This window comes from Paracidovorax konjaci (assembly GCF_900112675.1).
Taxonomy (GTDB): domain Bacteria; phylum Pseudomonadota; class Gammaproteobacteria; order Burkholderiales; family Burkholderiaceae_C; genus Paracidovorax; species Paracidovorax konjaci.
On record NZ_FOMQ01000007.1, the window covers coordinates 170,806 to 284,605 of the forward strand.

A 113,800-nucleotide genomic window follows, 5' to 3' on the forward strand; every position below is an offset into this window, starting at 1 on the left:
CAGCGCGTCGGTCTCCTGCGCGGTCACCAGGTCGGTCTTGGACAGGAAGATCTGGTCCGCGAAGCCCACCTGGCGGCGCGCTTCCTGGCGGTCGTTCAGCTGCTGCGCCGCGTGCTTGGCGTCCACGAGCGTGATGATGGAGTCGATGAGGTAGGTCTCGGCGATCTCCTCGTCCATGAAGAAGGTCTGCGCGACCGGGCCCGGATCGGCCAGGCCCGTGGTCTCGATGACGATGCGGTCGAACTCCAGCAGGCCCTTGCGGCGCTTGGCGGCCAGCAGCTGCAGGGTCTCGCGCAGGTCTTCGCGGATGGTGCAGCAGATGCAGCCGTTGCTCATCTGGACGATCTGCTCCTTGGAATCGGTCACCAGGATGTCGTTGTCGATATTCTCTTCGCCGAATTCGTTCTCGATGACGGCGATCTTCTGGCCGTGCGCCTCGGTGAGCACGCGCTTGAGCAGCGTGGTCTTGCCCGAGCCCAGGAAGCCCGTGAGGATGGTGGTGGGAATGAGGGACATGGGGGTCTTTCAGGAAGGAAACATCGCCGCGGCGCGGGACCGGAGAGCGGCGCGGGCCGGGCTCCGGGGAGGTCTCTTCAAAGTTTAGCGATCGTGTCAAGCCCCGCGCCGGGTGCGGAATTCGGGCGCCCGGCGGGTTTTGGTTTGCTATTAAATATATAGCAAACTATTGAATGGATACGGCGGCATGGAGCATATTTCATGCAGCACATCACTTCCAGCCCCGGCGTGGCCCGCCGGGGCGCCTCACAGCTTGCGCATCACGGCCAGGCCCTTGAGGTACTCCCCTTCGGGGAATTCCAGCGTCATCGGGTGGTCGGGCGCGCCGCCCAGGCGTTCGAGGATGTAGCCGTCCACGTTCGCGTCCGCGCCGGCCGAGGCCACGATCTTGTGGAACAGGTCGGCACCGATGCCGCCCGAGCACGAGAAGGTGTAGAGCAGCCCGCCGGGCGCCAGCAGTTGCAGCCCCAGGCGGTTGATGTCCTTGTAGGCGCGTGCGGCGCGCTCGGCATGGGCGGCCGTGGGCGCGAACTTCGGCGGATCGAGCACGATGGCATCGAAGGTGCGGCCCTCCTGCAGGAAGCGCCGCAGGGAGGCGTTCACATCGGCGTCGAGGAATTCCGTGCGGCCGGCATCGAAGCCGTTGAGCGCCACATGGGAGCGGGCGCGCTCCAGCGCGGGGCCCGAGGAATCGATCGAGGTGACGTGCTCCGCCCCGCCCGCGAGCGCGGCCACGGTGAAGCCGCCCGTGTAGCAGTAGCAATTGAGCACGCGCTGCGCGCCCAGGCGGCGCACGGCCTCGGAGAAGCGGTGGCGGCTGTCGCGCTGGTCGAGGTAGAAGCCGGTCTTGTGGCCCTCCGCGATGCTGAGCGTCAGGCGCCAGCCGTGCTCGCGGATCGAGAGTTCCGTCGCGCCCTCGCCGCGCAGCCAGCCGGTGGCGGGCTCCAGGCCCTCCAGCTGGCGCACGTTGGCGTCGGAGCGCTCGTAGAGCTTGTCGAGGCCAGTGGACTGCAGCAGCGCATCGGCGATGGCGGATTTCCAGCGCTCGGTGCCGGCGCTGGTGAACTGCGCCACCAGGGTGTCGCCGTAGCGGTCCACGATGAGGCCGGGCAGGCCGTCGGATTCGCCGTGCACGAGGCGCACGCCGTCGCTGTCGATGGCAAAGCGCTCCCGGGCGCGCAGGGCCCGGGCGACGGCGGCCGCGAAGAAGGCCGCGTCGATGCGCTGGGCCTCGTCGAAGCTCCAGGCGCGCGCGCGGATGCGCGAGGCCGGGCTGAACGCCGCCCAGGCGAGGAACCGTCCCTCGGCGGACTCCACGCGCACGGTCTCGCCGCTGTCGCCGCCGCCCTTGGCGATGGCCGATTCGAAGATCCAGGGGTGGCGGCGCAGGAGGGAGCGCTCCTTGCCGGGGCGCAGGCGGATGGTTTTCATGGGCGCGTATTGTCCCGGAGCCCGCGGCCGGCCGCCCCCGGCCGATGCGCACGGATTTGAGGATTGTTGAGAAAGTTCCGGCCCGGTTTCCCTAGGATTCGCCCCAGCCGGTCCGGAAGGTCCGCGCCCAGACCAACAACTCTCAGAGGGGAATCCACATGCATTACATCCATCGGCTCAAGGTGTCCACGCGGCTCGGCTGGCTCCTGGCGGCCCTGTGCCTGCTGGCGGCGGGCGTCGGCGGCGCGGGTCTGCTCGGCATGGGCAACTCGAACGCCGGCCTGGTCACCGTCTACCGCGACCGCGTCGTGCCGCTGCAACAGATCAAGGTGGTGGCCGATGCCTACGCGGTGAACGTCGTGGACACGGCGCACAAGGTGCGCGACGGCGCCATGACGCCGCAGCAGGGCCTCGACTCGGTCGCCGCGGCGCGCAAGGACATCCGCACCCAGTGGGACGCCTACCTGGCGACCGACCTGCACGCCGAGGAGCACCGCCTGCTGGCGGAGTTCCGGCCGCTGCAGGCGCGCGCCGATGCCGCCGTCCAGACCCTCGAAGCGCTGCTGCGCGCCCAGGACATCCCCGGCCTCACCGCCTTCGCCGCGCGCGAGATGTACCCGGCGCTCGATCCGCTGCAGGCGGTGCTGGCCAGCCTCACGCAGGTGCAGCTCGACACGGCGCGCAGCACGTATGAAGCCGCCGAGGCGGATTACCACGCCACCCGCCAGGGCGTGATCGCCGCGGTGCTGGCCGGCATGCTGGCCGCCATCGGCTTCGGCGCGCTGGTGGTGCGCGGCATCCTGCGCGAACTGGGCGCCGAGCCGTCCATGGCGGCGGCGGTGGCGCGCAGCGTGGCGCAGGGCGACCTGACCGTCGCCATTCCGACGCGCGACGGCGACGCGGCCAGCCTGATGGCGCAGCTGCGGCGCATGCGCGACCAGCTCGCGGCGATGGTGGCGGCGATCCACGAGAGCGCCGAGAGCGTGTCTTCGGCGGCGCTGCAGATCGCGCAGGGCAACAGCGACCTGTCGGCCCGCACCGAGGGCCAGGCCGGCGCCCTGCAGCAGACGGCGGCCTCGATGGAGCAACTGAACGGCACGGTGCGCCAGAACGCGGGCAACGCCCAGGAGGCCGACCGCGTGGCACAGGCCGCCTCGCGCGTGGCGGCCCAGGGCGGCGCGGCGGTGGCCGAGGTGGTGCGCACCATGCAGGACATCAACGACAGCAGCCGGCGCATCGCGGACATCACCGGCATCATCGACACCATCGCCTTCCAGACGAACATCCTGGCGCTGAATGCCGCGGTCGAAGCGGCGCGCGCCGGCGAGCAGGGCCGCGGCTTCGCGGTGGTGGCGGGCGAGGTGCGGCAGCTCGCCCAGCGCGCGGGCCAGGCGGCCGGCGAGATCAAGGGCCTGGTCACCGCCAGCATGGAACGCGTGAACGCAGGCACCGACCAGGTCGCCCGCGCCGGCCAGACCATGGAGAGCGTGGTGCGCTCCATCCACGGCCTCTCGCAACTGGTGGAGCAGATCACGGCCGCCAGCCAGGAACAGAGCCAGGGCGTGGACCAGATCAACGACGCGGTGACCGACATGGACCGCTCGACCCAGCACAACGCCGCGCTGGTGGAAGAGATGGCCGCCGCGGCCGCCGCCCTGAGCCAGCGCGCCCGGGAGCTGGTGGGTGCCGTATCGACCTTCCGGCTGCCCGGCGAGGCGCTGCTGGCCGCGCCGGCGGCGGGCCCGCTGCCGCGGCTGCGGCACGGCTGAAAACAGGGTGGATGCGGCCGCCGCCCGAAAGGGCGGCGTCTGGCCAGGGGCTCAGCCCGGCTTGCGCCGGGCGCGCGGATGGGCCGCGTCGTACACCTTGGCCAGGTGCTGGAAATCCAGCCGCGTGTAGACCTGGGTGGTGGTGATGTTGGCGTGGCCTAGCAGCTCCTGCACGGCGCGCAGGTCGCCGCTGGACTGCAGCAGGTGGCTGGCGAAGGAATGGCGCAGCATGTGCGGGTGCACGGGCGTGGACAGGCCCGCGAGCTGGCTGCGCTGGCGCAGCCGCGACCAGATCGACTGGCCCGTGAGCCGCGCACCGCGCCGGCCCAGGAAGAGCGCCGCATCGGCGCCGGCCGCCCGGCTGCCGAAGGGCTGCAGGCGTACCGCGAGCCAGGCGCGCAGCGCTGCGAGCGCGGCCGACCCCACGGGCACGCTGCGCCGCTTGGAGCCCTTGCCGAACACATGCGCTTCGCCGGCGTCCAGATCGACCCAGCCCCGGCCGTCGCGCTGCGTGTCCGGCCCCGGCACGGCATCGAGCCCCGCGAGTTCGCCCACGCGCAGGCCGCAGCCGTAGAGCAGCTCGACCATCGCCGCGTCGCGCGCCTCCAGCCAGGGGTCGGTGCCGGACGATCCCTCGAACTCCGCCAGCCGCACCGCATCGTCCACGCCGAGCGCCTTGGGCAGCGGCTTGGGCGCGCGCGGCGCACGCACGCCCTGCACGGGGTTGTGGGGCACGAGGCCCTGGCGCGCGGCCCAGGTGAAGAACCCGCGCCAGCCCGAGAGGATCAGCGCGATGCCGCGCCCGCTGCGGCCGCCGCCATGCATCTGCGCCACGAAGCGGCGGATGTGCGCGGTCTGCAGCCGCAGCAGCGGCACGCCGGCCTCGCGCGCATGGGCGGCGAGCCGCTGCAGGTCGAGCGTGTAGAGCGTGACGGTGCGCGCCGCGAGGCGCTTCTCGACCCGCACGTGCTCCAGGTAGCGCAGCACCTCGGGGTCGGGCGGCGGCGCGGCCGCCGCGGCGTCCTCGCCGGGCGGGAGGCCTTGCGCAGGCGCGCTCTTCGCCATGGGGTCTGTCTGCTTCGGCCTCAGCGCAGGCGCGAGAGGGCCGCGCTGGCCAGCTCGGACATGCGCACGAGGAAATCGGTGCCCATGGTCGCGTCGAAACGCTTTTCGTCGGGCGAGCCCAGTACCAGCAGTCCGAAGGCCGGCGCATCGCCGTCGAGCGCGCCTTCGCGCAGCGGCAGCAGTGCCACCGACTGCACCTGGCCGGCGTCCGGCAGCCAGCCCGCGGGCTCGAAGCCGAGGTTGGGGCCGCAGAACGGCTGGGTGAGCGACGTGGCGAAGGAGCGCGCATCGGCGCTCGCGCCCTGGGCGAACGGCGCCCCGGCGTACTGCGGCGACAGGTCCCAGAGGCGCAGCGCGGCCTGCGGCACGTCGAAGAGGCGGCGGATGCCCTGCTCCACGCGGTGGGGCAGCATGGCCGGATCGGTGGCCTGGGCGAGTTCGCGCGTCCAGTGGTGGATCTTCTGCGCGATGGCGGTGTTCTCGTGGCTGTGGCGCACCATTTCCATGATGCGCTGCTCCAGCCCCTTGATCTTCTCGCGCAGCATCTCGGCCTGGCGCTCCTGCAGGCTCACGGCGCGCTGGCCGTGCGGGCTGGTCAGGGTCACGCCGGTCAGCAGCTCGGCATGGCGCTCGAAGAAGCCCGGGGTGTTGGCGAGGAATTCGGCGATGTCGTCCTCGGTGATGGGCGGCACGGCGTGGGCGGGGGAATGCGGTGTGGTCATGGTGCGTCGGGAATGTCGATCTGGCCTTCGAAGACGGTGGTGGCCGGCCCGGTCATGAAGACCGGATCGGCGGGGTCCCCGCTCCAGGCGATGGTGAGCAGGCCGCCGCGCGTCTGCACGTCCACGCGCGCATCGAGCAGCCCCAGGCGGATGCCGGCGGCCACGGCCGCGCAGGCGCCCGTGCCGCAGGCGAGCGTCTCGCCCGCGCCGCGCTCGTACACGCGCAGCCGCACGTGGCCGCGGTCCACGACCTGCAGGTAGCCGGCGTTCACGCGCTGCGGAAACCGCGGGTGGCCCTCGATGGCGGGGCCGGTGCGCGCGACGGGCGCGGTGTCCACGTCGTCCACGAGCTGCACGGCGTGCGGATTGCCCATGGAGACGATTGCTATGAATATAGGAGCAAACTCTTCAATGGAACCGGCGGCAAGCGGCCATTTTTGCCCTGAACCCTGGGCCACCGGCTCCAGGCCCGAGGCATCGAAGGGCAGGTCCTCGGGCGCGAAGCGCGGGCGCCCCATGTCCACGGTGACGCGGCCGTCCTCCGTGAGGCGGGGGGCGATCACGCCGGCCAGCGTCTGCACGCGGATGGTGTCCTTGGCGGTGAGGCCCTTGTCGCGCACGTAGCGCGCGAAGCACCGCGCGCCGTTGCCGCACTGCTCCACCTCGCCGCCGTCGGCGTTGTGGATCACGTATTCGAAATCGATGCCTTCGGTGGGCGATGGCCGCACGGTCAGGATCTGGTCGGCGCCGACGCCGAAGTGGCGGTCGGCCAGGAAGCGGTACTGCGCGGGCGTGAGGCCCAGGCGGTGCTGCGTTTCGTCGAGCACGACGAAATCGTTGCCCGCGCCCTGCATCTTGGTGAAGCGGATCTGCATCCGCGGGATTATCGTTGCGCCGGCCGGGGCATGGCCCCGCGCGGGCAAGGGCCGGGCCGCCGCGCGATGATGGCGGCCCGCCCTCCGGCGCGCTCCGTCCCTGGAGCGCGACCAGGAGCCGCGCCCCGTTCCACGCTTTCAGGAGCCCCGATGACCGACGACGCCCTCGCCGCCTTTCCGATCACGCGCAAATGGCCCGCCCGGCAGCCCGACCGGCTGCAGCTCTATTCGCTGCCGACGCCCAACGGCGTGAAGGTGTCGATCCTGCTGGAGGAGACCGGCCTGCCCTACGAGCCGCACCTCGTGCGCTTCGACCAGGACGACCAGACCTCGCCCGAGTTCCTCTCGCTCAATCCCAACAACAAGATCCCCGCCATCCTGGACCCCCACGGGCCCGGCGGCCAGCCGCTCGCGCTGTTCGAGTCGGGCGCCATCCTGGTCTACCTGGCCGACAAGACCGGCCGCTTCCTCGCGCCGGCCGGCGCGCAGCGCTATGCGGCGCTGCAGTGGCTGATGTGGCAGATGGGCGGGGTCGGGCCGATGTTCGGCCAGCTCGGCTTCTTCCACAAGTTCGCCGGCAAGGACTACGAGGACAAGCGCCCGCGCGACCGCTACGTGGCCGAGACGAAGCGCCTGCTCGGCGTGCTGGACCGCCACCTGGCCGACGGCCGCGCCTGGATCGTGGGCAGCGACTACACCATCGCCGACATCGCGGTCTTCCCGTGGGTGCGCAACCTCGTGGGCTTCTACGAAGCGGGCGATCTGGTGGAGTTCGACCGCTTCACGAACGTGCGCCGGGTGCTGGACGCCTTCGTGGCGCGGCCCGCCGTGGCGCGCGGGCTGGAGATTCCGGCCCGGGCCTGACGGAAGCGCCGGGCCGCGCACCGCTCAGAGCCGAAAGGCGAAGCCCGCGGCCCCGGCGGCCAGGATCACCGGGATGACCCCTGCCCGGTAGCGCATCAGCGCGACCGCCGCCGCCAGGCCGATCAGCACCGAGGGCCCATCGATGCCGCCGGACAGCCCGCCCGGCCAGAAGACGTGCCAGGCGAAGAACACGGCCAGGTTCACGATCACGCCGACCACCGCCGCGGTGATGCCCGTCAGGGGCGCCGTGAACCGAAGGTTGCCGTGCGTGGATTCGATGAACGGGCCGCCCAGCAGGATGAAGACGAACGACGGCAGGAAGGTGAAGAAGGTCACCACCACCGCCGCGGCCGCCCCGGCGAGCATCGGCGCGTCGGGGCCGAAGAGCGCCCGCGTCCAGCCGCCGACGAAGGCGACGAACGACACCACCATGATGAGCGGCCCCGGCGTGGTCTCGCCCAGCGCCAGGCCATCGATCATCTGGGCCGGCGTGATCCAGTGGAAATGCTCGACGGCGCCCTGGTAGACATACGGCAGCACCGCATAGGCGCCCCCGAAGGTCATCAACGCCGCCTTGGTGAAGAACCATCCCATCTGCACGAGGACCGAGTTCCAGCCGAAAGCCGCGCACAGGCCTCCCATGGCGAGGAGCCAGACCCCCAGCCCGGCCACGAGCACATTGCGCAGCCGCCGCCACGAGAACTGCGCATGGGGCGGCGCGGGCGTGTCGTCGTCGATCAGCGCGCTCCCGCCCGTCGCGGCCCGCCCCGCATGCCCTGCCGGCGCCGGGCCGGCCCGCGCTCCGAAGGCCTCGGGGCGCCACCGCCCCCCCGCATGGCCCAGCACGGCCGCGGCCACCACGATCGCCGGGAACGGCACGTCGAAAGCGAAGAGCGCCACGAAGGCGGCGACGGCGATCGCCGCCAGCCAGCCGTTGCGCAGCGACCGCGAGCCCACCCGCACGGCGGCTTGCGCCACCAGCGCCGTCACCGCCGGCTTGATGCCGTAGAAGATGCCCGCCACCGCGGGCGTGCTGCCATGGGCCATGTACAGCCATCCCAGCGCCAGCATGATGAACAGCGACGGCAGCACGAAGAGCGCGCCCGCCAGGATCCCGCCCCAGGTGCGGTGCAGCAGCCAGCCGAGGTAGGTGGCGAGCTGCTGCGCCTCCGGCCCGGGCAGCAGCATGCAGTAGTTGAGGGCATGCAGGAACCGCCGCTCCGAAATCCAGCGGCGGCGCTCCACCAGTTCGTCGTGCATGAGCGCGATCTGGCCGGCCGGGCCGCCGAAGCCGATGAACCCGAGCTTCAGCCAGAAGCGCAGGGCTTCGGGCAGGGAGACGGAATGGGGGAGGGCGCGCGCCGGATCGGCGGCGGAGGGCGGCAAGGTGTCCATGGAAACTCCGATGAGTCGCTCCAGCGCTTGGACGGGACACCGTCTACCCTCGCGGGACGGGAGGCTGTTTTCCCGGATAGGCGGATTCTAGTGCGCCCCGGCACGGCCTCACCAGCCCTCATCCCCCTTCCGGATGCCGCTGCCCTACTCTTCCGACGAGAAGCCCGAGGCGGCCACGACCGGCGCCCAGCGGTCGCGCTCCTGGGCCAGCTGGCGCGCGAACTCCTCGGGCGTGCCCGAGGCGGGCTCGAAGCCCAGCTTGGCGAGCGCCTCCACCACCGCCGGATCGCGCACCGCCTGCCGGGCGGCGTCGGCCCAGCGCTCCACCACCGCGGCGGGCGCCCGCGCGGGCAGGTAGAGGCCGTAGCTCTCCACGCCCTGGATGCCGGCGAAGCCCTGCTCGGCGAACGTGGGCACATCGGGCAGGAAGCGCGAGCGGCGCGTGTCGCTCACGGCCAGCACGCGCACGCGGCCCGTGGGAATGTGCGGCAGGCAGTCGCCGACGCTGAAGCAGCCAGAGGCCACCTGCCCGCCCATCAGGTCCTGCAGCCCCGGCGCGGCGCCGCGGTAGGGCACGTGCGTGAGCGCGATGCCGGCGGCATGCGCGAACTGGTTGCCGATGAAATGCGGCATGGCCCCGGCGGCCGGCGATGCGTAGCCCTCGGGCTCGGCGCGGCCCTTGGTCCATTCGGCGAACTGGCGCAGGGTCTTCACCGACTCGGGCACCTTGGGGCCCACCATGAAGCCGCAGGTGGACAGCGCCACCGGCGCCACGGCGGCGAAATCGGTGGCCGGCCGGTACTGCAGGCGCTTGTAGACGTGCGGGTAGATCGTGAGCATGGACGACGGGCTCAGCACCATCGTGAGCCCGTCGGGCGGCGCGTCCTTGAGCGCAGTGAGCGCGATGCGCCCCCCCGCGCCGACGCGGGATTCGACCACGGTGGTCGCGCCGGTGCGCGCGCGCCAGCTCTCGGCCAGCCGGCGCGCCACCACATCGATGGAGCCCCCCGCAGGGAAGCCGACCAGGATGCGCTGAACGCCCTGCTGCGCCGCGGCAGGCCCGCCCGCGCCCAGGCACAGCGCGGCCATCGCGAGGCCGGCCTCGCGGCGGCGGATGCCCGGGGGCGGCACGTTGCGGGCCCGCGCCCGCGAGGAATTCATAGCCATGTTGTTGTCTCCTTTGGGGGTCGAATCATGCCGGACGGGCGCGCTGCCCGCCGGCCCTTTGCAGCCCGGGGCGGGCACCTTCAGCCCGGGTTCTCCGTGCGGGCCAGCCGGTCCAGCAGGGGCCGCAGCGCCGCGCCCTCCGGCCCGAGCGCGGCGAGCATGGCGGCATCGTGCGCCTGCACGCGGGCAGAAATCGCGGCCAGCGCCGCCTCGCCTCCCGGAGTGGGGTGCAGCGTCCAGGAGCGGCGGTCCTGCGGGTCGGCCGCGCGCTGCACCCAGCCCTGTCGGACCAGCCAGTCCACGAGGCGCATGCCGCCGCTGCGGTGCAGCCCCATGGCTTCGGCCAGCAGGCCCTGGCGCAGGCCCGGATTGCCCACCACCAGCACCAGCGCGGCGAACCGCTGCGGGCTCACGTCGTCCCCCACGGCCCGCTGGAAATCCAGGTAGAGCGCGTTCTGCGCGCGGCGCAGTGCATACCCCATCAGCGCATCCAGAACGCCGTAGCGCAGGCCGGGCACGGGCCGCAGCGGCCCTTCGGTCGCATCGCCGGGCTGTGCCGGCGGATGCGCCTGCGCCGCTCGGGGACACGGAGGCACCGTGCCGAGCCGTGCGGCGTCACCACGGGTTTTTGCGGAGCGTGGATTTTGTTGCATGGCGCAACAATAGGAGCACACATTGACCGGCGTCAAGCGGCAAGACCCTGAGACGCCCCCCCCTGCGGACCTCTGCCATGACCTCCTCCCCCACCACGCCCTCCGCCGCCGCGCAGACACCGCGCCCCCTGGACATCGTGATCGCCGGCGGCGGCATCGGCGGCCTGGCCGCCGCGCTGGCGCTGCACGAACAGGGGCACCGGGTCACTGTCTGCGAAGCCGCCGCGCGGCCCCAGCCGCTGGGCGTGGGCATCAACCTGCTGCCGCATGCCGTGGAGGTGCTGGACAGCGTGGGCCTGCTGCCCGCGCTGGACGGCATGGCCGTGCGCACGCGGGCGCTGGTGTTCGCCAACCGCCACGGCCAGCCGATCTACGAAGACCTGCGTGGCGCGGAAGCGGGCTACAGCCACCCGCAGTTCAGCGTGCACCGCGGCGACCTGCAGATGCTGCTGTGGAACACCTGCCTGCAGCGGCTGGGCGCGCACCAGGTGCGTGCCGGCATCCGCGTCACGGGCTGCGTGCAGGAGGCAGATGGGCGCGTGCTGGCGCAGGCCGATCTGGCGGACGGCGGCACGGCCGCGCTGCGCTGCGATCTGCTGATCGGCGCGGACGGCATCCACTCGGCCCTGCGGCGGCAGTTCCATCCCCGCGAGGGCGCTCCGCGATGGAACGGCATGATGATGTGGCGCGGCACCACCTGGGCCCGGCCCTTCCTGGACGGGCGCACCATGGTGCAGGCGGGCCACCGCCGCGCGAAGTTCGTGGTCTACCCCATCGCCCCGCCGCGCGCGGACGGCCTGCAGCTCATCAACTGGGTGGCCGACCGCCGGTTGCGCGAGGACGGCTTCGGCGGCGGCCTGGAGGCGCCCGGCCGCGAGGACTGGAGCCGCCCGGGCTCGGTGGACGACCTGCTGCCCACCTTCGGCAACTGGCGCTTCGGCTTCGTGGACGTGCCCGGGCTCATCGCTGGCGCCACCCAGATCCTCGAATGGCCCATGGTGGACCGCGATCCGCTGCCGCGATGGCGCCAGGGCCGGGGCGTGACGCTGCTGGGCGATGCCGCGCACCCGATGTACCCGATCGGCTCCAACGGCGCCACCCAGGCGCTGCTGGATGCGCGCGCGATAGCCGATGCGCTGGCCCGGCACCCGCACGACCTGCCCGCGGCCCTCGACGCCTACGAAGCCGGCCGCCGCCCGATGACGGCGCGCATCGTGGAACTCAACCGTGCCGAAGGGCTGGACGCCATCCTCGACATGGTGGAAGAGCGTGCGCCCGAGGGCTTCGAGCGCATCGGGGACGTGCTCGACCCGGCCGTGCTCGCCGGCTGGGTGCGCGACTACAAGACGGCGGCCGGGCACCGGCAGGCCGCACCCCGCGCGGCAGCGGGCTGATCCGGCCGCCGGGCCGGGAAGGCCCCTCTCCCGCAGCGGGAGGGCCGCTGCCGATAATCGCCCGATGCCCCGCCCCTCCCAACAACTCCATCCCCACCGCGAACCCGCCGCCACCCGCGCGGCGGCGACCGTGCTGCTGCTGCGCGATGCGCCCGGCGGCACGGGCCTCGAAGTGCTCATGACGCGGCGCTCGCCGCAGGCCAGCTTCGCGCCGGGCGCCTACGTTTTCCCCGGCGGCGCCATCGATGCACTGGACGGCGAGCCCGCCACGCAGGCCCTGGCCGACCGACGCCCCGCGCAGACGCACGAACGCACCACCCAGGCGATCGCGGCCATCCGCGAAAGCTTCGAAGAACTGGGCGTGCTGCTCGCGCGCCGCGCGGACGGCCGCTTTGCCGGGGCCGACGACATCGCCGCGCTCGACCGCGGCGCGCCCTTCGCCGCGCAGTGCGCCGCGCGCGGCCTGCGCCTCGCGGCCGATGCCGTGTTCCTGCTCGCGCACTGGACCGCCGACCGCGACCTGCCCAAGCGCTTCGACGTGCCGTTCCTGGTCGCGCGCATGCCCGAGGGGCAGGAGCCCGTGGCCGACGAGACCGAGCAGTTCGAACCCGTGTGGCTGCGCCCGCAGGACGCACTGGACCGCCATGCGGCCGGGCAGTTCTTCATGATCTTCCCCACCATCCGCACGCTGGAGCGGCTGGCGGCGTTCGCCAGCGCCGATGCGGTGCTGGCCGCCGTGGCGCACGAGCAGCCGCTGTGGACGAGCTGCCCGCGCGCGGGCCTGCTCGGTGGGCGCGAGGCGCGCTACATGGAGCACGAGCCGCCCTACGGCGAACTCGCCCTGGTCTGCCCGGATGGGCAGATCGTGCACCCGCTCGACTGGCAGCCAGAGCGCCCGGTGGCGCTGCTGAAGAACCTGCAGCGCCTGACTGCGCCCAACCCCGGGGCGATGACCGGCCCGGGTACGAACAGCTACCTGGTGGGCGACCCGTCCACCGGCTACATCGCCATCGACCCCGGCCCGGCCGACGAGGCCCACCTCGAACGCCTCTGGCATGCCGCGGGCGGCGACATCCGCGCCATCGTCTGCACCCATTCCCATGCCGACCACGCCCCCGGCGCCGCGCCGCTCGCGGAGCGCGTGGCGGCCACGGGCCGTTCCCGGCCCTCCGTGCTGGGCCTGGCGTCGGCGCCCACCGCGCGTGCGGCCAGCCGCTTCGTGCCCGACCGGCCGCTGGCGGACGGAGAGCGCCTCACGCTCACCGGACACCGGCTGGAAGGCGATGTCACGCACACCCTCGAAGTGGTGCACACGCCCGGCCACGCGGCCAACCACCTCTGCCTGCTGCTGCGGGAGGACGGCCTGCTCTTCAGCGGCGACCACATCCTGAACGGCAGCACCACCGTGATCGACCCACCCGACGGCAACATGGACGACTACCTCGCATCGCTCGACCGGCTGGACGCGCTCTGCGCGCAGCATGGCGCCGAATTCATCCTGCCGGCGCACGGATACGCGCTGGCCGACGCGCGCGGCGCCATCGCCCGGCTGAAGGCCCACCGCATGGCGCGCGAGTCGAAGGTGCTGGCGGCCATGCAGGCGCTGCCGGAAGGCAGCATGGACGACTGGGTCCGGCAGGCCTATGCCGATGTGCCCGAGCGCCTGTGGCCCGTGGCGCAGCGTTCGCTGCTGGCGCATGTGGAGCGCATCCGCGCGATGGAGGCAGGCCATGCGTGAACACCAGGATGGAACCGGGGGCGCCGACGGGGACAGCATGCGCCTGGCCAAGCGCGTGGCGGAGCTGCAGGGCTGCTCGCGCCGCGAAGCCGAATGGCTGGTCGAGGGCGGCTCTGTGCAGGTCGATGGGCAGGTGAGCGAACTGCCGGGCGCGCGCGTTCGGCCGGACCAGGCCATCGTGGTCGCCGCCGGCGCCCGGGCGCAGGAGATTCCGCCCGTCACGCTGCTGCTGCACAAGCCGGCGGGCTGGGAAGCCGGCCTCGGCCAGGGCCCCGCCGGCGATCCGCGGCATGCCCGCGGCAGCGGGGCGCCCGATGCCGTCGCGCTGCTGGAGCCCGCCGCGCGGTATGCCGGCGACAGCCCGCCGGTGCGCGTGCTGCAGCGGCACTTCCGCCAACTGGAATGCTTCACGCCGCTCGCCTCCGCGGCCAGCGGGCTCGTGGTCTTCACGCAGGACCGCCGCATGGCCCGGCGTCTGGAGGAAGACATCGAGACGCTGGAGCAGGAATGCGTCGTGACGGTGGAAGGCCGCATCGCCGAAGGCGGCCTCGCACGGCTGTGCCAGGGGCTGGAATTCAACGGCCGCCCCCTTCCGCCGGCCAAGGTGAGCTGGCAGAGCGAGACCCGGCTGCGCTTTGCGGCGAAGGGCATCCGCCCCGGGCAGATTCCCGCCATGTGCGAGGCCGTGGGGCTGCGCGTCACCGCCCTCAAACGCCTGCGCATCGGGCGCGTTGCGCTCGCCAAGCTGCCCGAGGGGCAATGGCGCTATCTGCTGCCCTGGGAACGGTTCTGAGCCGCGGTGCCGGCATTCGCTATCAAAACGATAGCTGCCTGCGCCCGCAGGATGGCGGCTGTGCGGCCGCGCAACGCCATCCTGCGCGGCCGTGCTGCGCTACACTGCCCGGCTCTTCGAGGGGGGTCAATTCCATGGATCAACGCGTCGAGCCCCATCCGGGCCGCATGTCGTCATCGTTCGCATCGCACGGCATCGAGCCGCATCCGCTCCGGTTCACGGGCAGCGGTGGCGAATATTTCCGCGTCTGGATCGTCAACGTGCTGCTGGGCATCGTCACGCTGGGGCTCTACACGCCCTGGGCACGACGGCGCACCGCGCAGTATTTCTACGGCCACACCCTGGTGGCCGGCAGCCCGCTCGAATTCACGGGCCAGCAGCGGCGCATGGTGTTCGGCTTCCTGGTGCTGGTGGGCATCACGGCGGCCTACCAGATCGCCGCGCGCTCGGGGCAGGACACGGCCGTGGGCCTGTTCATCATCGCCGGCGCCCTGCTCTCGCCGCTCATCTGGGGCAGCGCGATGCGCTTCCGGCTCGGCAACACGCGCTGGCGCGGCCTGCGCCTGCAGTTCACCGCGAATTGGCGCCAGGTCTATGCCGCCAGCTGGCCGGTGTTCGCCATCGCGGCCGTGTGGCTGGTGGCCGTTTTCGGCCTGCGCGCCATTGCGCCGGAGGCGCAGATCGGCCCCTCGGGCCGCAAGCTTCCGCAGGTCACCGGCGCCATGTGGGGCCTGATCGCCGTGGCGCTGGCGATCACGGTGCTGTGCTTCATCCGGCTCGAATACAACTACCGCAGCATGCTGGTGCTGCATTCCCGCCTGGGCAGCGAGCCGGGGCGCTGGAAGCCGGTGTACATGGATTTCGTGAAGGTATGGCTCGCCACGGTGGCGGTGTTCATCCTCTCCGTGCTGCTGATCGGCGCCGTGCTCGGCGTGGCCTTCGGCGGCTCGTGGATGCTGATCGCCGGCAAGGTGCAGCGCCTCGGGATGTGGCTGTTCGTGTTCATCGTCGCCGGCATCTTCCTCTTCGGCTTCCTGATGCTGCTGGCCTCCGCGCCGGCCCGCGCCTACCGCGAGGCCCGCATGTTCCAGCTCACCTGGGACCAGATCGGCGTGAGCCGCATGGCCCGCTTCAAATGCAACCTGCGCGCGGGCCGTTTCGTGGGGCTGAGGATCAAGAACCTCTTCCTCACGCTGCTCACGCTCGGCTTCTACCGGCCCTTCGCCCGCGTGAGCGAATACCGCATGAAGCTCGAATCCGTCACGCTGCACGTCAAGGGCGGCGTGGACCAGGTCACGGGCCAGCTCGTGCGGCAGCAACAGAGCGGCGTGGGCGACGCCCTGGCGGACGCTGCGGGGCTGGACCTCATCGGCTGAACGGCCACGCCCGCTCCCATGGCGCACCCGTCCCCGCCCGCTTCCCACGCCCGCACCGATGACGCCGGGGGGCCGGCGCTTCCGGTGCCCGCGCGCTGGTTCGACGGGCGCGGCAGCCAGGGCCAGGCCGTGCTGGCAGCCATCGCTCCCGGCCCCCGCGGCCCCACGCTCGCACTGCACCCGGTGGGCCAGCCCGCAGCGGCGACGGAGCGTTTCGCACACGGCGCGGTGGACTGGCCGGAGCCCTGGAACCCCCGCCGCCCGCCCCCGCGGCTGGTGGTGGACCTGGGCGACCGCGGCAGCCTCGAAGTCGCGGGCGATGCCGTCGCCCGCTGGCACGAAGCCCTGCAGGCGGCGGGCCACCGCGCCGGCATCGCGCAGCGCATGCAGACCCGCTGGCCGGCGTTCGTCGCGGTGCTGCTCGCCTCCGTGCTGGCGCTCGTGCTCTTCTACCGGTACGGCACGCCGTGGCTCGCAACGCAGCTCACGCGGCACGTTCCCCTGGCCTGGGAAACCACGCTCTCGCAGGAGACGCTGGAACGCATGGACCACGGCACCCTGAAGCCCTCGCGCCTGGCGCGGGAGCGCCAGGACCAGTTGCGCGCACGCTTTGATGCGCTCGTGCGGGGGATGCCGGCCTCGCTGCAGCGCTATCCGGGCTATGCGCCCGCGCTGCGGCTCGAATTCCGCCGCGGGCTCGGCGCCAATGCCCTGGCCCTGCCGGGAGGCACCGTGGTGATGACCGACGGCCTCGCCGAAACCGCTCAGCGCATCGGGCTTGGAGACGACGCGCTGATGGGCGTGCTCGCGCACGAGGTGGGCCATGTCGTGCACCGCCACACCACGCGCACGGTGGTCGAGCAGGGCGTGCTCAACGTGGGGCTGGGGTTGGCGCTGGGCGATGTGTCGAGCCTGGTGTCGATGGGCGGTGCCATGCTCACCGGCTTCGCGTACAGCCGCGCGCACGAACGCGAGGCCGACTGCCATGCCATCGCGCTCATGGCCCATGCCGGCCTGCCGACGGCGCCCATGGCGGATCTGCTGCTCGCCGTATCGCACGACGCGCAAGAGGCCGCCGGAACCGGCACCGATGCCAAGGACGGCGCGAAGCAACCCCCACGGGAGCGCGCCAGCGGCGCATCGGCGGCGCGCGCCGCGCCCACGGACGACACCGGCCTGCTCGCCTTGCTGGCCACGCACCCCGGCACGCAGGAGCGCGCCGAACAGTTGCGGGCGGGCCGCGCCCCACACTGCGCGCGGCCATGAAAAACGGCCCGTGCCCGCGCGGCAGCGGGACAGGCCGTGATGGAACCCCAAAGTGTGAAGCGCGCCGATAAGCCGGATTCTGTGCATGCGGTCGCCCGCATGTGACCGCCATTACTCTGGGCCGGGGGTCGCCCACCCGGCTCGATGCTACCTACCCGCCAGCTCCGCGGAACCACGTCAACGCTGGCCTACTTGGTATTGCTGCGCGTAGAGATTGCCCGTTTCACCCCGGCTGGTCTACCTTGCGGTACTCCCGCCGGACTCGTCTCTGTTGCTCTGATCCTCACCTCGCGGTGGACAGCCGTTAGCTGCTACGCCGTCCTGTGCAGTCCGGACGTTCCTCCAGTGCCTGGTTTCCCAGATCGCACCAGCGGCGGTCTGGCGCGCTTCACGGGCGGGATTATCCCCCAGCCCGGGGGGCGCCCGCAGGATTCAGCCGGCCCCGGGCTTGCGGCCCCGCGTTGCCGGCCTGGCCAGAACGCTCGCGCCGTATTCGGTCCACCAGCGCGTGAGCGCTTCCATCGTGGGGCCGAGCCCGCGGGCCTTGGCGGTGATCGCGTACTCCACGCGCGGAGGCACTTCGGCGAAAACGGTGCGCGACACCAGGCCATCGGCCTCCAGCTCCCGCAATTGCGCCGTCAGCATGTGCTGGGTGATGCCCGGGATGGCCTTGCGCAGCTCGCCGAAGCGGTAGACCCGCTGGTTGAGCAGCCACATGATTTCGAGCTTCCATTTGCCGGAAAGCAGCGCGAATGCCCTGCGCATCTGCTCGTGCATGTTGCCCGCGAGCATCCGCTCGGCGCCAGGGATCAGCGCCGGCTGAGCCGCACGAGGCATCGCCCACCGAGCAGGGCGGGCGGCAGCGGTGGATTCCTCAGAAGGTTTCCCATTCGCCGTTGTCCTTGCTCGCCTGGCTGCTGGCCGCCGCCTTCGGTGCATTCGCAGAGGCGAGCGCGGGCCGCGGTGCTGCGGCAGGCCGCGGCAGCGGGGCCGGCGCGGGGCGCTTGCCCGCCTGCGCCGGGAGTGCCCGGGCCTGCGGCCGGGCAGCGCCGGGCACTGCCGCGGCAGGCGGCCGTGGCGCGGCGGGTGCCGCGTCGTCGATCTTGAACACGTCCACGGCCGCGACCAGTTGCTTGACCTGCAGGTTGAGGCTGTCGGCGGCGGCGGCAGACTCTTCCACCAGCGCGGCATTCTGCTGCGTGACCTGGTCGATCTGCATCACCGCTTCATTGATCTGGCTGAGCCCGGAGGTCTGCTCCTGCGTGGCCGACGTGATCTCCTGGATCAGGTTGCTGACCCTGCGGACCTGCCCGACGATGTCTTCCATGGAAGTGCCCGCCGCATTCACGAGCTGGCCTCCGTTGGCCACCTTCTCCACGCTGTCGTGGATCAGCGTCTTGATTTCCTTGGCGGCTTCGGCGCTCTTCTGGGCCAGGCTGCGCACCTCGCTCGCCACCACCGCGAAGCCGCGGCCCTGCTCACCGGCGCGCGCGGCTTCGACCGCGGCGTTGAGCGCCAGGATGTTGGTCTGGAACGCGATGCCATCGATCACGCCGATGATGTCGGCGATCTTCTGGGAGGATGTGTTGATCTCCCCCATCATCGACACGACCTGCCCGACCACCTCGCCGCCCCTCTGGGCGGCCTGGCTCGCAGACTGGGCCAGCTCCGCCGCCTGCCTTGCCGTGTCGGCACTGCTCATCACCGTGCTGGTCAGCTCTTCCATCGATGCCGCGGTTTCCTCCAGGTTGCTGGCCTGCTCTTCGGTCCGCTGGGACAGGTCGGCATTGCCCGTGGCGATCTGGGTGGCGCCCACGGCGATGTTGCCGCTGCTGCTGCGGACCGTCCCCACCACTTCGCGCAACGAGGCCTGCATCCTCTGCATCGCGGAAACCACGCTGCCGGGCTTCGCGCGCGACACGTCGATCGGGTAGGTGAGGTCTCCGCGCGCGATGGCGCCGGCCACCAGCGCCACGTCCGCCGGCTCGCCGCCCAACTGGCCGGTGAGACCGCGCGTCAGCAGGGCCCCGATGGCCACGCCCAGGATCACGCCGCCGACCGTGAGGCTGATCAGGATCAGGCGCACCCGCTGGTAGATCACGCTCGTCTGGTCGTTCAGTTCCTTGGCGTTGAGCTTCTTGCGGTCGACCAATTGCCCCAGCAGCTCATCGGCCTTGTCCGCGATCTGCCGGACCTCGTTGATTTTCAGCATGGAAGCGCGCGTGTTCGACAGATCCTCGGTCTGCAGCAGCGCCAGGACCGACTGCAGGCCGGCGTCGTAGGCCTGCACGGCCTGCTGGGTCTCCAGGACGCGGGCCCTGCCTTCGTCGGTGACGAAGAAGTTCCCGGTCTTGGCCAACTCCTCGTGCATGGCCTTCAGGCGCATCTGCACCGAGGCGATGTGCGCGCGCCGCTCGTCCTGCGTGACGGCCAGCACCGCGCTGCGGATCGCCCGGCTGGCACCGATCAACTGGATGTTGGCCTCGGAGGCGTGCGACAGGCCCGCGATCTCGCGGTCATACATGAGGTCGGCAAGGTCGTTGATCTCGCTGGAACGCAGGATCCCGGCGGTTCCGATCAGGGCACCGATCGCCGCCACGGCCAGAAACCCGGCGATGAGCTTGGTGCCTACCTTCAGTCGTTTGAACCATTCCATTTTCTGGTTGCCTTGTTTGAAAGAGGTTGCTGTTGCAAGGGCACGCGGGCCTGCGTGCATGGGCAGTTGCCTGCCCGCTGGCGCCGCCCGGAGCGTCGAGTTCAGAGGTACGACAAGAAGAAGCGCGTCCCATCAGGGTGCGTTGACCGTGGCCCCTCCCACCACCGGCTCTTCCATGATGTAACCAAGGATTTCAAATGCTAGCACCGAATGAAACTTATTCGTTTCATTAAAAACTGTCATGCGGAATTTGCGCAGAGAAAACAACACGCCATACCGCCCTGTCGCGAAATGCCTGCGGACGGGCTCGGAAAAGAGCCCTGCCGCGCCGGCAAGAGACGGCGACGGCGAGGCAGGGACGCGGCGTCATATGTGCCTTTCGGCAAGGGGCGGTCACGGCCGGCAAGCCGCGCAGGAGGGCAGGCGCAGCGACCCGTCCGCCGGCCGCGGAGGCAGGCTCAGGCCTTGGAGCAGCCGGCGAGGAACAGGACCGCGGCTTTCCGGATGAAGTCCGCCTGCTCCTCCCGGGACCCGGGCGGCAGGGAGAACGTGACGAGGTTGTGGGCCGGCGCCGAGATCAAGGTGGCGAAGATCTTCACCGCGGCGGGGAAGTCATCCACGCGCAGTGATTCGCTGGCCAGTGCCGGCGCCAGCATCCGGGCCAGCAGCTCCAGATACTGTTCGATCAACGCATGGACGAACGGGGCCAGTTCGGGGCGTTGCGCAATGCCGCCGATGGCGAATCGGAGCCAACGCTGCATATCGGGATGCAGCAAGGTGTCGTTCATCTCCATCCCGATCCGCTCCAGCTTTTCCTGGGCTCCGAGACCGGGAAGGAACTCGGGCTCGAGCCGCAATGCCGGCAGCGCCGCGGTCGTCAGCACTTCGCGCAGCAGGTTTTCCTTGGACGCGAAGCGCGAGTAGATCGTCCGTTTGGTGACGCCGGCTGCCGCTGCGATGGCATCGATGCTGGTGCCTTCGTAGCCGCTCTGGAGCATGAGCGCGGACGCCACTTCGATGATGGTCTGCCGCAGTTCCTGCGCCCGCTGCGCGGTGGGGCGGCCCCGGGGAGAGGGGCGCGTGGACTTCTCACGACCTTCGGTTTTCGGCATGGCTTCTGGTCATGGGAACTCGGTGATGTACGAATGCTACGCCTGCGTCAAAGACACCGGAGGGGGTAAACCCTTCATGGCGGCATGCCGCCGACAGGCATGCGGCTCGGCCATTGCTCGGCCATTACCCGACCGTTGCTCGACCTTGAAAGGCCGCCCCCATGCGTTCGGCGCAAGCCCGCGCGCCGCTCACCGCGGTCGCGAGACGCCGTCGCAAGCCCTCACGACAACCGGTCCCACGCCAGCCCGAAACGGCCCAGGTATTTGCGCAGGCGGTCCGCATCGTTGACGGCCGTGCGCTGCGCACGCGAGGCCTGGAACAGTTGCCGCCCCGCATCCGACAGGCTGCGCGACTGCCGGCACACCCGCACCACGGCCGCGAGCTGCAGGCGATCGAACAGGTCCAGCGCGTCCATCTGCGCGGGCCCCAGCAGGGCTTCGAGTTCAGGCAGCCCGTCCGTGCCCGCGGAATGCGCCCCCTGCGGCGGCTGCGCCGGCTGCCACAGCCAACGCAGCCGGGCGATCTCGGCCTCCACCAGCGCGAGCCCGATGCGCCCGCCTTCGGCCAGGGTCGCCAGGCGCACCACACTCGCAGACAGGTCGCGGAAGTTGCCGGACCAGAGCGCTTCCGGCGACTGCGCATAGCGCAGGTAGCCCTGCCGGGCCTCGGCCGAAAAGCGCACGCTGCGGCCCAGTTCCTCGCCGGCCCGGGCCAGCAGGTGGTCCACGTTGGGTTCGATGTCTTCCGGCCGCTGCGCCAGCCCCGGCAACTGGTAGCTCCAGAGGTTGATGCGCGCGAACAGGTCTTCGCGGAAGCGGCCTTGCGCCACTTCCGCGCGCAGGTCGCGGTTGGTGCCGGCGATGAGCTGGAAATCGCTCTCCACCTCGCGGTCGCTGCCCATCGGATAGAAGCGCTTTTCCTCCACGGCCTTGAGCAGCATGGCCTGCTCGTCCAGGCCCAGTTCACCGATCTCGTCGAGGAACAGCACACCGCCGTGGGCCGAGCGCAGCAGGCCCGCCCGGTCGGCTGCTGCGCCGGTGAAGGCACCCTTGCGGTGGCCGAACAGCGTGGATGCGGCGCCATCGCCGCGCAGCGTGGCGCAGTTGACCTCGACGAACCCGCCCTCCACCTGGTGCCGGGATTTCTTCAGTTCGTACATGCGCCGCGCGAGGTGCGACTTGCCCGCACCCGTGGGACCGGTGAAGAGGATGGGCGCGCGCGATCGCACCGCCACGCGTTCCACCTCCTCGATGAGCGCGTTGAACGCCGGGTTGCGCGTGGCGATGCCGCTTTTGAGAAAGTCCAGCGCATCGCGCTGCTCCGCCTGGAAGCGCTGGGCCAGCGCGTCGTAGCGGGACAGATCCAGGTCGATGAGCGCGTAGCTGCCCGGGTCGCCCTCGCGCTGGCGCCGGGGCGGCGCCGTCTGCGCGAGCACACCCGGGATGCGGCGCGATTCCACCAGCAGGAAAAGGCAGATCTGCGCCACGTGCGTGCCGGTGGTGATGTGCACCCAGTACTCCTCGCGCTCCATGCGGAAGCGATAGGCCTGCACCCAGTCGTACAGCGCGCCGTACACCTCGCCGAAATCCCACGGATCGCCGATGTCCAGCGACACCAGGCGCACGTCGGTTTCCGGCGACACCGCAGCCAGGTCGGCCTTCACCTGCGCGGCCAGGGGCGCGTGCGCCGGTGTATGGAGCAGCTCCATCCGGCGCACGACCACGTCCTCGTGCTGGGCGAGCGACACCGTGGGCCGCCATTTCTCCCACCGACCGGCGCCCTTGCCTGCATCCAGTTGGGTGCCGATGAAGCCGATGACCACTTTGCTTTTTGCCATATCCCATTTTCTATTTATTTATCTTTTTATATCAACTAAGAACCAACCAGTAAAGTCCGAAATCCGAGGCGCTGAGAAATATCCTTTGCAGATCAATCACTTGCAGGCAGTTCGCCCCAGATCCAGGAGCTGGCACGCATCTCGCAATGACAAGGAGGCCAGAGACCCGTGGCGACGCTCACAGGTTGAGGGTTGTGGCGAAACGCCAGCCCTTCCGGTGCGGTGCATCCGCCGCGGGCCATCCCGCCCGGACGTCGATGCACCGCATGCCGCCCGCCACCGGGTCGCTGGCACGGCCTGCAGGTTGCAGCCCTCCGGGGTGCTCCGGTTCGATTCCGGGAAGGCCACTTCTGTAGCTCAGAGGTAGAGCAGCCTTGTGTCCCAAGGCCTGGCGCAGGTTCGACTCCTGCCGGAAAAACCGACCCGGTTTCACCGCCGGGACCTTAGACGGTCGCAAGACCACCCCGCCGGACGCGGGTGCAGCGCCACGGAGCGGCCCCGCCGCCACGGTGCTGCACCCGTCAGAGGCGGCGGTTCGTGCCAGACCCGGGCACGGCCCGCGCAAGCAGCCAGCCACTCCGCAGCCCCCAGGGCCCGCGGACACGGCGCACTGCGATGCCCGTGCCGCGCCCCCTGGCTCCACCGCCACCGCTGTAACGGCACCTATTTTTGGGAACGGGCTCGTCGCCGCCAGCGGCAGCTCTCCCCTGCAGGCCGCAACGCAAGAAAGACAAAGAGGAAACCACCATGCTGAAGATCCAACGCATCAAGAAGAACGAACGCGCGCTGCTGCTGCGCAACGGCGACTTCGAGCGCGTGCTGCACAGCGGCGCGCACTGGCTCTTCGCCGGCACCGACCAGCTGCGCGTGGAGACCTTCGCGCTGGAGCAGCCCGCCTTCACCCACGGCCTGGCCGATTACCTGATGGCCCGTGAACCCGAGGTGGTGGCCCGCGAGTTCGTGCGTGCCGAACTGACCGAAACCCAGGCGGGCCTGCGCACCGAGAACGGCGTGCTGGTCGAGATCCTGCCGCCGGGCACCCGGCGCCTCTACTGGAAGGGGCTGGTGGACGTGGCCGTGGAGGTGGTGGACCTGTCGCAGGGCGTGGACGTGCCCGCCGCGCTGGCCGCGCGGCTGGTGCAGACGCAGCTGCGCCACAAGCCCGTGGCCGGCCTGAACGGCGTGCTGCAGGTGCAGGTGCCCGAGGCGATGTGCGCCATCCTCACCATCGACGGCAAGGTCGAGCGGCTGCTGGGCGCCGGAATGCACGCGTTCTGGAAGTTCGGCCGCCACATCGGCGCGGAGCTGGTGGACCTGCGCCTGCAGACGCTGGACGTGTCGGGCCAGGACATCATGACGCGCGACAAGGTCGGCCTGCGGATCAACCTGTGCGCCACCTGGCGCTACGCGGACGTTCTGCTGGCGCACCGGCGCCTGCCCAAGCCTGCCGATCACCTCTACCGCGAGCTGCAGTTCGCGCTGCGCTCCGCCGTGGGCACCCGCACGCTCGACGAGCTGCTGGAGGACAAGACGGCGATCGACGACGTGGTGCGCGCGCACCTGGTCGGCAAGCTGCCGGCCTACGGCATGGAACTCGACGGCGTGGGCGTGAAGGACATCGTGCTGCCCGGCGACATGAAGGCCATCCTGACCCAGGTGGTGCAGGCGGAAAAGCAGGCCCAGGCCAACGTGATCCGCCGCCGCGAGGAAACCGCCGCGACGCGCTCGCTGCTCAACACCGCCAAGGTGATGGAAGACAACCCCGTGGCCCTGCGCATGAAAGAGCTGGAAACGCTCGAGCGCGTGGCCGAACGCATCGACAAGATCTCCGTGTTCGGCGGGCTGGACCAGGTGCTGAACGGCCTGGTGAAGATGCGCTGACCGACCGCCGTCGCCGCCCTGCGGCGCCGGCACCCCAGAAAGAAGACGACCATGAACAAGAAGAAAGCCATGGCACCCGGCGCCGGGCCCCAGCCGCCGCGGGAGGGCCTGCAGGCCGCGCTGGACGCGTCCATCGAAGCGGCCTACCGCGTGTTCGGCGCGTACCGCGCGCCCGCCGGGCTGCTGGATGTGTGCACGGCCTGCTGCATGAACGCGGCCCTGGAACGCGAGATGCGCAGCCGCCCCCTGCGCTCGCTCACCGAGCGGCATTTCTACGAATACAACGACAGCGCGAAAAGCGCCACCCAGCCCGCGGACGAGATCAAGTACCTGCTGCCCCGGCTGCTGGAACTGCTTGTCCAGGGCGCGCGGCTGCACCATTCGACCGAGCTGTACATCGACCGCGTGGGCCGTTGCGAACCGGGCGCCTTCTCCGCACGCGAGCAGCAGGCGCTGCAGGACGTCGCACTGGCGCACTTCGCGCTGGGCCTGGAGCAGTGGGCCGAGCCGGACCAGGGCGTCTTCCAGAAGGACGATGCCTTCACGGTGCTGCTCATGTGGGACCATGCCGGCGTGGATCTCGCGCCGCTGCTGGACCACTGGCTCGCCTGCGACAGCGACTCGTCCGCGCTGCATTACGTGGATGCCTCGTACTGGGGCTTCGTGCTGAACGGCCGGCAGATCGGCGGCGCCTTCTCGAAGGACCGCCCGCGCTACCGCGAAGCCGTGGAGCACTGGCTGACGGCCCCGGAGCACCAGGACCGGTTCACGGCCAAGCTGCTGCAGATGATGGACCGCCGCCCCGCGGATGGCTGGCTGCCGCCGGGCACGCCCGAATGCGGCTGCCACTCCACGCTGAACGACCGCATCGACGCCGTGTTCGACACCATCGCGCGATGACCCGTCCACGGACCGGCGCCGCGCTCTCCCCCCGATCCCCTCGAAATTTCCGAAGAACCATGAACGAACCACAGAACCATCCCTCCGCCCCCTCCCACCAGGTCCACCGCGTCGAAGGCGGCGTGCCCGTGAAGATGTGGACGCAGGGCGTGCCCGTCGAGGACGAGGCGCGCCAGCAGCTCGAGAACGCCGCGCGCCTGCCCATCGTGTTCAAGCACATCGCGGCCATGCCCGACGTGCACTACGGCATCGGCGCCACCGTGGGCTCGGTGATCCCGACCTTCAAGGCCATCATCCCGGCCGCCGTGGGCGTGGACATCGGCTGCGGCATGATGGCCTGCAAGACCACGCTGCACGCGAACGACCTGCCCGACAACCTGGGCCCGCTGCGCTCGGCCATCGAGCGGGCGGTACCGCACGGCAGCAACCCGAAGCGCCAGGGCCGCGACAAGGGTGCGTGGGACACCCCGCCGGACGAGACCGACCGCGCCTGGGCCGGCCTGAAGGACGAGTTCGACCGCCTCTGCGAGGACTATCCGCGCCTGGCGAACACCAACAACCACAAGCACCTGGGCACGCTCGGCACCGGCAACCACTTCATCGAGGTGTGCCTGGACGAGCACGGCGCCGTGTGGTTCATGCTGCACTCGGGCTCGCGCGGGGTGGGCAACGCCATCGGCACGCACTTCATCGAACTGGCGAAGAAGGATGCCGAACTGCACCAGCGCAACCTGCCGGACCGCGACCTCGCGTACTTCGAGGAAGGCGCCCGCTACTTCGGCGACTACGTGCGCGCCGTCGGCTGGGCGCAGAAGTTCGCGCGCGCCAACCGCGAGGTGATGATGCACCGCCTGATCGGCGCCGTGCGCTCGGTGATCGCCAAGCCGTTCGAGACCCACCTCGAAGCGGTGAACTGCCACCACAACTACGTGAGCCGCGAGACGCATTTCGGCGAAGACGTGCTCGTCACCCGCAAGGGCGCCGTGAGCGCCAAGGCCGGCGAGCTGGGGATCATCCCCGGAAGCATGGGCGCCAAGAGCTACATCGTGCGCGGCAAGGGCAACCCCGAGAGCTTCATGAGCTGCAGCCACGGCGCAGGCCGCAAGATGAGCCGCACCAAGGCGAAGAAGCTCTACAGCGTGGCCGACCAGATCGCCGCGACCGAGGGCGTCGAGTGCCGCAAGGATGCCGACGTGATCGACGAGATCCCGATGGCCTACAAGGACATCGACGCCGTGATGGCGGCCCAGAAGGACCTGGTGGACGTGGTGTACACGCTCAAGCAGGTGGTGTGCGTGAAGGGATAGACGGAACGCCTTCCCAGACGTTCGCTACATATTTAATAGCAAACTATTGAATGAATCCGGCGGCATGAGGCCATTTTTATGCAACAACAAGAAGAATTCCCGCGATCGGCGCATCCGATCGCCCCGGACATGCGCGTGGAATCTCCGCAAGGCGTTACCGTCCACCGCGGCGGACCGGGGGGTGCCGTGGCGCTTTCTCCGCAACCCCTGGTCCTCGACGGCTCGCACGGCGAGGGCGGCGGGCAGATCCTGCGCACGGGCCTGGCGCTCTCGATGGTGACGGGGCGCCCGCTGCGGATCGACCGCATCCGCGCCGGGCGGCCCAAGCCCGGGCTCATGCGCCAACACCTCGCGTGCGTGCAGGCCGCCGCCGAGGTCTGCGGCGCGCAGGCCGAGGGCGCCGAGCCGGGATCGACCGCCCTGCATTTCAGGCCCGGTGCCGTGCGCGCGGGCGACTACCGGTTCGCGATCTCGGGCGCCGGCAGTTGCCTGCTGGTGCTGCAGACCGTGCTGCCCGCGCTGCTGCTGGCGCAGGCGCCGAGCCGCGTGCAGCTCACGGGCGGCACGCACAACCCGATGGCGCCGCCGTTCGACTTCCTGGAGCTGGCCTTCGCGCCGCTGGTGCGGCGGCTGGGCGCGGGGCTGGACCTCACGCTGCGCCGCCGGGGTTTCTACCCCGCGGGCGGCGGCGAGGTGCAGGCCACCGTCACACCCGCCGCCACGGGGCTGGAGCCTTTCGACCTGCTCGATCGCGGCCCCTGCCGCGGTGCCTGGGCGCAGGCGGTGGCGCCGGGGCTGGCGCGCGGGATCGCGCGGCGCGAACTGGAAGCGCTGCGCCGCCACCTCGGCTGGCCGGGCGACCTGGCGGCCGGGCAACTGCGGGTGGCTCCCGCCCGGCAGAACGAAGGGCCCGGCAACGCGCTGCTCGCCGTGCTGGAGCACGGCGGGGTGACCGAGGTGTTCTGCGCGCTGGGCGAGCGCGGCGTCTCCGCCGAGGCCGTGGCGCACACGCTGGCCGCCGAGGTCATCGGCTACCGGCAAGGCGGCGGCGCGGTGGGCCCGCACCTGGCCGACCAGTGGATGCTGCCGCTCGCGCTGGCCGTCTGGCGCAGCGGGCGCAGCGCCGCCTACACCGCCACGCAGGCCACCCTGCACACGCGCACGCATGCCGAACTGATTCCCCGGGGGCTGCCCGTGCGGATCACGCTGACGGAGCAGGCCGGGGGAACGCGCATCGACATCGCCCCGGCGGAGGGCCCGGCGCCGGCATAACCATATGCGGACGGGTTCGAAGGAGTGGTCCAAAATGCCCCGTTCCCTTTTGTCCCTCCCCTGGCCCGGCCCTGCCGGAACCCCCTTCCCACCCTGGAGACGCCATGAAAATCGACAGCATCCTGCAATCCATCGGCAACACGCCGCACGTGCGCATCAACCGCCTCTTCGGCGCGGGAGCGAACGTCTGGGTCAAGTCCGAGCGCAGCAACCCGGGCGGCTCCATCAAGGACCGCATCGCGCTCTCCATGGTCGAGGACGCGGAGCGCTCCGGCGCGCTGCAGCCCGGCGGCACGATCATCGAGCCCACCTCGGGCAACACCGGCATCGGCCTCGCGCTGGTCGCCGCGGTGAAGGGCTACCGGCTCATCCTCGTGATGCCCGACAGCATGAGCATCGAGCGCCGCCGCCTGATGCTGGCCTACGGAGCGCAGTTCGACCTGACCCCGCGCGAGAAGGGCATGAAAGGCGCCATCGCGCGTGCGCAGGAACTGGCCGCGCAGACGCCCGGCGCCTGGGTGCCGCAGCAGTTCGAGAACCCCGCCAACATCGACGTGCACGTGCGCACCACGGCGCAGGAGATCCTGGCCGACTTCCCCGAGGGCTTCGACGCGCTCATCACCGGCGTGGGCACGGGCGGCCACATCACGGGCGTGGCGCGCGTGCTGAAGGCGCAGTTCCCCCAGCTCAAGGTGTTCGCCGTGGAGCCCGTCGCCTCGCCGGTGATCTCCGGCGGCCAGCCCGCACCGCACCCGATCCAGGGCATCGGCGCGGGCTTCGTGCCGAAGAACCTCGACACCAGCCTGCTCGACGGCGTGGTGCAGGTCGATGCCGAACCCGCGCGCGAATACGCCCGCCGTGCCGCGCGCGAGGAAGGCCTGCTCGTGGGCATCTCGTCGGGCGCCACGCTGGCGGCCATCGCCCAGAAGCTGCCCGAACTGCCGCAGGGCGCGCGCGTGCTGGGCTTCAACTACGACACGGGCGAGCGCTACCTGTCGGTCGAAGGCTTCCTGCCGGGGTGACAGGGGAGCATCCCCCTGAGGCGCTTCGCGCCTTCCCCCTTCTCTCGCCGCGCTGCGCGCTGCGGGAAGGGGAACGACGCCAGTGGCCGGGCGGAGCCCGTTCCACGGCGTCTGCTGGCTTGGCCTGCTCCGCGGCCTTCTGAAGGGGTGGCGCCGGGCCGGGCCGGTGCGTGCGCCGCGTGCGATGCGCAGGCAAACGCCCGCTCTCGGGCCGTCGCGCGCTCCACAAGCGGTCGGCCCACCGTCCTACAGCACGGCCGTGTCGCCATCGGAACAATCGATTCGAACCCTGCGCCGCGGCCGCCGGCCTCCCGCCCTGGCCTGCGGTGCCTCTACTTCGATGGCATCCATGGCTTCTCACGCAGAAACACCCTCCTCCGTCGCGTTCAAGGTGCTCACCGTGAACGTGCACAAGGGCTTCACTTCCTTCAACCGCCGTTTCATGCTCCACGAGCTGCGCGAAGCCGTGCGCGGCGTGGGGGCGGACCTCGTCTTCCTCCAGGAAGTGCTGGGCACGCACCAGCGCCACGCCAACCGCGTCGCCAACTTCCCGCAGGAGCCCCACTACGAATTCCTGGCCGACACGATCTGGGGCCAGTACGCCTACGGCCGCAACGCCGTGTACGACAGCGGCCACCACGGCAATGCGCTGCTCTCCAAGTTCCCCATCGTCCATTACGAGAACCACGACATCTCCGTGAGCGGCCCCGAGCGGCGGGGCATGCTGCACTGCGTGCTGCAGCCGCCCGGCCATGCGCGCCAGGTGCATGCGATCTGCGTGCATCTGGGCCTGCAGGAGGCGCACCGCCAGCGCCAGCTGCGGCGCGTGTGCGATCTGGTGGGCACCTTTCCGCCCGAAGACCCGGTGATCGTGGCGGGCGATTTCAACGACTGGCGCGGCCGTGCGCACGAGGTGCTGCGCAAGGGCGCGGGCCTGAACGAGGTGTTCGTGCATGCGGGCGGCCGGGCCGTGCGCACGTTCCCCGCCTCGATGCCGCTGCTGGCGCTCGACCGCATCTACGTGCGCAACGCGGCCGTGCATGCGCCGGTGGTGCTGCCGCGCAAGCCCTGGCACAAGCTGTCGGACCATGCGCCGCTGGCCGCGGAGATCGCGCTGTGAGGCCGGTGCGCCGCTCCTCCCGGTGGGTGCCGGGCAACCGCTTCGATCTGCTGGAAAACGGCGAGGCGTTCTTCCCCCGCGTGTTCGAGGCGATCGCTGGCGCGCGGCGCGAGGTGCTGCTGGAGACCTTCATCCTGTTCGACGACAAGATTGGCCAGGGGCTGCACGCCGCGCTGCTGAAGGCCGCGCACAATGGTGCCGAGGTGCACGTGCTCGTGGACGGCTTCGGTTCGCCCGACCTCTCCGAATCCTTCATCGGCCCGCTGGTGGCGGCGGGCGTGCGCTTTCGCATCTTCGATCCGGGCGGCCTGCGCCTGTTCGGCCAGCGCCTGAACGTGCTGCGCCGCATGCACCGCAAGATCGTGGTGGTGGACGGCGAAGTCGGCTTCATCGGCGGCATCAACTACTCGGCCGACCACGTCGCGGATTTCGGGCCCGAGGCCAAGCAGGACTATTCCGTCGAAGTGCGCGGTCCCATAGTGGCGCAGATGCGCGCCTTCGCCCGCAGCGTGGTCGAGAAGGGCGACAAGGGCCGCCGCACGAACCCGCAGGCGACGACCACCGCCGAACCCGCGCCCGATGCGGCCGGGGCGCCGGCCCCTGATGCCGCGCAGGCCGGGGCGCCGCGGGCGGCGCGCCGCAAGTGGCCGTTCGGCGCGCGCGCCGCCGATGCGCAGCACCCTGCGGCCGGCCCGGCCGACGCCATCTTCGTCACGCGCGACAACCATGCGCACACCAACGACATCGAGCGCCACTACCGCGTGGCGCTGCGCGCGGCGCGCGAGCGCGTGGTGATCGCCAATGCGTATTTCTTCCCGGGCTACCGCTTCATCCGCGAGATGCGCCGCGCCGCGCGCCGCGGCGTCGAGGTGCGGCTGATCCTGCAGGGCCAGCCCGACATGCCGATCGTGCGCACGGCGGCCAGCATGCTCTACGACCACCTCATCCGCGGCGGCGTGCGCATCTACGAATACTGCGACCGCCCACTGCACGGCAAGGTGGCGCTGGTCGACAGCGAATGGTCCACGGTGGGGTCGAGCAACCTCGACCCGCTCAGCCTGTCGCTGAACCTGGAGGCCAACGTGGTCATCCGCGACCGCGCGTTCAACGCCACGCTGCACGAGCGCCTGTCGCACCTCATGGACAACAGCTGCCGGCAGGTCGAGCCCACCCCGCCCGGCCGCTGGGACGGGCTGCGCCTGCTGCGCAGCTACTGCCTCTTCCACCTGATGCGCTGGTTCCCCGCCTGGGCGGGGTGGCTGCCGCGCCACGAGCCGGAAATCTCCCTGGTGCAGCCCGAGGCCGCCGCCACCGCCGCGGCTGCCGGTGCGGCCCCCGTGCCCGGCAGCGACGGCGGCCGCTGGCCTTCTGCCACCTGAGCCCCGCCACCGCACCGCCGCACCCCATGTCCTCCGCCTCGCACGCCCCCGCCCTGCCCGACGAATCTGCCGGCCCGCAGGGCGACGGCACGCCCCCCAGCCGCTGGCAGCGGCTGCGCTCGCAGCGCTGGTGGCCCTGGGCCATGACGCTGGTCACCGGCGCCTTCGTGGTCTTCGTCGTCGGCCTGCTGGTGCGGCAGGCGCGCACCGTGGACTGGGGCGCCGTGTGGGAGGCCTTCCTCGCGCTGCCCCCGGCCACGCTGGCCGTGGGCGGTGCGCTGGCGCTCGCGAGCCACGGGCTCTACAGCACCTTCGACCTCTTCGGCCGGCATTTCACGCGGCACGGCCTGTCCGTGGGGCGCACGGTGGGCATCACGCTCATCGCCTATCCGTTCACGCTGAACCTCGGTTCGATCATCGGCGGAGTGAGCGTGCGCTACCGCCTCTATTCACGCCAGGGCGTGTCCGTCGGCGCGATCGGGCAGGTGATCGGGCAAAGCATCGTCACCAACTGGCTGGGCTACTTCGTGCTCGCGGGCGCGGTGTTCTGGGTCTGGTCGCCACGGCTGCCGGAGGGCTGGCACGTGGGCCCCGGCGAGCTGCGCTGGATCGGCACCGCGCTGGCGGCCATCACGGTGGCGTACGTCGCCGCCTGCGCGGTCCGGCGCGGCAGGCCCCTGGCCTGGCGGGGGCACGACTTTCCGCTGCCGGGCTGGCGCGTGGCGCTGCTGCAGGTGGCCGTGTCGTCCGTGAACTGGATGGTGATGGGGGCTGCCGTGTGGGCCCTCACGGGCTACCAGCCGCCCTATGCCGCCGCGCTGGCCACCGTGCTGCTGGGCGCCGTGGCCGGGCTGATCTCCCGCATCCCGGCGGGCCTGGGCGTGCTGGAGGCCGTGGGCACCGCCGTGCTGTCGGCCTACATGCCCGCCTCCCAGGCGCTGGCGGCGGTGCTGGCCTACCGCGCCCTCTACTTCTTCGCGCCGCTGGTGCTGGCGGCGCTGGCCTTCGGCGCGGTCGAATGGGCCGGCCGCGGCGCGCCGGCCCCGGAAACGGACGCCCACAAGGAATCCGATGAAAATCAGCCCCATGCCGCCGGATCCATTCAATAGTTTGCTATAAATAATAGCAAACCGAGCCCTGCGGCCACCCGCATGCGCGGTGACAGCGCGGGGGGCTGCGGCGTATCATCGCGGCCGTTTTCCTGCACCGCCCGATCGACACGGGCCGCACACCCCATGATCCGCCTCTCCGAAATCAAGCTGCCGCTGGCCGCCCTGCCGGCCGACGGCACGCAGCACCCCGAACCCGCCCTGCGCGCCGCCGCCGCGCGCATCCTGGACATCGCCCCCGGCGACATCGCCCGGCTCCAGGTGTTCAAGCGCAGCTTCGACGCGCGCAAGGCCGAACTGCTGGCCGTCTACATCGTCGATCTCGACCTGCCCGACGCCGCGCAGGCGGCCGCGCTGCTGGCCCGGCACGCCGGCCACCCGCACATCCTGCCCACGCCCGACATGGCCTGGAAGCCGGTCGGCCAGGCGCCTGCCGGCCTCTCCGAGCGCCCGGTGGTCGTGGGTTTCGGCCCCTGCGGCATCTTCGCCGCACTGGTGCTCGCGCAGATGGGGCTGCGCCCCATCGTGCTGGAGCGCGGCCGGGCGGTGCGCGAGCGCACCCAGGACACCTGGGGCCTGTGGCGCCGCCGCGAACTGCAGGCGGAATCGAACGTGCAGTTCGGCGAAGGCGGGGCCGGAACGTTCAGCGACGGCAAGCTCTACAGCCAGATCAAGGACCCGCGCCACCTGGGCCGCAAGGTGATGCAAGAGTTCGTGCAGGCCGGCGCGCCGCCGGAGATCCTCTACGCCGCGCACCCCCACATCGGCACCTTCAAGCTCGTGAAGGTGGTGGAGACGCTGCGCGAGCAGATCATCGCCCTGGGCGGCGAGGTGCGCTTCGGCCAGCGCGTGGTCGATGTGGCGGTGGAGGAAGACGCCGCCGGCCGCCGGCACCTGCGGGGCCTGCGCGTGCTCGACCAGGCGGCGGGGCAGGAATACGACCTTGCCGCCTCGCAGGCCGTGATCGCGCTGGGCCACAGTGCGCGCGACACCTTCGCGATGCTGTATGCGCGCGGCGTCCACATGGAATCCAAGCCGTTCTCGGTGGGCTTTCGCATCGAGCACCCGCAGGGGCTGATCGACCGCGCCCGCTGGGGCCGGCACGCCGGCCATCCGCTGCTGGGCGCGGCCGACTACAAGCTGGTGCACCACGCGAGCAACGGGCGCGCGGTGTACAGCTTCTGCATGTGCCCGGGCGGCACCGTGGTGGCCGCCACCAGCGAGCCCGGCCGCGTGGTGACGAACGGCATGAGCCAGTATTCGCGCAACGAGCGCAACGCCAACGCGGGCATGGTGGTGGGCATCGACCCGCGCGATTACCCCTCCGACCCTGCCGCCTTCGAAGCCGCGCTAGGCGCCACCCACGGGGTCGAATCGCTGCCGGCCGGCGCGGCCCATCCGCTGGCCGGCATCGTGCTGCAGCGGCAGCTCGAATCCGGCGCCTATGCGCTGGGCGGCGGCGACTACAACGCGCCCGGCCAACTGGTGGGCGACTTCATCGCGGGGCGCGCATCGCAAGGCTTCGGCGAGGTCGAGCCCTCGTACCGGCCCGGTGTCACGCCCACCGACCTGGCGGCCGCCCTGCCCGGCTACGCCATCGCGGCGCTGCGCGAAGCCTTGCCAGCCTTCGGCCGCAAGATCCAGGGCTTCGACCGCCACGACGCGGTGCTGACGGGCGTGGAGACGCGCACCTCGTCACCGCTCAAGATCGGCCGGGGCGAGGATTTCCAGAGCCTCAACACCGCCGGCCTCTACCCCGCGGGCGAAGGCGCCAGCTACGCGGGCGGCATCCTGTCGGCCGGTGTGGACGGCATTAAGGTGGGCGAAGCCGTCGCCCGTGCGCTGCTGCAGTGAGGCGCGAGGGCGCCCGCCGTTCGCCCTGAAGGGGACGGTGGCCGCCGGCCCGGAACGGCCCGTCCACCGGCGATCCCGCGGCGGGCAGGCAGCGCGGTGTCAGCGTGGCGCCCAATGGCCGGGCCGCATGTGCCATCCGCCCGGACCCGGCTCCCAGCGGTGCGGCACCCAGGCCCAGCCTGCGCGCGGCGGCGCAGCCCAGTGGCCAGGGCGCCAGGCGTAGCGGCCGCCCCCCCATTCCCAGAAGCCGCCCACCCACACATGCACGGGCGAGGGAGCGACGGTCACGGTTTCCACATACGGCACCGGGGGCGCCATGGGCGCGACCACCACGGGGCCCTGCTGCTCCACCACCACCTGCCGCGCGGGGGGGGCGACCACGCAGCCCGAGAGGGCCGCCGCGGCGGCGAGGCCCAGGCCCCAACGCAGTGCAGTGGTACGGGCAGGGGCCCGGGGCGAGGGGTTGCGATCGCGGGAGAGGAAAAGCATCGGGAAGCTCCAGAGTCGAGGGTGCTTGCTGAACGCGCGCGCCCCCGCGCACTGTTGACTTCCGGCGTGTAAAGAAAAGGCCGCGTTGTGTGAACGGCGCAGGAAACCGGTGCGGTCCGGTGGACCGCGAAACCGTCTCAGCGCAGCCGCGCCACGCCCGGAGCGCCTGGCAGGGCGCCGCCGCCAGCGGCCCCTTCCGGCAGGCGGAAGGCCGCCACCAGGTCGGCCAGCTGCTGCGCCTGCATGCGCAAGCCCTGCGCCGCGGCGGACGACTCCTCCACCAGCGCGGCATTCTGCTGCGTCATCTGGTCGAGCTGGCTCACCGCCTCGCCGACCTGGCCCAGCCCCGTGCTCTGCTCGCGCGCGGCGGTGCTGATCTCTCCGATGATGGTCGCCACCTGTTCCACCGACCCGACGATCTCGCCCATCGTGCCGCCGGCGGCATGCACCTGCTGCGTGCCTTCGTCCACCTTGCGCACGCTGTCGCCGATCAGCGCGCCGATTTCCTTGGCGGCCGTGGCCGAGCGCTGCGCGAGGCTGCGCACCTCGGCCGCCACCACCGCGAAGCCCCGGCCCTGCTCGCCCGCGCGCGCGGCCTCCACGGCGGCATTGAGCGCCAGGATGTTGGTCTGGAAGGCGATGCCGTCGATCACGCTCGTGATGTCGGCGATCCTGCGGGACGATTGCGCGATGCCGTCCATCGTGCCCACCACCCGCTCCACCGCATCGCGGCCCCGGCGGGCCACGTCGCTCGCGGTGCCGGCCAGGCTGCTGGCCTGCTGCGCCGCATCGGCGCTGTGGCGCACGGTAGCGATCAGCTCCTCCATGCTGGCGGCGATCTCCTCCAGGTTGGAGGCCGTCTGCTCGGTGCGCGCCGAGAGGTCGGAATTGCCCGCGGCGATCTCGGCGCTGGCGCCCGCCACCGAGGCGCTGGCCTGGCGCATGCCCACCACGAGGCTTGCGAGCCGATGCTGCATTCCGCCCAGGCGCGCCAGCAGCGCGCTCACCTCGTCGCGGTTGCCCTCGCTCGCCGGGGGAACCACGGAGGTGAGGTCGCCCTCGGCGATGCGGTCCGACACGGACGAGGCACCGGACAGCGGCTTCAGGATGGAGCGCGAGAGCAGCAGCGCACAGCCCAGGCTGAGCAGCAGCCCCAGCAGGGAGCCCCCCACGAGCAGCGCGATGCCCTGGCGCTCGCTGGCCTCGGCCTCCGCGCGCGCCTGGATGACGCGCTTGCGCTGGTACTCCGCCAGCTCGTCCACCGCGGCGGCGTAGCGGTCGGCCGCGGGCCGCAGCAGCTTGCCCACGGCTTCGGGCGGAAGCACCTCACCGGCCTTGCGGCGCTTGACCAGGTCGTCGCGCGCCGCACGGAAGGCATTGCCCGTGGTGTCGATGGTCTCGAAGATGCGCTTCGATTCGGCGTCCTCGGCCAGGGCTTCGAGCCGCTTGCGCACCTCGGAGGAGCGCGCCGAGGTGAGCTTGCGGTCGGCCTCGATGCGCGCCGCGTAGGCGGGGTTGTCGATTTCCAGCAGCGTCTCGGCGCGCACGGAGCTGAGCACCACGATGGAATGCAGCTCGCGCGCGAGCAGCGCACGCTCGGACGACGCGCCGCCCAGGTCATCGGTGATGTCCTGCAGTTCCGAGAGCCGCCAGACCCCCACGGCCGCGGACAGGGACATCACGACACAGATCGCGCCGAAGGCGATCGCGAGGCGGAAGGACAGGCGGGCGTTGTGCAGTTTCATGGCGTGCGGTACGTGGCGGTCGGTGGGGCAGAAAGAATACCGGCTCCCGGTGACGCGGCTGGACCGCAGGCGGGGTTTTGGCTTTATCGGCGCCCCCACATCGAACTTGAACGCCCCGTGCCCCTATTCCGCCACCACTCCGGCCGACTGGATCACCCGGGCCCACTTGGCGGTCTCCGCCGCGATGAAGGCATTGCATTCCTGCGGGGTGGAGCCTTCGGGAAAGGTTCCCATGGTCTGCTCCAGCCGACGCGAGACCTCCGGGCTGCGGACGATGCGCGCCACCTCTTCGGACATGCGCTGCACGATCTCGGGCGGCGTGCCTGCGGGGGCCAGCATGGCCGCCCAGGTGCTGCCGACCAGCGCCGGATAACCCAGCTCGCCGAACGTGGGCACCTCCGGCAGCGCAGGCACGCGCTTGTCGCTGGCCACGCCGATCAGCCGGATCTTGCCCGCCTTGGCCGGCTGGATCAGGTTGGGCGGCGGATCGAGGAAGAGCGGCACCTGCCCGCCCATGAGGTCGGCCAGGGCGGGCGACGCGCCCTTGTACGGCACATGCACCATCTCGACGCCGGTGACCATGCGCATCAGCTCCGAAGTGAGGTGCGCAGCCGAGCCGCTGCCCGACGAGGCATAGCTGATCTTGCCGGGGTGGGCGCGGCCGTAGGCCACCAGTTCGGCCAGGGTCTTGAAGGGCGCGTTCATCGACACCGCCGCCACCAGCGGCGACACACCCATGAGCGATACACCCGTCAGGTCCTTCTTCGGGTCGTAGGGCAGCTTGGGATAGAGCGTGGTGTTGGCGGCATAGGCGGCGATGAACACGCCGAAGGTGGTGCCATCCGGCGCGGCCTTCGCCACCGCGTCCACTCCGATGATGCTGTTGGCGCCGGGCTTGTTGTCCACGATGACGGGCTGGCCCAGGCGCTGCTGCAGGCCCACCTGCAGCAGGCGCGCCATCTGGTCGGTGAAGCCGCCGGCCGTATAAGGCACGACGATGCGGATGGGTTTGGCGGGCCAGGGGCTCTGCGCTCGGGCCGGCAGCGCGGCGCCCGCCGCCAGGGCCGAGCCCGCGTGCAGGAAGGCGCGGCGGGAGGGGTTCGATTGCATGGTGCTGTCGTCTCCTGCGTTTTTTGGGATGCAACGGGTGCCGGGATCAGTTCCTGTAGCTGGGGTCGATGCGGTCGAGCCGGCGCAGCAGCCCCGGCCACGCGAGGCCCGCGCCCTTGCCCTTGGTCACCTGGCGCGATTGCTCCAGCGAGGTGGCGACGATGTCGGCCGGGATGCGCGTGAGCGCGCCCCCGCCGGCCTGTGCCAGGATCTGGATGCGGCAGGCCGATTCGAGCGTGTACATGGCCAGCAGGGCCTCGGGCACACTGCGGCCGCAGGTCAGCAGGCCGTGGTTGCGCAGGACCAGGTAGTTGCCGGTTCCCAGGTCGGCCACCAGGCGCGGCCGCTCGTCGTCGCGCAGGGCCACGCCTTCGTAGTCGTGATAGGCCAGTTGCGCGAGCGGAAAGATGGATTGCTGCGAGATCGGCAGCAGCCCGCCTTCCTGCGCGGACACCGCCACGCCGTACTGCGTGTGCGTGTGCAGCACGCACTGCACTTCGGGGCGGCCGTCATGGATGGCGCTGTGGATCAGGAAGCCGGCCGGGTTCACGTCGTAGTCGGTGGCCATCACGGGCTCGCCGTGGTGGTCCACCTTGACCAGGCTGGAGGCCGTGATCTCGTCGAACAGCATGCCGTAGGGGTTGATGAGGAATCGATCGGGCTCACCCGGCACGCGGGCCGAGATGTGCGTGAAGATCAGATCGTCCCAGCCGAAGTGGGCCACCAGCCGGTAGGCGGCGGCCAGTTCGATGCGGGTCTGCCATTCCTGGGGCGAGACCTGGCCGCGCACATCGGGGGCGGTGGCGTGGGCGGTGGTTGCATTCATGGAAATCACTCCTGAAAAAGAGACAAGGGAGCCGCCCCTGGCGGCTCCGGCCCTGGCACTGCGGCGGGCGCCGTCAGTCCAGCCTGGCGCCAGCAGCGTCGACCAGCGCCTTCCAGACCGGCATGTCGCGGCGGTAGTTCTCGCGGAAAGCCTCGGGCGTGTTCATCAGCGGCATGAAGCCTGCGCCGGCGATGCGCTCCAGCACCTTCGGATCCTTCGCGATTTCGCGCAGGTGCTGCTGGAGTGCCTCCATCACGTCGCGCGGCAGGTTCGCCGGGCCGCCCATGGCCACCCAGCCGAAGATGGCGTAGGCATCGTCGGTCACGCCCTGCTCGTGGATCGTGGGCACCTGGGGCAGGATGTCCATGCGCCGAAGTCCGGTGACGCCGATGGCCTTCAGGCGGCCCGAATCGATGAAGGGCTTGGTGTTCTGCGCGCTGGAAAAGCAAAGCTGCAGCTGGCCGCCGATCAGGTCCTGGATCATCGGCGCCTCGCCTTTGTAGGCGACGTGGGCCATGTCGGCATCCTGCGTCTTGCCCATGTAGGCCCCGGCCAGATGCGCATAGGAGCCCACGCCCCAGGAACCGTACGAGAGCTTGCCCCGGTTCGCCTTCGCATAGGCCAGCAGCTCCTTCATGTTGCCGGCGGGCACGGAGGGGTGCACCACCAGCGTGACGGGCGCTGCGGCGATCTGGGTGATCAGCGTCAGGTCCTTCTGCGGGTTGTAGGGCAGGCTGGTGTAGAGGAACTGGTTGATCAGCATCGACGTGCTGAGCGAGAGCAGCAGCGTGTAGCCGTCCGGCGCCGCCTTGGCCACCGCGTCGGTGCCCAGGATGCCGGCCGCGCCGCCCCGGTTGTCCACCACCACCGGCTGGCCCACGCGCTGCGACAGGGCGTCGCCCACGGTGCGGGCGATGATGTCGGTGGCGCCGCCTGCATTGAACGGCACGATCAGCCGGATGGGTTTGGACGGCCACGCCGCCTTGGCCGTCTGGGCCGAGGCGGAGCCCAGCCAGCTGCCGCCTCCGAGGGCGGCCAGGCCGCACAGCACGGTGCGGCGGTGGAATCGGGAACCTGTCATGGCTTTGTCTCCTGGGGTTCTCTCACGAAAGAAGCCGGCCCCGTTGCGCCGTCTGCGCGGCATGCATGGCACGGGGCCGGCAGCGGAAATCAGGCGTGCGGCGGTGCCTCCGGCAGGGTGAGCACGCCGCGCTGTTGCAACTGCTGCAGTTCCTCGTCGCTCATCTGCAGGAGCCGCTGCAGCACATCGCGCGTGCCTTCCCCCAGCGTGGGCGGCGCATGGCGGATCGGCAGGCGCTGGCCGTCGATGCGGTAGGGCGGGGCGAACACCGGCGTGGTGCCCACGACGGGGTGCGGCATGTCCTGCAGCAGGCCGCCGCGGCGCGTGCGCTCGCTGGTCAGCGCCTCGTGCAGGCCGGCCACCTTCCCGCAGGGAATGCCGCAGGCGGTCATGCGCTCCAGCAGCAGGTCGCGCGGGAAGGCGCGGATCAGCGCGGTCAGCATCGGGCCGATCACCTGCCGGTTCTTCGCGCGCTCCACGTTGGTGGCGAAGCGCGGGTCTTCCACGATGTCGGGCCGTTCGATCACCTGGCGGCAGAACTTGTCGAACTGCGCGTTGTTGCCCACGGCGATGATGAGCGGGCCATCGGCCGCATCGAACATGCCGTAGGGCACGATGGAGGGGTGCGCATTGCCGTAGCGCGCCGGGTCTTGGCCCAGCTGCATGGCGTCGAGACCGTAGTAGCCGGTGACCATCAGGCCGCAATCGTAGAGCGCCATCTCGATCAGCCGTCCGCGGCCCGTGCGCCCGCGCTGGAAAAGCGCCGCCAGCACGGCCTGCGCGGCGTACATGCCGGTCATCAGGTCCACCACCGCCACGCCGAACTTCAGCGGCGGCTGCGCGGCTTCGCCGTTCAGCGCCATCAGGCCGGCCTCACCCTGGATCACCAGGTCGTAGCCGGGCCGCTTCGCCTCGGGGCCGGTCACGTCGTAGCCGGCCACCGCGCAGTAGATGAGGTCGGGCTTGATCGCCCTGAGCTGCTCGTAGCCCAGCCCCAGCTTCTCGGCGCCGCCGGTCTTGAAGTTGTGGATCACCACGTCGAACTGCGGCAGCAGATCGTGCACGATGCGCACGCCCTCGGGGCTTTGCAGGTCCAGCGTGACCGACCGCTTGTTGCGGTTCATGCTGTTGTAGTAGGTGGTCTCGGTCCGGCCGATGCGCATGCCCCAGTCGCGCGTGTCATCGCCGCGGCCGGGGTGTTCCACCTTTACCACCTCGGCACCGAAGTCGGCCAGCACCTGGCCGCACAGCGGACCGGCGAAGACGCGCGACAGGTCGAGGACGCGCACGCCTTCGAGGGGGAAGTCGATGCCGCCGGCGGTGGCGTCGGCAGGGGAAGCGGCGTTCATGTTCTTGTCTCCAATGCTCATGTGTCAGGGGACCAGGCCCCGGCGCTGCGCGGGCGCATGTCGCCGCGCGCGCCTTCGTCTCACTGCTGCCGGCCGAGCGCGATGTAGCGCGCCAGGTGGTGGTCTTCATCGCCCAGTTGGTGGTCGATCATGACCAGCCGCTTGGCATAGTGCGCCAGCGGCAGTTCCCAGGTCATGCCGATGCCCCCGTGCATCTGGATGCTTTCCTCGGCCACCCGCGTGCCGATGCGGCCGATGCTGTACTTGGCGGCCGACAGCGCCTTTTCGCGCGCGATGCGGTCCACCGCATCGATGGCGGCGGCCGCATTGATGACCGCCGAGCGGGCTTGCTCCACTTCCAGCAGCAGATCGGCCATGCGGTGCTGCAGCGCCTGGAAGCTGCCGATGGGCACGCCGAACTGCTTGCGCATGCGCAGGTATTCCAGCGTGTGCTGCTTGGCCACCTCCATCGCGCCCACGGCCTCGGCGCAGAGCGCCAGCACGCCCCAACCCACGGCCCGCTCCAGCAGCGCGGCGCCCTGGCCTTCCGCGCCCAGCAGCGCATCGGCCCCCACGGCCACATTCCTGAACACCAGCTCGGCCGTGCGGCCGCCGTCGATGCGGCCATGGCCCTGGCGTGCCAGACCCGCGGCATCGCCGGGCACCAGGAACAGGGAGATGCCTCCTTCGTCGAATGTGCCGCCGCTCGTGCGGGCCGACACCAGCAGCCAGTCGGCCCCGTCGCCGAACAGCACCACGCCCTTGGCGCCATCGATGGCCCAGCCGCCGCCCGAGCGGCGCGCGGTGGCCGCCACGCGTGTCGGCTCGTAGTGCCCACCCGGCTCGCCATGCGCCAGCGCGGCCACGGCCGCTCCCGCCATCAGCGGCGCCAGCACGGCATCCTTCTGCGCAGCGGTGCCGGCGGCCGCGACGGCGCGGCCCACCATCAGCGCATCCAGCAAGGGCTCGGCCACCAGGCCCCGGCCCAGGCTCTCGAACACCACGCTCACGTCGAAGCCGGCGCCGCCGAAGCCGCCGTCGGCGTCGGCGAAGAGCGCGCCGATGGTGCCCAGATCGGCGAACCGGCGGTACAGATCGGGGCTGTGGCCCGCGGCGCCGTATGCGGCGCGGTTGCGATGTTCGATGCCGGACTGCCCGGCAATGAAGCGGTCCAGCGTGTCCGCCAGCATGCGGCGGTCTTCCGTGTGCTCGAAGTTCATGGCGTCATAGCCCCAGGATCATCTTGGAGATGATGTTTTTCTGGATTTCGTTGGAGCCGCCGAAGATCGACAGCTTGCGGTAATTGAAGTAGTTCGCCGCGGCCGCGGAGGCGCCCTCGGGGCCCACGGCCAGCGCTTCATGGCCTGCGTGCAGCGCATCTTCCTCGAAGGGCAGCGCATACGGTCCCATGGCGCGACGCGTGAGCGACAGGATCTCCTGCCGGATCTCGGTGCCGCGGATCTTCAGCATGGAGCTTTCCGCCCCCGGCACGCCGCCGCCCTCCACGGCGGCGATCACGCGCAGGTTGGTGGTCTTCATGTTCTCCAGGTCGATCTCCACCCTTGCGAGGCGCGCGGCAAAGAGCGGATCGTGCGCCAACGGCTGGCCATTGCACTGCACCGTGGCGGCCACGCGCCTGAGCTTCGCCAGCGCCGCCACCGAGAAGCCCACGCCAGCGATGTTGGTGCGCTCGTAGGTGAGCAGGTACTTGGCGTAGGTCCAGCCCTTGTTCTCCTCGCCCACCAGGTTGGCGGCGGGCACCTTCACATCGGTGAAGAACACCTCGTTCACCTCGTGCTCGCCGTCCAGCGTGATGATGGGGCGCACCTCCACGCCGGGGGAATGCATGTCCACCAGCAGGAAGCTGATGCCCGCCTGCGCCTTGGCCTCGCGGTGGGTTCGCACCAGGCAGAAGATCATGTTGGCGTGCTGGCCCAGCGTGGTCCAGGTCTTCTGGCCGTTGACGACGTAATGGTCGCCCTGCAGGACGGCCGTGGTCTTGACCGAAGCCAGGTCCGAGCCCGCGCCAGGCTCCGAGTAGCCCTGGCACCACCAGTCGTCGCCGTTCAGGATGCGCGGCAGCCAGTACTGTTTCTGGGCCTCGCTGCCGTACTGGATGAGCACCGGCCCCAGCATGTTGACGCCGAAGGGAACGATGCGCGGGGCACCGGCCAGCGCACACTCGTTCTCGAAGATGAACTTCTGCACGGCGCTCCAGCCCGGGCCCCCGTATTGCTCGGGCCAGTGGTTGGCCAGCCAGCCGCGGGCGTTGAGGATGGCGTGCCAACGCTCCAGGTCGGCCTTGTCCAGCCGCAGGCCGGCTTGCACCTTGTGCGACAGGTCGGCGGGCAGATGCGCTGCCAGGAAGGCCTGCACTTCGTCGCGAAAGGCCTGTTCTCGGGGGGTGAATTGCAGATCCATGTCGTCCTTCGCAGGGTGGTCAACGCGCTTCGACGGCCGCGCGGTTCAGGCTGTCGAAGTAGCGGCCGTCGGCCACCAGCCGTTCCAGCAGCGGCGCGGGTTGCCAGAAAAGCGGGTCCTGCCGTGCGAATTCCCGGATGTCGGCCAGGATCCTCGGCAGGCCCACCGTGTCGGCGTAGTGCATCGGCCCGCCCCGGAAGCGCGGAAAGCCGTAGCCCGACAGAAAAGTCACGTCCACGTCCAGCGGCCGCAGGGCGATGCCCTCGGCCACCACCTTCGCGCCTTCGTTGACCATGGCCGCCAAGTAGCGGCGCAGGATTTCGTCCGGCGTGAAGCTGCGCGGCGCGATGCCTTTCCTGACGCGCTCGGCATCGACGATGGCCAGCACTTCCGGATCGGGCTGCCCGGTGCGGGCACCTTCGGGATAGAGGTAGAAGCCGCGCCCCGTCTTCTGGCCGAACCAGCCGCGCTCGCAAATGCGGTCGGCGATCTCCACATAGCGCGCCCTCGGGTCGCGCGTGGCGGCGCGCCGCTTGCGCGTGGCCCATCCGATGTCGCCTCCCGCCAGGTCGGTCACCTGGAAAGGTCCCATCGGGTAGCCGAAGCCGCGCAGGGCCGCGTCAATCTCGTAAGGAGACGCTCCGTCTTCCATCAGGTAATCGGCCGCCTGCTTGTAAACGGCCAGGATGCGGTTGCCGATGAAGCCGTCGCACACGCCGGCGCGCACGGGTACTTTCTTCAATTGCTTCGCCAGCTCGAAGGCGGTGGCGACCACGTCGGCACTCACCTGGGCCGGCACCACGATCTCCAGCAGCTTCATGATGTTGGCGGGGCTGAAGAAGTGCAGGCCGATCACGTCCTGCGGGCGTTGGGTGACCTCCGCGATCGCGTCGATGTCGAGGTACGAGGTGTTCGTGGCGAGCACGGCGCCGGGTTTGCAGACGCGGTCCAGTTCGCGGAAGACGGCCTTCTTGACCTCCAGGTCTTCGAACACGGCCTCGATCACCAGATCGGCCCCGGCAATGTCTTCGTAGCGCGTGCTGCCGGTGTAGCGCGCCATGACGGCGGCTTTGTCCTCGGCCGCCATGCGCCCCTTGGCGACCAGCGCGTCGTAGACCTTTTCGACATGCGCGCGGCCCCGGGCCAGCGACGCGTCATCGCGCTCGATCATGGTCACGGGCAGGCCGGAATCCAGCGCCGATACGGTGATGCCCGCGCCCATGGTGCCGCCGCCGATGACGGCGATGGAGGCCACGGTGCGCGGCGCGGCGGCCTGGGCCTCCGGCACCTTGGCGACTTCCCGTTCGGCGAAGAAGGCATGGATCAGGCCGGCGCGCTGGGGGCTGGCCAGGCACTCCGCGAATGCGGCGCGCTCGCGCTGCATGCCTTCGTCGAAAGGCAGCTCGACGGCGTTGCGCACGCACTCGACGATTTTCTGCGGCGAGATCAGGCCACGCGACTTCTTGGCCGTCTCGGCCGCCAGTGCGTCCAGTTCGGCCAGCGCAGCGGCGGGCTCGGCGATGGCCCGGTCGCGCGTGCGGCGCACCGGCGCTCGCGCAGCCAGCAGTTGCCGCACATAGTCCAGTCCCGCGGCGGTGGGGTCCGAGCCTTCTCCGCATTGGTCGATGAGCCCGGCCACCAGCGCCGCCCTGGCACCCAGAGGCTTGCCGCTGAGCATCAGCTCGGCGGCCGCCCTGGCACCCATCAGGCGCGGAGCCCGCTGCGTGCCGCCGGCACCCGGCAAGAGGCCCAGGTTCACCTCCGGCAGGCCCAGTTGGGCGGCAGGCAAAGCCAGGCGGTAGTGCGCCGACAGCGCCACTTCCAGCCCGCCGCCCAGCGCAGCGCCGTGGATGGCGGCCACCACCGGCTTGCTGCACGACTCGATGCGCTCGCAGACCTCGGGCAGCGACGGCAGCACGGCGGGCTTGCCGAATTCGCGGATATCGGCACCGGCGATGAAGGCCTTGCCCGCGCCGACGATCAGCACCGCCTGCACGCCTGCCTGCGCCTGCGCCCTTTCCATGGCGGCGACCAGTCCCTGCCGCACGGTGGCGCCCAGCGCATTCACCGGCGGGTTGTCGATGCGTACGACCAGGACGTTGCCCTGCTCATGGAATTGCACGGGCGATGCCGTTGCCGCTTCAAAGGCCATTGCCTTGTCTCCTTCTGGGTGCGCCGGCGCGCTGCACTGCGAAGGGCATTCTTGCGGCGACAATCTTTTCTGACAATCCCATCAATCATTGACAGACTGTCAAATGATTTAGACCAATCAAAACCCTGCACCATGGACCTGCCATCCCTGACGCTGCTGGTCGAGATCATCGACAGCGGCAACCTGAGCCAGGCCGCGCGCAAGCTGAAGATGACGCGTGCCAACGTGAGCTACCACCTCACCAAGCTGGAGAAGGCCGTGGGCGTGCAGTTGGTGCAGCGCACCACGCGCCGGGTCGAACCCACCGAGATCGGGCTGCGCCTGTACGAACACGGCCGCACCATCCGCAACGAAATGCGGGCTGCGCAGGAGGCCGTCACCACGCTGGGCCAGGGCCTGCAGGGTCGCGTGGGCCTCAGCGTGCCCAGCGGCTATGGGCAGATCGTGATGGGCGACTGGCTGATCGAATTCAAGCGCACCTATCCCGGCATCGTGCTGGACGTGCTGTTCGAGAACCGCGCCGACAACCTGCGCGACGAAGTGGACATCGCCATCCGCGTGGTGCAGGAGCCTCCGCTGTCGCTGGTGGCCCGCAGCATGGGCACCGTGCGCTACCTGGCCTGCGCATCGGCCGACTACGCAGGCCGGCACGGCCTGCCGCGCACGTTGCATGCGCTGCGCGCCAGCCCGGTCATCACGGCCGGCGTGACCGGGCGGCAACTGCGCCTGTCGGCCTACCGGGGCAGCGAGCGGCACGAAGTGATGCTGGAGCCCACCCTGATCTCGGAACACTTTCCGTTCCTGCGCCAGGGCATCCTGGCCGGGCTGGGCGTGGGACTGGTGCCCGACTACGTGGTGCAGGACAAGCTGGCGACCGGCGAGGTGCTGACCACGCTGGACGAATACCGCCTCAGCATCTTCGGCACGCACATGTACCTGCTGTATCTGCCGAACCGCCACCAGACGCGGGCGGTCCGCACCTGCATCGACTTCCTGCTGGACAAGGCGCAAGGCGGCGAGCACGGCGGTATGCCGCAGGGCGCTGCGGCAGTTGGTTGAGCTGCCTCGCACCGCCGCAACGCGGTCGCTGGCGCGCAAATGAAAAAGCCCCGGCCGTGGAGGGCCGGGGCTCGGGACAGGTGGGCACCGCGTTCCGCGCTGGCGGCAGGGCCGCAGCGCCGGCGCATTACCGGCCCTGGGCGTTTTGCAGGGCAGCGATCCGCTCCTCGATGGGAGGATGGGTGCTGAACAGCTTGCCGATGCCGCCAGCAATGCCCATGGCCTGCATGCCCTTCGGCAATTCGGCGGGGTGCATGCCGCCCAGGCGGGCCAGGGCGTTGATCATCGGTTGCTGGCGGCCCATCAGCTTGGCAGCGCCCGCATCGGCACGGAACTCGCGCTGGCGGCTGAACCAGGCAACGATCATCGAAGCCAGGAAGCCCAGCACGATATCGAGCACCAGCGTCGTGACCATGTAGCCGATGCCGGGGCCGGAGCTGTTCTCGTCGTTCTTGCGCAGGAAGCTGTCCACCGCATAGCCGATGACGCGCGAGAGGAAGACCACGAAGGTGTTCATCACGCCCTGGATGAGGGTCATGGTGACCATGTCGCCGTTGGCGATGTGGGCCACCTCATGGCCGATCACGGCCTCGACTTCTTCTCGGGTCATGCCCTGCAGCAGGCCGGTGGAAACGGCCACGAGGGCGTTGTTCTTGAAGGCGCCGGTGGCGAAAGCGTTGGGATCGCCCTCGAAGATGCCGACCTCGGGCATGCCGATGCCGGCCTGGTCGGCGAACTTGCGGACGGTCTGGACGATCCAGGCCTCATCGGCCGAGCCCGTGCCGTCGATCACCCGCACACCGGAACTCCACTTGGCGACGGGCTTGCTGATGAGCAGCGAGATGATGGCGCCGCCAAAGCCCATGATGAAGGCGAAGCCGAGCAGCGCCCCCAGGTTGAGCCCGTTGGATGTCAGGTACCGGTTGACGCCCAACAGGCTGGCGACGACGCCCAGCACCGCCACGACGGCAAGGTTGGTCAGCAGAAATAGCGCGATTCGTTTCATCGAAGGTTTCTCCACGAAGGGGAAGTGTGTTTGGGTGCGGGGTCATCGGCGATGCCGCGCCGCTACACGACCGGAAGGTGGGGATGGCGGGCGGGCGTTCAAGCCGCCGTTGCAGCGCGGAGGGACCCCTGTTGTGTACTTTGTGCGGGGCGGGCGCTGCGGAATACGGAAGAGTCATCATAGAAGCAAAAGTTCTCGTTATCCGCGCACCAGCCCGGCACCCCCAGCACCGGCAGGGGCGCAAACGGCTTTTCCCGCAGCAGCGCCGGGTCGAGCGCACCGGCCAGCCAGGCGTCCAGGTCCGCGGTATCTACCGGTGTGCACGCCCCCATGAGCACATGGGCCGTGAGGGATTTGCGCGGCGCGGCGAGTTGCTCCAGGAGCGCGTGGCCGAAGATCGCCAGACGCGCCTCCTTCCACAGCGGACGCAGATCCACGAACAGCCGGCGCCAGGCCCGCGCTGCGAGCGCCTCCTGCAACGCGGCCGGCGCCAGCAGGACCGCTCCGTTCTCGTCGAACACCGTGATCGCATCCCGCAGCGGCCCGCGGACGGCGCCGATGCCCTGCGCCGCGATGGCTTCGGCCTGCCAGCGGTTCAATAGCCGCTTGGTCTGCGGATAGTGCAGCCAGATGACCCCGTTGAAAAAGTCGTGCAGATTGTCGCGGGTCGGTACGGTGCCGGTCGCATGGACGAATTGCTCATAGGGCACGCCCTTTCCCAATGCGGCCTGGGGTGCGAAGCGAACGCTGCAGAGGCCGGCGCCCCGGGCCGCAGCGACAGGCCCAGCCAGACGGTTCAACGCACCAGACACCGGCAGGCCGGCGCGCCACTGTGCCTCCACCTGCGCTCCCACGGCAGCCAATGGCTCCAGCCACGGGGATGCGGGACCGAAGAGGGGTTGCATCCGGACGCCTATGCGCCCACCACGCGCCACGGCAAAGCCTCGCCCGAGCGCAGCGGCTTCAACTGCGCTTCGCCGAACGGGAAGCTCTCGGGCGGCACCCAGGATTCGCGGCGCAGGGTCAGCGTTCCCTGGTTGCGCGGCAGGCCGTAGAAGGCCGGGCCGTGGACGCTTGCGAAGCCCTCCAGCTGGTGCAGGGCGCCCGCGTTGTCGAAAGCCTCGGCATACAGCTCCATGGCCGCATGCGCGCTGTAACAGCCGGCACAGCCGGTGGCATGCTCCTTGAGGTGCGCGGCATGGGGTGCGCTGTCGGTGCCCAGGAAGAACTTGGCGCTGCCGCTGGTCGCTGCCTCCACCAGCGCGAGCCGGTGGGTTTCACGCTTGAGCACGGGCAGGCAGTAGTAATGGGGACGGATACCGCCGGTGAAGATCGCATTGCGGTTGAACAGCAGATGCTGGGGCGTGATCGTGGCGGCCGTGAAACCATCGCTGGAAGCCACGTACTGAGCGGCGTCGCGCGTGGTGATGTGCTCGAAGACAATCTTCAGTTCCGGGAAATCGCGGCGCAGAGGGATGAACTGCCGCTCGATGAAAACGGCCTCACGGTCGAAAAGATCGACCTCGCTGCCCGTGACCTCGCCATGCACCAGCAACAGCAAACCGGCTTTCTGCATGGCTTCCAGCACCGGGTAGATCTTGCGCAGCTCGGTCACGCCGGCATCGCTGTTGGTCGTCGCTCCAGCGGGATAGAGCTTGCAGGCCACGATGCCGGCCTCTTTCGCGCGGGCGATTTCCTCGGGCGGAAGGTTGTCGGTGAGGTAGAGCGTCATAAGCGGCTCGAAGGACACGCCGGCCGGCACGGCCGCGAGAATGCGCTCCTTGTAGGCCAGGGCCTGCGCTGCGGTGGTGACCGGAGGCCGCAGGTTGGGCATGATCACGGCGCGCCCGAACTGCGCGGCGGTATGGGGAACCACGGTCAACAGGGGCTCGCCATCGCGCACGTGCAGATGCCAGTCGTCTGGACGGGTGATCGTGAGGGTATCCACCGGCGCGGAGCCAGCGGGGACGGATGGAGTGGGGGATGGTGCGGCAGCGGTCATGGGGCGGGATTCTCCCACCAGACCCGCCGCAAGCCCTTCACCTTCCGGACGCGGCCTCCTCCAATAAAAAACCCTGTCCGCCGGTGGGCGAACAGGGTGAAACCCCAGAGGTTGGGGTGAGGGGGGATCGGTCGGCGAATCAGCAGCCGGAGGGGCGGTTGGTTCGCATGGGCACAACGCCCGAAACAGTGAGGCGGTCGCCCGAGCCATCGGTGGCCGTGAGTGTCTTGCTCACGATACGGACTTGGTTGGCATCGCGGACCACCGAGGTGTCGCTCCAGTCCGACGCGCTGAACTCGCGCCCGGCAAAGGTCAGGAATGCAACGTACAGCCGGGTGGCATTCGGCTCGTAGCGGACATCGCCAAACGCCTGTCCACTCGCGCCCACCTTGTTGGCGCCATCGAAACGGAAAGCGCAGACTTCCGGCGCGGAGCCGATGGGGTTGCGCTTCTCTACATCGGTGAGGTTGATATTGCCGTCACCGTAGACACCGTTCAGTCCGGACGCTGTAGACCCGGTGACGGTGAAGACACCTGCCTGGTCGCTGGGCGTTGGATCGTCGTCGTTGCCACCTCCGCAGGCACTCAGCAGCGCGGCGGTGGCCAGGACGGCACAGGTCTTCATCAGGGCAGAGGGCATTGTTCGTTCTTGGATAGGGATGAATCTGTGTGGGCGACGTATCGCTCACGGCAGCTGCCATCGTAGAAACCGCCCCCGTTCGCCCCTGTGGTCCGTGGGCGGCACGCCCTGTAGGACTCGGTGCCGCCCACCGGCACGCACTCATCCGGAACCGGGTGCCCAGCGCCAGGCTCGCCAGGCCCGTCAGGCGGCCAGAGGGAAAACGGCAGTGAACCGCGCGCCACCCTCTGCGCGGTTTTCCACGTGCACACGGCCGCTCTGCCGCTGCACCAGGGCCTGCACGATCGAGAGCCCGAGCCCGGATCCCTCGCCGCGCCGCCCGGGTTCGTGGGGAAATCGCTCGAAAGGACGTTTCAGCAGCCGCGGCGGCAGGCCCGGCCCCGCGTCACTGACGACCAGCACCACCCACGACTCCTCCACGGCCACATCCACCCCCAACCAGCCACCGGCTGCCGCGTGGCGCAGCACGTTCTCCACTAGGTTGAAGAGGATCTGGCGCATGCGGTCCGGATCGAGCACCACACGCGCCGCTCCGTCCACCTCCGGCAGGCGCAGGTCGAGCCGCACGCCGTGGTCGGCGATGCGCTGCGCGTGGCCGGCCAGCGCATCGCGGACCAGCTCGGCCAGATCCACGGTGAAGGTCTCCAGAGACAGCTGGCCGGCTTCCGCCATCGACAGGGTGTGCAGGTCGCCCACGAGCCGCCCCAGGTATTCGACCTGGTCCAGCAACGCCCGGGATTCGGCTGCATCGGCCTCGATGACCCCATCGCAGATCGCGTGCAGGCGCGCGCGCAGCACGGTGAGCGGAGTGCGCAGCTCGTGCGATATGGATGCGGCATTGGCACGGCGCTCCTTCGCCGAGCGTTCGAGTGCATCGATCATCTGGTTGAAATGCCGCACCATCACGGCCATTTCGTCGTGGTAGCGCCCGGGCTGCGCCCGCCGCGAAAAATCCCCGACGGCCACATGCGTGGCCACCTCCGCCATCGAAGCCAGCGGCTGGGTCACGAGCCGGGATACCCAGAAACCCACCACCAGGCCGACGGGAAGGCACACGACCAGCCCGACCACGAGCGACCACTTCTCCCCGAAAAGCAGGTCGCCATGCCAGTAATGGCCGTAGATCTCCATTGCGCGCGGGCTGTCTTCCATGTCACGCTCGCGCAAGTCGTCCAGTTCGCGCTGGATGTCGGTGGGCAGGCTGCGGTAGAAGTCGCGGTATTGGACTTCGGAAAACAGCATCACGCTCGCCGTGAGCAGCGCCATCGTGGCCAGCACCGTGGCCGCGATCCACAGCCCGAAGCGCACCCAGACCCGGTTGAACAATGACCCTTGCATTGCGCGGACGCCTCAGGCCGGCGGGCCCTCGCCGGGCCAGAGCCGGTAGCCGATGCCGCGTACGGTCTCGATCAGGTCGCCTTGACCGGCCTGCTGCAGCTTGCGGCGCAGCTTGGAGAGATGGGAGTCGATCACGCGGTCCAGGGCATCGCTTTCGGGAAGGCAGTGGTCGATGAGGTGGCTCCGGGAAAAACATCGCCGGGGCTGCGCCGCCAGGCAGGCGAGCAAGCGGTATTCGGTCAGCGTGAGCGGCAGGCCCAGCGCCCTGCCATCGTCGCCATGGACGAACGCCGCGTGCGCTTCCTGGTCGATCTCGATGCGTCCCACCCGGATGGGCGGGGCCGAACGCACGGGTGCCGTGGGCTGCCCCTGAGCGCGCCGCAGCACGGCGCGCACGCGTGCCACCACTTCCGGCGGGCTGAACGGCTTGACCACGTAATCGTCCGCACCCAGCCGCAGGCCCACGAGCTTGTCCACATCGTCTGCGAGCGCCGTCACCATGATGACGGGTGTCTGGCCGTCCTCCCGGATGGCGCGCAGCAGGTCCAGGCCGTCCATGCCGGGCAGATGGATGTCGAGCAGGACCATGTCGGGCTTGATCTGCCGGAAGAGGCGCAGAGCCTCCAGGCCGTCGGAGACGTGGCGCGCGCGCAGTCCGTCGCGCTGGAGATAGGCCGTGAGGATGGTGGCAATGCCCGGTTCGTCCTCGACCACGAGGACGAGGGGGCCTGAGGCCTGCGGTGCGGCGGCGGGAAGGTTCATGGCGTCGGGACGGTGCTGGCCGGAATTATCCACAGGCTCGCCGGCTGCCGGGCAATTCCCCTGCGTCTCCACGAAGCCTCCATATCCCATGCAACGCTGCGCAAGCTTCGGGCGATCCAATGCGCCACAGCCCCTTCCGCCATGGACGGCTTTTCGTCTTTTCACCTGTGACGCCGCGCGTGCCCTTCCTGCCCCCATCTCCGCATCGCCTGCGCTTCGGCCTGCTCGCCGCGGTGCTGGTGGTTCTGGCCGGCTGTACCACGCCGGCCCCCCGCCCGTCCGCAGCCCCGGCACTTCCCGGCGCCTGGACCTCGCCGCAGCCCCAGGGCACCGCCACGCCGGAGTTGCGTGCCTGGTGGACATATTTCCATGATCCGGCCCTCGACGCGCTGGTCGGCGAAGCCCTCGAACGCAATCTCGACCTGGCGATCGCCAACCGCCGGCTGCGCGAGGCCCGGCTGCAGGCCGGTCGCGCGGCGGTGCAATTCCGTCCCTCGTTCAGTGCGGGCGCGCGGACACTGCAGGACATTGCCGCCACGGACACCTACTTCCACGCCAGCATCGACATGGTGTGGGAGCTGGGGCTGTTCGGCGCCGCGGACGGCGTGCGCGAAGCAGCCGAAGCCGATGTGGAGGCCTCCGCCGCAGACCGCCAGGGCACTCGCGTTGCCGTCGTGGCCGACGTGGTACGCAACTATCTGGACCTGCAGGCGGCGCGCCGGCAGCTCCGCCTGATCGACCGGTTGGTGCAGATCGACGACCGCGCCCTGCAACTGGCGGAAGTGCGGCGGCGCACGTCGACCGGCACTGCCGAAGAGACCGCCCAGGCGCGCGTGCGCCGCGCGCAGGCGCTGGCGGCACGCGCCGTTCCCGAAGAGGCCCGCGCCCGTGCCGCCCAGGCCCTGTCGGTGTTGCTGGGCCGCATGGCCCCGGACCCGGCGTGGGGCACCACCGGACCGGGCGAGCCGCCCGCCCTCGCGCCCTTTGCCTTTGCGTCGCTGCCCGCCGACCTGCTGCGCACGCGGCCCGACGTGCAGGCGGCCGAGGCCGACGTGCGCAAGGCCGCCGCCGAACTGGGCCTGGCCCGCTCCGAGCTGTTTCCGCGGATCTCGATCATGGGATCGCTGCTGTATTCGTACAACCTCACGCGCAACCGCCGCACGACCAGCGACAACGCCCCGGCCATCGGCCCCGCGATCGACATCCCGCTGTTCGACTGGGGCCGCCGCCGCATGCAGGTCGATGCACGGCAGGAAGCGCTGGAAGGCGCGTCGCTGGCCTATGAGCGTGCCGTGCGCGGTGCGGTCGCCGAGGCCGAAGGCGCACTGGCCGCCCTGGCGGCGCAGCAAGGCCGTGCGGACGCCCTGGCGCAGGCGCAGCCGGCCCTGGCGGAGCGTGTCCGGGTGGGCCGCATACAGGCCCGCCTCGGCCTGTCCAGCGAATACGACACCCTGACCGCACAGCGTGCGGCATTGCAGGGCGAGGCGGAATGGTCCACCGCGCAGGATGCCCGGTCTCTGGCATTCGTCGCGCTCTACAAGGCGCTGGGGGGAGCGCCGCTGCCCCCGGCGGAAACCGCGGCAGCACCGCCTTCCGAAACGCCTCGGGAGACGCCGTGATCGCGCTGGCCCGCAAGACACTGGTCCATGAGTGGCGCCGCTTCGTGCCCGCGGTGTTCGCGGTGGGGTTCTCGTGCGTGCTGCTCGTCGTACAGGCTGCGCTCGTGCTGGGCATCTTCGGCAGCGCGGCGCTGTATGTGCGGGCGTCGGGTGCGGACCTGTGGGCCGGCTATCCGGGCACGCAGAGCGTGAACTTCGGCCGGGCGATCGGCCGCGACGTGGACCTGCGCCTCGCCATGGACCCCGCTGTCAGCGCCACCGAACCCTACCTCTGGGTGGATGGAGACTGGCGCAGCAGCCGGGCCGGCGGCGGTGGCGTGTCGATCTACCTCTCCGGAATTCGCACCGCACCGGACGGCATGCTGTTCTCGCGCCTGCTCAATGACTGGCAACGTGCGGCACTCAGGGACCCGGGCGCGGTCATCGTGGACCACGAGGACATGGGCACCCTGGGTACGCGGGTGGGCGGTACGGCCTGGATCAACGCACGCCCCGTCCGCGTGGTGGCGGCGGTGGACGGGCTGCGCGGCCTGGGCGGCGTCAACGTGCTGGCCTCGCTCGATACCGCACGCGAGATCGCCGGCGCGGAGGCCGCCGCGGCAGGGCCGACCTACGTCGTCGCCCGGACCCACACGCCCGCACAGGCGGCACAGGCGCAGGCCCGGCTGTCCGCGGGCGCCCCGGGGTTCGGCCCCTTCGAGGTCTGGACGGCGCCCCAGTTCGCGCGCCGCTCCCAGCTCTACTGGCTGCTGGACACGGGCGCGGGCGTGGCCGTACTGTTCATGGTGGGCATCGTGTGCCTCGTCGGCACGGTGGTCACCAGCCAGTCGCTGATGGGCATCGTGGCCGGCTCGGCGCGCGAATATGCCGTGCTCAACGCGCTCGGGGTCAGCCGCCGCGCACTGGGCCGGCTGGTGGTCGAGCAGGCATGCTGGATCGGCGGACTCGGCCTGCTCCTGGGCGCCGCTGCCAGTGCCGCGCTGCTCTGGCTGGCCGGGGTGCAGGGCGTGCCGGTGGCGATGACGCCGGCCATCGCGCTGGCCTGCGCGGCGCTCGTGGCACTCGTTTCGCTGCTTTCGGGCCTTCTGGCCATGCGCGGCCTCATGGCGGCGGACCCTGCACTGCTCCTGCGATGAACGAGACCCCCCTCCCCCGCTCCCGGGCCGCGGAACGCAGCGCGCCCAGCCTGCAGGCCGTGGACCTGCACAAGTCCTTCGTGTCCGGCGTGGTGCAGGTCCCTGTCCTGCGCCAACTGAGCCTGTCCATCCAGCCGGCAGAACTGACGCTCATTTCGGGCCCTTCCGGATGCGGCAAGAGCACGCTGCTGTCGCTGCTGTCCGGCCTGCAGAAGCCGGATGCCGGCCATGCCCTGGCGCTGGGCGAAGACCTGGGCACGCTCGGCCCGCGGGCGCTGGAGCGCTTCAGGCTCCAGCACACGGGGTTCGTTTTCCAGGGCTTCAACCTGTTTCCGGCGCTCACCGCCCTGGAGCAGGTGCAGTTGCCCCTGGGCTACCTGGGCCTGGACGCGCGCGAAAGCGCACGCCGCGCCCGGCAGGCGCTGGACGAGGTGGGCCTGACGCAGCGGGTGCACATGCGCCCGGCCCAGCTCTCGGGCGGCGAGAAGCAGCGCGTCGCCATCGCACGCGCCATCGCCAAGTCGCCGCAACTGCTGTTCGCCGACGAGCCCACCAGCGCGCTGGATGCCGACAGCGGCCAGCGCGTGATCGACATCCTTCACCGCATCGCGCGCATCCATGGCACCACCGTGCTTTGCGTGAGCCACGACCCGCGCCTCGTGCGCCATGCCGACCGCGTGCTCGGCATGGAGGACGGCGCCATCCGCAGCGACTGGCGCCAACCGGACGCCACCACCCCATGAAACGCTTTTCCTTTCCTCTTTCTGCCCCGGTGGCGCGCTGCACCGCCTGCATCGCCCTGGCGTCGCTGGTGCTGGCATGGCTGCCCGGCTGCTCCGAGCACGCGCCACCTCCGGCGGATGCAACCGCAGGCAGCGCCTCTGCCGCCGCAGCGCCTGCCGGCCTGGCCATGGCCCGGGGCCGCATCGAGGTCCAGGGCGGCCTTCTGGAACTCTCTCCCCTGCAGGACGGCGTGGTGGAGACCGTGGCCGTGCATGAGGGCCAGAGCGTGGCGCGGGGACAGGTGCTGCTGCGCCTTTCCTCTGCCGGCATGCAGGCAGAACTGGGCGTGGCGCAGGCGGAGCTGCAACTTGCCGAAGCGCGCCAGCGCGCACGCCTGCAGCACCTGCCTGCACTGCGCCGGAATGCGGCCCGCCTGGCAGAAGCCGCTTCGGCAGGCGCCACGGAACCCCAGCGCGCCGAAGACGCCGCACAGGCGCTGCGCGATGCGGAGGCCGACACTGCCATCGCCCGTGCGGAGGCCGACGTGGCCCGCCAGCGGCTGGCGCAGGTGCGCGCCCAGCAGGCCCGCCTGGAACTGCATGCCCCCGAAGAAGGCACCGTGGTGCGCGTGTCCACCCAGACGGGGCAGCGCCTGCTGGCGTCCGCAGGCGGCCCGGCCGCCGTCACGTTGATGCCCCGCCGGCCGCTCGTGGTGCGGGCCGAAATCAACGAAAGCTACGCGGCTGCGGTACAGCCCGGCATGCGCGCATCCATCACGACCGACGGCGACGCAGCGCCAGCCGCGCTGCCGGCGGCGCGCGTGGTGCGCATCAGCCCCGTGCTCGGCACCGCACGCCTGCAGGACGACGTGCAACGCGGCCCGGTGCGGGTCGTGGAATGCGTGCTCGAGTTCGACCAGGCACCGGATGCGCGCCCCGGCCAGAGCGTGCGCGTGAGCTTTCATCCTTGAACCGAGGAATGCCAGATGAAGACAGCCCCCCTCCTTCCTTCCCAGCCACGGCGCATGCCGGTGTCCCTGGCCATCGTGCCCGCAGCAGCGGCCCACGGCGGCGACTCCGCGTCCGGCTGGATGGTCCAGTGCGATTTCGACGGCACCATCAGCACGGTCGACGTGACCGATTCCTTGCTGCAGCGGTTCGGACAGCCGGGCTGGGAAGCCCTGGAAGACGCGTGGGAACGCGGTGAGATCGGCTCGCGCGAGTGCATGAAGGGCCAGGTCGCCCTGCTGGACATGGACCGCGCCGAACTCGACGCGCACCTGGCATCCATCGAGGTGGACCCGCACTTCGCCGCCTTCGTGCAGGAGGCGCAATCCCGGGGCATGCCGGTGCAGGTGGTCAGCGATGGCATCGACTACGCCATCCAGGCGGTACTGGAGCGCCACGGACTGGGCGCACTGCCCGTCGTCGCCAACCGGCTGGTGCAGGCCGGGCCGCGCCAATGGCGGCTGGAATCGCCCTGGGCCAGCGGCAACTGCTCGCGCGCGAGCGGCAACTGCAAATGCGAACGCCTTGCCGAGCAACGCGCACGCCACGGCCGCGTGCTCTTCGTGGGTGACAGCACCTCCGACTTCTGCGTTTCCGGGCAGGCGGACTTCGTCTTCGCCAAGTACAAGCTCATCGCCCACTGCGAGAGCCAGGGCATCGCCCATGCGCCTTTCACCGATTTCTCGGACACCCTGGAACTGCTGCGCAACCTGGAGGCGCTGGCACCGCGCGCGCTGGAGCTGGCTGCATGAATGCGGCGATCGCCACCCATCGCGCCACGGCGGACACCCATGCCGCCGTCCCTGCCCGTCCGGCCTGCCGGCATGGCACCGACCATGAATACCTGCTCGAAGGGCATGGCCCGCTGGCGCGCACCGGCGTACTGCTGGTCCACGGCCTCACGGGAACACCCAATGAAATGCGCCTGCTGGCCAAGGGGCTGAACCGCGCAGGCTTCACCGTGCTGGCCGTGCAGCTGGCAGGCCATTGCGGCACGCAGGACGATCTCGTCGCCACGCGCTGGCAGGACTGGGCCGCCAGCGTGCGGCGCGGCGCGGACCGGCTGATGCAGCACACCGGGCAGCCGCTGATCGCCTGCGGCCTGTCGATGGGCGCCGTGCTGGCGCTCGCGCTGGCCATCGAGCGGCCCAAGCAGGTGGCCGGTGTGGTGGCGCTCTCGCCCACCTTCCGCTACGACGGCTGGAGCATGCCGGCATATACACGCCTGTCGTTCCTGCTGCCGGTGTTCCGCGCGCTCGGCATCGGGCGGCACAGCGTGTTCATGGAACAGCCGCCCTACGGCATCAAGGACGTGGCGCTGCGCGAGCGCGTGGTGTCGCAGATGCAGTCGGGCGACAGCGCAGCCGCCGGCCTGCCGGGCAACCCCTGGTGGTCGGTGATCGAGATGCGCGCCCTGGCCGCGCACGTGCGGCGCCGCCTGGGCGAGGTGCGCGCGCCTTGCCTCGTGATGCATGCGCGCAAGGACGACATCGCCTCGGCCGGCAACGCCCGCGACATCGTGCGCGGTGTACGCAATGCCCCCGTGGAGCTGGTGCTGCTGGACGACAGCTACCACATGATCACCATCGATCGCGAGCGCCGCACGGTGCTGGCGCGCACGGTGGCCTTCGCCGAGTCGATCGCCCGGCAGAGCTGCGGGGGCACAGCGCCATGACGCCTTCCGCCGACGGCGGCATCACGCCGCTCGTGGCCACGCTCTGGGTGTTGAACATGCTGGTCGACACCGGTGGGCAACTGGCCTTCAAGGCCGCGGCCACCGCCGACCCCCGCGCGGGCAGCGGGCTGGCCCGCTGGATCTGGATGGCGCAGCGCCCCTGGCTGTGGGTCGGCATCGGCTGCTACGTCGCCGAGTTCCTCGTCTGGCTCGCCTTCCTTTCGCTGGTGCCGCTTTCCGACGGGGTGCTGCTGGGCTCGATCAACATCGTGGCCGTGATGGTGGCGGGCCGCTTCCTGTTCCGCGAAAAGCTCTCGCCCATGCGGGTGGCAGGCATCCTGCTGGTGTCGGCCGGCGTGGCCGTGGTCGGCCTGAAGGCCTGATGCCATGAAGAAACGCTTCTATGCCATCGGCTTCCTCGTCCTGATCGCGTTCGACACGCTGGCGCAGATCAGCTTCAAGCTCGCCGGGGAGCATGCGCTGCCGCTGGAGGTCTCCAGCGCCTGGCTGCAGCGGGTGTTCGGCCAACCCTGGATCTATGGCGCCTTCGTGGGCTATGTGGGCGCGTTCTTCACCTGGATGACGCTGCTGGAGCACGCGCCCATCGGCCCGGCGTTCGCCGCATCGCACCTGGAAGTGGTTTCGGTGCTCGCCTTCTCGGCCCTTCTTTTCGGCGAACCCATTGGCTGGCCGCAGATGCTGGGTGCGGCCCTCATCGCCGGCGGTATCGCCTGCCTGGCGCGCAGCGAGGCAGCGGAGCATCCCCCGGCCACCCCGGCCCAGGTCCCGGTGCATGGCGCCTGAAGCGCCACCGACCGCCGGATTGCCGCTGCAATGGGGCGATCTGCGGCCCGGGGGCAGCTCCGACCTGGGCGGCGCACTGGCCCGCTTCCTCGGCATGCCGTCGGTGCAGGTGGAATGCTCCGGCACCGCCGCGCTCGTGGTGGCCCTCACGGCGCTGCGGGAGCATGCCCCGGCACGCGGCGAAATCATCGCGCCCGCCTACACCTGCCCGCTCGTCGCGCTGGCGGCGGCGCACTGCGGCCTGCGCCTGCGCCTGTGCGACCTGCGCCCCGGCAGCCTGGACCTGGACCCCGAAAGACTGGAGGCACTTTGCGGCCCGCGCACGCTGGCCGTGCTGCCCACGCACCTGGCAGGCCGCGTGACCGAAACGCAAAGCGTTCGCTCCATTGCGCGTGCGGCAGGTGCCTGGGTCATCGAAGACGGCGCCCAGGCCCTGGGCGCCCGCGAAGACAACGGCAGCGTCGGCGCGAAGAGCGACATGGTGTTTTTCAGCCTGGCCGTCGGCAAAGGGCTGACGCTGTACGAGGGCGGCGCGCTCGTGGTCGCCGACGCTGACCTGCGCCAGGCCTGCGCGCGGGTGGCCCGCACGCTGGCGCCCTTTCGCTGGGGTTGGGAATTGCGCCGCAGCGTGGAGTTGCTGGGTTATGCCGCACTCTATCGCCCCGCCGGACTGCCGCTGGCCTATGGCCTGCCGCTGCGCCGGGCGCTGGCCCGGGGCGACCGCATCGGGGCCGCCGGGGACGACTTCGACGCCCACATCCCGCTACATCGCGTGGGCCGCTGGCGGCAGGCCGTGGGAACGCGCGCGCTGGCGCGTTTGCCGGCCTGGCTCGCGCAGGGCGAAGCGCGCGCGCGGCACCGCAGGGCCCTGCTGAACCAGCGGGTGCCCGCGCTCGAGACCATCCAGGACAGCGCCACCACCCCGGGCGCACGGGGCACCTGGCCGTCCATCCTGGTGCTCCTGCCCGATGCGGCGGGGCGCGAGGCCGCACTGGCGGCGCTGTGGGGCAAGGGGCTGGGCGTGAGCCTGCCTTTCGCGCATGCCCTGCCCGACTATCCCGGCTATGCACACGCCATCGCCCGGCAGCCCGGCGACGCGTGGCCGCGGGCACGGGACTTCGCCAGCCGCGTCCTCGCGATCAGCAACAGCCCCTGGCTGGACGATGCGGGCTTCGACCGGGTGTGCGACGTGCTGCGCAGCGCCGTGGAGCGCCGCGGCTGAGAAGCCCGCGCACTGGGTGCGTGGCGCGTCAGTCGTCGGCCTCCAGCAGATCCAGCAGCCACATGTTGAAGGCCGCCTGCGCAGCCTGCCAGGCCGGCAGGTCGGCATGCTCCTCGCCGGTCTGCTGGCCGTCGCCCGCGCTGAGCCAGCGCTTCCACGCCGTCGCATACCGGTGGGTCGAGACGTCGCCCGTCACGTCGCTTCCGACGATGTGGCCCCGCAGGCTGCCGATCACGGCTGCGGCATGGCGCGTCTCCAGGCCGCCCTGGTCCCAGTTGGTGCGAACCACGCGCCGGGAAAACACATCCTTGTCGATGCTGAGGTAAGTGGGCGCGGCATCCCGGCCGAGGAAGCGCGCCACTTCTGCGGTCAGCGCATCCAGGTCCGGGAAGCTGCGGAACCGGCCCGCGATGCCGAGCCAGCGGGCCCAGCCGGTGTCCACGCCGCAGCTCCAGTAGGTGAGGCGTCCGGCGCGCAAAGGGCCGAGGTAGTTTTCCCAGGCATGCCCGCCGCCGATGTCGCCCGAAGTGATGCCCACCACATGGACATGCGCCACCTGGGGCAGCATCGCCACGCGCCGCACCCACGATCCGCAATGCACCCCGAACGGAAAGCGCATGTTGTCGGGATGGTTGTCGAGCACCACGATGCGCAGGGGCCGCTCGCGCGAGAAACCGTGCGCGACGATGCAGCGCTCGATCAGCGGCCAGCTCAGGTGATGGAAGTCGCCGCTGCCGAAGAACACGGTGCCGTGCGCGCGAACGGGGGGCATGCCGGCTTCGAGCGCCGTGCGGAATTCGGCCAGGGCGCGCAGGCCGCAGCCGAAGCGCAGCCGCTCCTGCCACGCCTGCGCCAGGGGCAGCCGCACTTCCCCAGGCAAGGGGCCCACCGAGCCATCGAGGTCCAGCACCACGGGGCGGATCTGTGCATCGCTCATGCGTTGCGGCCCTCCACCTGCGCGCGCCAGTGGCTGTCGCTCTCGAAGTGCCCGGCGAACCGCCGGGCCAGTGCGCGCAGCAACGGATTGCGCACGTGCACGGCGTGGCGCGTCCAGGTGAAACGTGCGCCCAGGCTGCGTTTCACTTCCGGGTCGGTCCAGCCCGCGATGTAGTGGGTGAGCCCACGCTCGAGCGCATATTCCAGATTGACCATCCAGCTCACGAAATACAGGTTGACCTCGCGCGCGGCGGGGTAGGACAGGCCGATGTACTTGTCCACGAGGCGGCCACCGTGCTCGTAGCACAGGTTCCAGCCCAGCAGCGCGCCGGATTCGGCGTGCCGGTACTCGAAGGCGATGCCGCCGCTCGTGCCATCGCGCAGCACCGCTGCGAAGAAGCTGCGCGTGAGCCGGTCGAAATGCACTTCGCTCTGCGCATGCACGCCCTCGTAGAGCGCGTAATACGCGTCCACGCGCGCATCGTCGGCAAACGCCTTGCCGGTGGGCACGCGCTCGATGCGCAGCGCCGCGCGGCTGCGCAGCTTGCGCCGGAGGTTGCTGCGGCGGCTGGCGGAAAGGCGCGCCAGGTACCCGTCCACGCCGTTGAAGTCGATGGGCACATAGGCCAGTGCCTGCCCTTCCACCAGCACGAAACCCTCGGCCACGCAGGCCTCGGCCAGGCGCTGGGCGAAGACGTTGTCGGCATCGTCCAGCAGGGGGGAGTCCTGCGGAATGTCCTTCACGATCGCGAGCGCATGGCTGCGGCCCGGCCCCTGGCGCACGGCCGCGGCCAGCGCCGCCGGGGTGATTCCGTCCGCAGGCAAGGGCGCGTATTCGGTCACCGTCGCGCCGATGAAGGCCGTGCGCACGCGCAGCCAGCGGGACCAGCGCGCGAACATCGGCCAGGTCCGCAACCGCGCCTTGAGCGCATCGTCCGCCGTGGTCAGCAGATCGAAGGGCGCCGTGAACGCCGGCGCGGGCAGGCCGTCCAGACAGGCGAACCCCTCCGGCGGATGCACGCGCGCATGCTCCACGAGCGACGGCGGCTCCAGCCGGTTGCGCCAGCGCATGCGGCTCAGCTGCGCTTGGCGCGCGTGAGGAGCTGATCGAGCAGCACCATGGCCTCGTCGATCTCGGCGCGCGAGATCATCAGCGAGGGCGCGAAGGTGATCACGTTCTTGTAATAGCCACCGACGTCCAGCACCAGGCCGCGCTTCTGGCCCTGGTATTCCAGCGTGCCTTCCAGGCCCATGTCCACCATCTTGTCCAGCAACGCGCGGTTGGGCGTGAAGCCGTCGTCCGTGCAGATCTCGGCGCGCAGCGCCAGGCCCAGGCCGTCCACGTCGCCGATTTCCTTGTGGCGCTTCTGCAGGTCGCGCAGGCCTTCGAGGAAGTAGGCACCGCTGTCGCAGACCTGCTTGCCGAAGTCCATCTCGTGCGTCATCTTCATCACTTCCAGGCCCAGGGCCGTGCCCAGCGGGTTGGATGCGAAGGTGCTGTGCGTGGAGCCTGGCGGGAAGATGGTCGGGTTGATGAGTTCCTCGCGCGCCCACAGCCCGGACAGCGCATTGAGGCCGTTGGTCAGTGCCTTGGCGAAGACCAGCACGTCGGGCTGCACGCCGAAGTTCTCGATGGACCACAGCTTGCCGGTGCGCCAGAAACCCATCTGGATTTCATCGACCACCAGCAGCACGCCGTGCTCGTCGAGCACCTTCTTGATGCCCTTGAAATAGTTGGCCGGCGGGATCACGTAGCCGCCCGTCCCCTGGATGGGCTCGATATAGAAGGCCGCGTACTCGCACTGGCGGGTCTTGGGGTCCCACACCGCGTGGTATTCGTTCTCGAACTTGCGCGCGAACTCGCTCACCAGCGAATCGCCGTACTCCTCGGCCGTCATGCCCTTGGGGCGGCGGAACGGGTACGGAAACGGCAGGAACTGCGCACGGTCGCCGAAATGACCGAAGCGGCGGCGGTAGCGGTAGCTCGACGTGATGCTGGAGGCGCCCAGCGTGCGCCCGTGGTAGCCACCCTCGAAGGCGAACATGAGGCTCTTGCCGTTGGTGGCGTTGCGCACCACCTTGAGCGAATCCTCGATGGCCTGTGCGCCGCCCACGTTGAAATGCACCCGGCCCGGGCGCCCCCACTTGGCCTCGGCATCCTGCGCGATGGTCTTGGCCAGCTCGATCTTGGTGGGGTGCAGGTACTGGCTGGCGATCTGCGGCAGCGTGTCGAGCTGCTGCTTGAGCACGTTTTCCAGCCGCTCGTTCTTGTAGCCGAAGTTCACGGCCGAGTACCACATCTGCAGATCGAGGTAGGGCGTGCCCTCCGCGTCCAGCATGTAGCTGCCATCGCAGCCCGTGAAGATCTTCGGCGGGTTCACGTAATGGACGGTGTCGCCGAACGAGCAGTACTTTGCCTCGTCCGCGAGGAGCTGGGCAGCATCGAAGGTCATGGAAGAGAAACTCCGCAAACAGAATGGGGCGGAGTCTGCGCAGCCAACCTTGATCGACTATCGAGCGTTTGTGTGCGATTTGTGCAGATGGTGGAGAACGCGTGCGGATGCGCACCGTGCCTTTGTGGAGCCCCGAGGCGAACCTTTGCTTACAGCATTGCCCGCGACGCCCGATTAGATTCCCGCCCCACAGGGAGGAATCGACATGCTGACCATCGATCCGCAGGGCATGGTGATCCAGGACGCGCGCATCATCGCCCGGCGAGAACCGAAAATCGAGCGAGGCCGGATGGACAAGGTCAACGGCATCGTGGTGCACCAGACCAACACGGCGACGGAAACCGCGGTTTTCAACAGCTACGGTGTTCCGAACGCCAACGGCGCCCATTTCCTGATCGCCAAGGACGGCACGGTCTACCAGACCGCCTCGCTGTTCTTCAAGACGAACCACGTCGGCCGGCTGCGGGCCCGCTGCATCGCCGAGAAGCGCTGTGCGCCCTCGGAGATCGCGCTCAGTTCCAGCACCCGCTATGGCGCCATCCACTCGGCCGAGATGGCCAAGCCCGTGCCGGCCCGCTATCCCTCCAACACCGACAGCATCGGCATAGAAATCGTCGGCGTCGCCGTTCCGCCGCCGCCCGAGCGCATCCCCCGGAATCTCAGCGAGTACCAAAAGCGCCTCTACATCACGGAGCACTCCGTGTACGAGACATTGACCGGACCGCAGCAGCAATCGCTGCAATACCTCATCGACCAACTGACCCAGGCGCTTGCGGTCCCGAAGACGGAGATCCACCGCCACCCCGATGTGAGCTACAAGAACCGGACCGAGGCCTCCACGGCGGCATGGCAATGAGATCCCGCCCAACTGCCCTTCGGACGGCGGCCGCTGCCGCCGCCCTGCTTTTCCCCCCGCTGTGGGGCCATGCCCAGGCCACCGGTGCCGCTGCTCCCGCCCAGGCCATCGGCCCGCTGGGACGCATCGAATTCAAGCGTCCCGTGAAGCCGATTCCCGGAAGCGATGCCGACTGCTCCGGGCTCGTGGTCGATGCGAAGCGCATCCGGCATTTCTGGACGCATGCCGTCGAGAGCACCGCAGACAACTTCCAGCACGGCGCGGACCTCGCGGACTGCGCGGCCCAGGCCGTGCTGCACCTCAAGGCAGGAACGCGAGGAACCCTGCATCTCCATGACGCCACGGGATGGGGCGTCCTCGAATGGAAGGGCCGGACACGCTACTTCTTCTGCGCCTCCTGCGAAGGCATCCTCGGCCGCGACTTCCATGAAAGTCCGCTGAAGTGAAGCAGCCATGCCACGGCTCGCGTTCCACGAGGCTCCTGGCGCTTGTTGCAGCGAGCCTGCTGGGCCTCCAGATAGCTGCACATGCCGAGCTGGCGGGTGCAGTCGTCCCGGCCCCGCTCCCAGCGCCGCACCCCGCAAAGCCGGTTCTCCGGAAGGTCGTGATTCACACCGCCGGCGCCCAGCCTGCCTACGGCAGCGATGCCGATTGCTCCGGAAGGGTGATCGACACAGCGCGCGTCCGCCATTTCTGGAATCGGGCCCAGGAAGGCACAGCGGACGAATACCGGCGCGGCCTTGATCTGCAGGACTGCGAAGCGCAGGCCGAAATCCACTTCCGCTCGGAAAGCGAAGGCCGCCTCTCGCTGGATGACGCCACAGGCTGGGGCGTCCTCGAACAGAACGGCCGGACGCGCTACTTCTTCTGCGCCTCCTGCGAAGGCATCCTCGGCCGCGGTTTTCCGGCACGGGCTGCGAAATGACCGCCCAGGCCTCCCATGCGCTCCGAAGCTCGCAAAGCCACCCAACACTTCGCCCAGGACGGGCGAAGCCTTCCGCCCTTCACCTTCAATAGATCCCCATGAATCTCCGCACGACCCATTGGCTGGGGCTGGCCTCCGCCCTCCTTCTGTTCGCGGCGGGGGTGGGGCTGCTGCAGGCCCGCACGCCCGAAGAACCCACCGCAGACGGCGCGGGCCCCGCGCTGTCTGCGGATGCCCGCCCGCTGTCGGCGGACCTCGTGCAGGCCTTCAACCAGGAGGGCGGCCTGGGCGGATTCGTGCGGCAGGCGCTGGAGCGGCCCGAGGCGGGCGGGGTGTTCTACGCCACGCAGGTGCTGCGCAAGTGCCGCAGTGTGCTGGCGGCAACGCCCGCCACGCCGCCGGGCGATCCGGCGGCCGGGAGCGAATCGCCCCGTGGCGCGGCGCCCGCGGCCGCGGAAACCCTGCGCCAGCGCTGCGCCGGGCTGTCGGAAGACGACATGGCGGACGATCGCATCGCGCGGCACGTGGCCACGGGCCTGCAGCGCAAGGACCCGCTGCTGACCATGGCGGCGCACGCCGGCACCTCCACCTACCAGGACCCGCAGCGCCGCAAGTCGCTGCTGTTCGACATGATGGCGGCCGGCGATCCGCTGCTCGTGCAGGACGTCGCCTCCCGCATCGCGGTCCAGACGGACCCGCGCACCGGCGCGCGCGGCTACCGGTTCGACGGCGCGTTCTATCCGGAGTCAGCGGATGCCAGCGTGGAACTGGCCTTCTACCTGCTGCCCTGCGGGCTGGGGCTGGACTGCACCCGCGCCACCGACTGGGATCTGCTCATCCGCTGCGCCAACGGCTTCGAATGCGCCGCCAGCCGCGAGGACTACGTGGCCACCGCGCTGCGCGGCGACCGCGAAGCCTATGCCCGGGTCAAGGCGCTCTCCGAGCGCATGCTCGAAGCCATCCGGAGCGGACGGGCCAACTCCTTCGTATGACAGGCTGGGCGGCGGCTCCGGCCGCTGCCCGGCCCTGCGTCAGCGCGCCAGCACCGGTGCGATGGCCTGGCCGGTGTGCGTACCCAGCCGCACCACCTCTTCCGGCGACGCGGCCGCGACGATCTGCCCGCCCTCCTTGCCGCCCTCCGGGCCCAGGTCGATGATCCAGTCGGCCTCGGCGATCACGTCGAGGTCGTGCTCGATCACCACGACGCTGTGCCCGCCGTCCACCAGCCGGTGCAGCACGCGGATGAGCTTGTGCACGTCGGCCATGTGCAGGCCCACCGTGGGCTCGTCCAGCACGTAGAGCGTGTGCGGCGCCTTCTGCCCCCGCCGGCCCACCTCGTCGCGCACCTTGGTGAGTTCGGTCACGAGCTTGATGCGCTGCGCCTCGCCACCCGAGAGCGTGGGGCTCGGCTGGCCCAGCGTGAGGTAGCCCAGGCCCACGTCCTTGAGCAGCTGCAGCGGGTGCGCGATGCTCGGCATGCTCGCGAAGAACTCCACCGCCTCGTCCACCTCCATCTGCAGCACGTCGCCGATGCTCTTGCCGCGCCACGTGACGGCGAGCGTCTCGGGGTTGAAGCGCGCGCCGCGGCAGGCCTCGCACGGCACCTTCACGTCGGGCAGGAAGCTCATCTCGATGGTGCGCACGCCCTGGCCTTCGCAGACCGGGCAGCGGCCCTCGCCGGTATTGAAGGAGAAACGCCCGGCCGCATAGCCCCGCGCCTTGGCTTCCAGCGTCTCGGCGAAGAGCTTGCGGATGGTGTCCCAGAAGCCGATGTAGGTGGCCGGGCAGCTGCGCGGGGTCTTGCCGATCGGGGTCTGGTCCACTTCGAGCACGCGGTCGATGGTCTCGAAGCCCGCCAGACCGGTGCAGCCGACGAGCGGCGGCGCCTTGCCGGCATCCATGGCGTCGCGCCCGGCCTTGGTGGAGCGTTGCTGCACCCAGGCCTGCACGTTGGCCAGCAGCACGTCGCGCGCCAGCGTGGACTTGCCCGAGCCGCTCACGCCGGTGACGGCGACGAGGCGGCGCAGCGGCAGCCGTGCCGTGACGTTCCGCAGGTTGTGCAGGCGTGCGCCGCGCACCGTGAGCCAGTGCGCGGGGGCCGCGCCCGCGGATTCGGCCTCTTTTTGGCCGGATGCCGCCGATTCCATTGAATTCTTTGCTACCGAATCAATAGCATCCACTGGCCGGCGCGCCTGCAGCGGGTGGCGCATCGCATGCAGCAGGTAGCGCCCCGTCTGCGAGTCCTCGGCCGCGGCGATGTCTTCCACCGAGCCCTGCGCCACGAGGCGCCCGCCCCGCTTGCCGGCGCTGGGGCCGATGTCGATGATGTGGTCCGCGCGGCGGATCGTGTCCTCGTCGTGCTCCACCACCACCAGCGTGTTGCCCTTGTCGCCGAGCTTGTGCAGGGCATTGAGCAGGATCTGGTTGTCGCGGGCATGCAGGCCGATGGTGGGTTCGTCCAGCACGTAGCAGACGCCCTGCAGGTTGCTGCCGAGCTGCGCGGCCAACCGGATGCGCTGCGCCTCGCCGCCCGAGAGCGTGGGCGCGCCGCGGTCCAGCGTGAGGTACGACAGGCCCACCTCCTCCAGGAATTCGAGCCGGCTGCGGATCTCGGGGATCAGGTCGCGCGCGATGTCGGCCTCGCGCGGCGTCAAGCCACCGGCCGAGAGGGTCTGCACCCAGCGGCGCACGTCGCTCACCGACATCGCCGCGATGTCGGCGATGCCCACGCCCGCGAAACGCACGGCCCGTGCCGTGGCATTGAGGCGCGTGCCCTGGCAGGTGGGGCAGGCGGTGTCGGTCACGTCCTCCGCCTCGGGTTCGGCGAAGGTCTGCTCGCGGCCCCGGTTGTCGTCGGACTGCACGGAGTCGTCGAACACCTTGCGCTGCGCGGCGCTCAGCTTCAAGCCCGTGCCCACGCAGTCGGGACACCACCCGTGCTTGCTGTTGTACGAGAAGAGGCGCGGATCCAGCTCGGCGTAGCTCGTGGCGCAGAGCGGGCAGGCGCGCTTGGTGGAATAGACCTGCAGCCGCCCGATGCCGGCGGTGGCGACGCCCTCCTCCATGGCGCGGCGCAGGTCGCCCAGGTCGCTCATCACGTGGACCACGCCCTTGCCCAGTTCCAGCGCGCGGGCCAGGGCCGTGCGCAGCAGCGCCTCGTTCTCGGGCGCCACGTCGAGGCTCTCGACCGGCAGCTCGATGGTGTGCTCTTTGAAGCGGTCGATGCGCGGGAAGCCCGTGGTGGGCAGGAAGTTGCCGTCCACGCGCAGGTGCGTGTAGCCGCGCGGGCGGGCCCAATCGGCCAGCTCGGTGTAGACGCCCTTGCGGTTCACCACCAGCGGCGCGAGCAGGCCGATGTGCTGGCCCTTGAACTGCGTGAGCAGTTGCGCCGCGATGCTCTCGGGCGTCTGCGGCTGAACGGCCGCGCCGTCGTTCACGCAGTGCTGCACGCCCAGCTTCACGTAGAGCAGGCGCAGGAAGTGCCAGACCTCGGTGGTCGTGCCCACCGTGCTCTTGCGCCCGCCGCGCGAGAGCCGCTGCTCGATCGCCACCGTGGGCGGGATGCCGTACACCGCATCCACTTCGGGTCGGCCCGCCGGCTGCACGATGCTGCGCGCGTAGGCGTTGAGCGATTCGAGGTAGCGGCGCTGGCCTTCGTTGAACAGGATGTCGAAGGCCAGCGTGGACTTGCCCGAGCCCGACACGCCCGTGATCACGTTGAACTTGCCGCGCGGGATGTCCACGCTCAGGTGCTTGAGGTTGTGCTCTTTGGCATTGATGATCTCGATGGCGTTTTTGGGCGCGTGCCGCTGATTTTGCTCGGAAGTTTGCTCCTCTTTTCGTAGCAAAGCAGCCCGCTCGTGCACCGAATGCCCCCCCTCGCCCAGGGTCAGTTCGTAGTCGCGCAGCGCCTCGCCGGTGTGCGACGTGCGGTGCTGGCGCAGGTCCTCGGGCGTGCCCTCGGCCACCACGAGGCCGCCGGCATCGCCGCCTTCGGGGCCCAGGTCGATGAGCCAGTCGCTCGCGCGGATCACGTCGAGGTTGTGCTCGATCACGATCAGCGAATGCCCGGCGTCCAGCAGCTTGCGCAGCGCGCGCATGAGCTTGGCGATGTCGTCGAAGTGCAGGCCCGTGGTCGGTTCGTCGAAGAGGAACAACGTGCCTTTCCTGGCGAGCGGCTGGCGGCTGCTGCTGGCGCTCCTGGCCGCCTCGGCCAGGAAGCCCGCGAGCTTGAGGCGCTGCGCCTCGCCGCCCGAGAGCGTGGGCACGGGCTGGCCGAGCTTCACGTATTCGAGCCCCACATCGACGATGGGCTGCAGCGCACGGATCACGTCGCGGTCCTGCGCGAAGGCGGCGGCGGCCTCGCTCACCGTGAGGTCCAGCACGTCGGCCACGTTGACCGAGCGGCCCGCCCTTTCGATGGTCACTTCCAGGATCTCGGGCCGGTAGCGTTTGCCGTCGCAGTCGGGGCAGCGCAGGTACACGTCGGAGAGGAACTGCATCTCCACGTGCTCGAAGCCCGAGCCGCCGCAGGTCGGGCAGCGCCCGTCGCCGGAGTTGAAGCTGAACTTGGCGGCGGTGTAGCCACGCTGGCGCGCGAGCGGCGCCACGGCGAACAGCTCGCGGATGGCATCCCAGGCGCCCACGTAGCTCACCGGGTTGGAACGCGCCGTCTTGCCGATGGGCGACTGGTCCACGAACACCACGTCGCCCAGTTGCTCTGCGCCCAACAGGCGGTCGTGCGCACCCGGCGATTCGGTGGCCTTGCCGAAATGGCGCATCAGCGCTGGGGCCAGCACGTCCTGGATCAGGGTCGATTTGCCCGAGCCCGACACGCCCGTGACGGTGACCAGGCGCTGCAGCGGGAATTCGACCGAGACGTCCTTCAGGTTGTGCTCTCGCGCGCCTTCGAGGACCAGGCGCGGGGTGGAGGCGGCCACCATGCGCTTCACGCCGGCGCCGATCTGCCGCCGGCCGCCGAGGTACACGCCGGTGAGCGTGTCGGCCCGGCGCAGGTCGGCCGTGGTGCCGTCGAAGACGATCTGCCCGCCGCGCTCGCCGGGGCCGGGCCCCATGTCGATCATGCGGTCGGCCGCGAGCATCACGGCCGGATCGTGCTCGACCACCACCAGCGTGTTGCCGGCATCGCGCAGGCGCAGCATGGCCTCGGTGATGCGGTGCATGTCGCGCGGGTGCAGGCCGATGCTGGGTTCGTCCAGCACGAAGAGCGTGTTCACGAGCGAGGTGCCCAGCGCCGTGGTCAGGTTGATGCGCTGCACCTCGCCGCCCGAGAGCGTGCGGCTCTGGCGGTCCAGCGTGAGGTAGCCGATGCCCACGTCGCACAGGTACTTCAGGCGCGTGGTGATTTCCTCGTGCAGCAGCTTGAGCGCCTGCGCATCGCCGCCCGCGGCCGCGTCGCCCTCCGGCAGCGCCATGCGCCCGAAGAAGCGCCGCAGGCGCTCGATGGGCAGCAGCATCAGGTCGTGCAGCGTGAGGCCCGGCAGCGCCTCCAGCTGCGCACGGCTCCATTGCACGCCTTGCGGCAGGAAGCGCCGGGCGGGCTCCAGCACGGCATCGGCGTCGTCCTTGCTGCCCACGCGCCACAGCAGGCTCTCGGTCTTGAGCCGCGCGCCCGCGCACACCGGGCAGGGCGTGTAGCTGCGGTATTTGGAGAGCAGCACGCGGATGTGCATCTTGTAGGCCTTGCTCTCCAGGTATTCGAAGAACCGCCGGATGCCGTACCACTGCTTGTTCCAGTTGCCGTCCTTGTAGCCGGGCGTGCCGTCGATCACCCAGCGCTTCTGCTCATCGGTCAGCTTGTACCAGGGCGTGTCGCGCGGAATGCCGCCCGCCTCGGCATGGCGCATGAGGTCGTCCTGGGCCTCTTTCCATGCAGGGGTCTGGATGGTCTTGATCGCGCCCGCGCGCAGCGTGAGCCGGTCGTTCGGGATCACGAGGCCGTAGTCCACGCCGATCACGCGCCCGAAGCCGCGGCAGGTCTCGCAGGCCCCCACGGCGGAGTTGAACGAGAACATCGACGGGATCGGGTCGGCGTAGCGCAGATCGCTGTCGGGGCAGTGCAGGCCGGTGGAGAAGCGCCACAGCTCTGGGTCGCCCTCTTCCTGCAGGCGGTACACGTTCAGCCGCCCGGCACCGCGCTTGAGCGCGACCTCGATCGCCTCGACCACGCGCGCGCGCTCGGCATTGCCGAGCCGGAAGCGGTCGGCCACCACGTCCAGGACCTTGACGGTCCCCCCGCTCCCCGCAGGGGCGCTCGCTGGCTTGGAGCGGCCCGGCGCGGCGCCCGTGCGCGGCCCCGCAGGCCTGGCCTCCTCGCGCTCGGCCTGCACCTTCGTGAACCCGCTCGCGGAGAGCCACTGCTCCACCTGCTCGGCGGAGGTATCGGCCGGCAGCTCGACCGGGAAGGTCAGCACCACGCGCGGGTCGCCCGCCTCGGCGCAGCGCCGCTGCAGCTCGGCATAGATGGTGTCCGGCGTGTCGTGGCGCACGGGCTGCGCGGTCTGCCGGTCGAACAGCTGCGCCGCGCGCGCGAACAGCAGCTTCAGGTGGTCGTTGATCTCCGTCATCGTGCCCACGGTCGAGCGCGAGGAGCGCACCGGGTTCGTCTGGTCGATGGCGATGGCGGGCGGCACGCCCTCCACCTTGTCCACGGCCGGCTTGTCCATGCGGTCGAGGAACTGGCGCGCATAGGCGCTGAAGGTTTCGACGTAGCGCCGCTGGCCTTCGGCATAGAGCGTGTCGAACACCAGACTGGACTTGCCGGAGCCGCTGGGGCCCGTGACCACCGTGAGTTCGCCGGTGCGGATGTCTACATCCAGGTTCTTGAGGTTGTGCTGGCGGGCGCCATGGATGCGGATCAGGCCCTGGGTCATCGGGGGGATCTTTCGGTGGGGGAGGCGGGCATTCTAGGAAGAGCCGAAGGCGCGCCGAGGTCGGACGTGGGCTTATCCATATGGGGGGCCCGGCGCCTTTGACAACGGGCAAGGCAACTTCTGTCTGGCGGAAAACCACCACGGCAAGGCCGAACCGCACCGCGGGATCCGCACGGCCGAGGGTTGTTACCCCTTGTCACTTCTGCGTCGATGGGCGATCTTCACGGCGTCTTTGCGGCGCAGCGTGCCCTGGCAAGCGGTGCCGGTGCATGGGTATCGAAACATGCGCGGGGCCGCACCCTCCCCTTTTCCCACCTGACCGCCTCTGGAGATCACGACATGGCACATTCCTGGCACAAAACCGCCGCAGCCCTGGCGCTGACCGCGGCCTCCCTGTGGTCCGCCCCCGCCTGGAGCCAGTTGCTCATCGGGCAGACGGCGGGCTTCAGCGGGCCGGTGGCCGCCGGCGTGCAGGAAACCACCGAGGGGGCCAAGCTCTACCTCCAGGCGGTGAATGCCCGGGGCGGCGTGCACGGCCAGAAGATCGAACTGGTCTCGCTCGACGACAAGTTCGAACCTGCACAGACACTGGCCAATGCGCGCAAGCTCATCGAGGAGCAGAACGTGCTGGCGATGTTCCTGACGCGCGGCACGCCGCACACGGAGGCCATCATTCCCCTGCTGGAGAAATTCGACGTTCCGCTCGTCGGGCCGTCCACGGGCGCGATGGTCCTCCACCGCCCGGTGCGCCGGCAGGTCTTCAACGTCCGCGCCACCTACCAGCGCGAAGCCGAAAAGGCCATCTCCCACCTGGCCTCGATGGGCATCACCCGCATCGCCGTGGTGCTCGCGGACGACAGTTTCGGCAGTGACGGGCTCGCGGGCGCGCTGAAGGGCTTCGACGCCGCCAAGATCAAGCCCGTGCTCCAGGAACGCTTCGAGCGCGCCAAACCCGATTTCTCGGCGATCGCGCCCAAGGTGGTGCAATCGCAGGCCCAGGCCGTACTGATGATCGCGTCGGGCGTGGCCGCGGTGGACGGCTACGCGGCCTTCCGCGCCGCCGGCTCCAGCGCGCAGCTCGTCACGCTCTCCAACAACGCCTCGTCCGGCTTCGCCAAGGCGCTGGGCACGAACGGGCGCGGCGTCATCGTCACGCAGGTGTTCCCCAACGAGCGGGCCACGAACTACCCGCTCGTGCGCGAGGCGCACGAGCTGGCCAAGGCCCAGGGCAAGGAGGTGAGCCCCGCGATGCTGGAAGGCCTGGCCGCCGCCAAGGTACTGGTGGAAGGCCTGCGCCGCGCCGGGCCGAAGCCCACGCGAGAACGCCTGCTGGCGGCCCTGGATGGAATCCAGAAATACGACATCGGCGGCCTCGAAGTCAATTTCAGCCCGGAAGACCATACCGGCCTCGACTTCGCGGACCTGTCCATCATCGGCACCGACGGCAAATTCCGGCGCTGAACCGGGGCCTTCGGCAGCCGCAGGGAATGGCGGCGTGCCGGTGGCGAACCCTCTGCGGCGCGCTGCCCCGCGCGCATGCCTCAGAAAACACGAAGCCCGCATCGAGCGGGCTTCTTTCTTCCAGGGCGCGCTGCCCTCCAGGCGCCGGGCCGGGCGGCAGGCGCCCGCCGCGCGCTGGCGCTGGCGCTGGCTTACCGGGATGCGGCGGCGCTGGCCGGCACCGCGGGAAGGGAGGCAGGCGCTGCGGCCGGTTCAGGTGCATGGATCGCATCGGCGCCGTGCTTTTCGCCACTCATGTCCACCTTGTCTCCAGCTTTCATGATGACGAACAGCGAGAGTGCTGCGAACGCGATAAAGCCCACGACGATCTTCCACATACCTGTCTCCTTGTGCGGTGTTGGGGGAAAAAAGGCTGAAAAAAAGCCCCACAGCCCTGACGGGTTGTGGGGCCGTTCCCGTGGTGGCCACGGAATGGCCACCCCGGATCGTCACGATCAGAAGTTGTGACGGATACCGACTGCCACGGAGCTGAAGTCGTTGCCGGCTGCGCTCGTGAAGTAGTTGATGTTGTTGCCGTTGTTGACCTTGGTGTAGTAGCCGTACACCTTGGTGCGCTTGCTCAGGTTGTAGTTGTAGCCCAGGGTGTACTGGGTCGCTGCCGTACCGGCCAGATCGCCGCCCGGTGCCTTGATCTTGAATGCACGGCCGACGTTCACGTGGAACTCGGAAGCGCCGAGCGTGTAGGCAGCAGCCAGACGCACGTTGTTGAACTTGGCGTCCACGTTCACGTTGTTGAAACGGTCCAGCTTGGCGTGCTGGTAGTAACCACCGAAGGTCCAGGGGCCCAGGGTGTACAGGGCGCGCAGGGCGGCTTGCTGTGCTTCGCCACGCTTCGTGTAGCCAGCACCCAGAGCCAGGGCGCCGACGTTGTAGTTGGCAGCCAGGTCATAGGCGTTCTTGCGGCTCAGGCCGTCAACGCTGGTGTTTTGGTTTTCGTGCAGGCTCACAGCGCCTTCGGCCCAGAAGCCACCGAACTCAGGGGTGCGGTAGCCGACCTTGTTGCTGTCGTTCATCAGGTACTGATAGAACGCGTCGGAAGAGCTGCCCGTGTCGTGGTTGTGCAGGCTCACGTAGTCAGCCGTGGCGTAGTAGGACTCGGCGGTCCAGCGGCCCAGGCGAACCATACCGAAGTTGCCCGACAGGTTCACTTCGCTCTGGCGGGCGAAGTTGATGCCGTTGCCCGTGCCGGTGCCGGCGCCGGTGTCGGAGTTGAAACCGCTTTCCAGTTGGAAACCAGCCTTCAGGCCACCGCCCAGGTCTTCCACGCCCTTGAAGCCGAAACGGGAAGCGTTGTTGAACAGACCCGTGGTCTTCACGTTGCCGTCTTCTTGACGCTCGACGGTGGTGTTCACGCGGCCATACAGCGTGACGCTGCTTTGGGCGAAGGCGGCGGTGCTGCCCAGGAGAGCCAGCACAGCCAGTGCCAGACGATTGGTCTTTTGCATTTGATTCCTCGGATATTTGTTCGACAGGTGGGGTAGGGCACCGCGCTGGCTCGTGGCAACAGAATGCAAGTGCAACTACTCATCAAATTCTAGGTGTAACAACCTCGCTACCACGGTTGAAAGTCGTCTTCATAACGAACCTGATGTTTAGCCGCCACACTTTGGTGTTTTTTTCCCACACTTGCCGGGGCCCGGAACCCTGGATGACTACGGGTTTTCCCTCGATACCTCCTGGGGTGCAGCGCCCTCCCCCGCGCTGCCGCCCCCCAGGAAAAGCCAGCTTTCAGTCGTTGGCGTAGATGTCCACGTCCTTGGTTTCCCGGATGAACAGCGTGCCGATCACCGCCGTGGCGCCCGCGATGATGATCGGGTACCAGAGGCCGTTGTACATGTTGCCGGTCTGCGCCACGATCGCGAACGACATGGTCGGCAGCAGCCCGCCGAACCAGCCGTTGCCGATGTGGTACGGCAGGCTCATCGATGTGTAACGGATGCGGGTCGGGAACATTTCCACCAGCATCGCGGCGATGGGGCCGTAGACCATGGTCACCAGGAGCACGAGGTACGTCAGGATGACGACCATCATCACCTTGTTCATCTTGGCGGGATCGGCCTTGGCGGGGTAGCCGTCGGCCTTCAGCGTATCGGCCACGGCCTTCTTGAAGGCGGCGTCCTTGGCCTTGGCTTCGTCGGCCGGGATGCCCTTGGCGGTGTAGCTCGGGATCACGGTCTGGCCAATCTTGATCACGGCGGGCGTTCCGGCCGGGGCCACCTCGTTGTCATAGCTCACCGAGCTGGCGGCCAGCACCTGCTTGGCGACGTCGCACGAGCTGGTGAACTTGGCCGTGCCGGTGGGGTTGAACTGGAACGAGCACTCGGCCGGATCGGCCACGATCACCACCTTGTTCTTGGCCTGCGCGGCGGCCAGGTCGGGGTTGGCGGCCTCGGTCAGCGCCTTGAACGCCGGGAAGTAGGTCAGCACGGCCAGGACGCAGCCCAGCATGATGATGGGCTTGCGGCCGACCTTGTCCGACAGCGAGCCGAACACCACGAAGAAGGGCGTGCCGATCAGCAGCGCGGCAGCGATCATCAGGTTGGCCGTGACGGCGTCCACCTTGAGCTGCTGCGTGAGGAAGAAGAGCGCGTAGAACTGGCCCGTGTACCAGACCACGGCCTGCCCGGCGGTGAGGCCGATCAGCGCCAGGATCACGATCTTCAGGTTCTTCCACTCGCCGAACGATTCGGCCAGCGGTGCCTTGGAGGTCTTGCCTTCGGCCTTCATGCGCTGGAAGGCGGGGGACTCGGACAGCGACAACCGGATCCACACCGAGATGCCCAGCAGCAGGATGGACACCAGGAAAGGAATCCGCCAGCCCCAGTCGCCGAAGGCCTGCTCGCCCATCGCCGTGCGGGTGCCCAGGATGACCAGCAGCGACAGGAAGAGCCCCAGCGTCGCCGTGGTCTGGATCCACGACGTGTAGGCACCGCGCTTGCCGTGCGGCGCATGCTCGGCCACATAGGTGGCAGCGCCGCCGTACTCGCCGCCCAGGGCCAGGCCCTGGAGCATGCGCAGCGCGATCAGGATCACCGGCGCCGCCACGCCGATGCTGGCGTAGGTCGGCAGGATGCCCACGATGAAGGTGGACAGGCCCATGATCAGGATGGTGACCAGGAAGGTGTACTTGCGGCCGATCATGTCGCCCAGCCGCCCGAACACCAGCGCGCCGAAGGGCCGCACGATGAAGCCCGCCGCGAAGGCCAGCAGCGCGAAGATGAAGGCCGAGCCCGCATCCAGCCCGCTGAAGAACTGCTTGGCGATGATGGCCGCGAGCGAGCCGTACAGGTAGAAGTCGTACCACTCGAACACGGTTCCGAGCGACGACGCGAAGATGACTTTTCTCTCTTCCGGCGACATGGGCCGGGGGGCAACATTGGTAGCCATGGTGCTTGTCTCCATGAGGTGGGCGTTGCGACTGCTTCCGCGCGTCCCTCCGGGGCGCTGCGTGCAACCTGGGCCGCACTATCGAGCCCCCATCTGACCGAAGTCTGACAAGCAACCGGCCTCCGGGGAAAACCCTTCCCCGGGACAAACCCTGCCCCCCGCGAGCGCCGGAGACGGCGCGGCGCGGCGAGAGCCGCACGGCCGCTCAGGGCGCCGCCGTCGGAATCCCCGAGGGCAGGCCCGCCACCGCGTCCCAGCGCGGCCCGTCGAACCAGGGATCGCCCTCCAGGCAGGCGCGCAGCATGGGCAGGCCGTCCAGGCCCCAGAACACCCGCCCGTCCACCGCGAACGCCGGCACGCCGAACACGCCCTGGGCGGCCGCGGCATCGGTGTTGGCGCGCAGCAGCGCCTTGGCGCGGGCACCGGGCGCGGCGCCGGGTTCCTCCGGGAGAACCTGCGGCGCGAGGGCCGCGGCCAGGCGCTCCAGGCGCCCGGGGTCGAGCGCGTCGCCACCGCCCTGCCAGACATGGCGCAGCACCGTGCCGGCCACGAAACGGTTGATGGCGCCGTCCGGGCTGCAGGCCAGGGACTGGCGCAGCAGCGGCAGGGGGTTGAACGGGTGGTGCGCGGGCATGTCGAGGCCGGTGCCCAGCGCGTGCCCCAGCCATTCGGCATGGCGGTAGGTCCAGTCGCGCTTGGGCGCGATGCCGGCCGGGCCCGGGTTGCCGTGCCGCTGCAGCAGCGCGCCCAGCAGCACGGGCCGGTACTCGACCGAGTGGCTCACGCCTTCGAGCACCTGCGGCAGGCGCTCGAAGGCCAGCCAGGCGTAGGGCGAGACGAAGTCCAGATAGAAAACGATGTGCTTCATGGCGAATCCATCTCCTCGAAACGGCTGCGGAAAGAATCTCCGGTGCTGCCGGCACGGGCGCTCCTCAGGGCCCCGCGGCGATGCCTTCCAGGCCTGCGCGGTGCAGCAGCGCCGCCCAGATGGCGCGGCGCTGCGCCGGGCCGGCCGACGACCAGTCGCGGATGTCATCCAGCGTGCGGAAGCAGCCTTCGCAGTGGCCCCCGCTCGCATCCAGGCGGCAGACGCCGATGCACGGCGACGGCGGCGGCGCGCTGCAATCGGCATCGAACAGGCCGGATGCCGCCGATTCCATTGCCTTTTTTGCTATTAATTCAATAGCATTCATGCGATCGCGGGCGGTTGGACCACGTCCACCACCGGGGCGCCCGTGAGCGCCTCCAGGTCCTGCGGCCGCAACGGGAAGACGCCGTTCGGGTGGCCCGCGGCGGCCCAGATCTCCGCGAAGCGGAACAGCTCGCGGTCGATCAGCGTCACGGGCGGCGTGGCATGGGCGACGGGCGAGACGCCGCCGATCGAGAAGCCGGTGCGCGCCTTCACGAAATCGGCATCGGCGCGGCCGACCTTGCCGACGTGCGACTCCACCTTCTTCTCGTCCACGCGGCGGTCGCCGGAGGTGACCACCAGCACGGCCACGTCGTCGCTCTTGCGGCGGAAGATGATGCTCTTGGCGATCTGGCCGACGGCGATGCCGAGCGCGTCCGCGGCCTCCTGCGCGGTGCGCGCGGAGTTGTCCAGCATGCGCGGGGCATGCGGATGGCCCTTGGACTGCAAGGCAGCGGCCACGCGCTGCACGCCTTCGGGCAGGGATTGAAGTTCGGCGCCACACATGAGCTGCGGTCTCCTGGAATGCGATGGACGAAGCGCCGGATTGTGCCGCGCCCCGCCCGCGCGCACCTCTGCCGGCGCGCTTCAGCCGGCGCGCTTGTTGAGCAACGCGGTGGCCGCGCGCGAATTCGGCTTGCGGCCGAGGAAATCGCTGATGTAGGCGCCGGCATCGACCAGCGCATCCAGGTCGATGCCCGTCTCGATGCCCATGCCGTGCAGCATGTAGACCACGTCTTCCGTGGCCACGTTGCCCGTGGCGCCCTTGGCGTACGGGCAGCCGCCCAGGCCGGCGACGGAGGTGTCGAACTGCCACACACCCACCTCCAGCGCCGCGAGCGTGTTGGCGAGCGCTTGGCCGTAGGTGTCGTGGAAATGGCCGGACAGGTCGTTCACGGCGTAGTGCGCGAGCGTGGCCTCGATGGCGCGCTGCACCTTGCGCGGCGTACCCACCCCGATGGTGTCGGCCACGCCGATGTGCTGCACGCCGATGCCCTTCATGAGCCCGGCCAGGTAGCCCACGCGCTCGGGCGGCACCTCGCCCTCGTAGGGGCAGCCCACGGTGCAGCTCATCGCGCCACGCACATGGATGCCGGCCGCGCGCGCGGCCTCCACCACGGGGGCGAAGCGCTCGATGCTCTCGGCGATGCTGCAGTTGATGTTCTTCTGGCTGAACGCCTCGCTGGCCGATCCGAACACCACGATCTCGTCGGGCCGGTCCTGCACGGCGGCCTCGTAGCCCTTGAGGTTGGGCGTGAGCACCGAATAGCGCACGCCCGGCCGCCGTTCGATGCCGGCCATGACCTCGTGGTTGTCGGCCATCTGCGGCACCCACTTGGGCGAGACATAGCTCGTCACCTCGATCTCGGTCAGGCCGGCCGCCTGCAGCCGGTGCACGAGGCCGATCTTGACGCTGGCCGGCACAGGGGACTTCTCGTTCTGCAGCCCGTCGCGCGGGCCGACGTCCACGAGCTTGGCGCGGGTGGGAAGGGAGGACATGGGCAGGTTCCTGAAAAGGGTTCGTGGAGGGAGCAAAGCGGCGTCAATAGCCCCGCGCGGGATCGACCTCGCCCGCCACGGACGGCGCGCCCTGCCGCAGCGCATCGATCTTGCGCGCGATCTGGGCGATGCTTTCGGCGCGCAGCGTACGGGCCGAGGTGTGCGGCGTCACGGTGATGCGCGGGTGGCCCCAGAAAGGGTGGCCAGCCGGCAGCGGCTCGGTGCGGAACACGTCCAGCGTGGCGCCCGCGAGGTGGCCGCTCTCGATCAGCGCGAGCAGGTCGTCCTCCACGAGGTGCGCGCCGCGCGCCACGTTGACCACGTAGCCGCCGGGCTGCAGGCGCGAGAGCGTCTCGCGGCGCAGGATGTCCGTGGTGTCCGGCGTGAGGGGCAACAGGTTGACCAGCACGCGGCTCGCGCCCAGGAATGCCTGCAGCCCGTCGGCGCCGTGGAAGGTGCGCACGCCGTCCACCGTCTTGGGCGAACGGCTCCAGCCCTGCACGGGGAATTCGAAGTGCGCGAGCGCGCGCGCCACGCGCTCGCCCAGCACGCCCAGGCCCATCACGCCGACGGGGAAATCCTGGCGCAGCCGCGGCTTGCGGAAAGCCCAGCGGCCCTCGCGCTCGGCGGCCTCGTACGCGTCGAACTCACGGAAGTGGCGGACCACCGCATGGCAGACGTACTCGGCCATCTGCACGGCCATGCCGGCATCGTCGAGCCGCACGACGCGGCAGCCCGGCGGAATGCGCAGCTTCAGCAACGCATCCACGCCCGCGCCGATGTTGAAGAGCGCGCGCAGCCGCGGCTGCTCGTCCAGGAACTGCTGGGGCGGGGCCCAGACCACGGCGTATTCGGCCTGCGGGGCGCCGGGCTCCCAGACGGTGACGCGCGCACCGGGCAGCGCGGCGTGCAGGCCCTCCAGCCAGGCGGCGGGAGGCGTATCGGTACAGCAAAAGAGGATGTCGGTCATGCCGCCGAGCCTATCGCAGCGCGGGGGCGCGACGCTGTCGCGCGGGCTGCATCCGGGCGCTGCCGCGTCATGCGGCCGCCGCGAGGCGCAGCAGTTCCGCGCCCTCGGTCACCTGGTCGCCGGGGGCATAGAGCAGCTCCTCCACCGTGCCGTCGGCCGGCGCGGCGATGGTGTGCTCCATCTTCATGGCCTCCATCACGGCGAGTGCCTGGCCCTTGGCCACGCGGTCGCCCGCGCGCACTGCGAAGGCCACCACCTTGCCGGGCATCGGGGCCGTGAGGCGGCCGCCCTCGGCCTGGGTTTCGCCCGCGTGGGCGAGCCGGTCGAGCACGATGAGCTGGGCCGCGCCGCGCGGGGTGAACACGTGGCGCGATTCGCCGCGTGCATACACCCGGGCACGCGTGCGCTCGCCCCCGAAGGCAAGGTCGATGTCCTCGCCGCCCCGGGCCGGCGAGAACACCAGCGGGCCTTCGGCCAGCACGGCGCCGCCGGCTTCCACCTGCAGCACCGGCGTGCCGCCGGGCCGGTAGGCCAGTACGGCGGCCGCTGCCTGGCCCGCGCAGTCCACCTCGAAGCGGCGGCGGTTCTCGCCCCAGCCCTGCCAGCCGTCGCGGCGCCCGAAAGGATCGCCGGGCCGCTCGGCGGCGCGTTCGGCCAGCAGCGTGTGCGCCACCGTGGCGGCCAGCGCCAGGGGCAGCGCCACGGGCGCCTGGTGGAAGAGCACGGCCTGCTCGCGCTGGATCAGGGCCGTGTCCAGCCGCGCCTGCGCGAAGGAATCGGTGCGCAGCACGTGGCGCAGGAACTGCACATTGGTCGCCAGCCCCACGATGTGCACGCGGGAGAGCGCCTCGTCCAGCCGCGCCAGCGCCTGCTCGCGCGTGTCGCCGTGCACGATGAGCTTGGCGATCATCGAGTCGTAGTACGGGCTGATCGCATCGCCTTCGCGCACGCCGTCGTCGATGCGCACCGCGCCGCGCTCGAAATGCGTGCACTCCGGCTGGCGGTACACGGCCAGCCGGCCCGTGGCGGGCAGGAACTGGTTGTCGGGGTTCTCCGCGCAGATGCGCGCCTCGATCGCGTGGCCGGTGATGCGCAGTTGCTCCTGCGCGAGCGGCAGCGGCTCGCCAGAGGCCACGCGCAACTGCCATTCCACCAGGTCCTGCCCGGTGATCGCCTCGGTGACGGGGTGCTCGACCTGCAGGCGCGTGTTCATCTCCATGAAGAAGAAATCCATCGCACCGCCCTCGCGCTGCTCGACGATGAATTCCACGGTGCCGGCGCCCACGTAGCCCACGGCGCGCGCGGCGGCCACGGCGGCCTCGCCCATGCGGGCGCGCATCTCGGCGGGCATGCCCGGCGCGGGGGCTTCTTCCAGCACCTTCTGGTGGCGGCGCTGCACGGAGCAGTCGCGCTCGAAGAGGTAGACGCACTGGCCCTTCGTGTCGCCGAACACCTGGATCTCGATGTGGCGCGGGCGCTGAACGTATTTCTCGATCAGCACCGCGTCGTCGCCGAAGCTGTTGATCGCCTCGCGCTTGCACGATTCCAGCGCTGCCGCGAAGTCGGCGGACCGGTCCACCGCGCGCATGCCCTTGCCGCCGCCGCCGGCGCTCGCCTTGATGAGCACGGGGTAGCCGATGCGGTCGGCCTCGCGCTGCAGCAGCGCGGGGTCCTGGTCGGCCCCGTGGTAGCCGGGAACGAGCGGCACGCCGGCCTTCTCCATGAGCTGCTTGGACTCGGCCTTCAGGCCCATCGCCTGGATGGCGGACGGCGGCGGGCCGATGAACACGAGCCCGGCATCCGCGCAGGCCTGCGCGAACTCTTCGTTCTCCGACAGGAAGCCGTAGCCCGGGTGGATGGCCTGTGAGCCCGTGCGGCGGGCGGCGTCGAGGATGCGCTCCCAGCGCAGGTAGCTCTCCTGCGGCGCGCTGCCGCCGATGTGCACCGCTTCGTCGCAGGCGGCCACATGCTGCGCCGAGGCGTCGGCATCGGAATACACGGCCACGGTCTTCACGCCCATGCGGCGCGCGGTGGCCGCCACGCGGCAGGCAATCTCTCCACGGTTGGCGATCAGGATCTTGTCGAACATCGTTGTCTCACTCCAAAAGCGGGCGTGCCCGCGCTCATCGTCGGAAAGGAAGGAACGCCGGCCTCAGGCCGCGCCCGCGGGCCGGGAAAAGAATGCCGACAGCCGCCGCAGCACGGCGCGCAGGAATTTCAGCAGCAGCACGAGCACAAGGACCGACACCGCCACCATGAACACCAGCGCGATGCCGAAGGCCACGGGATGCTGGGTGGCCATCCAGACCACCGCCACCACGAGCCCGTCCTCGAAGAACGACAGCAGCCAGTTGGACACGGGCTCGGGCGAGGTGTTGGCGGCGGCGCGCGTGGTCATCTTGGTGGCGAGCGCCGTGGCCGAGAGCGATCCGCCCATGAGCCCCGCCGCCAGCGCCATCGCGCCGTTGTCGGCGCCGAACACGCCCGCGGCCAGCAGCGCACCGGCGGGCACGCGGATCGCGGCATGGGCCGCGTCCCAGAGGCTGTCGAACCACGGCACCTTGTCGGCGATGAACTCCACGCACAGCAGCAGCCCGCTCACCAGCAGCACGGCCGGGTGCTGCAGCAGCCGCAGCCCCTCGGGCAGCGCGAGCCAGCCGCCCGCGCCCATCGCGCCCACGAGGAACACGACGGCATAGAGCCGGAAGCCGCTCGCCCAGCCGAGCGCCGCGGCCAGCGCCAGCAGGCCCGGCATGTCGAGCGCGCCCGTGGCGCGGCGGGCCTGCTCGGCCACGTCCTGCGCCGTGCCCGCATCGATGTGCAGGCCCACGGCGTGCAGCCACTGGACGATGTTCAGCCAAAGAGCATCCATGGAGCGGTGGCGCGCGGCCCCTCGTCAGTCCTGGCGCGGCAGCCACGCGGGCTTGCGCTTTTCCAGGAAGGCCTGCACGCCCTCGCGCCCCTCGGCACCCGCGCGGATGTCGGCGATGGACTCCACCGTGGAGGCGATGAGCGCCTCGTCGATGGGCCGCGCGGCGATGTCGCGCACCAGCGCCTTGCCCGCCGCCACGGCCTGGGGGCCCGCCGCGGCGATGGCCTGCAGCACGGCGTCGAGCTTTTCGTCGAGCAGTTCGAAATCGACCACCTCGTGCACCAGCCCGATCCGCAGCGCCTCCAGGGCGCCGAAGCGCTCACCGGTGATGAAGTAGCGCCGCGCCGCGCGCTCGCCCATGGCACGCACCACGTAGGGGCCGATGGTGGCCGGGATGAGCCCCAGGCGCACCTCGCTCAGGCAGAACGCCGCCGTGTCCACCGCCACGGCCACGTCGCAGGCGGCCACGAGGCCCACGCCGCCCGCGTACACATCGCCCTGGATGCGCGCGATGGTGGGCTTGGGGCATTCGTTGATGGTGCGCAGCATGGCGGCGAGCCGGCCCGCGTCCTCGACGTTCTCGGCGCGCGAATAGTCGGCCATGCGGCGCATCCAGTTCAGGTCGGCGCCGGCGCAGAAGGCCGGCCCTTCGGCGGCCAGCACGATGGCGCGCACGCTCTCCTGGCCGCCCAGCGCCCCGAACGCCTCGGTGAGTTCGGCGATGACCTCGTCGCTGAATGCGTTGCGCACCTCGGCGCGCGCCAGGGTGACGCGCGCGACCGTGCCGGCCTGGCGCACGTGCAGATGGCGGTATTGCGTGGTGGTGGTCATGGTGAAGTCCTCCTGGCGTCGGTTGGGAAAGAAAAGCGAGCGGTGCCCCTCACATGCGGAAGATGCCGAATTTCGTGTCCTCGACCGGCGCGTTGCGCGCCGCGGCGAGCCCCAGCGCCAGCACGCGGCGCGTATCGGCAGGGTCGATCACGCCATCGTCCCACAGCCGCGCGGTGGCGTAGTAGGGATGGCCCTGTTCTTCGTACTGGCGGCGGATCGGCGCCTTGAAGGCCTCTTCCTCCTCCAGGCTCCAGGCGGCGCCCTTGGCCTCGATGCCGTCGCGGCGCACGGTGGCCAGCACGCTCGCGGCCTGCTCGCCGCCCATCACGGAGATGCGCGCGTTGGGCCACATCCAGAGGAAGCGCGGCGAATAGGCGCGCCCGCACATGCCGTAGTTGCCGGCGCCGAACGAGCCGCCGATGACGATCGTGAACTTGGGCACCGCCGCGGTGGCCACGGCCGTGACCATCTTGGCGCCATTGCGCGCGATGCCCTCGTTCTCGTACTTGCGCCCCACCATGAAGCCGGTGATGTTCTGCAGGAACACCACCGGGATCTTGCGCTGGCAGCACAGCTCGATGAAGTGCGCGCCCTTCAGGGCGGACTCGGAGAACAGGATGCCGTTGTTGGCGATGATGCCCACGGGCATGCCCTCGATGCGCGCGAAGCCCGTGACCAGCGTGGTGCCATAGCGGGCCTTGAACTCGTCGAACTCGCTGCCGTCCACGATGCGCGCGATGATCTCGCGCACGTCGAAGGGCTTGCGCGTGTCCACGGGGATCACGCCGTACAGTTCTTCCGCTTCAAAAAGAGGAGCATCCGGGCCAATGAATCCGGCGGCATGGGGCCGATTTCTGTTCAAGTTCCGCACCGCGTTGCGTGCGAGCTGCAGCGCGTGCAGGTCGTTCTGCGCCAGGTGGTCGGCCACGCCCGAGAGGCGCGTGTGCACGTCGCCGCCGCCCAGGTCCTCGGCGGTGACGACCTCGCCCGTGGCGGCCTTCACCAGCGGCGGGCCGCCCAGGAAGATGGTGCCCTGCCCCTTCACGATGATGGATTCGTCGCTCATCGCGGGCACGTAGGCGCCGCCCGCGGTGCAGCTGCCCATCACCACGGCGATCTGCGCGATGCCCTGGGCGCTCATTTGCGCCTGGTTGTAGAAGATGCGGCCGAAGTGGTCGCGGTCCGGGAAGACCTCGTCCTGGTTCGGCAGGTTGGCGCCGCCCGAATCGACGAGGTAGATGCACGGCAGCCGGTTCTGCTGCGCGATCTCCTGCGCGCGCAGGTGCTTCTTCACGGTCAAGGGGTAGTAGGTGCCGCCCTTCACCGTGGCGTCGTTGCAGACCACCATGCAGTCCACGCCGCTCACGCGGCCGATGCCGGCGATCAGGCCCGCGCCGGGCGCCTCGTCGCCGTACATGCCGAGCGCGGCGAGCGGTGCGATCTCCAGGAACGGCGAGCCCGGGTCCAGCAGTTCGCGCACGCGGTCGCGCGGCAGCAGCTTGCCGCGCGCCGTGTGCTTGGCGCGGGCGGCTTCGCTGCCGCCCAGGGCCACCTGGGCGGCGCGCTCGCGCAGGTCCTGCACCAGCGTGCGCATCGCGGCGGCATTGGCCTGGAAATCGGCCGAGCGGGAATTGAGGCGGGATTCGAGAATCATGGTGGGCGGGGGAGGAAGGTCTCGGGGGTCGGGTTCAGGCGGTGGCGCGCTCGGCCAGGCCCAGCTGCTCTTTCATCGCGTCGCGGATCCTGAATTTCTGGATCTTGCCGGTCACGGTCATCGGGAATTCGGTGACGAAGCGGATGTATCTGGGCACCTTGTAATGCGCGATCTGCCCCTGGCAGAAGGCGCGTACGCCGTCCTCCGTGAGGGGCTCGCCGGGCCGGGCGATGATCCAGGCGCACAGTTCCTCGCCGTATTTCTCGTCGGGCACGCCCACCACCTGCACGTCCTGCACCTGGGGGTGGCGGTAGAGGAATTCCTCGATCTCGCGCGGGTAGATGTTCTCGCCGCCGCGGATCACCATGTCCTTGATGCGGCCCACGATGTTCACGTAGCCCTCGGCGTCCATGGTGGCGAGGTCGCCGGTGTGCATCCAGCCGCCATCGTCGATGGCCTCGCGCGTCTTCTCGGGGTCACCCCAGTAGCTGTGCATGACCGAATAGCCGCGCGTGCACAGTTCACCCGACTGCCCGCGCGGCACGGGCTGGCCGGACTCGGTGTCGATGATCTTCACCTCCAGGTGCGGCTGCACCTGCCCGACGGTGGCCACGCGCTTGTCCAGCGGCGTGTCCGTGCTGCTCTGGCAGCTCACGGGGCTGGTCTCGGTCATGCCGTAGGCGATGGTGATCTCCGCGAGGTGCATGTCGCTCACCACGCGCTTCATCACCTCGATGGGGCACGGCGAGCCGGCCATGATGCCGGTGCGCAGCGTGGAGAGGTCGAACTCCGCGAAGCGCGGGTGCTGCAGCTCGGCGATGAACATGGTCGGCACGCCGTGCAGCCCCGTGCAGCGCTCGGCCTGCACGGCCTCCAGCACCGCCAGCGGGTCGAAGCCGTCGCTGGGGTACACGATGGTGCTGCCGTGCGTCACGCAGGCCAGGTTGCCGAGCACCATGCCGAAGCAGTGGTAGAGCGGCACGGGAATGCACAGCCGGTCTTCGGGCGTGAGGCGCATGCACTCGCCGATGAAGAAGCCGTTGTTGAGGATGTTGCGGTGCGTGAGCGTGGCGCCCTTCGGAAAGCCCGTGGTGCCGCTCGTGAACTGGATGTTGATGGGGTCGTGCGCATCCAGCGTGGCGGCCACGGCATCGATGCGGGCGTCCTGCGCGTCGCCGCGCGCGACCAGTTCCGAGAAGCGCAGCAGGCCGGGCTCGTCGGTACTTTCCTGGCCCGGCGCGTCGATCCACACCACCGTGCGCAGGTGCGGCAGGCGGCGCGCGGCCAGTTGCCCGGGCGGCTGGTCCGCCCATTCGGGGGCCAGTTCGCGCAGCATGCCGAGGTAGTCGCTGGTCTTGAAGCGCGCCATGGCGACCAGCGCCTTGCAGCCCACCTTGTTCAGCGCGTACTCGACCTCGGCCGTGCGGTAGGCCGGATTGATGTTCACGAGCACCAGGCCCACTTGCGCCGTCGCGAACTGCATGAGCACCCACTCGGCGTTGTTGTGCGACCAGATGCCGACGCGGTCGCCCTTCCGCAGCCCCAGGCCCAGCAGCGCGCTGGCGAGGCGCCGCGACGCGGCGTGCAGCTCGGCATAGGTGAAGCGCAGGCCCTGGTGCCGGCTCACGAGGGCCTCGCGGCCGGGTTCGCGCGCGGCCATGCCGGCGAAGAAGGCGCCCAGCGTCTGCTCGATCAGCGGAACGCCGGTGGCGCCCCGGGCGTGGCTGACGGCGGCGGACAGCGGGGACGGATCGGGGGATGCGGTCACGGCGTTTGTCTCCTGGGCTGGCGTCTCTGCGGACTGTGGGACCGCGCCCGGCCGGTGGGCACGGCATCTCGCCACAGCATACGCCGCTGCCCGCGCGCCCGGGCCACCGATCGGGCCACCCAGGTTGCAAATCGCGCCACACCCCGCCACACTGCCCGGCATGCCATCGCCACCGCCCTCGCCATCGACCACCGCCACTGCGGCCCACGCCGGCCGGACACCCGGCGCCGCCCTTCCCGCCCGCACTCCCGTGGCCGCCACGCCGATGGCCTTCGTCCGCGCCATCGTCCATGCCTACGCGCAGCGCGGGCTGGACCCCACCCGCGCGCTGGCAGCGGCACAAATCGCGCCAGGATCCGTGAAGGATCCGCACGCGCGCATCACGGCGCTGCAGATGGAGGCCCTGTCGGCCGCCGCCATGCGCGAGCTCGACGACGAGGCCCTGGGCTGGTTCTCGCGCCGCCTGCCCTGGGGCAGCTACGGCATGCTGGCGCGGGCGTCGATCAGCGCGCCCACGCTGGGCCTGGCACTGCGGCGCTGGTGCCGCCACCATGCGCTGCTGGCGGACGACATCGGGCTGCACCTGGACACCGATGGCGGCGTCGCCACGCTCTCGCTGTCCGAGCACCGCGACCTGGGCGCGCTGCGCGAGTTCTGCACGGTCTCGGTGCTGCGCAACGCGCTCGGGCTGTCGTGCTGGTTCATCGATTCGCGGCTGCCGCTGCTGGACACCGCGTTCCCGTTCGCCGCGCCCCCGCATGCAGCGGTCTACGCACTGCTCTTCGGTGCGGAGCCGCGCTTCGGCGCACCGCGCGCGGCCCTGCGGTTCGACGCGCGCTACCTGGCCCTGCCCCTGCGGCGCGACGAGGCGGCGCTGCAGCAGATGCTGCAGCGCGCCCTGCCCCTCACCGTGCGCCAATACCGCCGCGACCGGCTGCTGGCGCAGCGCGTGCGCCAGGCCCTGGCCCAGGCCCCCGAGCAGGCCTGCAGCGCCGATTCGCTGGCGGCGCAACTGCACGTGTCGGCGCGCACGCTGCACCGCCAGCTCAAGGAGGAAGGCGCCTCGCTGCAGTCATTGAAGGACGAGGCGCGCCAGCAGCGCGCGCGCGACCTGCTGCACCGCACCGACCGGCCCATCAAGCAGGTGGCGGAGGCCGCCGGCTTCGCGAGCGAGAAGAGCTTCATGCGGGCCTTCCGGCACTGGACGGGGCTGTCGCCCACCGACTACCGGCGCCGGCAGCGGGCGGGCGCCGTGGCCGCGCCACTGCCGCCCCCGCCCCTCACAGGCCGTAGCAGCGCCTGAGGCCGTCGAACCGGTAATAGTGGCTACCGCCGGCATAGCGCGCGGCCTCGCAGTCGCCGGGGAAATCCACTTCCTGCTCGTTGAACAGCATCTTCACGAGCACCGTGCCGCGGCCATCGCGCACCACGTCCCACTGCACGTTGGTGGCCATGGGCGAAACGTCCTCGCCGCGCCAGGGATTGTTGGCATACGAATAGGTCTGGGCGCGCGGCACCGGCGTGGAGGCATCGCGCAGGCCCAGCCGCACGATGAAGGGGATCATCACCTCGGCATGCGTGAAGCGCAGGCGCGCCACACGCTCCATGCGGCCCTGCGCGATGCGGCCCACCTCGTCGAAGAAGTCCTGCAGCAGCGCCTGAGTGAAGCGCGTGGTGATGCCGCCGTATTCGCTGGCGGCGGGGCCCTTGCCGTAGAAGTCGTCGATGTCCTGCAGGTAGGCGAAGGTCGGTGCGTACTCCGCGGGCAGGTATGCGTCGAGGCTGACGCCGCCGGTCTCCTGACGCAGGCCGGGGGCGATGATGTAGAGCTCGTAGAGCAGCGCCGCGGCATCCACCGCGCTCTGGACCTTCGTCTTGCCGTCGCCCGTGAGCGTGCTCGTGAAGCGGCCGTCGGCACTGGCGAACGTGCGCGTGCCGTTGTTGGCGAAGGCGTAGGTTCCCGCATCGAGCTTGTCGAGGAAGGCCGGGATGAAGAGCCGCTCCAGCACGGCACGGGCACGGCTGCGCACCTCGGGCGCGGCGCGCGCCGCGGCCACCTTGGCGGCGGCCTCGGCGCCGAAGCCCGCGGCATCCTTGCCGGCCGCGTAGCGCTGGTAGTCCAGGCTGGCCGCGAGCACCGCCGCACGCACGCTGGCGGCGTCCGCCACCGCATCGGTGGTGGCGGACAGCTTGTGGGGATAGAGCTGGAAGCGGTCCACCACCGCCGGCGCGATGGCCCCCGCCACGGCCGGGGCGGACGCCGCCAGCGACGCTGCGAAGAACTGCGAGCTGTCCACCGCCCGGTCCTGCCCGGAATGCAGCACCTCCACCTGCCGCGGCCGGCCCTCGAAGGTCTGCCCGGCGAACAGCTCCGCATCGCGCTGCGCGAGCCGTGCGGCGAGCTGGCGGTGCTCGGCGATGCCCACCTGCGTGAGGTTGCCGTAGCCCGGCGTGCCGATGCCCGCGACGCCCCAGCCGAGCACGAAATTGGCCCGCATGATCTTCTCCACGTCGGGCCCGAGCTGGCGGCCCAGCGCGGTGAGGGCCCCATCGGCCTGGGCGCGCGTCCACAGGTTGAGCACGGCATCGTCGTACTTCATGCTCGAGAGCCCCCGCGTGCCGTGGCGGGCCACCAGCCCGGCGTAGACCTTGGCGAAGCCCGCGGGCGGTGCCTCGTAGCTGTCCACCGTCTGGCGGGGCCGGTAGGCGGTTTTGGTGGCGTAGTCGCCGGCAGGCGCCGGGGACACGCTGCTTTCGCCCCCGCCACAGGCGGCCAGGGCGAGGGCCAGCAGCGGCAAGGCCCAGCGGAAGGAAACGGCAGGGAATGGCATGGAGCAACTGATCAAAGTGGCAAAGCCGGCAAGGCTATGCAGCCATTGCGACAGCGGCATGACACACGGCACCTGCCCACGCCCGGGCCAGGCAGGCGCCTAGACCGAGGCGAGCAGCGCCGGCAGCGCGTCCATCGAACCGATGACCGCCACCGCGCCCGCCGCGCGCAGTGCCTGGGCCGGGTCGTGTCCCCAGGCCGTCGGGCTGTAGCCCACCACCGTGGCGCCGGCAGCCACGCCGGCGGTGACGCCGGTCACCGTGTCCTCCACGACCAGGCAGCGCCCGGGCGGCACGCCGAGCGCGGCGGCCGCGGCCAGGTACACGTCGGGCGCGGGCTTGGTGCGGGGCATCTCGTGCCCGCTGAAGACGCGGCCCTCGAAGAGCGGCTGCAGGCCCACCTTGGCCAGTTGCAGCTCCACCTTGTGGCGGTCGGCGCCCGAGGCGCAGGCGATGCGCCCCGCGGTGCGCGCGTGCGCGGCTTCCACCGCCCGCAGCGCCCCGGGAATGGCCTCCAGGTCGGCAGCGAGCGCAGCATTGCGGCGCTCGTAGAACACCGCCATCCAGGCATCGGTGAGCGGGCGCCCCGTGTGGGCTTCGATGCGGGCCGCCTCGCTGCGCACGGCCTTGCCGATGAAGATGCGCATGCATTCTTCCATCGTGAGGCGCCAGCCCGCCTCCTCCAGCATGGCGCGCAGCACGCGGTGGGTGATGGGCTCGCTGTCCACCAGCACGCCGTCGCAGTCGAAGAGCACGGCGTCGAAGGGGGGCAACGGTGTGCCGGCAGGCGGCACAGAAGTCAGGGGATCGGTGATGGGCATGGAGGGAACGGGCCCGCAAGCCAGACAGGCGGGCAGGAAGACGGCGCACGGCGCGCAAAAAAGAGCGGCGCCCGGGAGGAACGCCGCCAAAGCACGCTCGAATCTACTGCATGCGGGCCCCGGGTGGCCGGGGCCGATCCGTCGCTCCCCACCTGTGCACGGGGCCATGGCCCGCACCCAGGCACCTCTCGGTGCGTGTTCCGCCGCGGCCCTGCATGGAAACGCAAACGGAAGAAACAAAACGCAGCGCACGAGCCCCCGCACGGACCGCTGGCCGCCGGAACGGGCGGGCCGCGCGTGGCCCGGGCGCTGCAGGCGCCCGGCACGGCCTGCTGCCGAACGGCCGACGGGACGGGCGGCGAAACCGCCCCCCGCGGGGGAATGGGGGCATTGTCGGCAGGGCCGCCGGGTTCCCCTACCCCACCACGGTGGGGTTTTTGTTACGGAGCCGGCCCCGCGCGTGGCGTAGGCTCGCGGCTACGGTCGGGTTGCTGCAAGGCCCCGGCCGACCGAACCACCGACGGAAGCCTTCGTGTCCTTTTTCCCTGATCCCGGCGCACCGCCGCATACGCACTATGGCCTCGTGGTGGACGACCATCCGCTGGTCGCTCACGGCATGACCGAATTCCTCCGCCTGCACCCGCAGTTGGGCGCGGCCCACCACGCGCACAGCATGCCGGAGGCCTTGCGGGCCATCGCCCGCCATGGCCCGCCCGCCGTGGCCCTGGTGGACTTCTGGCTCGCCGACGGCGCCACGGCGCCGTTCATCCGCGACCTGCTCGCCATGGCACCGCAGGCGCGCGTGCTGGTGATGAGCGGCGATGACCACCCGGCCATCGCCTTCAAGGCACGCTCCAGCGGGGCGCACGGCTTCATCCACAAGCAGGAGGCGCCGGATGCGTTCTCCGCCGCCGTGGCGGCCGTGCTCGGCGGCGCGTCGTGGTTCGGCCCGCCGGCGCTGACCGCGGCCGGCACCGTGCCGCCCTCCGCAAGCGCTTTCCTCTCGCGCGAGGTACCGCTGTCCCCCACCGAACTCGGGCTCACGCCGCGCCAGGGGCAGATCCTGGCCATGGTGCTTGAAGGGCAGCCGAACAAGCCCATCGCCAGCGCCCTGCACGTGTCGGAGCACACCGTGAAGGAGCACATCACGGCCATCCTGCAGAAGCTGGGCGCGCGCAACCGCGTGGAGGCGATCGCCAAGCTGCGCGGCGTGCGACTGGAAATGCCGCCGGCCCCGCTGGCGCGCTGACGGCGGCGCACTGGCCGCCAGCGCCGCGCTTGCGGTGCCGCCCGGCGCGCGTGCAGTTCAGCGGCCGGCCGCGCCCAGCCAGCGGGACAGCACGGCGTGCAGCGCCTCGGGCGCGAGCGGCTTGCGGAACACGAGGTAGCCCTCTTCCTCGGCCTGCACCAGCGCGGTCGCGTCGTGCTCGCCGCTCACGATGGCACCGCGCGCGGCGGGACAGCGCTGCAGCAGCTCCTGCAGCACCGCGAAGCCGCTCTGGCCGGCGCCCAGGCGCTCGTCGCACAGCACGGCATCGGGCACGCAGCCCGCGGCGACGCACGCCAGGGCCTGCGACGCCGTCGCGGCCACTTCCACGCGCACACCCCACGACTGCAGCAGATCCGCCACGGCGCGCGCCACCTGCGGGTCGTCTTCCACCAGCAGGCAGGTGCCCGCCAACGAGGCCAGCCGCTCCTGCCACGGTGCGCGCGGCGCCACGGCCGGCGCGGCGGCCCCGTGCGGCGCGGCGGCGGCGCCGTGCGCGGCTTCGAGCGTGAGCCAGAAGCACGATCCCCGGCCCGGTACCGACTCGAAGCCATAGTCCGCGCCGATCAACCGCGCCGACCGCGCCACCACCGACAGCCCCAGGCCGTGCCCTGCCACCTCCTGCGTCCAGCGCGTGCCCCCGCGGTAGAACGGTGCGTAGATGCGGTGCTGGTCCTCCAGCGGCACGCCTGCACCGGTGTCCCAGACCTCGACGCGCCAGGCGCCGCCGCGCCACCGCACGCCGATCAGCACGCCGCCCGAGCGCGTGTAGCGCAGCGCGTTCTGCACGAGGTTGAACACCATCTGCCGCAGCAGAGCGGCATCGGCGTACACGGCGGCATGGCGGCGGCGCGGCAGTGCGATCCGCAGCCGCAGGCCGCGCTGCAGCGCATCGGGGCCGAACACCGTCGCCACGTCGCCGAACACCGCGGCCAGGGGCACTTCCTCGCGCCGCACGTCGTAGGTGCCCGACTCCAGCCGGGAGAGATCGAGCAGCGCGTTGAAGAGGAAGGTGAGCGACCGCGCGCAGTCCTGGATGCCGTCCAGCACCGGCGCCAGCCGCGCATCGCCATTGCGCTGCAGCGCGGTCTCCACCAGCAGGCCCATCGCGTGCAGCGGCTGGCGCAGGTCGTGGCTGGCGGTGGAGAGGAACCGGTTCTTCTCTTCCAGCGCGCGCTCGGCTTCCTCCTTCGCCGCGAGGTAGCGCTCGGCCAGCAGCAGGCGCTGGCGCTCCATCTCCACCTGCTGCACGGCGAAGCGCCGCGAGCCCCAGGCGTGCCGCGAGATGACGCCGCCATAGAGCGCCACCAGCGCGAGCATGGCCTCCCAGCGCTCGGGGAAGTACCAGACCACCGCGCCCAGCGTCGGCCCATAGATGGCCGCGAAGAACGGAAGGAACACGCGGGGCATCGGCGCCAGGAAGGTCGTGCCCGAGGCGGTCACCGCGCAGACGACCAGGTACACCATGAGCCGGAACTCCTGCGGCGCCCCGTGCGTGAGCACGATGGGCACGGCCCAGAGCAGGCCGTCCCCCGCCGCCAGCACCTGGAAGATCCGCTCCCAGCGCGGCACCACCACGGCGTCGGGCAGCGCGGCATCGCGCAGGAAACGCCGCTGCATCGTCCACAGCACGCCCGCGAAGAGCAGGAAGACGCCCCACCACGCGAGCATCGGGCCGGGCGCCGCGCCGCTGCGCGCGTGCATCCAGGTCAACACGCCCGGAATGACGATCGCGGGGATCTCCGAGGCACCGCTGCGCGATGCCAGCGAATGCATGAGCCGGCGGTGCACCGCCAGATCGAGCCCCGCGCTGGTCGCATCGGCATTGGCGGCGGGCTCGGTGTGCCACGCATCGGGGTAGCGGCTGTCGGGAGCGGTCGGCATCGTGGCGGCAGGCGTGGGGAAGGGACGGTCAGGGAACGAAGGCGGGAAGGGAGCGGACCACCGGGACGGGCATCAGCGGGCTGCCGTCAGCCGCGCGGGAACTCGCCGTCCACGTAGAACCAGCGGCCACCCTCGCGCACGAAGCGGCTGCGCTCGTGCAGGCGGTGCGCGCGGCCGCCGGCGTCGCGCTGGCGGGCCACGAACTCCACCTCGGCACGGTCCGGGCCGGTGGTGCGGTGGCTGCGTACGTCGAGGCCGAGCCAGCGCACGCCGGGTTCGAACGCCACCGAGTCGGGGCGGTGCTCCGGCGCCCAGGTGGCGCGCAGGTAGCCGGCGTCGCCGCGCACGAAGGCGGTGTAGCGCGACCGCATCAGGCTTTCGGCATCGGGCGCGGGCGATGTGTCCCAGTGGTCCAGGTAGCGCCCGCAGCACTGCGCGTACGGCAGCGGCGCGCGCCCGCTGGAAAGCCGCCCGCAGGGGCAGAGGGAAGCGCTGGAGGGAGAGGGAGGCGGCACGGCCAGTCGTCGTCGGCGTTGGAGCGGGTCCGCATTCTTGCAGATGCTCCGCTGGTGGCACACTCGCGGCCGGTGCGGCGCGATGGCCGCGCCGTTTCTTCTTCTTCCGGGAGATCGACGATGTGGGCCCTGAGCGTGCCTTGGTGGGAATTCATCCTGCGCGGCGTGGTGGTGTATGCGTTCCTGCTGGTGTTCCTGCGCCTCACGGGCAAGCGGCAGACGGGGCAGTTCGCGCCGTTCGACCTCGTGCTGCTGCTGATCCTCTCGAATGCCGTGCAGAACTCGATGAACGCGGGCGACAACTCGCTGGTCGGCGGACTGCTCTCGGCCGCCACCCTCATCGGCTGCCACGTGGTGCTGGCGCGGCTCACCTTCCGCTTCCCCCGCCTGGCGCACCTGGTGGACGGCCGCCCGCAGACGCTGGTCGACCAGGGCCGCGTGGACCGCCACCTCATGCGGCGCGAACTGCTCTCGGCCGAAGACCTCGCCGCCGCGCTGCGCGCCGGCGGCTGCCTGCACCTGCACGAGGTGGAGCGGGCCACCATCGAGACCAACGGACAGATCACCGTGGTGCTGCGCGAGCGCGACAGCGCAGGCGGCGGCACTGCCGACCGGACCTGAGCGCCACCCGGGCCTGGGGTGTTTCATGCCCCATGCCGCCGGATCCATTGAATAGTTTGCTATTATTTATATAGCAAACTATTTCCCGACCCCTGCGCTGCTTTTCCCTTTCCGGAGCCCGCACCGCCGCGCTCCCAGCCCCCATCCATCCAACGCCTCCGCCATGAACCTCCTGCTCCTCAGCAATTCCAGCAGCGATGCCGGTTACCTCACCCACGCCCGCGGCTGGATCGCCGAGTGGGCCGCCGCGCAGACCGCGGCCGGCGATGCGCTGTTCATGCCCTTCGCGGGCGTCTCGCGCGGCTGGGACGACTACGAGGCCCAGGTGGCCGGCGCGCTGGCGCCGCTCGGCCTGGCCGTGGCCTCGGTCCACCGCGCGGCGGATCCGGTGGCCGCCGTGCGGCAGGCGCGCTACATCGTGGTGGGCGGCGGCAACACCTTCGCGCTGCTGGGCCACCTGCGCCGGCTGGGGCTGCTGGAGGCGATCGCCGGGCGCGTGCGCGCGGGCGAGGCCTCGTACCTGGGCTGGAGCGCGGGCTCCAACGTGGCCTGCCCCACCATCCGCACCACCAACGACATGCCGATCACCGACCCCGGCGGATTCGGCGCCATGGGCCTCGTGCCCTTCCAGATCAACGCCCACTACACCGACGCCCATCCCCCCGGCCACCGCGGCGAGACCCGCGAGGAGCGCCTGCGCGAATTCGGCACGCTCAACCCGCAGGTGCCGGTGGTCGGCCTGCCCGAGGGAACGGGGCTGCGCGTGCAGGGCGGCAGGGTCACGGTGCTGGGGGATGCGGCGCCGGTGCGCATCTTCGAAGGCGCTGGCGCACCGCGGCAGCAGGGCCCCGGCGCGTTGGAATTACTGCAGGTTCCACGGCCTGATGCACCGGCGATAGCGGACGCTTGACACAACAGACTGTGAATTGCAGCAACGCAGAGGCATAGTATTCGGTTAGAACGCCCTATGGCGAGTCTTTGCCATAAATGCGCCGATGCCTTTGGCTTTCGATTTCGGCTAGCACTGCTGCTACACCCTCTTCTGACATATGCGCACGTGTTTTGGAGACTGTTTGCTCTTGGACCGACGCATCCACAAAAGCGCCATTAAGACCGATATAGATGTTGGCACCGTCGTTGAGATAGCAATCTCTATTTCGCCACATATCAATGCCGCCCAACCTCCACGCAGGCTTTATTTTCAATCTTTCGGGCCGCGCAGTGCTCGACAGAGGAGCCCAGGTCGATTTGGGCAGGTTAACGGAAATGCAGACGAACGGACGAATTTCTGTATCTCTCTGTGGATAGGTATCCAAGACTCTTTGGTCTTTCGACAGTGCAGTTTGATCAAGATGTGACACCAGCCCGACTTTTATCTCATTGAAACCCAACCTGGCCATTTGGACTCCTCACTACCGAATTAACAATTGCTTGAACGCTATCGTTGTGCTGAGGGCAACTCAGACGCTCACGCCAGCGCCCGCTGGATCAGGATTGATTGCGCACGTAGCTGGGCAAAAAGTGCCATCACCTTGTCATTGCCCGTTTTTTCTGCTGCTGCTGCCAGCATGTGTACGGCTGGGTCGACTCCTGCCATTTCGGCCATGGTCTCTTGCAGTTCGATGCCCGGGGCTTTCCTGCCTGCGCGCCAGTCGCATATCTGCTGTCGATGCACTCCTAGCTTGATTGCTAGCTGATTGTCGCTTCCTTCACCTCGCGCTCTATCGATTAGTAAATTTAATCGCTTTGTGTCTTGCATGTAAATACTCCGTGGTTTACATTACAGGTGTACATACAGTTTTATGTACGTTACCGGTTTCCGGTAACAAGAATGTACCACCCTTCCCCGTGCCCGTGAGGGCTACCGCCAGAAGCAGCGGGGATTGACAGTGACAAGCCCTGGAATGGGCTGGCATCGGCGCCGAAAGCGGCCTGACTGGTGTGGTGCTTGGTCCAAACCATGGAGCTACCCATGCCCTTCAACACTTTGGAATTCAAGTTTTGCCCTCGTTGTGGCGAGCGCCTTTCGTACACCTCTTATGAGGGCTATTGTGCGTATTCGGGGTGTTCCTGGAACAACGATGAGGCTGACGAAAGCACTCCCCCCGCCGAGTCCTCGCCCGGTCCCAGCCTGGATGCTGGGTTGGTAGCTCAACCAAGCGTAGGTGGTGGGGGGTGCCCCAGTGATGACCGTGTGCTAACGGCCGATGAGTGTCAGGCGCTCTACGACTTGGCTTGGTCCACTCGCGAGTCGCACGGTTCTGTTAGCAGTGGCGGATATGTCCTGCTGAATTTGGCGCACGCGTCTGACCTTTGCGTGTGGCAGACAAACAGTGGTCGCGTGCAGGCTTACGACCGGCTGTGCTTTCTTGCTGCCGATGCCATCGGTGCTGGGTGCTGACCATGGTTTCGAATCAGCTAGTTTTGCCCGCAGTTGTAGAGGCTGATGCGGCTAATGATTGCGGCCCCTCCATCCACTCCGGACCCCCTCCCGCCGTGGCCCTGGTAGCTCAGGGTGCGGGGGGCCGCATTCAATCCGGTTCCGGGAGCGAAAAGCGACGGGGCCGTCCCCGCAAGCATGCTTCGGATGCCGATCGCAAGGCTGCGTATCGATCAGGCAAGGCCCGCATTGACTACACAGATAAGCTGGAAATTAAGGCCACGATTTCCAAGCTCGCTGCTCAGTTTGAAGTGGGTGAAAACGAAGTCTTGCAGGAGTTTGTGCGGTTCGCGCTGTGCAACCGCGACTGGGCTCGTATGGGCTTTGCGGCAAAGCGTGTTGACGGGGTGTTGCAGTGAGCCCTGAAGAAATCCGCGATCTGCCTTACCGCTGCCGCAGGGCCATTTCCGCCCCGGTCCCGAAATGCATTGTGCAAGGGTCCAAGGCTGCGGCTGATGAATACAAACGGCTGGCGCAGGGCGTCAGCACGTATTTGTGCACTGGCAGACAACCGGAGCGCGCGCGGTCGCGCGTGGCCCGGCTGGAGCGGCTGCAGGGGGTCGCGCCATGAATGCCGATGAATACGTTTTTTGGGTGCTTTTCATTGCGGCGCTGGTGTTTCTTTTTGTTCCTTTTCTGTTGGCGGCGTCCTTATGAAGCACGTTCTTGCTTGCTTGGCGCGTCCCTATGCCGCCCCCCTGCCTGGAGACAAACAGGGGCCCCGCCGAAGCGCGAATAGCGCGTCCCACGTAGTGGGCTCGGTGGGGGCGGGGTATGGGGTGCCAAACCCCATGTCGGACCGTGGTGCGCCTCGTGCCAGTTGTCATGGTCTCTGCTCTTTGTGCATCCCTGTCTCGGCGCTCGCGCCCGCCGGGCAAGCCTGCGCCGCACGTGCGGGCGCGTCAGCGCAGGAGCCGGCAGGCCCCCGATGGTAATCACGGGGATAACGAATAACGGTAGGCCGTGCGGTCTGTATTAGTACAAAAAAGGTTTGTATGAGTCATCCGACTGGATCACGTGTTGATAAGCATGCAAAGGGTCATGCGGGCGCTTGTAACTTGGTTCTCGATGGGAATCAGGTGAAGGCTCGGCTGATCGCGGAGCGCACTGAATCTGGCGTGCCGGTGCATGTCGATTGGGTCCGATTTACCTGCCATCTGCGTAACGCTCCGATGCCTTCCGTCGATGTTCTTTTCCCGGAAGAGGATTTGGAGCCTCTGAGCCAGTGGGACCGCGATCAACGTACTGTTCGTATTCAGCGCTTGCGCAAGTTCCTGCGTTTCGTTCCCGATGCTGATTTCTCGCCCAGCGTGCAGGCTTTCGAGTTGGCTGAGCGTGTAGCGGAAGCTTTGGGTTCTGATTTTTCCGTGCATCCGGAAGCAAAAAAAGGGCACGATTTTTATCGTTGCCGCTGGAGCATTGAGCGAAATGGTGCGGAAGTCGGTTGGGTCGGATTCCTCGCATCTGGCGACGGTCCTCGTCAGCGCGCGCAGGCAAAAACCATCCACGTCAATGTCTATGGCTCGGCGTGCACGTTTGCCCAAAGTGGCTGGCGCGACCATCTTGCAAACGTCATCGATGAGACCAAAGGATGGCTCACGCGGATCGATCTGGCGCTTGATTTTTTCGATGGATTGAGTGGTGGCATGGAGAGAGTCAAGGCCGACTATGAAGCAGGCTTGTGCGATGTCGGGGGGCGTCGTCTCAAGTGCAACATGGTGGGCGACTGGTGCGGGGGTAAGGCGCGCTCTTTTTATGTCGGGACGAAGGAAGTCGGAAAGCAGACTAACGTCTACGAAAAGGGTCATCAACTATTCGGTGATGCAGATACGTCTGCTTGGATTCGTGCTGAGTTGAGGTGGGGCAATAAAGCGCGTTTCTTGGAGACCGACATGCTGCGCCGTCCTGCTGATTATTTCCACGGCGCTAGTGACTGGCATGCCTCCCTTCTCCGGGAAGCAGAAGCCATTTCGTTCCCGGTGACGGTGCCTTGCGAACGCAAGCGTCAGATTGAAACTGTCCAGGGTGAAGCGGTGCGGAATGTTCGCTGGCTGCGTGAAGTTGCTGCGCCCAGTTTGGCAATTGCTTTTGAGTATCTGGGCGTCGATCACTTTATGGAGCTGGTCTGCGACAAAAAGGCTCCTGGCCGTCTCCAAAAATTCAGTCGCGGCGAAATTGCCGCCGCTTACGGTGCTGCATTCGAGCGCAGCAAAAAAGTTTCTCACGGCGCCGACGTTGGCCACGTCATGGCATAGCTGTATCAATAGGCCGCAAAAGGAAAAACCATGAAGTTCCAGACTGAAGTTGTCGTCCACGGTGTGAAGGAAAGCGAAGGCACGATCGAGGGCCGGGCTTACAGCAGCACTACGTTCCACTGCGAGGTGGATTTGTCTGAAAATTCTGCTGGTCGGAGCATTGGCCGTGCTACGCGCCCTTTCAAGCTCGGCGATGCGCGCGAATACGACAAGTGGGCGCACTTGGGTGCATCCCTTCCGATCAAGGCCATGGCGACGTTCGAAATGGCTGCGGGTGCGCAGGACGCAACAAAGCTCAAGCTTGTGGACATCAAGCCCGTTGAGCGTGCCGCGTCGAAGGCTGCTTGATATGTACGTCATCCAATCCGCTACGACAGGGGCATTTCTTGCTCCGTCCGGCAACGGGGAGCCGGAATGGGTGATGTTGCTTTCCGAAGCTGGTGCAGTTGATGGGCTTGACGATTGCGCTCAGTTAATCGATGACCATGCAGAGCCTTGGCACCGCGCTCAAGTTGTCGATTTGTCTGCGTTGGGGCGTCCTGCCCGCTATTAGCTGCTTAATTTCGTTCCCGGTCCTGTATATACAGGATTATAACAATGGAGGATGGTAAATGGAAGATGAGATTGAAAACGATGGCGGGCGGTGTTCGGAGTGCGGCCCCGATAACGTCGAGGAGCCGGACGAAGAATATGACGCCATCTATTTCTATCGGTGTCTGGAGTGCGGCCACGTGGAAATGTGATTACAGCCGGTAGCCTCGCGTGCGGGGTTTCCGGGTGGCAATTTCGCTACCGTTTTTTGAAAGGGAAAAACATGTTTGCAAACACGATGGGCGTTGCCCGTAAGTACGGTGCTCGTGCCGTTTCGTCTCTGGCGCTGGTGCCCGTGCTGGTCGGCAATGCGTACGCCGCGCTGCCTGCTGACGTGAAGACCGAAACCGATGCGTACAAGACCGATGCGCTTGCGGCGCTCGGCATGGTGCTCGCGGCTGGTGTGGCAATCTGGGGCCTGAAAAAGCTGGGTCAAAAGCTCGGCTGGATTTAAGCCATGGCTGGTTCCGCCAATACCGCGACGGGAACTACTGACAGTGGTGTAACCGTCACTGTTTTGGTGGAGCCCGCTCCTGCTGATTCGGAGAATATTTCCGATATCTCGGCCCTTTGGGGCCTTTTTTTGGTCGCTGCGGTTGCGATATTTTGTGCACGGCGAATCGTGGATTTATTCAGGGTGGACCATGCGGATTAATAGGGGCATTTATGCCAAGTTCTGTCGAATTATCTTTTGCATTGGGATTGGCTTTGCTTGCTTGGGTCGCATTTCGCTGAGTCATGCAGCGTATACCCAATTGACTCCCCCGCCTGGGTGGGTTGCTGGTTCTGGTGCAGGTGCGACATATCAGCCGCCTGCTGCGTCGGCCTGGGTTAACTCAAAGGCGATGGCGGATGCTGCTATTCGTTCTGCTTCTGCTACTTCAAAAATTAGAGTGGCGTTGCCTTTGTCACCTGCTGCATCGCGCGTTGCCGCTGGCGTGATATTTGCGCATCCTGCGTTGCGTACCGCCGTAGGCATTGCTACTTGGTTGGGTTTGGCTAATGTGGTTTGGAACGAGTTATTGCAGCGGTGGGAAGAACCGGGTACTCCGGGCGATCCTCTTGGCGGAAAGCAGTGGAAGGACCCCACTCAAAACCCTGAGGGCGGCTGGTATTCTTCTCACTCTGGTGCATGTAGTGCTCGTGCTGGTTTTGTTGCGTCTCATCGCCCTGGTGAAGGTGTTTATTATGTAAGCTCTGATGCTTCGGGTAAATGTAATTTCATGCTTAATGGCAATATTGTTAGTGAAATTATGGCTACTCGTGGGAAGGATTGTGAAGAAGATTGGTATGTGCCTATTTGTGAAGGCAAAGACCCAGTTCCGTTGACCGAAGAACAATTCAAAGACAAATTGGCGCCTAAGAAAATGCCCGAATCTGTACCGCGTGAAATTGGTCCGGGTGCATTGCCAGTCGATAAGCCGGTAGTTAATCCTGGCACGGATGGAAAACCAAAGCCGATGTTTATTCCTACCGGAAAGCCGATTCGCAATCCGAATTACGATCCTTCCAAGCCAATTTCTTCTACGAATAAGCCATTTTTGCAGCCGGGTATTCGCGTTACCCCTTCGGGTACGGATGCAGAGCCTTGGAGAGTGGACGTTGAGCCGGTAGAGCGGCCTGTAGATAGTGAAAATCCATCGGAAGAGCCGTTGCCGGATGAAGATACATCTGAAAAACCTGCGGAAAAAGAATTGGATTTATGCACATTGAATCCTGATATTTTGGCGTGTGCAAAACCTGATTTGGATGTTCCTGACGAGAAGATTCCCAAAAAGAACCAGGACGTTTCATATCAACCCGAAAATCTTTTTGGTGGCGGCTCTTGCCCTGCTGATAAGGTTGGGACCAGTCATTCTTTGAAGGTGTGGGATTGGCAACAGTCGTGTAATTACATTACTAGCTATGTTCGCCCATTGATTTTATTGATGTGCTCCATTGCTGCCATGGTTATTCTTACTGCAGGGACTAGAACATGAAGATTGGGACGTGGATATTTTCGCTAGTGCAACCTTTGATTGGCAGAATATTGACAGCTATTGGATTTTCCGTGGTTACGATTACCGGTTTTGATGTGGCAATTACTGCCGCAAAAAATCAGTTAATAACATCGGTAAATTCTCTTCCTGGCGATGTGTTGAGCATATTCTTGTTGGGTGGTGGCGGTATTGGTTTGGGGATGATAACCGCGGCCATTGCCACTCGGCTTTTGCTTTGGCAAATATCTAATGCGACCAGGATATTGGGAGTTAATCCCCAATGATTACTATTATTACCGGCGTTCCTGGGGCCGGAAAAACTCTCTACGCTATTGAAAAGCTGTTGTTGCCCTTGGTTGGAAAGACCATTAATGTCCCTGATGGGAATGGAGGCGAAAAGGAACTTCCTCGGACCATTTATACAAACATAAACGGTCTCTTGATCGAGCATGAAATTGTCGATACTGGCGGCGACTGGCTGAAAGCGGGCGGGGATTTTAATTTCGATGGAAATGAGTTATCTGCTAGGAATTGGCACAAATGGGCAAAGCCTGGGTCCGTCATAGTTATTGACGAGTTCCAAAAAATGTGGCCGCCTCGGCCCAACGGTGCTAGCATTCCACCCGACGTTCAGGCGCTCGATACCCATAGGCATATGGGTGTGGATTTCATCCTGATTACCCAATCGGTCATGAATACGGATAGGCATGTGCATGCTTTGGGTGGGCGGCATTTGCACGTGCGTCGAGTTGCGAACATGGGGCTGGCGGTGGTGTATGAGTGGGACCACGTTTCCCGTTCGCTCATGTACTCAAAAGCGATTACAAAATCGCCGTGGAAGTACAGTAGGAAGGTTCAAAAGCTTTATCGGTCTGCTGAGGTGCACACAAAGCAACCGCGTAAATTGCCTGGGCTTGTTTGGTTTATTTTGGCTGCAATTGGCGCGGGCATTTACTTTGGTCCATCCGTTGTGCAGCGTCTGGGTGCTCGAATGAATGGAAGCGTAGGAGCGCCGGATGCCAAGCAAAATGCGCCTGCATCGGCTCCAGCTCATGCCCCTGCTGCTTCGGCGTCAGCGAACGCCGCCACGCAGGCCCCGCCCGATGAGAGAGTGGATTTTTTGCCTAGATTGTCAGATCGCCCGTGGACAGCTCCCGCCTATGACCAGTTGCGCAAGGTCGTTGCTATGCCGCTCATAACTGGGGCCATGTGCATTAACGATGCATGCAAGTGCTACGCAGGTGGTTCCCGGTTGCTGGATGTGTCTTCTGACGCATGCCGGCAATGGGCCATCGATAGACCATTTAATGCGTATGTGGCTCAGCAGAGTGCTGAGGCCGGGCAGTCCGATGCAAAGCAGCCAGGCCATGCTGCTGATTCTCCTTCCTGACCCTTGTATGCTGCGCAAGAGGAGGAGGAAAAGCATGTCTTATCACGACAGAGATTGGTATATCGACTGGTGGAAGAAGAAAATGAATTACGTCGAGCGCGCTACGTTCCGTGTGCCTGAGAACGTTCGTGCTGACTGGATACGGCGGTCGCGGTGGCGGCGAGTGTTTAGGCGCGTGGCGGTGCTGGTGTTTTGCCTTGTCGCTGCCATTGTGGTGAAGCGTTTGGTGAGGGGGATGTGATGACGATTGGAAGGATTTTGTTGGTGGCCGTGGTGGTGATGTGGGCTGTGGTGGCCATGGAGCAGTACCGCGCTACGGCGGGGCAAATTGTCTGCCGGCCTCCCGCCGATGCTGAGGTTCAGTCAGCCGCGTGGATCAATGAGAACGTGTCCAGTTGGACCGGTGCTAAGGCAGTGGCTGAGCCAAAGTGCCATAGCGTGGGTGCGCCGTGATTTTTGCGCGTAGTTGCTGTCCGAATAGCGGCCCTTTGGGGCCGTTTTTCATTATTTGGCGCCCTATGCATTGCCTCGCAAACTGCGAATTACGTTCCCGGGGCATAAAAAACATAGGAGGATTGCAATGGGCCGGCTTGTTGGGTATGCGCGTGTCAGCACAAGGGATCAGGAAACCAGATTGCAGCTCGATGCGTTGGCGCGAGCGGGTGTTAGCGCTGTTTATGAAGAAAAGGCTAGTGGCGTGTCGGAGCGGCCTATGTTGCGTGAGTGCTTAGCTGCGTTGCAGGCTGGAGATGTGTTTGTGTTTTGGCGATTGGATCGGGTTGCGCGGCGCCTCGGTGATTTGGTTGCCATTGAAGAAGATTTGCGTGCTCGGGGCATCGCTATTCGGTCGTTAACTGAGCCATTTGATACGACCACGGCGGTGGGCGTTTGCATGTTTCAGACACTTGGTGCGTTTGCCCAGCTCGAGCGCGCCACCATTCTCGAGCGGTCTATTGCTGGGCAGGTGGCTGCAATTAGGCGGGGAGTTGTGTGGGGTGGTCGGGCTCCTGCGCTTGACGCTTCGCAGCGTGCTGAGGCTCTTGCGCTGCGTGCGGCTGGGTTGTCGCAAGTTCAGGTTGCTGCTCGGTTTGGAGTGTCTCGGTCCACCATTTCGCGATTAGAGGTGCCTCCTAAGCCGCGTGTGTTTACGCGTATGCCTGTCCTGGGAAGGTATTTGCAAGAGAGCGCTGAATGAGGATCTTCTGCACATCGCTCGTGCCCTCGTAGATCTGGCACACCCGCACGTCGCGGTAGATGCGCTCCACGGGGAAGTCGTTCACCACGCCGTACCCGCCCAGCGTCTGGATGGCCGCGCTGCACACGCGCTCGGCCATTTCGCTCGCGAAGAGCTTGGCCATGGCCGCTTCCTTCAGGCAGGGGCGGCCCGCGTCGCGCAGGGCCGCGGCATGCCAGATGAGCTGGCGCGCGGCCTCGATCTGCGTGGCGCAGTCGGCCAGGCGGAAGCCCACGGCCTGGTGCTGGAAGATCGGCTGGCCGAAGCTCTCGCGCTCCTTGGCGTACTGCATGGCCACGTCGAACGCGCTGCGCGCCATGCCCACGCTCTGCGCGGCGATGCCGATGCGCCCGCCCTCCAGGGCGCCCAGAGCGATCTTGTAGCCCTCGCCTTCCGCACCGAGGAGGTTTTCCGCCGGAATGCGGCACTGGTCGAAATGGATCTGCGCCGTGTCGCTGCTGTGCTGCCCGAGCTTGTCCTCCAGCCGCGCGACGGTGTAGCCCGGCGCGTCGGTCGGCACGAGGAACGCGCTCATGCCGCGCTTGCCGGCCGCTTTGTCGGTCACGGCGATCACGATGGCCACGTGGCCGTTCTTGCCGCTGGTGATGAACTGCTTCACGCCGTCGATCACGTAGGCATCGCCCTCGCGCCGGGCCGTGGTGCGCAGCGCCGAGGCGTCGGAGCCCACGTGCGGCTCGGTGAGGCAGAACGCGCCCAGCATCTCACCGCGCGCGAGCGGCGCCAGCCAGCGGCGCTTTTGCGCCTCGCTGCCGTAGCGCATCAGGATGGCGTTCACGGGGCAGTTGGTCACGCTGATGGCGGTGCTGGTGCCGCCGTCGCCCGCGGCGATCTCCTCCAGCACCAGCGCCAGCGAGAGGGTGTCCAGGCCCGCGCCGCCGTATTCCTCGGGCACGCAGATGCCGTAGGCGCCGAGCGCTGCCAGGCCCTGGTGCGCTTCGCGCGGGAAGTGGTGCTCCTTGTCCCACCGGGCGGCGTGCGGCCACAGCTCGCTCTGCGCGAAATCGCGCACCGCGTCGCGGATCATTTCCTGGTCCTGGGTCAGCAGCATGTCGTTGTCTCCATCCAATCGTTCATCGTCGTTCCATGGGGGCCGTGCTACCAGTGCGCGGCGCGGCGTCCGTCGTGGTGCAGCAGCCGGCCCCGGTCGGCGGGCGTGACGCCCTCCAAAGCCGTGCGCATGCCGCGCACGCTGTCTTGCACGTCCAGCGCGCCGTCCTCGCCGCCCATGTCGGTGCGGACCCAGCCGGGGTCCAGCGTGATGAGCGTGGCGCCGGGGTAGTCGTGCTGCGCCGACGCCACGGCCATGTTGAGCGCGGCCTTGCTGGTGCGGTAGAGCCAGGCGCCGCTGTTCGGCACGCTGCCGATCAGCGACATCGTGGACGAGAGGAAGGCGAACACGCCGCCCGCATCCGCCACCAGCGGCGCCACCTGGGGCAGTGCCTGCATCGCGCCGAGCACGTTGGTGTGCATGACGGCATCGAAGTCCTCGCGCGTGGGCGGCGTGCGCGCATCCGGGCGGCGGATCACGCCGGCCACGTAGAGGGCCAGGCCGATCTTTTCGCCATCGAGTTGCCACGACAGGCCGCTCACGCTCTCGGGCCGCGCGACGTCCACGGTCAGCGGCTCGGCGCCGAGGGCCTGCACGCGCGCGCGGCCGGCATCGTCGCGCACGGTGGCGATCACGCGGCGGCCCGCTTCGCGGTACTGCCGTACGAACTCCAGGCCGATGCCCCGGGAAGCGCCAATGACAAGAATCGGGTCCATGGATGCCTTTCAGGCTCCCGCAGGCTCCATGCCGGCGGATTCATTCAATAGTTTGCTATTAAAAATATAGCAATCATGTTCCAGCCCGGCGCGGCGGCCGGGCCGGCGCCGCCTCACACCAGTTCGATGGCCATGGCCGTGCCCTCGCCGCCACCGATGCACAGCGTGGCCAGGCCACGCGTCTTGCCGCGCGCCTTCAGCGCATGGATCAGCGTGACGAGGATGCGCGCGCCGCTCGCACCGATGGGGTGGCCCAGCGCGCAGGCCCCGCCGTTCACGTTGACGATGTCGTGCGCCACGTCCAGCTCCTTCATGAGCGCCATGGGCACGACGGCGAACGCCTCGTTCACTTCCCACAGGTCCACGTCGCGCACGCTCCAGCCGGCTTTCTCCAGGGCCTTGTGCGTCGCGCCGACGGGCGCGGTGGAGAACCACTCGGGCTCCTGCGCGTGCATGGCGTGGCCCACGATGCGCGCGAGGGGCTGCGCGCCCAGGCGCCTGGCCGTCGATTCGCGCACCATCACAAGCGCGGCCGCGCCGTCGTTGATGCTGGAACTGGAAGCGGCGGTGATGGTGCCGTCCTTGCGGAAGGCGGGCTTGAGCGTGGGGATCTTGTCCAGCCGCACCTTGCCGGGCCCCTCGTCGGCCGAGACCACCGTCTCGCCCGCGCGCGTCTTCACGGTCACCGGGGCGATCTCCGCCGCGAAGGCGCCGGAATCGGTGGCCGCCTTGGCGCGCTGCACGCTGGCCACGGCGAACGCATCCTGCTCCTCGCGCGTGAAGCCGTATTTGGCGGCGCAGTCCTCGCCGAAGGTGCCCATCGAGCGGCCGGGCTCGTAGGCGTCCTCGAGGCCGTCGAGCATCATGTGGTCGAAGATGCGGTCATGGCCCAGGCGGTAGCCGCCACGGCCCTTCTGCAGCAGGTACGGTGCGTTGGTCATGCTCTCCATGCCGCCGGCAACGATCACCTCGTGCGAGCCGGCCAGCAGCATGTCGTGCGCGAACATCGCGGCCTTCATGCCCGAGCCGCACATCTTGCTCAGCGTGACCGCGCCCGCGCTCTTGGGCAGACCGCCCTTGAATCCGGCCTGCCGTGCAGGCGCCTGGCCCTGGCCGGCCATCAGGCAGTTGCCGAACAGCACTTCGCCCACCAGCTCCGGCGCGATGCCCGCGCGCTCCACGGCCGCGCGGATCGCCACGCCGCCCAGATCGTGCGCGGCGAGGCTGGCGAAATCGCCCTGGAATGCGCCCATGGGGGTGCGGGCGGCGCCGATGATGACGATGGGGTCCTGGGGTTGCATGCGGATGTCTCCTGGTGGGAAAGGGATGGATGGAATGCGGGCGCGGGGCCGCCGGTGCGCTGCCGGCCAGGCCCCGCGATCACGAAGGCGTGGGAGGCGGCGCAGCCGCGCCGCCGTGCGGGAACCGCCGGTCGGCGTCGTAGGGGAACACGTCGTACATGTGCCCGGCCTGGATGCGCTCCTTGTGCGACTGCCAGAACGCCGGGTCGAGCAGATCGGCGTGGTGGCGCAGGAACACCTCGCGCACCGCATCATTGCCCAGCAGGAAAGGGCCGAACGTCTCGGGGAAGACATCCCGGGGGCCCACGGCCCACCAGACCTCGCCCGAGAGTTCGTCTTCTTCGTTGCGTGGCGCGGGCACGCGGCGGAACTGGCAGTCGGTGAGGTATTCGATCTCGTCGTAGTCGTAGAACACGACCTTGCCGTTGCGCGTGACGCCGAAGTTCTTCCAGAGCATGTCGCCGGGGAAGATGTTGGCGGCCACGAGGTCCTTGATCGCGTTGCCGTACTCCACCACGCTGTGCTCCACCTGCCGGCGCGCGCGTGCGTCGTGCAGGCCGGTATCGAACGCTTCCTGCAGGTAGATGTTGAGCGGGATCATCCGGCGCTCGATGTAGACGTGCTTCAGGATCACCTCGACCTGGCCGTCGCCGTCGCGGTCGCTGATCTCCAACTGGCTCGGCGCGAACTTCTCGATCTCGGCGATGAGTTCATCCTCGAAGCGCTCGCGCGGGAACGCCACCTCGCTGTACTCCAGCGTGTCGGCCATGCGCCCCACGCGGTCGTGCTGCTTCACGAGCAGGTACTTGCCCTTGATCTGCTCGCGCGTCGTGTCCTTCTGCGGCGGGTAGTAGTCCTTGATGACCTTGAACACGAACGGGAACGAGGGCAGGTCGAACACCAGCATCACCATCCCCTTGATGCCGGGCGCGATGCGGAAGCGGTCGCTGGAATAGCGCAGGTGGTGCAGGAAATCGCGGTAGAAGAGCGTCTTGCCCTGCTTGGCAAGGCCGAGCGCGTTGTACAGCTCCGCGCGCGGCTTGCGCGGCATGAGGCTGCGCAGGAACTGCACGTAGGCGCTCGGGATCTCCATGTCCACCATGAAATACGCCCGCGCGAAGCTGAACAGCATCTGCAGATCGTCCTCGCCGAAAAGCGCCGCATCGATCACGTAGCGGCCGCCGGGGCCGTGCAGGATCGGCAGCGCGAACGCGAACTCCTGGAAGCCGTTGATGATCTTGCCGACGAGGTAGGCGCCCTTGTTGCGGTAGAACAGGCTGGACAGCACCTGGATCTGGAAGTTGGCGCGCCACTTGCCCGGCCCGAGCCGCTCCAGCAGCACGCCGGCCACGCGCGCGGTGTCGCGCGCCAGATCCTCGAAATCTCCCTGCAGCTGGAAGTTGTCTACGACACGCACCAGCGTCTCCTGCAGCGTGGCGGGCGCGGGATAGTAGGCGCGGTAGGTGGGCCGCGCGCCGGGCTCGTCGTTCTCGAGGTATTCGGTGCTGATCGCCGGGCGCACGAAGATGAAATCGTTGTGGAAGTGCGTGCGGTGCAGGATCTTGGTGGTCACCGAATTGAAGAAGGTCTCGGCCAGCTCCGGCTGGCGGTGCCCCACCAGCAGGCCGATGTAGTGCAGCTTGACCTGGTACCACACCTCCATCGGCTGCTCTCCGGCGGCGAACTCCTTCTCGAGCCGCCGCACGCACTCCTTCACGCGCAGGTCGTAGAACTCGATGCGCTCGCGCTGCGCGCGTTGCTGTCCGGGCCAATCCGAGGTTTCGAAACGGTGCTTGGCCCGTGCGGACTCCGCCCGGAACAGGCGGTAATGGCGGTTGAATCCATCCATCATCGCCTGCGCGATGCCGTAGGCCGCAGGGGAATCGAGGCGCCGGGGAAACATGGTCGGCTGCTCCATCGGAACTCCTTGGGGCGATCCGCCGGCTATTCGCGGCGGCGGTCGGCCACGCCCTGCACCGCGGCCTTGTAGACGGCATCGAGCCCTTCGGTGCCCGACACCGTCATGTTCAGGTTGTTGATGAGGCCATCCTTCAGGCCATAGCACCACCCGTGCAGCGTGACCTTCTGGCCCCGCGCCCAGGCGTCGGCCATGACGGTGGTCTGCGCGGTATTGACCACCTGCTCGATGGCGTTCAGTTCGCACAGCGCATCGAGCTGCCAGCCCGCCGGGATCGACGAGATCAGCGCCCGGTGGCGGTCGCGCACATCCTTGACGTGGCGTATCCAGTTGTCCGCCAGGCCCACACGGATGTCTTCCAGCGCCGCGCGCACACCACCGCAGCCGTAGTGGCCCACCACCATGAGGTGCTCGACCAGCAATTGGTCCACCGCGTACTGGATCGTGGAGAGGCAGTTCAGGTCCGTGGGCACCACCACGTTCGCCACGTTGCGGTGCACGAACACTTCTCCGGGCTCCAGCCCGGTGATCTGGTTGGCCGGTACGCGGCTGTCGGAACATCCCACCCACATGTAGCGGGGCTTCTGCTGGGCCATCAGGCCCGTGAAGAAGCCAGGCCGCTCCCCCTCCATCCGAGCGGCCCAGGCCCGGTTGTGGACAAACAATTCTTCGATATCGGGAGCGGTCATACAGCTGCTTTCTGGGGATTGCGGGAAACGTCAGGCGGTTTCGGAGAACAGTTCGCGGCCGATCAGCATGCGGCGGATCTCGCTGGTGCCTGCTCCGATTTCGTAGAGTTTCGCATCCCGCCAGAGTCGGCCCAGCGGGTACTCGTTGATGTAGCCGTTGCCGCCGAAGATCTGGACGCCTTCGCCCGCCATCCAGGTGGCCTTCTCGGCGCACCAGAGAATGACCGAAGCGCAGTCCTTGCGCACCTGCCGCACATGCTCCGTGCCCAGCATGTCGAGGTTTTTCGCGACGGTGTAGGCGAAGGAACGGCCGGCCTGGAGCACGGTGTACATGTCAGCCACCTTGCCCTGGATGAGCTGGAACTCGCCGATGCTCTGGCCGAACTGCTTGCGGTCGTGGATATAGGGCACCACGTTGTCCATCACCGATTGCATGATCCCGAGCGGACCGCCCGTGAGCACCGCACGCTCGTAATCCAGGCCGCTCATGAGCACCTTCGCGCCACCGTTCACCTGGCCCAGGATCTGGCTGGCCGGCACCTCGACGTTCTCGAACACCAGTTCACCCGTATGGCTCCCACGCATGCCGAGCTTGTCGAGCTTCTGCGCAATGCTGAAGCCTTTCATGCCTTTCTCAATGAGGAATGCCGTCACCCCGCGCGCACCGAGTTCCGGTTCGGTTTTGGCATAGACCACCAGCGTGTCGGCGTCGGGGCCGTTGGTGATCCACATCTTCGTACCGTTCAACAGGTAGTAGCCGCCCTTGTCGTCGGCCCGCAGCTTCATGCTGATGACATCGGAGCCGGCGCCCGGCTCGCTCATGGCCAGTGCGCCCACGTGCTCGCCCGAAACCAGCTTCGGCAGGTACTTGCGTTTCTGCTCTTCCGAACCGTTGCGGTGGATCTGATTGACGCAGAGGTTGCTGTGCGCGCCATAGGAGAGCCCGACGGAGGCGCTGGCCCGCGAGATCTCTTCCATGGCGACCATGTGCGCCAGGTAGCCCAGTTGCGCACCACCGTACGCTTCGGACACCGTCACGCCCAGCACGCCCAGCTCACCCATCTTGGTCCACAGATCCATCGGGAACTGGTCGGTCCGGTCGATCTCTGCAGCCCGGGGGGCGATCTCCGCCTGCGCGAATTCCCGTACGGCATCGCGCAAAGCATCGATGTCTTCACCCAGTTGGAAGTTCAGCCCAGGCAGTGTGGAAATGCTCATGTGTGGTGTCTCCTTCAATGGTTGCAACGCCCGTCGCGGAATCGGAACGGCCATGCATGCGCACCCGGCAGATCGCAGTTTGACGAAGACAGGCCTGCAAGGCCGTCAACCGTACCGCGCCGCAAATGCAAGAACGCATGATATGACGTTTACGTAAACGTCAATTATGAAGCATTCCGGCCCTTTGCAGATTTGCCTACTTTCAGAAGCAACGAACGCGCCTCTCGTTCATGCTCCCGGATTTCATCGAGATTGGCTTGCAGATCGGCCATCTGCTCCTCCAGCTGTTTCCGATGGCTGGCCAGAACATCCAGGAATTTCTGCAGTTGCACGCCGGTATCCCGCGGACTGTCGTAGAGATCGATGATCGATTTCGCCTCTGCGAGAGAGAGGCCCAGCCGTTTGGCACGCAGGGTGAGCCGCAACCGGGTCCGATCCCGCGCGGAATACAGGCGCGTGCGCCCCCCTGGCCCCGTGCGTTCGGGCTGCAGCAGTCCCATGTCCTCGTAAAAACGCATCGCCCGCGTGGTGAGATCGAACTCCTTGGCGAGGTCGCTGATGGTGTAGGTGGTGGCCATGGGTGAGAGGACAGAGCGGCAGGAATCAGCGCCGCCCGATGGAAGTCGGGTTGACGCGCACGTCAATCGTAACGCAGCCCATTGCTTCGA

102 protein-coding genes and 1 other RNA gene (1 of these 103 cut by a window edge) are annotated in these 113,800 nt (G+C 68.9%); 45 read left to right on the forward strand and 58 right to left on the reverse strand.

Going from position 1 to position 113,800, the window contains the following annotated elements; genetic code table 11:
* Together BM144_RS12795 and BM144_RS12800 are read right to left on the reverse strand one after the other, a co-directional pair.
* On the reverse strand, positions 1-516 hold the start of the coding sequence (locus BM144_RS12795; protein WP_092952805.1) for a CobW family GTP-binding protein. Its footprint begins 579 nt before the window's first position; only the first 516 of its 1,095 coding nucleotides appear in the window; the start codon lies at positions 514-516; its stop codon lies off the left edge, out of view.
* Between the two features lie 246 nt (positions 517-762).
* Complete coding sequence (locus BM144_RS12800) at positions 763-1,947, reverse strand: class I SAM-dependent rRNA methyltransferase (RefSeq protein WP_092952807.1); 1,185 nt, start codon at positions 1,945-1,947, stop codon at positions 763-765.
* Between the two features lie 158 nt (positions 1,948-2,105).
* Between BM144_RS12800 and BM144_RS12805 the strand changes: the two genes are divergently transcribed.
* Positions 2,106-3,716 (forward strand): methyl-accepting chemotaxis protein, encoded by a 1,611-nt coding sequence (locus tag BM144_RS12805; protein ID WP_092952809.1) that lies wholly within the window; start codon positions 2,106-2,108, stop codon positions 3,714-3,716.
* Between the two features lie 51 nt (positions 3,717-3,767).
* On the opposite strand, the gene BM144_RS12810 is transcribed toward BM144_RS12805, so the two are convergent.
* From BM144_RS12810 to dapF, 3 genes are read right to left on the reverse strand one after another with little or no spacing between them, the layout of a single operon-like run.
* Positions 3,768-4,781: a tyrosine-type recombinase/integrase gene (locus tag BM144_RS12810; protein ID WP_245783645.1), complete on the reverse strand. Its 1,014-nt coding sequence runs from the start codon at positions 4,779-4,781 to the stop codon at positions 3,768-3,770.
* Positions 4,782-4,801: 20 nt separating this feature from the next.
* Positions 4,802-5,503 carry a DUF484 family protein gene (locus BM144_RS12815; RefSeq protein WP_092952811.1) on the reverse strand — a complete coding sequence of 234 codons (702 nt, stop codon included), beginning with the start codon at positions 5,501-5,503 and terminating at the stop codon, positions 4,802-4,804.
* The gene (gene dapF / locus BM144_RS12820; RefSeq protein ID WP_092952813.1) at positions 5,500-6,378 is read right to left on the reverse strand and encodes a diaminopimelate epimerase; all 879 of its coding nucleotides are present in this window, start codon (positions 6,376-6,378) and stop codon (positions 5,500-5,502) included. The genes BM144_RS12815 and dapF overlap by 4 nt, the downstream gene beginning before the upstream one ends.
* 150 nt (positions 6,379-6,528) lie before the next feature.
* On the opposite strand from dapF, the gene BM144_RS12825 reads away from it, so the two are divergent.
* Positions 6,529-7,242 carry a glutathione S-transferase C-terminal domain-containing protein gene (locus tag BM144_RS12825; protein WP_092952815.1) on the forward strand — a complete coding sequence of 238 codons (714 nt, stop codon included), beginning with the start codon at positions 6,529-6,531 and terminating at the stop codon, positions 7,240-7,242.
* Positions 7,243-7,266: 24 nt separating this feature from the next.
* Here the strand turns inward: BM144_RS12825 and chrA are convergent, their stop codons facing one another.
* From chrA to BM144_RS12840, 3 genes are all read right to left on the reverse strand, one after another.
* The gene (gene chrA / locus BM144_RS12830; RefSeq protein ID WP_092952816.1) at positions 7,267-8,637 is read right to left on the reverse strand and encodes a chromate efflux transporter; all 1,371 of its coding nucleotides are present in this window, start codon (positions 8,635-8,637) and stop codon (positions 7,267-7,269) included.
* Between the two features lie 144 nt (positions 8,638-8,781).
* Complete coding sequence (locus tag BM144_RS12835; RefSeq protein ID WP_092952818.1) at positions 8,782-9,804, reverse strand: Bug family tripartite tricarboxylate transporter substrate binding protein; 1,023 nt, start codon at positions 9,802-9,804, stop codon at positions 8,782-8,784.
* Between the two features lie 80 nt (positions 9,805-9,884).
* Entirely contained in the window at positions 9,885-10,457 is a 573-nt protein-coding gene (locus BM144_RS12840) for a MarR family winged helix-turn-helix transcriptional regulator (RefSeq protein WP_092952820.1), read from the reverse strand.
* Between the two features lie 77 nt (positions 10,458-10,534).
* Between BM144_RS12840 and BM144_RS12845 the strand changes: the two genes are divergently transcribed.
* The 5 genes from BM144_RS12845 to BM144_RS12865 all read left to right on the forward strand — a co-directional run bounded on the left by BM144_RS12845 (position 10,535) and on the right by BM144_RS12865 (position 17,024).
* Complete coding sequence (locus tag BM144_RS12845; RefSeq protein WP_092952822.1) at positions 10,535-11,851, forward strand: flavin-dependent oxidoreductase; 1,317 nt, start codon at positions 10,535-10,537, stop codon at positions 11,849-11,851.
* 64 nt (positions 11,852-11,915) lie between these two features.
* On the forward strand, positions 11,916-13,589 hold the full coding sequence (locus BM144_RS12850; RefSeq protein WP_092952824.1) for an MBL fold metallo-hydrolase: 1,674 nt from the start codon (positions 11,916-11,918) through the stop codon (positions 13,587-13,589).
* Positions 13,582-14,382, forward strand: coding sequence for an rRNA pseudouridine synthase (locus BM144_RS12855; protein ID WP_092952826.1), 801 nt, complete (start codon positions 13,582-13,584; stop codon positions 14,380-14,382). The genes BM144_RS12850 and BM144_RS12855 overlap by 8 nt, the downstream gene beginning before the upstream one ends.
* 134 nt (positions 14,383-14,516) lie before the next feature.
* The gene (locus tag BM144_RS12860; protein ID WP_092952828.1) at positions 14,517-15,758 is read left to right on the forward strand and encodes a YjgN family protein; all 1,242 of its coding nucleotides are present in this window, start codon (positions 14,517-14,519) and stop codon (positions 15,756-15,758) included.
* Between the two features lie 18 nt (positions 15,759-15,776).
* Positions 15,777-17,024, forward strand: coding sequence for a M48 family metallopeptidase (locus BM144_RS12865; protein WP_092952830.1), 1,248 nt, complete (start codon positions 15,777-15,779; stop codon positions 17,022-17,024).
* 52 nt (positions 17,025-17,076) lie between these two features.
* On the opposite strand, the gene rnpB is transcribed toward BM144_RS12865, so the two are convergent.
* The 5 genes from rnpB to rtcR form a co-directional block, all read right to left on the reverse strand.
* An RNA gene (rnpB, locus tag BM144_RS12870) (RNase P RNA component class A) lies at positions 17,077-17,414 on the reverse strand.
* Between the two features lie 42 nt (positions 17,415-17,456).
* Positions 17,457-17,861, reverse strand: a complete 405-nt coding sequence (locus BM144_RS12875; RefSeq protein ID WP_281246088.1) for a winged helix-turn-helix transcriptional regulator — start codon at positions 17,859-17,861, stop codon at positions 17,457-17,459.
* Positions 17,862-17,898: 37 nt separating this feature from the next.
* Positions 17,899-19,680, reverse strand: a complete 1,782-nt coding sequence (locus BM144_RS12880; RefSeq protein ID WP_092952834.1) for a methyl-accepting chemotaxis protein — start codon at positions 19,678-19,680, stop codon at positions 17,899-17,901.
* Positions 19,681-20,138: 458 nt separating this feature from the next.
* On the reverse strand, positions 20,139-20,792 hold the full coding sequence (locus tag BM144_RS12885; RefSeq protein ID WP_092952836.1) for a TetR/AcrR family transcriptional regulator: 654 nt from the start codon (positions 20,790-20,792) through the stop codon (positions 20,139-20,141).
* A gap of 221 nt (positions 20,793-21,013) precedes the next feature.
* Complete coding sequence (rtcR, locus tag BM144_RS12890; RefSeq protein ID WP_092952838.1) at positions 21,014-22,630, reverse strand: RNA repair transcriptional activator RtcR; 1,617 nt, start codon at positions 22,628-22,630, stop codon at positions 21,014-21,016.
* 747 nt (positions 22,631-23,377) lie between these two features.
* Between rtcR and BM144_RS12900 the strand changes: the two genes are divergently transcribed.
* The 9 genes from BM144_RS12900 to BM144_RS12940 all read left to right on the forward strand — a co-directional run bounded on the left by BM144_RS12900 (position 23,378) and on the right by BM144_RS12940 (position 34,474).
* Positions 23,378-24,511 carry a slipin family protein gene (locus BM144_RS12900; RefSeq protein WP_092952840.1) on the forward strand — a complete coding sequence of 378 codons (1,134 nt, stop codon included), beginning with the start codon at positions 23,378-23,380 and terminating at the stop codon, positions 24,509-24,511.
* 51 nt (positions 24,512-24,562) lie between these two features.
* Positions 24,563-25,411 carry a hypothetical protein gene (locus BM144_RS12905; protein WP_245783646.1) on the forward strand — a complete coding sequence of 283 codons (849 nt, stop codon included), beginning with the start codon at positions 24,563-24,565 and terminating at the stop codon, positions 25,409-25,411.
* Between the two features lie 59 nt (positions 25,412-25,470).
* Positions 25,471-26,718, forward strand: coding sequence for an RtcB family protein (locus BM144_RS12910; protein WP_092952842.1), 1,248 nt, complete (start codon positions 25,471-25,473; stop codon positions 26,716-26,718).
* Positions 26,719-26,904: 186 nt separating this feature from the next.
* Entirely contained in the window at positions 26,905-27,990 is a 1,086-nt protein-coding gene (rtcA, locus tag BM144_RS12915) for an RNA 3'-terminal phosphate cyclase (RefSeq protein WP_245783647.1), read from the forward strand.
* Positions 27,991-28,094: 104 nt separating this feature from the next.
* Positions 28,095-29,012: a cysteine synthase A gene (gene cysK / locus BM144_RS12920; protein ID WP_092952846.1), complete on the forward strand. Its 918-nt coding sequence runs from the start codon at positions 28,095-28,097 to the stop codon at positions 29,010-29,012.
* 340 nt (positions 29,013-29,352) lie between these two features.
* Entirely contained in the window at positions 29,353-30,132 is a 780-nt protein-coding gene (locus BM144_RS12925; RefSeq protein ID WP_092952848.1) for an endonuclease/exonuclease/phosphatase family protein, read from the forward strand.
* Complete coding sequence (clsB, locus tag BM144_RS12930) at positions 30,129-31,511, forward strand: cardiolipin synthase ClsB (protein WP_092952850.1); 1,383 nt, start codon at positions 30,129-30,131, stop codon at positions 31,509-31,511. Before BM144_RS12925 ends, clsB begins: the two co-directional genes overlap by 4 nt.
* A 26-nt stretch (positions 31,512-31,537) precedes the next feature.
* The gene (locus tag BM144_RS12935; RefSeq protein ID WP_092952852.1) at positions 31,538-32,620 is read left to right on the forward strand and encodes a lysylphosphatidylglycerol synthase transmembrane domain-containing protein; all 1,083 of its coding nucleotides are present in this window, start codon (positions 31,538-31,540) and stop codon (positions 32,618-32,620) included.
* Positions 32,621-32,746: 126 nt separating this feature from the next.
* Entirely contained in the window at positions 32,747-34,474 is a 1,728-nt protein-coding gene (locus tag BM144_RS12940) for an NAD(P)/FAD-dependent oxidoreductase (RefSeq protein WP_092952854.1), read from the forward strand.
* A 99-nt stretch (positions 34,475-34,573) separates the two neighbouring features.
* Here BM144_RS12940 and BM144_RS12945 read toward each other — a convergent pair whose 3' ends face one another.
* From BM144_RS12945 to BM144_RS12985, 9 genes are all read right to left on the reverse strand, one after another.
* Positions 34,574-34,963, reverse strand: a complete 390-nt coding sequence (locus BM144_RS12945) for a hypothetical protein (RefSeq protein ID WP_245783648.1) — start codon at positions 34,961-34,963, stop codon at positions 34,574-34,576.
* Positions 34,964-35,100: 137 nt separating this feature from the next.
* Entirely contained in the window at positions 35,101-36,708 is a 1,608-nt protein-coding gene (locus BM144_RS12950; protein ID WP_092952856.1) for a methyl-accepting chemotaxis protein, read from the reverse strand.
* Positions 36,709-36,831: 123 nt separating this feature from the next.
* Complete coding sequence (locus BM144_RS12955) at positions 36,832-37,818, reverse strand: tripartite tricarboxylate transporter substrate binding protein (RefSeq protein ID WP_092952858.1); 987 nt, start codon at positions 37,816-37,818, stop codon at positions 36,832-36,834.
* Positions 37,819-37,864: 46 nt separating this feature from the next.
* Complete coding sequence (locus BM144_RS12960; RefSeq protein WP_092952860.1) at positions 37,865-38,644, reverse strand: class II aldolase/adducin family protein; 780 nt, start codon at positions 38,642-38,644, stop codon at positions 37,865-37,867.
* Between the two features lie 73 nt (positions 38,645-38,717).
* Positions 38,718-39,725 (reverse strand): Bug family tripartite tricarboxylate transporter substrate binding protein, encoded by a 1,008-nt coding sequence (locus tag BM144_RS12965; RefSeq protein WP_092952862.1) that lies wholly within the window; start codon positions 39,723-39,725, stop codon positions 38,718-38,720.
* Positions 39,726-39,814: 89 nt separating this feature from the next.
* Positions 39,815-41,074 carry a CaiB/BaiF CoA transferase family protein gene (locus tag BM144_RS12970; protein ID WP_092953017.1) on the reverse strand — a complete coding sequence of 420 codons (1,260 nt, stop codon included), beginning with the start codon at positions 41,072-41,074 and terminating at the stop codon, positions 39,815-39,817.
* Between the two features lie 80 nt (positions 41,075-41,154).
* Complete coding sequence (locus tag BM144_RS12975) at positions 41,155-42,294, reverse strand: acyl-CoA dehydrogenase family protein (RefSeq protein WP_092952864.1); 1,140 nt, start codon at positions 42,292-42,294, stop codon at positions 41,155-41,157.
* A 4-nt stretch (positions 42,295-42,298) separates the two neighbouring features.
* Positions 42,299-43,495, reverse strand: coding sequence for an acyl-CoA dehydrogenase family protein (locus BM144_RS12980; RefSeq protein WP_092952866.1), 1,197 nt, complete (start codon positions 43,493-43,495; stop codon positions 42,299-42,301).
* A 19-nt stretch (positions 43,496-43,514) separates the two neighbouring features.
* Positions 43,515-45,647 carry a 3-hydroxyacyl-CoA dehydrogenase NAD-binding domain-containing protein gene (locus tag BM144_RS12985; RefSeq protein WP_092952868.1) on the reverse strand — a complete coding sequence of 711 codons (2,133 nt, stop codon included), beginning with the start codon at positions 45,645-45,647 and terminating at the stop codon, positions 43,515-43,517.
* 132 nt (positions 45,648-45,779) lie between these two features.
* Between BM144_RS12985 and BM144_RS12990 the strand changes: the two genes are divergently transcribed.
* Positions 45,780-46,706, forward strand: a complete 927-nt coding sequence (locus tag BM144_RS12990; RefSeq protein ID WP_092952870.1) for a LysR family transcriptional regulator — start codon at positions 45,780-45,782, stop codon at positions 46,704-46,706.
* Between the two features lie 127 nt (positions 46,707-46,833).
* Here BM144_RS12990 and htpX read toward each other — a convergent pair whose 3' ends face one another.
* The 6 genes from htpX to BM144_RS13020 form a co-directional block, all read right to left on the reverse strand.
* A complete protein-coding gene (gene htpX, locus BM144_RS12995; protein WP_092952872.1) occupies positions 46,834-47,712 on the reverse strand; it encodes a protease HtpX in 879 nt (292 codons plus the stop codon).
* Positions 47,713-47,810: 98 nt separating this feature from the next.
* Positions 47,811-48,617 carry a DUF3025 domain-containing protein gene (locus BM144_RS13000; protein WP_092952874.1) on the reverse strand — a complete coding sequence of 269 codons (807 nt, stop codon included), beginning with the start codon at positions 48,615-48,617 and terminating at the stop codon, positions 47,811-47,813.
* Positions 48,618-48,625: 8 nt separating this feature from the next.
* Positions 48,626-49,714, reverse strand: coding sequence for a dihydroorotase (pyrC, locus tag BM144_RS13005; protein WP_092952876.1), 1,089 nt, complete (start codon positions 49,712-49,714; stop codon positions 48,626-48,628).
* Positions 49,715-49,853: 139 nt separating this feature from the next.
* On the reverse strand, positions 49,854-50,354 hold the full coding sequence (locus BM144_RS13010; protein WP_092952878.1) for a hypothetical protein: 501 nt from the start codon (positions 50,352-50,354) through the stop codon (positions 49,854-49,856).
* A gap of 183 nt (positions 50,355-50,537) precedes the next feature.
* On the reverse strand, positions 50,538-51,692 hold the full coding sequence (locus BM144_RS13015) for a sensor histidine kinase (protein ID WP_092952880.1): 1,155 nt from the start codon (positions 51,690-51,692) through the stop codon (positions 50,538-50,540).
* Between the two features lie 12 nt (positions 51,693-51,704).
* On the reverse strand, positions 51,705-52,454 hold the full coding sequence (locus tag BM144_RS13020) for a response regulator (protein ID WP_092952882.1): 750 nt from the start codon (positions 52,452-52,454) through the stop codon (positions 51,705-51,707).
* Between the two features lie 119 nt (positions 52,455-52,573).
* Between BM144_RS13020 and BM144_RS13025 the strand changes: the two genes are divergently transcribed.
* From BM144_RS13025 to BM144_RS13065, 9 genes are read left to right on the forward strand one after another with little or no spacing between them, the layout of a single operon-like run.
* Complete coding sequence (locus tag BM144_RS13025) at positions 52,574-54,073, forward strand: efflux transporter outer membrane subunit (RefSeq protein ID WP_092952884.1); 1,500 nt, start codon at positions 52,574-52,576, stop codon at positions 54,071-54,073.
* A complete protein-coding gene (locus BM144_RS13030) occupies positions 54,070-55,209 on the forward strand; it encodes an ABC transporter permease (protein WP_092952886.1) in 1,140 nt (379 codons plus the stop codon). Before BM144_RS13025 ends, BM144_RS13030 begins: the two co-directional genes overlap by 4 nt.
* Positions 55,206-55,952, forward strand: a complete 747-nt coding sequence (locus tag BM144_RS13035; RefSeq protein WP_092952888.1) for an ABC transporter ATP-binding protein — start codon at positions 55,206-55,208, stop codon at positions 55,950-55,952. Before BM144_RS13030 ends, BM144_RS13035 begins: the two co-directional genes overlap by 4 nt.
* On the forward strand, positions 55,949-56,902 hold the full coding sequence (locus BM144_RS13040; RefSeq protein WP_092952890.1) for an HlyD family secretion protein: 954 nt from the start codon (positions 55,949-55,951) through the stop codon (positions 56,900-56,902). The genes BM144_RS13035 and BM144_RS13040 overlap by 4 nt, the downstream gene beginning before the upstream one ends.
* Positions 56,903-56,956: 54 nt before the next feature.
* Positions 56,957-57,691 carry an MtnX-like HAD-IB family phosphatase gene (locus BM144_RS13045; protein ID WP_092952892.1) on the forward strand — a complete coding sequence of 245 codons (735 nt, stop codon included), beginning with the start codon at positions 56,957-56,959 and terminating at the stop codon, positions 57,689-57,691.
* A complete protein-coding gene (locus tag BM144_RS13050) occupies positions 57,688-58,614 on the forward strand; it encodes an alpha/beta hydrolase (protein ID WP_092952894.1) in 927 nt (308 codons plus the stop codon). The genes BM144_RS13045 and BM144_RS13050 overlap by 4 nt, the downstream gene beginning before the upstream one ends.
* Entirely contained in the window at positions 58,611-58,997 is a 387-nt protein-coding gene (locus BM144_RS13055; protein WP_092952896.1) for a DMT family transporter, read from the forward strand. Before BM144_RS13050 ends, BM144_RS13055 begins: the two co-directional genes overlap by 4 nt.
* Before the next feature lie 4 nt (positions 58,998-59,001).
* Complete coding sequence (locus BM144_RS13060) at positions 59,002-59,418, forward strand: DMT family transporter (protein ID WP_092952898.1); 417 nt, start codon at positions 59,002-59,004, stop codon at positions 59,416-59,418.
* On the forward strand, positions 59,408-60,640 hold the full coding sequence (locus BM144_RS13065) for a DegT/DnrJ/EryC1/StrS family aminotransferase (protein WP_092952900.1): 1,233 nt from the start codon (positions 59,408-59,410) through the stop codon (positions 60,638-60,640). Before BM144_RS13060 ends, BM144_RS13065 begins: the two co-directional genes overlap by 11 nt.
* 28 nt (positions 60,641-60,668) lie before the next feature.
* Here BM144_RS13065 and BM144_RS13070 read toward each other — a convergent pair whose 3' ends face one another.
* From BM144_RS13070 to BM144_RS13080, 3 genes are read right to left on the reverse strand one after another with little or no spacing between them, the layout of a single operon-like run.
* Positions 60,669-61,577, reverse strand: a complete 909-nt coding sequence (locus BM144_RS13070) for an arginase family protein (RefSeq protein WP_092952902.1) — start codon at positions 61,575-61,577, stop codon at positions 60,669-60,671.
* Positions 61,574-62,647: a GNAT family N-acetyltransferase gene (locus tag BM144_RS13075; RefSeq protein ID WP_092952904.1), complete on the reverse strand. Its 1,074-nt coding sequence runs from the start codon at positions 62,645-62,647 to the stop codon at positions 61,574-61,576. The genes BM144_RS13070 and BM144_RS13075 overlap by 4 nt, the downstream gene beginning before the upstream one ends.
* A gap of 5 nt (positions 62,648-62,652) precedes the next feature.
* Positions 62,653-64,029 (reverse strand): aspartate aminotransferase family protein, encoded by a 1,377-nt coding sequence (locus BM144_RS13080; RefSeq protein ID WP_092952906.1) that lies wholly within the window; start codon positions 64,027-64,029, stop codon positions 62,653-62,655.
* 205 nt (positions 64,030-64,234) lie between these two features.
* Here BM144_RS13080 and BM144_RS13085 point away from each other — a divergent pair, with 205 nt between their 5' ends.
* The 4 genes from BM144_RS13085 (at position 64,235) to BM144_RS13100 (ending at position 66,802) form a co-directional block, all read left to right on the forward strand.
* On the forward strand, positions 64,235-64,885 hold the full coding sequence (locus BM144_RS13085) for a peptidoglycan recognition protein family protein (protein WP_092952908.1): 651 nt from the start codon (positions 64,235-64,237) through the stop codon (positions 64,883-64,885).
* Positions 64,882-65,331 carry a hypothetical protein gene (locus BM144_RS13090; RefSeq protein ID WP_245783649.1) on the forward strand — a complete coding sequence of 150 codons (450 nt, stop codon included), beginning with the start codon at positions 64,882-64,884 and terminating at the stop codon, positions 65,329-65,331. Before BM144_RS13085 ends, BM144_RS13090 begins: the two co-directional genes overlap by 4 nt.
* 158 nt (positions 65,332-65,489) lie before the next feature.
* A complete protein-coding gene (locus BM144_RS13095; protein ID WP_245783650.1) occupies positions 65,490-65,810 on the forward strand; it encodes a hypothetical protein in 321 nt (106 codons plus the stop codon).
* Positions 65,811-65,908: 98 nt separating this feature from the next.
* The gene (locus tag BM144_RS13100) at positions 65,909-66,802 is read left to right on the forward strand and encodes a hypothetical protein (RefSeq protein WP_092952910.1); all 894 of its coding nucleotides are present in this window, start codon (positions 65,909-65,911) and stop codon (positions 66,800-66,802) included.
* A gap of 39 nt (positions 66,803-66,841) precedes the next feature.
* On the opposite strand, the gene uvrA is transcribed toward BM144_RS13100, so the two are convergent.
* Positions 66,842-72,703 carry an excinuclease ABC subunit UvrA gene (gene uvrA / locus BM144_RS13105; protein WP_092952912.1) on the reverse strand — a complete coding sequence of 1,954 codons (5,862 nt, stop codon included), beginning with the start codon at positions 72,701-72,703 and terminating at the stop codon, positions 66,842-66,844.
* A 339-nt stretch (positions 72,704-73,042) separates the two neighbouring features.
* Here uvrA and BM144_RS13110 point away from each other — a divergent pair, with 339 nt between their 5' ends.
* Entirely contained in the window at positions 73,043-74,164 is a 1,122-nt protein-coding gene (locus tag BM144_RS13110; protein WP_092952914.1) for an ABC transporter substrate-binding protein, read from the forward strand.
* Between the two features lie 191 nt (positions 74,165-74,355).
* On the opposite strand, the gene BM144_RS13115 is transcribed toward BM144_RS13110, so the two are convergent.
* The 13 genes from BM144_RS13115 to BM144_RS13175 form a co-directional block, all read right to left on the reverse strand.
* Positions 74,356-74,541: a hypothetical protein gene (locus BM144_RS13115; protein WP_092952916.1), complete on the reverse strand. Its 186-nt coding sequence runs from the start codon at positions 74,539-74,541 to the stop codon at positions 74,356-74,358.
* Positions 74,542-74,658: 117 nt separating this feature from the next.
* On the reverse strand, positions 74,659-75,669 hold the full coding sequence (locus BM144_RS13120) for a porin (RefSeq protein ID WP_092952918.1): 1,011 nt from the start codon (positions 75,667-75,669) through the stop codon (positions 74,659-74,661).
* Between the two features lie 283 nt (positions 75,670-75,952).
* On the reverse strand, positions 75,953-77,611 hold the full coding sequence (locus BM144_RS13125) for an MFS transporter (RefSeq protein ID WP_092952920.1): 1,659 nt from the start codon (positions 77,609-77,611) through the stop codon (positions 75,953-75,955).
* 205 nt (positions 77,612-77,816) lie between these two features.
* Entirely contained in the window at positions 77,817-78,479 is a 663-nt protein-coding gene (locus tag BM144_RS13130) for a 2-hydroxychromene-2-carboxylate isomerase (protein WP_092952922.1), read from the reverse strand.
* 64 nt (positions 78,480-78,543) lie between these two features.
* Positions 78,544-78,804, reverse strand: a complete 261-nt coding sequence (locus BM144_RS13135; RefSeq protein ID WP_092952924.1) for a DUF1289 domain-containing protein — start codon at positions 78,802-78,804, stop codon at positions 78,544-78,546.
* Positions 78,801-79,307, reverse strand: coding sequence for a YbaK/EbsC family protein (locus tag BM144_RS13140; protein ID WP_092952926.1), 507 nt, complete (start codon positions 79,305-79,307; stop codon positions 78,801-78,803). The genes BM144_RS13135 and BM144_RS13140 overlap by 4 nt, the downstream gene beginning before the upstream one ends.
* An 81-nt stretch (positions 79,308-79,388) precedes the next feature.
* Entirely contained in the window at positions 79,389-80,300 is a 912-nt protein-coding gene (locus tag BM144_RS13145) for a hydroxymethylglutaryl-CoA lyase (RefSeq protein WP_092952929.1), read from the reverse strand.
* Positions 80,301-80,343: 43 nt separating this feature from the next.
* Positions 80,344-81,270 (reverse strand): 2-hydroxyacid dehydrogenase, encoded by a 927-nt coding sequence (locus BM144_RS13150; RefSeq protein ID WP_092952931.1) that lies wholly within the window; start codon positions 81,268-81,270, stop codon positions 80,344-80,346.
* 67 nt (positions 81,271-81,337) lie between these two features.
* A complete protein-coding gene (locus tag BM144_RS13155) occupies positions 81,338-83,359 on the reverse strand; it encodes an acetyl-CoA carboxylase biotin carboxylase subunit (RefSeq protein WP_092952933.1) in 2,022 nt (673 codons plus the stop codon).
* A gap of 63 nt (positions 83,360-83,422) precedes the next feature.
* On the reverse strand, positions 83,423-84,142 hold the full coding sequence (locus BM144_RS13160; RefSeq protein ID WP_092952935.1) for a DUF4126 domain-containing protein: 720 nt from the start codon (positions 84,140-84,142) through the stop codon (positions 83,423-83,425).
* A gap of 24 nt (positions 84,143-84,166) precedes the next feature.
* Positions 84,167-84,973 carry an enoyl-CoA hydratase/isomerase family protein gene (locus tag BM144_RS13165; RefSeq protein WP_092952937.1) on the reverse strand — a complete coding sequence of 269 codons (807 nt, stop codon included), beginning with the start codon at positions 84,971-84,973 and terminating at the stop codon, positions 84,167-84,169.
* A gap of 49 nt (positions 84,974-85,022) precedes the next feature.
* Positions 85,023-86,627: a carboxyl transferase domain-containing protein gene (locus tag BM144_RS13170; protein WP_092952939.1), complete on the reverse strand. Its 1,605-nt coding sequence runs from the start codon at positions 86,625-86,627 to the stop codon at positions 85,023-85,025.
* 34 nt (positions 86,628-86,661) lie between these two features.
* Positions 86,662-88,395 carry an AMP-binding protein gene (locus BM144_RS13175; protein WP_092952941.1) on the reverse strand — a complete coding sequence of 578 codons (1,734 nt, stop codon included), beginning with the start codon at positions 88,393-88,395 and terminating at the stop codon, positions 86,662-86,664.
* Between the two features lie 160 nt (positions 88,396-88,555).
* On the opposite strand from BM144_RS13175, the gene BM144_RS13180 reads away from it, so the two are divergent.
* On the forward strand, positions 88,556-89,698 hold the full coding sequence (locus BM144_RS13180; RefSeq protein WP_092952943.1) for an AraC family transcriptional regulator: 1,143 nt from the start codon (positions 88,556-88,558) through the stop codon (positions 89,696-89,698).
* Here the strand turns inward: BM144_RS13180 and BM144_RS13185 are convergent.
* Positions 89,676-91,226, reverse strand: a complete 1,551-nt coding sequence (locus BM144_RS13185) for a histidine-type phosphatase (RefSeq protein WP_092952945.1) — start codon at positions 91,224-91,226, stop codon at positions 89,676-89,678. The two genes, BM144_RS13180 and BM144_RS13185, sit on opposite strands and share 23 nt — an antisense overlap.
* Before the next feature lie 99 nt (positions 91,227-91,325).
* A complete protein-coding gene (locus tag BM144_RS13190) occupies positions 91,326-92,045 on the reverse strand; it encodes an HAD family hydrolase (protein ID WP_175526012.1) in 720 nt (239 codons plus the stop codon).
* A 532-nt stretch (positions 92,046-92,577) separates the two neighbouring features.
* Between BM144_RS13190 and BM144_RS13195 the strand changes: the two genes are divergently transcribed.
* Entirely contained in the window at positions 92,578-93,294 is a 717-nt protein-coding gene (locus BM144_RS13195) for a response regulator transcription factor (RefSeq protein WP_281246089.1), read from the forward strand.
* Positions 93,295-93,351: 57 nt separating this feature from the next.
* On the opposite strand, the gene BM144_RS13200 is transcribed toward BM144_RS13195, so the two are convergent.
* Together BM144_RS13200 and BM144_RS13205 are read right to left on the reverse strand one after the other, a co-directional pair.
* Complete coding sequence (locus BM144_RS13200) at positions 93,352-95,196, reverse strand: hybrid sensor histidine kinase/response regulator (RefSeq protein WP_092952947.1); 1,845 nt, start codon at positions 95,194-95,196, stop codon at positions 93,352-93,354.
* An 86-nt stretch (positions 95,197-95,282) separates the two neighbouring features.
* A complete protein-coding gene (locus BM144_RS13205) occupies positions 95,283-95,711 on the reverse strand; it encodes a YchJ family protein (protein WP_092952949.1) in 429 nt (142 codons plus the stop codon).
* 120 nt (positions 95,712-95,831) lie between these two features.
* Here BM144_RS13205 and BM144_RS13210 point away from each other — a divergent pair, with 120 nt between their 5' ends.
* A complete protein-coding gene (locus tag BM144_RS13210) occupies positions 95,832-96,332 on the forward strand; it encodes a DUF421 domain-containing protein (protein WP_092952951.1) in 501 nt (166 codons plus the stop codon).
* Between the two features lie 163 nt (positions 96,333-96,495).
* Positions 96,496-97,242, forward strand: a complete 747-nt coding sequence (gene pepE / locus BM144_RS13215) for a dipeptidase PepE (RefSeq protein ID WP_092952953.1) — start codon at positions 96,496-96,498, stop codon at positions 97,240-97,242.
* Positions 97,243-97,297: 55 nt separating this feature from the next.
* On the opposite strand, the gene BM144_RS22765 is transcribed toward pepE, so the two are convergent.
* Together BM144_RS22765 and BM144_RS22770 are read right to left on the reverse strand one after the other, a co-directional pair.
* Positions 97,298-97,732, reverse strand: coding sequence for a hypothetical protein (locus BM144_RS22765; protein ID WP_139225709.1), 435 nt, complete (start codon positions 97,730-97,732; stop codon positions 97,298-97,300).
* Between the two features lie 68 nt (positions 97,733-97,800).
* Positions 97,801-98,091: a hypothetical protein gene (locus BM144_RS22770; protein WP_139225710.1), complete on the reverse strand. Its 291-nt coding sequence runs from the start codon at positions 98,089-98,091 to the stop codon at positions 97,801-97,803.
* A 737-nt stretch (positions 98,092-98,828) separates the two neighbouring features.
* Here BM144_RS22770 and BM144_RS22775 point away from each other — a divergent pair.
* The 10 genes from BM144_RS22775 to BM144_RS13255 all read left to right on the forward strand — a co-directional run bounded on the left by BM144_RS22775 (position 98,829) and on the right by BM144_RS13255 (position 106,182).
* On the forward strand, positions 98,829-99,131 hold the full coding sequence (locus tag BM144_RS22775; RefSeq protein WP_139225711.1) for a hypothetical protein: 303 nt from the start codon (positions 98,829-98,831) through the stop codon (positions 99,129-99,131).
* A 636-nt stretch (positions 99,132-99,767) separates the two neighbouring features.
* Entirely contained in the window at positions 99,768-101,027 is a 1,260-nt protein-coding gene (locus tag BM144_RS13220; RefSeq protein ID WP_092952955.1) for a replication initiation factor domain-containing protein, read from the forward strand.
* Positions 101,028-101,057: 30 nt separating this feature from the next.
* The gene (locus BM144_RS13225) at positions 101,058-101,375 is read left to right on the forward strand and encodes a hypothetical protein (RefSeq protein WP_092952957.1); all 318 of its coding nucleotides are present in this window, start codon (positions 101,058-101,060) and stop codon (positions 101,373-101,375) included.
* Positions 101,376-101,638: 263 nt separating this feature from the next.
* The gene (locus tag BM144_RS23590; protein WP_281246090.1) at positions 101,639-101,770 is read left to right on the forward strand and encodes a hypothetical protein; all 132 of its coding nucleotides are present in this window, start codon (positions 101,639-101,641) and stop codon (positions 101,768-101,770) included.
* 71 nt (positions 101,771-101,841) lie between these two features.
* Positions 101,842-102,072, forward strand: coding sequence for a major capsid protein (locus tag BM144_RS22780; protein WP_139225712.1), 231 nt, complete (start codon positions 101,842-101,844; stop codon positions 102,070-102,072).
* Positions 102,073-102,463: 391 nt separating this feature from the next.
* Positions 102,464-103,597 (forward strand): hypothetical protein, encoded by a 1,134-nt coding sequence (locus BM144_RS22785; protein WP_139225713.1) that lies wholly within the window; start codon positions 102,464-102,466, stop codon positions 103,595-103,597.
* A complete protein-coding gene (locus BM144_RS13235; RefSeq protein WP_092952961.1) occupies positions 103,594-103,881 on the forward strand; it encodes a DUF2523 domain-containing protein in 288 nt (95 codons plus the stop codon). The genes BM144_RS22785 and BM144_RS13235 overlap by 4 nt, the downstream gene beginning before the upstream one ends.
* Positions 103,878-104,987, forward strand: a complete 1,110-nt coding sequence (locus tag BM144_RS13240) for a zonular occludens toxin domain-containing protein (RefSeq protein WP_092952963.1) — start codon at positions 103,878-103,880, stop codon at positions 104,985-104,987. The genes BM144_RS13235 and BM144_RS13240 overlap by 4 nt, the downstream gene beginning before the upstream one ends.
* 34 nt (positions 104,988-105,021) lie before the next feature.
* Positions 105,022-105,228 (forward strand): hypothetical protein, encoded by a 207-nt coding sequence (locus tag BM144_RS13245; RefSeq protein WP_139225714.1) that lies wholly within the window; start codon positions 105,022-105,024, stop codon positions 105,226-105,228.
* Between the two features lie 339 nt (positions 105,229-105,567).
* Complete coding sequence (locus BM144_RS13255; RefSeq protein WP_092952969.1) at positions 105,568-106,182, forward strand: recombinase family protein; 615 nt, start codon at positions 105,568-105,570, stop codon at positions 106,180-106,182.
* Here BM144_RS13255 and BM144_RS13260 read toward each other — a convergent pair.
* The 7 genes from BM144_RS13260 to BM144_RS13290 form a co-directional block, all read right to left on the reverse strand.
* The gene (locus tag BM144_RS13260; protein ID WP_092952971.1) at positions 106,133-107,290 is read right to left on the reverse strand and encodes an acyl-CoA dehydrogenase family protein; all 1,158 of its coding nucleotides are present in this window, start codon (positions 107,288-107,290) and stop codon (positions 106,133-106,135) included. The two genes, BM144_RS13255 and BM144_RS13260, sit on opposite strands and share 50 nt — an antisense overlap.
* Positions 107,291-107,337: 47 nt before the next feature.
* A complete protein-coding gene (locus BM144_RS13265; RefSeq protein ID WP_092952973.1) occupies positions 107,338-108,006 on the reverse strand; it encodes an SDR family oxidoreductase in 669 nt (222 codons plus the stop codon).
* A 113-nt stretch (positions 108,007-108,119) separates the two neighbouring features.
* On the reverse strand, positions 108,120-109,307 hold the full coding sequence (locus BM144_RS13270; protein ID WP_092952975.1) for an acetyl-CoA C-acyltransferase: 1,188 nt from the start codon (positions 109,305-109,307) through the stop codon (positions 108,120-108,122).
* Between the two features lie 79 nt (positions 109,308-109,386).
* Positions 109,387-111,210 carry a bifunctional isocitrate dehydrogenase kinase/phosphatase gene (gene aceK / locus BM144_RS13275; protein ID WP_092953027.1) on the reverse strand — a complete coding sequence of 608 codons (1,824 nt, stop codon included), beginning with the start codon at positions 111,208-111,210 and terminating at the stop codon, positions 109,387-109,389.
* 41 nt (positions 111,211-111,251) lie between these two features.
* On the reverse strand, positions 111,252-111,914 hold the full coding sequence (gene can / locus BM144_RS13280; protein WP_092952977.1) for a carbonate dehydratase: 663 nt from the start codon (positions 111,912-111,914) through the stop codon (positions 111,252-111,254).
* Positions 111,915-111,944: 30 nt separating this feature from the next.
* The gene (locus tag BM144_RS13285) at positions 111,945-113,132 is read right to left on the reverse strand and encodes an isovaleryl-CoA dehydrogenase (protein WP_092952979.1); all 1,188 of its coding nucleotides are present in this window, start codon (positions 113,130-113,132) and stop codon (positions 111,945-111,947) included.
* Positions 113,133-113,296: 164 nt separating this feature from the next.
* Positions 113,297-113,710 carry a MerR family transcriptional regulator gene (locus BM144_RS13290; protein WP_092952981.1) on the reverse strand — a complete coding sequence of 138 codons (414 nt, stop codon included), beginning with the start codon at positions 113,708-113,710 and terminating at the stop codon, positions 113,297-113,299.
* Positions 113,711-113,800 lie beyond the last annotated feature (90 nt).

Coding starts and splice junctions, on each gene's coding strand:
- BM144_RS12800 (WP_092952807.1), bottom strand. CDS start 1,947: ATGAAAACCATCCGCCTGCGCCCCGGCAAGGAGCGCTCCCTCCTGCGC.
- BM144_RS12805 (WP_092952809.1), top strand. CDS start 2,106: ATGCATTACATCCATCGGCTCAAGGTGTCCACGCGGCTCGGCTGGCTC.
- BM144_RS12810 (WP_245783645.1), bottom strand. CDS start 4,781: ATGGCGAAGAGCGCGCCTGCGCAAGGCCTCCCGCCCGGCGAGGACGCC.
- BM144_RS12815 (WP_092952811.1), bottom strand. CDS start 5,503: ATGACCACACCGCATTCCCCCGCCCACGCCGTGCCGCCCATCACCGAG.
- dapF (WP_092952813.1), bottom strand. CDS start 6,378: ATGCAGATCCGCTTCACCAAGATGCAGGGCGCGGGCAACGATTTCGTC.
- BM144_RS12825 (WP_092952815.1), top strand. CDS start 6,529: ATGACCGACGACGCCCTCGCCGCCTTTCCGATCACGCGCAAATGGCCC.
- chrA (WP_092952816.1), bottom strand. CDS start 8,637: ATGGACACCTTGCCGCCCTCCGCCGCCGATCCGGCGCGCGCCCTCCCC.
- BM144_RS12835 (WP_092952818.1), bottom strand. CDS start 9,804: ATGGCTATGAATTCCTCGCGGGCGCGGGCCCGCAACGTGCCGCCCCCG.
- BM144_RS12840 (WP_092952820.1), bottom strand. CDS start 10,457: ATGCAACAAAATCCACGCTCCGCAAAAACCCGTGGTGACGCCGCACGG.
- BM144_RS12845 (WP_092952822.1), top strand. CDS start 10,535: ATGACCTCCTCCCCCACCACGCCCTCCGCCGCCGCGCAGACACCGCGC.
- BM144_RS12850 (WP_092952824.1), top strand. CDS start 11,916: ATGCCCCGCCCCTCCCAACAACTCCATCCCCACCGCGAACCCGCCGCC.
- BM144_RS12855 (WP_092952826.1), top strand. CDS start 13,582: ATGCGTGAACACCAGGATGGAACCGGGGGCGCCGACGGGGACAGCATG.
- BM144_RS12860 (WP_092952828.1), top strand. CDS start 14,517: ATGGATCAACGCGTCGAGCCCCATCCGGGCCGCATGTCGTCATCGTTC.
- BM144_RS12865 (WP_092952830.1), top strand. CDS start 15,777: ATGGCGCACCCGTCCCCGCCCGCTTCCCACGCCCGCACCGATGACGCC.
- BM144_RS12875 (WP_281246088.1), bottom strand. CDS start 17,861: ATGCCTCGTGCGGCTCAGCCGGCGCTGATCCCTGGCGCCGAGCGGATG.
- BM144_RS12880 (WP_092952834.1), bottom strand. CDS start 19,680: ATGGAATGGTTCAAACGACTGAAGGTAGGCACCAAGCTCATCGCCGGG.
- BM144_RS12885 (WP_092952836.1), bottom strand. CDS start 20,792: ATGCCGAAAACCGAAGGTCGTGAGAAGTCCACGCGCCCCTCTCCCCGG.
- rtcR (WP_092952838.1), bottom strand. CDS start 22,630: ATGGCAAAAAGCAAAGTGGTCATCGGCTTCATCGGCACCCAACTGGAT.
- BM144_RS12900 (WP_092952840.1), top strand. CDS start 23,378: ATGCTGAAGATCCAACGCATCAAGAAGAACGAACGCGCGCTGCTGCTG.
- BM144_RS12905 (WP_245783646.1), top strand. CDS start 24,563: ATGAACAAGAAGAAAGCCATGGCACCCGGCGCCGGGCCCCAGCCGCCG.
- BM144_RS12910 (WP_092952842.1), top strand. CDS start 25,471: ATGAACGAACCACAGAACCATCCCTCCGCCCCCTCCCACCAGGTCCAC.
- cysK (WP_092952846.1), top strand. CDS start 28,095: ATGAAAATCGACAGCATCCTGCAATCCATCGGCAACACGCCGCACGTG.
- BM144_RS12925 (WP_092952848.1), top strand. CDS start 29,353: ATGGCATCCATGGCTTCTCACGCAGAAACACCCTCCTCCGTCGCGTTC.
- BM144_RS12935 (WP_092952852.1), top strand. CDS start 31,538: ATGTCCTCCGCCTCGCACGCCCCCGCCCTGCCCGACGAATCTGCCGGC.
- BM144_RS12940 (WP_092952854.1), top strand. CDS start 32,747: ATGATCCGCCTCTCCGAAATCAAGCTGCCGCTGGCCGCCCTGCCGGCC.
- BM144_RS12945 (WP_245783648.1), bottom strand. CDS start 34,963: ATGCTTTTCCTCTCCCGCGATCGCAACCCCTCGCCCCGGGCCCCTGCC.
- BM144_RS12950 (WP_092952856.1), bottom strand. CDS start 36,708: ATGAAACTGCACAACGCCCGCCTGTCCTTCCGCCTCGCGATCGCCTTC.
- BM144_RS12955 (WP_092952858.1), bottom strand. CDS start 37,818: ATGCAATCGAACCCCTCCCGCCGCGCCTTCCTGCACGCGGGCTCGGCC.
- BM144_RS12960 (WP_092952860.1), bottom strand. CDS start 38,644: ATGAATGCAACCACCGCCCACGCCACCGCCCCCGATGTGCGCGGCCAG.
- BM144_RS12965 (WP_092952862.1), bottom strand. CDS start 39,725: ATGACAGGTTCCCGATTCCACCGCCGCACCGTGCTGTGCGGCCTGGCC.
- BM144_RS12970 (WP_092953017.1), bottom strand. CDS start 41,074: ATGAACGCCGCTTCCCCTGCCGACGCCACCGCCGGCGGCATCGACTTC.
- BM144_RS12975 (WP_092952864.1), bottom strand. CDS start 42,294: ATGAACTTCGAGCACACGGAAGACCGCCGCATGCTGGCGGACACGCTG.
- BM144_RS12980 (WP_092952866.1), bottom strand. CDS start 43,495: ATGGATCTGCAATTCACCCCCCGAGAACAGGCCTTTCGCGACGAAGTG.
- BM144_RS12985 (WP_092952868.1), bottom strand. CDS start 45,647: ATGGCCTTTGAAGCGGCAACGGCATCGCCCGTGCAATTCCATGAGCAG.
- BM144_RS12990 (WP_092952870.1), top strand. CDS start 45,780: ATGGACCTGCCATCCCTGACGCTGCTGGTCGAGATCATCGACAGCGGC.
- htpX (WP_092952872.1), bottom strand. CDS start 47,712: ATGAAACGAATCGCGCTATTTCTGCTGACCAACCTTGCCGTCGTGGCG.
- BM144_RS13000 (WP_092952874.1), bottom strand. CDS start 48,617: ATGCAACCCCTCTTCGGTCCCGCATCCCCGTGGCTGGAGCCATTGGCT.
- pyrC (WP_092952876.1), bottom strand. CDS start 49,714: ATGACCGCTGCCGCACCATCCCCCACTCCATCCGTCCCCGCTGGCTCC.
- BM144_RS13010 (WP_092952878.1), bottom strand. CDS start 50,354: ATGCCCTCTGCCCTGATGAAGACCTGTGCCGTCCTGGCCACCGCCGCG.
- BM144_RS13015 (WP_092952880.1), bottom strand. CDS start 51,692: ATGCAAGGGTCATTGTTCAACCGGGTCTGGGTGCGCTTCGGGCTGTGG.
- BM144_RS13020 (WP_092952882.1), bottom strand. CDS start 52,454: ATGAACCTTCCCGCCGCCGCACCGCAGGCCTCAGGCCCCCTCGTCCTC.
- BM144_RS13025 (WP_092952884.1), top strand. CDS start 52,574: ATGCGCCACAGCCCCTTCCGCCATGGACGGCTTTTCGTCTTTTCACCT.
- BM144_RS13035 (WP_092952888.1), top strand. CDS start 55,206: ATGAACGAGACCCCCCTCCCCCGCTCCCGGGCCGCGGAACGCAGCGCG.
- BM144_RS13040 (WP_092952890.1), top strand. CDS start 55,949: ATGAAACGCTTTTCCTTTCCTCTTTCTGCCCCGGTGGCGCGCTGCACC.
- BM144_RS13045 (WP_092952892.1), top strand. CDS start 56,957: ATGCCGGTGTCCCTGGCCATCGTGCCCGCAGCAGCGGCCCACGGCGGC.
- BM144_RS13050 (WP_092952894.1), top strand. CDS start 57,688: ATGAATGCGGCGATCGCCACCCATCGCGCCACGGCGGACACCCATGCC.
- BM144_RS13055 (WP_092952896.1), top strand. CDS start 58,611: ATGACGCCTTCCGCCGACGGCGGCATCACGCCGCTCGTGGCCACGCTC.
- BM144_RS13060 (WP_092952898.1), top strand. CDS start 59,002: ATGAAGAAACGCTTCTATGCCATCGGCTTCCTCGTCCTGATCGCGTTC.
- BM144_RS13065 (WP_092952900.1), top strand. CDS start 59,408: ATGGCGCCTGAAGCGCCACCGACCGCCGGATTGCCGCTGCAATGGGGC.
- BM144_RS13070 (WP_092952902.1), bottom strand. CDS start 61,577: ATGAGCGATGCACAGATCCGCCCCGTGGTGCTGGACCTCGATGGCTCG.
- BM144_RS13075 (WP_092952904.1), bottom strand. CDS start 62,647: ATGCGCTGGCGCAACCGGCTGGAGCCGCCGTCGCTCGTGGAGCATGCG.
- BM144_RS13080 (WP_092952906.1), bottom strand. CDS start 64,029: ATGACCTTCGATGCTGCCCAGCTCCTCGCGGACGAGGCAAAGTACTGC.
- BM144_RS13085 (WP_092952908.1), top strand. CDS start 64,235: ATGCTGACCATCGATCCGCAGGGCATGGTGATCCAGGACGCGCGCATC.
- BM144_RS13090 (WP_245783649.1), top strand. CDS start 64,882: ATGAGATCCCGCCCAACTGCCCTTCGGACGGCGGCCGCTGCCGCCGCC.
- BM144_RS13100 (WP_092952910.1), top strand. CDS start 65,909: ATGAATCTCCGCACGACCCATTGGCTGGGGCTGGCCTCCGCCCTCCTT.
- uvrA (WP_092952912.1), bottom strand. CDS start 72,703: ATGACCCAGGGCCTGATCCGCATCCATGGCGCCCGCCAGCACAACCTC.
- BM144_RS13110 (WP_092952914.1), top strand. CDS start 73,043: ATGGCACATTCCTGGCACAAAACCGCCGCAGCCCTGGCGCTGACCGCG.
- BM144_RS13115 (WP_092952916.1), bottom strand. CDS start 74,541: ATGTGGAAGATCGTCGTGGGCTTTATCGCGTTCGCAGCACTCTCGCTG.
- BM144_RS13120 (WP_092952918.1), bottom strand. CDS start 75,669: ATGCAAAAGACCAATCGTCTGGCACTGGCTGTGCTGGCTCTCCTGGGC.
- BM144_RS13125 (WP_092952920.1), bottom strand. CDS start 77,611: ATGGCTACCAATGTTGCCCCCCGGCCCATGTCGCCGGAAGAGAGAAAA.
- BM144_RS13130 (WP_092952922.1), bottom strand. CDS start 78,479: ATGAAGCACATCGTTTTCTATCTGGACTTCGTCTCGCCCTACGCCTGG.
- BM144_RS13135 (WP_092952924.1), bottom strand. CDS start 78,804: ATGAATGCTATTGAATTAATAGCAAAAAAGGCAATGGAATCGGCGGCA.
- BM144_RS13140 (WP_092952926.1), bottom strand. CDS start 79,307: ATGTGTGGCGCCGAACTTCAATCCCTGCCCGAAGGCGTGCAGCGCGTG.
- BM144_RS13145 (WP_092952929.1), bottom strand. CDS start 80,300: ATGTCCTCCCTTCCCACCCGCGCCAAGCTCGTGGACGTCGGCCCGCGC.
- BM144_RS13150 (WP_092952931.1), bottom strand. CDS start 81,270: ATGACCGACATCCTCTTTTGCTGTACCGATACGCCTCCCGCCGCCTGG.
- BM144_RS13155 (WP_092952933.1), bottom strand. CDS start 83,359: ATGTTCGACAAGATCCTGATCGCCAACCGTGGAGAGATTGCCTGCCGC.
- BM144_RS13160 (WP_092952935.1), bottom strand. CDS start 84,142: ATGGATGCTCTTTGGCTGAACATCGTCCAGTGGCTGCACGCCGTGGGC.
- BM144_RS13165 (WP_092952937.1), bottom strand. CDS start 84,973: ATGACCACCACCACGCAATACCGCCATCTGCACGTGCGCCAGGCCGGC.
- BM144_RS13170 (WP_092952939.1), bottom strand. CDS start 86,627: ATGATTCTCGAATCCCGCCTCAATTCCCGCTCGGCCGATTTCCAGGCC.
- BM144_RS13180 (WP_092952943.1), top strand. CDS start 88,556: ATGCCATCGCCACCGCCCTCGCCATCGACCACCGCCACTGCGGCCCAC.
- BM144_RS13185 (WP_092952945.1), bottom strand. CDS start 91,226: ATGCCATTCCCTGCCGTTTCCTTCCGCTGGGCCTTGCCGCTGCTGGCC.
- BM144_RS13190 (WP_175526012.1), bottom strand. CDS start 92,045: ATGCCCATCACCGATCCCCTGACTTCTGTGCCGCCTGCCGGCACACCG.
- BM144_RS13200 (WP_092952947.1), bottom strand. CDS start 95,196: ATGCCGACCGCTCCCGACAGCCGCTACCCCGATGCGTGGCACACCGAG.
- BM144_RS13210 (WP_092952951.1), top strand. CDS start 95,832: ATGTGGGCCCTGAGCGTGCCTTGGTGGGAATTCATCCTGCGCGGCGTG.
- pepE (WP_092952953.1), top strand. CDS start 96,496: ATGAACCTCCTGCTCCTCAGCAATTCCAGCAGCGATGCCGGTTACCTC.
- BM144_RS22765 (WP_139225709.1), bottom strand. CDS start 97,732: ATGGCCAGGTTGGGTTTCAATGAGATAAAAGTCGGGCTGGTGTCACAT.
- BM144_RS22770 (WP_139225710.1), bottom strand. CDS start 98,091: ATGCAAGACACAAAGCGATTAAATTTACTAATCGATAGAGCGCGAGGT.
- BM144_RS13220 (WP_092952955.1), top strand. CDS start 99,768: ATGAGTCATCCGACTGGATCACGTGTTGATAAGCATGCAAAGGGTCAT.
- BM144_RS13225 (WP_092952957.1), top strand. CDS start 101,058: ATGAAGTTCCAGACTGAAGTTGTCGTCCACGGTGTGAAGGAAAGCGAA.
- BM144_RS23590 (WP_281246090.1), top strand. CDS start 101,639: ATGGAAGATGAGATTGAAAACGATGGCGGGCGGTGTTCGGAGTGCGGC.
- BM144_RS22780 (WP_139225712.1), top strand. CDS start 101,842: ATGTTTGCAAACACGATGGGCGTTGCCCGTAAGTACGGTGCTCGTGCC.
- BM144_RS22785 (WP_139225713.1), top strand. CDS start 102,464: ATGGCGGATGCTGCTATTCGTTCTGCTTCTGCTACTTCAAAAATTAGA.
- BM144_RS13235 (WP_092952961.1), top strand. CDS start 103,594: ATGAAGATTGGGACGTGGATATTTTCGCTAGTGCAACCTTTGATTGGC.
- BM144_RS13240 (WP_092952963.1), top strand. CDS start 103,878: ATGATTACTATTATTACCGGCGTTCCTGGGGCCGGAAAAACTCTCTAC.
- BM144_RS13245 (WP_139225714.1), top strand. CDS start 105,022: ATGTCTTATCACGACAGAGATTGGTATATCGACTGGTGGAAGAAGAAA.
- BM144_RS13255 (WP_092952969.1), top strand. CDS start 105,568: ATGGGCCGGCTTGTTGGGTATGCGCGTGTCAGCACAAGGGATCAGGAA.
- BM144_RS13260 (WP_092952971.1), bottom strand. CDS start 107,290: ATGCTGCTGACCCAGGACCAGGAAATGATCCGCGACGCGGTGCGCGAT.
- BM144_RS13265 (WP_092952973.1), bottom strand. CDS start 108,006: ATGGACCCGATTCTTGTCATTGGCGCTTCCCGGGGCATCGGCCTGGAG.
- BM144_RS13270 (WP_092952975.1), bottom strand. CDS start 109,307: ATGCAACCCCAGGACCCCATCGTCATCATCGGCGCCGCCCGCACCCCC.
- aceK (WP_092953027.1), bottom strand. CDS start 111,210: ATGTTTCCCCGGCGCCTCGATTCCCCTGCGGCCTACGGCATCGCGCAG.
- can (WP_092952977.1), bottom strand. CDS start 111,914: ATGACCGCTCCCGATATCGAAGAATTGTTTGTCCACAACCGGGCCTGG.
- BM144_RS13285 (WP_092952979.1), bottom strand. CDS start 113,132: ATGAGCATTTCCACACTGCCTGGGCTGAACTTCCAACTGGGTGAAGAC.
- BM144_RS13290 (WP_092952981.1), bottom strand. CDS start 113,710: ATGGCCACCACCTACACCATCAGCGACCTCGCCAAGGAGTTCGATCTC.